The 115,343-nt window shown below is 69.2% G+C and carries 89 protein-coding genes, 1 tRNA gene and 9 pseudogenes (2 of these 99 cut by a window edge); 56 read left to right on the top strand and 43 right to left on the bottom strand.

Annotated elements, in window-relative coordinates:
• Window positions 1-160: the 3' end of a class E sortase gene (locus P8T65_RS23095; RefSeq protein WP_316727178.1), read on the top strand. 581 nt of this gene lie to the left of the window's left edge; the window shows 160 of its 741 coding nt (coding positions 582-741); its start codon lies beyond the left edge, outside the window; the stop codon is at window positions 158-160.
• Between the two features lie 170 nt (window positions 161-330).
• On the opposite strand, the gene pknB is transcribed toward P8T65_RS23095, so the two are convergent.
• From pknB to P8T65_RS23065, 6 genes are all read right to left on the bottom strand, one after another.
• Window positions 331-2,325 (bottom strand): Stk1 family PASTA domain-containing Ser/Thr kinase, encoded by a 1,995-nt coding sequence (gene pknB, locus P8T65_RS23090; protein WP_316727177.1) that lies wholly within the window; start codon window positions 2,323-2,325, stop codon window positions 331-333.
• A gap of 169 nt (window positions 2,326-2,494) precedes the next feature.
• Window positions 2,495-3,955 (bottom strand): penicillin-binding transpeptidase domain-containing protein, encoded by a 1,461-nt coding sequence (locus P8T65_RS23085; RefSeq protein WP_316727176.1) that lies wholly within the window; start codon window positions 3,953-3,955, stop codon window positions 2,495-2,497.
• Window positions 3,952-5,391, bottom strand: a complete 1,440-nt coding sequence (locus P8T65_RS23080) for an FtsW/RodA/SpoVE family cell cycle protein (protein ID WP_184906314.1) — start codon at window positions 5,389-5,391, stop codon at window positions 3,952-3,954. Before P8T65_RS23080 ends, P8T65_RS23085 begins: the two co-directional genes overlap by 4 nt.
• Window positions 5,392-5,418: 27 nt before the next feature.
• Entirely contained in the window at window positions 5,419-6,954 is a 1,536-nt protein-coding gene (locus P8T65_RS23075) for a Stp1/IreP family PP2C-type Ser/Thr phosphatase (RefSeq protein ID WP_316727175.1), read from the bottom strand.
• A 128-nt stretch (window positions 6,955-7,082) separates the two neighbouring features.
• Entirely contained in the window at window positions 7,083-7,607 is a 525-nt protein-coding gene (locus tag P8T65_RS23070; protein WP_184906312.1) for an FHA domain-containing protein, read from the bottom strand.
• A 10-nt stretch (window positions 7,608-7,617) separates the two neighbouring features.
• On the bottom strand, window positions 7,618-8,454 hold the full coding sequence (locus tag P8T65_RS23065) for a DUF3662 and FHA domain-containing protein (protein WP_316727174.1): 837 nt from the start codon (window positions 8,452-8,454) through the stop codon (window positions 7,618-7,620).
• A gap of 485 nt (window positions 8,455-8,939) precedes the next feature.
• Between P8T65_RS23065 and P8T65_RS23060 the strand changes: the two genes are divergently transcribed.
• Window positions 8,940-9,023 (top strand) — tRNA-Leu (locus tag P8T65_RS23060).
• A 202-nt stretch (window positions 9,024-9,225) separates the two neighbouring features.
• Here P8T65_RS23060 and P8T65_RS23055 read toward each other — a convergent pair.
• Together P8T65_RS23055 and P8T65_RS23050 are read right to left on the bottom strand one after the other, a co-directional pair.
• The gene (locus tag P8T65_RS23055; protein WP_316727173.1) at window positions 9,226-10,986 is read right to left on the bottom strand and encodes a hypothetical protein; all 1,761 of its coding nucleotides are present in this window, start codon (window positions 10,984-10,986) and stop codon (window positions 9,226-9,228) included.
• A gap of 2 nt (window positions 10,987-10,988) precedes the next feature.
• On the bottom strand, window positions 10,989-11,900 hold the full coding sequence (locus P8T65_RS23050) for a hypothetical protein (protein WP_316727172.1): 912 nt from the start codon (window positions 11,898-11,900) through the stop codon (window positions 10,989-10,991).
• A 111-nt stretch (window positions 11,901-12,011) separates the two neighbouring features.
• On the opposite strand from P8T65_RS23050, the gene P8T65_RS23045 reads away from it, so the two are divergent.
• Window positions 12,012-12,323, top strand: a complete 312-nt coding sequence (locus P8T65_RS23045; RefSeq protein WP_316727171.1) for a helix-turn-helix transcriptional regulator — start codon at window positions 12,012-12,014, stop codon at window positions 12,321-12,323.
• Between the two features lie 205 nt (window positions 12,324-12,528).
• Here the strand turns inward: P8T65_RS23045 and P8T65_RS23040 are convergent, their stop codons facing one another.
• The gene (locus tag P8T65_RS23040; RefSeq protein WP_316727170.1) at window positions 12,529-13,158 is read right to left on the bottom strand and encodes a hypothetical protein; all 630 of its coding nucleotides are present in this window, start codon (window positions 13,156-13,158) and stop codon (window positions 12,529-12,531) included.
• Between the two features lie 154 nt (window positions 13,159-13,312).
• Complete coding sequence (locus P8T65_RS23035) at window positions 13,313-15,940, bottom strand: AAA family ATPase (protein WP_316727169.1); 2,628 nt, start codon at window positions 15,938-15,940, stop codon at window positions 13,313-13,315.
• A 269-nt stretch (window positions 15,941-16,209) separates the two neighbouring features.
• Between P8T65_RS23035 and P8T65_RS23030 the strand changes: the two genes are divergently transcribed.
• The 4 genes from P8T65_RS23030 (at window position 16,210) to P8T65_RS23015 (ending at window position 20,081) form a co-directional block, all read left to right on the top strand.
• Window positions 16,210-16,662, top strand: coding sequence for a hypothetical protein (locus P8T65_RS23030; RefSeq protein ID WP_316727168.1), 453 nt, complete (start codon window positions 16,210-16,212; stop codon window positions 16,660-16,662).
• 28 nt (window positions 16,663-16,690) lie between these two features.
• Complete coding sequence (locus P8T65_RS23025) at window positions 16,691-17,149, top strand: hypothetical protein (RefSeq protein WP_316731680.1); 459 nt, start codon at window positions 16,691-16,693, stop codon at window positions 17,147-17,149.
• 403 nt (window positions 17,150-17,552) lie between these two features.
• Entirely contained in the window at window positions 17,553-19,418 is a 1,866-nt protein-coding gene (locus tag P8T65_RS23020) for a hypothetical protein (protein ID WP_316727167.1), read from the top strand.
• 180 nt (window positions 19,419-19,598) lie between these two features.
• Complete coding sequence (locus P8T65_RS23015) at window positions 19,599-20,081, top strand: hypothetical protein (RefSeq protein WP_316727166.1); 483 nt, start codon at window positions 19,599-19,601, stop codon at window positions 20,079-20,081.
• A gap of 766 nt (window positions 20,082-20,847) precedes the next feature.
• On the opposite strand, the gene P8T65_RS23010 is transcribed toward P8T65_RS23015, so the two are convergent.
• Together P8T65_RS23010 and P8T65_RS23005 are read right to left on the bottom strand one after the other, a co-directional pair.
• The gene (locus tag P8T65_RS23010; protein WP_316731679.1) at window positions 20,848-21,843 is read right to left on the bottom strand and encodes a PP2C family protein-serine/threonine phosphatase; all 996 of its coding nucleotides are present in this window, start codon (window positions 21,841-21,843) and stop codon (window positions 20,848-20,850) included.
• Between the two features lie 202 nt (window positions 21,844-22,045).
• Window positions 22,046-22,468: a GNAT family N-acetyltransferase gene (locus P8T65_RS23005; RefSeq protein ID WP_316727164.1), complete on the bottom strand. Its 423-nt coding sequence runs from the start codon at window positions 22,466-22,468 to the stop codon at window positions 22,046-22,048.
• Window positions 22,469-22,890: 422 nt separating this feature from the next.
• Between P8T65_RS23005 and P8T65_RS23000 the strand changes: the two genes are divergently transcribed.
• Both P8T65_RS23000 and P8T65_RS22995 read left to right on the top strand, forming a co-directional pair.
• Window positions 22,891-24,030 (top strand): N-acetylmuramoyl-L-alanine amidase, encoded by a 1,140-nt coding sequence (locus P8T65_RS23000; RefSeq protein ID WP_316727163.1) that lies wholly within the window; start codon window positions 22,891-22,893, stop codon window positions 24,028-24,030.
• Window positions 24,031-24,304: 274 nt separating this feature from the next.
• Window positions 24,305-24,616 (top strand): hypothetical protein, encoded by a 312-nt coding sequence (locus tag P8T65_RS22995; RefSeq protein WP_316727162.1) that lies wholly within the window; start codon window positions 24,305-24,307, stop codon window positions 24,614-24,616.
• 71 nt (window positions 24,617-24,687) lie between these two features.
• Here the strand turns inward: P8T65_RS22995 and P8T65_RS47330 are convergent.
• A pseudogene (locus P8T65_RS47330) lies at window positions 24,688-24,885 on the bottom strand (hypothetical protein); the annotation flags it as partial.
• Between the two features lie 260 nt (window positions 24,886-25,145).
• Here P8T65_RS47330 and P8T65_RS22990 point away from each other — a divergent pair.
• Both P8T65_RS22990 and P8T65_RS22985 read left to right on the top strand, forming a co-directional pair.
• On the top strand, window positions 25,146-25,730 hold the full coding sequence (locus P8T65_RS22990) for a helix-turn-helix domain-containing protein (RefSeq protein ID WP_316727161.1): 585 nt from the start codon (window positions 25,146-25,148) through the stop codon (window positions 25,728-25,730).
• A 14-nt stretch (window positions 25,731-25,744) separates the two neighbouring features.
• A complete protein-coding gene (locus P8T65_RS22985; RefSeq protein WP_316727160.1) occupies window positions 25,745-25,933 on the top strand; it encodes a hypothetical protein in 189 nt (62 codons plus the stop codon).
• Window positions 25,934-26,345: 412 nt separating this feature from the next.
• Here the strand turns inward: P8T65_RS22985 and P8T65_RS22980 are convergent.
• Window positions 26,346-26,852 (bottom strand): annotated as a pseudogene (locus P8T65_RS22980) (DUF1906 domain-containing protein); the annotation flags it as partial.
• A 1,087-nt stretch (window positions 26,853-27,939) separates the two neighbouring features.
• Between P8T65_RS22980 and ltrA the strand changes: the two are divergent.
• On the top strand, window positions 27,940-29,259 hold the full coding sequence (gene ltrA / locus P8T65_RS22975; RefSeq protein ID WP_316727159.1) for a group II intron reverse transcriptase/maturase: 1,320 nt from the start codon (window positions 27,940-27,942) through the stop codon (window positions 29,257-29,259).
• Between the two features lie 196 nt (window positions 29,260-29,455).
• On the opposite strand, the gene P8T65_RS22970 is transcribed toward ltrA, so the two are convergent.
• Window positions 29,456-30,664 (bottom strand): ISAs1 family transposase, encoded by a 1,209-nt coding sequence (locus P8T65_RS22970; protein WP_316727158.1) that lies wholly within the window; start codon window positions 30,662-30,664, stop codon window positions 29,456-29,458.
• A gap of 263 nt (window positions 30,665-30,927) precedes the next feature.
• Between P8T65_RS22970 and P8T65_RS22965 the strand changes: the two genes are divergently transcribed.
• Both P8T65_RS22965 and P8T65_RS22960 read left to right on the top strand, forming a co-directional pair.
• On the top strand, window positions 30,928-31,236 hold the full coding sequence (locus tag P8T65_RS22965) for a transposase (protein ID WP_310771210.1): 309 nt from the start codon (window positions 30,928-30,930) through the stop codon (window positions 31,234-31,236).
• Entirely contained in the window at window positions 31,233-32,150 is a 918-nt protein-coding gene (locus tag P8T65_RS22960; RefSeq protein ID WP_316725936.1) for an IS3 family transposase, read from the top strand. Before P8T65_RS22965 ends, P8T65_RS22960 begins: the two co-directional genes overlap by 4 nt.
• 150 nt (window positions 32,151-32,300) lie before the next feature.
• Here P8T65_RS22960 and P8T65_RS22955 read toward each other — a convergent pair whose 3' ends face one another.
• Together P8T65_RS22955 and P8T65_RS22950 are read right to left on the bottom strand one after the other, a co-directional pair.
• Window positions 32,301-32,726: a hypothetical protein gene (locus tag P8T65_RS22955; protein ID WP_316727157.1), complete on the bottom strand. Its 426-nt coding sequence runs from the start codon at window positions 32,724-32,726 to the stop codon at window positions 32,301-32,303.
• Between the two features lie 100 nt (window positions 32,727-32,826).
• Complete coding sequence (locus tag P8T65_RS22950; RefSeq protein WP_316727156.1) at window positions 32,827-35,073, bottom strand: hypothetical protein; 2,247 nt, start codon at window positions 35,071-35,073, stop codon at window positions 32,827-32,829.
• A 181-nt stretch (window positions 35,074-35,254) separates the two neighbouring features.
• On the opposite strand from P8T65_RS22950, the gene P8T65_RS22945 reads away from it, so the two are divergent.
• A complete protein-coding gene (locus P8T65_RS22945; protein ID WP_316731678.1) occupies window positions 35,255-36,247 on the top strand; it encodes an ISAs1 family transposase in 993 nt (330 codons plus the stop codon).
• A gap of 608 nt (window positions 36,248-36,855) precedes the next feature.
• Here P8T65_RS22945 and P8T65_RS22940 read toward each other — a convergent pair.
• Together P8T65_RS22940 and P8T65_RS47325 are read right to left on the bottom strand one after the other, a co-directional pair.
• Window positions 36,856-36,978, bottom strand: a pseudogene (locus tag P8T65_RS22940) (LAETG motif-containing sortase-dependent surface protein); the annotation flags it as partial.
• Window positions 36,942-37,175: a hypothetical protein gene (locus P8T65_RS47325; RefSeq protein WP_399103433.1), complete on the bottom strand. Its 234-nt coding sequence runs from the start codon at window positions 37,173-37,175 to the stop codon at window positions 36,942-36,944. The pseudogene P8T65_RS22940 and the gene P8T65_RS47325, both read right to left, overlap by 37 nt.
• Between P8T65_RS47325 and P8T65_RS22935 the strand changes: the two genes are divergently transcribed.
• Window positions 37,159-37,623, top strand: a complete 465-nt coding sequence (locus P8T65_RS22935; protein WP_316727155.1) for a hypothetical protein — start codon at window positions 37,159-37,161, stop codon at window positions 37,621-37,623. The genes P8T65_RS47325 and P8T65_RS22935 overlap by 17 nt on opposite strands.
• Here P8T65_RS22935 and P8T65_RS22930 read toward each other — a convergent pair.
• From P8T65_RS22930 to P8T65_RS22920, 3 genes are all read right to left on the bottom strand, one after another.
• Complete coding sequence (locus P8T65_RS22930) at window positions 37,589-37,756, bottom strand: hypothetical protein (RefSeq protein WP_316727154.1); 168 nt, start codon at window positions 37,754-37,756, stop codon at window positions 37,589-37,591. The genes P8T65_RS22935 and P8T65_RS22930 overlap by 35 nt on opposite strands.
• Window positions 37,757-38,100: 344 nt before the next feature.
• Complete coding sequence (locus P8T65_RS22925) at window positions 38,101-39,276, bottom strand: LAETG motif-containing sortase-dependent surface protein (RefSeq protein ID WP_316727153.1); 1,176 nt, start codon at window positions 39,274-39,276, stop codon at window positions 38,101-38,103.
• A gap of 335 nt (window positions 39,277-39,611) precedes the next feature.
• Window positions 39,612-39,983, bottom strand: a complete 372-nt coding sequence (locus P8T65_RS22920; protein WP_316727152.1) for a PGPGW domain-containing protein — start codon at window positions 39,981-39,983, stop codon at window positions 39,612-39,614.
• Window positions 39,984-40,704: 721 nt separating this feature from the next.
• Here P8T65_RS22920 and P8T65_RS22915 point away from each other — a divergent pair.
• The 4 genes and pseudogenes from P8T65_RS22915 (at window position 40,705) to P8T65_RS22900 (ending at window position 49,045) form a co-directional block, all read left to right on the top strand.
• The gene (locus P8T65_RS22915) at window positions 40,705-46,854 is read left to right on the top strand and encodes a DNRLRE domain-containing protein (protein WP_316731677.1); all 6,150 of its coding nucleotides are present in this window, start codon (window positions 40,705-40,707) and stop codon (window positions 46,852-46,854) included.
• Window positions 46,855-47,327: 473 nt separating this feature from the next.
• Window positions 47,328-47,531 (top strand): hypothetical protein, encoded by a 204-nt coding sequence (locus tag P8T65_RS22910; RefSeq protein ID WP_316727151.1) that lies wholly within the window; start codon window positions 47,328-47,330, stop codon window positions 47,529-47,531.
• Between the two features lie 56 nt (window positions 47,532-47,587).
• Window positions 47,588-47,860 (top strand): annotated as a pseudogene (locus tag P8T65_RS22905) (DUF3105 domain-containing protein); the annotation flags it as partial.
• Window positions 47,861-47,890: 30 nt separating this feature from the next.
• Window positions 47,891-49,045 carry an FKBP-type peptidyl-prolyl cis-trans isomerase gene (locus P8T65_RS22900; protein WP_316727150.1) on the top strand — a complete coding sequence of 385 codons (1,155 nt, stop codon included), beginning with the start codon at window positions 47,891-47,893 and terminating at the stop codon, window positions 49,043-49,045.
• A gap of 65 nt (window positions 49,046-49,110) precedes the next feature.
• Here the strand turns inward: P8T65_RS22900 and P8T65_RS22895 are convergent, their stop codons facing one another.
• Entirely contained in the window at window positions 49,111-49,998 is an 888-nt protein-coding gene (locus P8T65_RS22895; RefSeq protein ID WP_316727149.1) for a prohibitin family protein, read from the bottom strand.
• 450 nt (window positions 49,999-50,448) lie between these two features.
• Here P8T65_RS22895 and P8T65_RS22890 point away from each other — a divergent pair, with 450 nt between their 5' ends.
• From P8T65_RS22890 to P8T65_RS22870, 5 genes are all read left to right on the top strand, one after another.
• Window positions 50,449-50,829: a hypothetical protein gene (locus P8T65_RS22890; RefSeq protein WP_316727148.1), complete on the top strand. Its 381-nt coding sequence runs from the start codon at window positions 50,449-50,451 to the stop codon at window positions 50,827-50,829.
• Between the two features lie 849 nt (window positions 50,830-51,678).
• Window positions 51,679-54,489, top strand: a complete 2,811-nt coding sequence (locus P8T65_RS22885; RefSeq protein WP_316727147.1) for a beta-L-arabinofuranosidase domain-containing protein — start codon at window positions 51,679-51,681, stop codon at window positions 54,487-54,489.
• Between the two features lie 321 nt (window positions 54,490-54,810).
• Window positions 54,811-56,274 (top strand): DUF2252 domain-containing protein, encoded by a 1,464-nt coding sequence (locus P8T65_RS22880; RefSeq protein ID WP_316731676.1) that lies wholly within the window; start codon window positions 54,811-54,813, stop codon window positions 56,272-56,274.
• A gap of 274 nt (window positions 56,275-56,548) precedes the next feature.
• Window positions 56,549-57,601: a J domain-containing protein gene (locus P8T65_RS22875; RefSeq protein WP_316727146.1), complete on the top strand. Its 1,053-nt coding sequence runs from the start codon at window positions 56,549-56,551 to the stop codon at window positions 57,599-57,601.
• 107 nt (window positions 57,602-57,708) lie between these two features.
• Window positions 57,709-58,038, top strand: a complete 330-nt coding sequence (locus tag P8T65_RS22870; RefSeq protein WP_230215576.1) for a rhodanese-like domain-containing protein — start codon at window positions 57,709-57,711, stop codon at window positions 58,036-58,038.
• A gap of 290 nt (window positions 58,039-58,328) precedes the next feature.
• Here P8T65_RS22870 and P8T65_RS22865 read toward each other — a convergent pair whose 3' ends face one another.
• On the bottom strand, window positions 58,329-59,555 hold the full coding sequence (locus P8T65_RS22865; RefSeq protein WP_316727145.1) for an acyl-CoA dehydrogenase: 1,227 nt from the start codon (window positions 59,553-59,555) through the stop codon (window positions 58,329-58,331).
• 326 nt (window positions 59,556-59,881) lie between these two features.
• Here P8T65_RS22865 and P8T65_RS22860 point away from each other — a divergent pair, with 326 nt between their 5' ends.
• The 3 genes from P8T65_RS22860 (at window position 59,882) to P8T65_RS22850 (ending at window position 63,068) form a co-directional block, all read left to right on the top strand.
• Entirely contained in the window at window positions 59,882-60,811 is a 930-nt protein-coding gene (locus P8T65_RS22860) for a DUF5819 family protein (protein WP_316727144.1), read from the top strand.
• Window positions 60,812-60,816: 5 nt separating this feature from the next.
• A complete protein-coding gene (locus P8T65_RS22855) occupies window positions 60,817-62,118 on the top strand; it encodes an HTTM domain-containing protein (RefSeq protein WP_316731675.1) in 1,302 nt (433 codons plus the stop codon).
• Window positions 62,119-62,333: 215 nt separating this feature from the next.
• Window positions 62,334-63,068 carry a TrmH family RNA methyltransferase gene (locus P8T65_RS22850; protein WP_316731674.1) on the top strand — a complete coding sequence of 245 codons (735 nt, stop codon included), beginning with the start codon at window positions 62,334-62,336 and terminating at the stop codon, window positions 63,066-63,068.
• Window positions 63,069-63,091: 23 nt separating this feature from the next.
• On the opposite strand, the gene paaN is transcribed toward P8T65_RS22850, so the two are convergent.
• Window positions 63,092-64,798, bottom strand: coding sequence for a phenylacetic acid degradation protein PaaN (gene paaN, locus P8T65_RS22845; protein WP_316727143.1), 1,707 nt, complete (start codon window positions 64,796-64,798; stop codon window positions 63,092-63,094).
• Window positions 64,799-64,999: 201 nt separating this feature from the next.
• On the opposite strand from paaN, the gene P8T65_RS22840 reads away from it, so the two are divergent.
• Window positions 65,000-66,517, top strand: a complete 1,518-nt coding sequence (locus P8T65_RS22840) for a 3-hydroxyacyl-CoA dehydrogenase (protein ID WP_316727142.1) — start codon at window positions 65,000-65,002, stop codon at window positions 66,515-66,517.
• Entirely contained in the window at window positions 66,514-67,104 is a 591-nt protein-coding gene (locus tag P8T65_RS22835) for a TetR/AcrR family transcriptional regulator (RefSeq protein ID WP_230215480.1), read from the top strand. Before P8T65_RS22840 ends, P8T65_RS22835 begins: the two co-directional genes overlap by 4 nt.
• A 90-nt stretch (window positions 67,105-67,194) precedes the next feature.
• Here the strand turns inward: P8T65_RS22835 and P8T65_RS22830 are convergent, their stop codons facing one another.
• Window positions 67,195-67,680: an Lrp/AsnC family transcriptional regulator gene (locus P8T65_RS22830; protein WP_316731673.1), complete on the bottom strand. Its 486-nt coding sequence runs from the start codon at window positions 67,678-67,680 to the stop codon at window positions 67,195-67,197.
• Window positions 67,681-67,869: 189 nt separating this feature from the next.
• On the opposite strand from P8T65_RS22830, the gene pdhA (P8T65_RS22825) reads away from it, so the two are divergent.
• The 6 genes from pdhA (P8T65_RS22825) to P8T65_RS22800 all read left to right on the top strand — a co-directional run bounded on the left by pdhA (P8T65_RS22825) (window position 67,870) and on the right by P8T65_RS22800 (window position 75,022).
• Window positions 67,870-69,006, top strand: a complete 1,137-nt coding sequence (gene pdhA / locus P8T65_RS22825; protein WP_316727141.1) for a pyruvate dehydrogenase (acetyl-transferring) E1 component subunit alpha — start codon at window positions 67,870-67,872, stop codon at window positions 69,004-69,006.
• Window positions 69,003-70,007: an alpha-ketoacid dehydrogenase subunit beta gene (locus P8T65_RS22820; protein WP_217185198.1), complete on the top strand. Its 1,005-nt coding sequence runs from the start codon at window positions 69,003-69,005 to the stop codon at window positions 70,005-70,007. The genes pdhA (P8T65_RS22825) and P8T65_RS22820 overlap by 4 nt, the downstream gene beginning before the upstream one ends.
• Window positions 70,007-71,386 (top strand): dihydrolipoamide acetyltransferase family protein, encoded by a 1,380-nt coding sequence (locus P8T65_RS22815; protein WP_316727140.1) that lies wholly within the window; start codon window positions 70,007-70,009, stop codon window positions 71,384-71,386. The genes P8T65_RS22820 and P8T65_RS22815 overlap by 1 nt, the downstream gene beginning before the upstream one ends.
• 114 nt (window positions 71,387-71,500) lie before the next feature.
• Window positions 71,501-72,466 (top strand): NTP transferase domain-containing protein, encoded by a 966-nt coding sequence (locus P8T65_RS22810; RefSeq protein ID WP_316727139.1) that lies wholly within the window; start codon window positions 71,501-71,503, stop codon window positions 72,464-72,466.
• Window positions 72,463-73,818, top strand: a complete 1,356-nt coding sequence (locus P8T65_RS22805; protein ID WP_316727138.1) for a molybdopterin molybdotransferase MoeA — start codon at window positions 72,463-72,465, stop codon at window positions 73,816-73,818. Before P8T65_RS22810 ends, P8T65_RS22805 begins: the two co-directional genes overlap by 4 nt.
• Before the next feature lie 112 nt (window positions 73,819-73,930).
• The gene (locus P8T65_RS22800) at window positions 73,931-75,022 is read left to right on the top strand and encodes a potassium channel family protein (RefSeq protein ID WP_316727137.1); all 1,092 of its coding nucleotides are present in this window, start codon (window positions 73,931-73,933) and stop codon (window positions 75,020-75,022) included.
• Window positions 75,023-75,101: 79 nt separating this feature from the next.
• On the opposite strand, the gene P8T65_RS22795 is transcribed toward P8T65_RS22800, so the two are convergent.
• Complete coding sequence (locus P8T65_RS22795; protein ID WP_184906284.1) at window positions 75,102-75,950, bottom strand: ABC transporter permease; 849 nt, start codon at window positions 75,948-75,950, stop codon at window positions 75,102-75,104.
• On the bottom strand, window positions 75,947-76,975 hold the full coding sequence (locus P8T65_RS22790; RefSeq protein ID WP_316727136.1) for an ATP-binding cassette domain-containing protein: 1,029 nt from the start codon (window positions 76,973-76,975) through the stop codon (window positions 75,947-75,949). Before P8T65_RS22790 ends, P8T65_RS22795 begins: the two co-directional genes overlap by 4 nt.
• 513 nt (window positions 76,976-77,488) lie before the next feature.
• On the opposite strand from P8T65_RS22790, the gene P8T65_RS22785 reads away from it, so the two are divergent.
• The gene (locus P8T65_RS22785; RefSeq protein WP_316727135.1) at window positions 77,489-78,469 is read left to right on the top strand and encodes an NAD(P)H-quinone oxidoreductase; all 981 of its coding nucleotides are present in this window, start codon (window positions 77,489-77,491) and stop codon (window positions 78,467-78,469) included.
• 46 nt (window positions 78,470-78,515) lie between these two features.
• Here P8T65_RS22785 and P8T65_RS22780 read toward each other — a convergent pair whose 3' ends face one another.
• Window positions 78,516-78,947 carry a hypothetical protein gene (locus P8T65_RS22780; RefSeq protein WP_316727134.1) on the bottom strand — a complete coding sequence of 144 codons (432 nt, stop codon included), beginning with the start codon at window positions 78,945-78,947 and terminating at the stop codon, window positions 78,516-78,518.
• Between the two features lie 192 nt (window positions 78,948-79,139).
• Between P8T65_RS22780 and P8T65_RS22775 the strand changes: the two genes are divergently transcribed.
• On the top strand, window positions 79,140-79,685 hold the full coding sequence (locus tag P8T65_RS22775) for a bacterial proteasome activator family protein (RefSeq protein ID WP_184906276.1): 546 nt from the start codon (window positions 79,140-79,142) through the stop codon (window positions 79,683-79,685).
• A 138-nt stretch (window positions 79,686-79,823) separates the two neighbouring features.
• On the opposite strand, the gene P8T65_RS22770 is transcribed toward P8T65_RS22775, so the two are convergent.
• On the bottom strand, window positions 79,824-81,479 hold the full coding sequence (locus P8T65_RS22770) for a protein kinase domain-containing protein (RefSeq protein ID WP_316727133.1): 1,656 nt from the start codon (window positions 81,477-81,479) through the stop codon (window positions 79,824-79,826).
• Between the two features lie 390 nt (window positions 81,480-81,869).
• Here P8T65_RS22770 and P8T65_RS22765 point away from each other — a divergent pair, with 390 nt between their 5' ends.
• Window positions 81,870-83,441, top strand: coding sequence for a protein kinase domain-containing protein (locus P8T65_RS22765; RefSeq protein ID WP_316727132.1), 1,572 nt, complete (start codon window positions 81,870-81,872; stop codon window positions 83,439-83,441).
• 69 nt (window positions 83,442-83,510) lie between these two features.
• Here P8T65_RS22765 and P8T65_RS22760 read toward each other — a convergent pair whose 3' ends face one another.
• Window positions 83,511-84,674, bottom strand: coding sequence for a phosphotransferase (locus P8T65_RS22760; RefSeq protein WP_316727131.1), 1,164 nt, complete (start codon window positions 84,672-84,674; stop codon window positions 83,511-83,513).
• Window positions 84,675-85,224: 550 nt separating this feature from the next.
• Here P8T65_RS22760 and pdhA (P8T65_RS22755) point away from each other — a divergent pair.
• The 3 genes from pdhA (P8T65_RS22755) to P8T65_RS22745 are packed head-to-tail and all read left to right on the top strand — an operon-like array spanning window position 85,225 to window position 88,951.
• On the top strand, window positions 85,225-86,442 hold the full coding sequence (gene pdhA / locus P8T65_RS22755) for a pyruvate dehydrogenase (acetyl-transferring) E1 component subunit alpha (RefSeq protein ID WP_316727130.1): 1,218 nt from the start codon (window positions 85,225-85,227) through the stop codon (window positions 86,440-86,442).
• Window positions 86,443-86,444: 2 nt separating this feature from the next.
• A complete protein-coding gene (locus tag P8T65_RS22750; protein WP_374117006.1) occupies window positions 86,445-87,473 on the top strand; it encodes an alpha-ketoacid dehydrogenase subunit beta in 1,029 nt (342 codons plus the stop codon).
• Window positions 87,474-87,484: 11 nt separating this feature from the next.
• On the top strand, window positions 87,485-88,951 hold the full coding sequence (locus P8T65_RS22745) for a dihydrolipoamide acetyltransferase family protein (RefSeq protein ID WP_316727129.1): 1,467 nt from the start codon (window positions 87,485-87,487) through the stop codon (window positions 88,949-88,951).
• Window positions 88,952-89,038: 87 nt separating this feature from the next.
• On the opposite strand, the pseudogene P8T65_RS22740 reads toward P8T65_RS22745, so the two are convergent.
• Window positions 89,039-89,852: pseudogene (locus P8T65_RS22740) on the bottom strand (Bro-N domain-containing protein).
• Window positions 89,853-90,024: 172 nt separating this feature from the next.
• Window positions 90,025-90,855, bottom strand: a complete 831-nt coding sequence (locus P8T65_RS22735) for a D-alanyl-D-alanine carboxypeptidase (protein ID WP_316727128.1) — start codon at window positions 90,853-90,855, stop codon at window positions 90,025-90,027.
• A gap of 336 nt (window positions 90,856-91,191) precedes the next feature.
• Here P8T65_RS22735 and P8T65_RS22730 point away from each other — a divergent pair, with 336 nt between their 5' ends.
• Together P8T65_RS22730 and P8T65_RS22725 are read left to right on the top strand one after the other, a co-directional pair.
• Window positions 91,192-91,869: a GntR family transcriptional regulator gene (locus P8T65_RS22730; RefSeq protein WP_316727127.1), complete on the top strand. Its 678-nt coding sequence runs from the start codon at window positions 91,192-91,194 to the stop codon at window positions 91,867-91,869.
• Entirely contained in the window at window positions 91,866-93,182 is a 1,317-nt protein-coding gene (locus P8T65_RS22725; protein WP_316727126.1) for an MFS transporter, read from the top strand. Before P8T65_RS22730 ends, P8T65_RS22725 begins: the two co-directional genes overlap by 4 nt.
• Window positions 93,183-93,271: 89 nt before the next feature.
• Here P8T65_RS22725 and P8T65_RS22720 read toward each other — a convergent pair whose 3' ends face one another.
• A complete protein-coding gene (locus tag P8T65_RS22720) occupies window positions 93,272-94,096 on the bottom strand; it encodes a maleylpyruvate isomerase family mycothiol-dependent enzyme (RefSeq protein WP_316727125.1) in 825 nt (274 codons plus the stop codon).
• Between the two features lie 233 nt (window positions 94,097-94,329).
• Between P8T65_RS22720 and P8T65_RS22715 the strand changes: the two genes are divergently transcribed.
• The gene (locus tag P8T65_RS22715; protein ID WP_316727124.1) at window positions 94,330-95,124 is read left to right on the top strand and encodes a carbon-nitrogen family hydrolase; all 795 of its coding nucleotides are present in this window, start codon (window positions 94,330-94,332) and stop codon (window positions 95,122-95,124) included.
• 100 nt (window positions 95,125-95,224) lie between these two features.
• Here the strand turns inward: P8T65_RS22715 and P8T65_RS22710 are convergent, their stop codons facing one another.
• On the bottom strand, window positions 95,225-95,716 hold the full coding sequence (locus P8T65_RS22710; RefSeq protein ID WP_316727123.1) for an LURP-one-related family protein: 492 nt from the start codon (window positions 95,714-95,716) through the stop codon (window positions 95,225-95,227).
• 141 nt (window positions 95,717-95,857) lie between these two features.
• On the opposite strand from P8T65_RS22710, the gene P8T65_RS22705 reads away from it, so the two are divergent.
• Complete coding sequence (locus tag P8T65_RS22705) at window positions 95,858-97,702, top strand: thioredoxin-like domain-containing protein (RefSeq protein WP_316727122.1); 1,845 nt, start codon at window positions 95,858-95,860, stop codon at window positions 97,700-97,702.
• A gap of 53 nt (window positions 97,703-97,755) precedes the next feature.
• Here the strand turns inward: P8T65_RS22705 and P8T65_RS22700 are convergent, their stop codons facing one another.
• The 3 genes from P8T65_RS22700 to P8T65_RS22690 form a co-directional block, all read right to left on the bottom strand.
• Window positions 97,756-97,992 carry a DUF6458 family protein gene (locus P8T65_RS22700; RefSeq protein WP_215457022.1) on the bottom strand — a complete coding sequence of 79 codons (237 nt, stop codon included), beginning with the start codon at window positions 97,990-97,992 and terminating at the stop codon, window positions 97,756-97,758.
• 132 nt (window positions 97,993-98,124) lie between these two features.
• Window positions 98,125-99,423: a M18 family aminopeptidase gene (locus P8T65_RS22695; RefSeq protein ID WP_316727121.1), complete on the bottom strand. Its 1,299-nt coding sequence runs from the start codon at window positions 99,421-99,423 to the stop codon at window positions 98,125-98,127.
• A 168-nt stretch (window positions 99,424-99,591) separates the two neighbouring features.
• Window positions 99,592-101,418 (bottom strand): acyl-CoA dehydrogenase, encoded by a 1,827-nt coding sequence (locus tag P8T65_RS22690; RefSeq protein WP_184906247.1) that lies wholly within the window; start codon window positions 101,416-101,418, stop codon window positions 99,592-99,594.
• A 149-nt stretch (window positions 101,419-101,567) separates the two neighbouring features.
• On the opposite strand from P8T65_RS22690, the gene P8T65_RS22685 reads away from it, so the two are divergent.
• The 3 genes and pseudogenes from P8T65_RS22685 (at window position 101,568) to P8T65_RS22675 (ending at window position 103,551) form a co-directional block, all read left to right on the top strand.
• Window positions 101,568-102,062, top strand: coding sequence for an SseB family protein (locus P8T65_RS22685; RefSeq protein ID WP_184906245.1), 495 nt, complete (start codon window positions 101,568-101,570; stop codon window positions 102,060-102,062).
• Window positions 102,063-102,276: 214 nt separating this feature from the next.
• Window positions 102,277-102,486: pseudogene (locus P8T65_RS22680) on the top strand (pirin family protein); the annotation flags it as partial.
• A gap of 93 nt (window positions 102,487-102,579) precedes the next feature.
• Entirely contained in the window at window positions 102,580-103,551 is a 972-nt protein-coding gene (locus P8T65_RS22675) for a pirin family protein (RefSeq protein ID WP_316727119.1), read from the top strand.
• A gap of 310 nt (window positions 103,552-103,861) precedes the next feature.
• Here P8T65_RS22675 and P8T65_RS47320 read toward each other — a convergent pair.
• The 3 genes and pseudogenes from P8T65_RS47320 to P8T65_RS47310 form a co-directional block, all read right to left on the bottom strand.
• Window positions 103,862-104,702: pseudogene (locus tag P8T65_RS47320) on the bottom strand (IS630 family transposase).
• Window positions 104,703-104,795: 93 nt separating this feature from the next.
• Window positions 104,796-104,897 (bottom strand): winged helix-turn-helix domain-containing protein, encoded by a 102-nt coding sequence (locus tag P8T65_RS47315; protein WP_399099758.1) that lies wholly within the window; start codon window positions 104,895-104,897, stop codon window positions 104,796-104,798.
• A 126-nt stretch (window positions 104,898-105,023) separates the two neighbouring features.
• On the bottom strand, window positions 105,024-105,209 hold the full coding sequence (locus tag P8T65_RS47310; RefSeq protein WP_399099755.1) for a hypothetical protein: 186 nt from the start codon (window positions 105,207-105,209) through the stop codon (window positions 105,024-105,026).
• Between the two features lie 714 nt (window positions 105,210-105,923).
• On the opposite strand from P8T65_RS47310, the gene P8T65_RS22665 reads away from it, so the two are divergent.
• Genes P8T65_RS22665 through P8T65_RS22655 form a run of 3 tightly spaced genes read left to right on the top strand, consistent with a single transcriptional unit; the run spans window position 105,924 to window position 108,606 of the window.
• On the top strand, window positions 105,924-106,682 hold the full coding sequence (locus tag P8T65_RS22665; RefSeq protein WP_316727118.1) for an ATP-binding cassette domain-containing protein: 759 nt from the start codon (window positions 105,924-105,926) through the stop codon (window positions 106,680-106,682).
• A gap of 53 nt (window positions 106,683-106,735) precedes the next feature.
• A complete protein-coding gene (locus P8T65_RS22660; RefSeq protein ID WP_316727117.1) occupies window positions 106,736-108,022 on the top strand; it encodes a hypothetical protein in 1,287 nt (428 codons plus the stop codon).
• Complete coding sequence (locus P8T65_RS22655; protein WP_316727116.1) at window positions 108,019-108,606, top strand: hypothetical protein; 588 nt, start codon at window positions 108,019-108,021, stop codon at window positions 108,604-108,606. Before P8T65_RS22660 ends, P8T65_RS22655 begins: the two co-directional genes overlap by 4 nt.
• 348 nt (window positions 108,607-108,954) lie before the next feature.
• Here P8T65_RS22655 and P8T65_RS22650 read toward each other — a convergent pair whose 3' ends face one another.
• Window positions 108,955-109,254, bottom strand: a complete 300-nt coding sequence (locus P8T65_RS22650; RefSeq protein WP_316727115.1) for a hypothetical protein — start codon at window positions 109,252-109,254, stop codon at window positions 108,955-108,957.
• Between the two features lie 105 nt (window positions 109,255-109,359).
• Here P8T65_RS22650 and P8T65_RS22645 point away from each other — a divergent pair.
• The 3 genes and pseudogenes from P8T65_RS22645 to P8T65_RS22635 all read left to right on the top strand — a co-directional run.
• A pseudogene (locus tag P8T65_RS22645) lies at window positions 109,360-110,073 on the top strand (pirin family protein); the annotation flags it as partial.
• 421 nt (window positions 110,074-110,494) lie between these two features.
• Window positions 110,495-111,919: a hypothetical protein gene (locus P8T65_RS22640; RefSeq protein ID WP_316731672.1), complete on the top strand. Its 1,425-nt coding sequence runs from the start codon at window positions 110,495-110,497 to the stop codon at window positions 111,917-111,919.
• Between the two features lie 150 nt (window positions 111,920-112,069).
• Window positions 112,070-112,288, top strand: a pseudogene (locus tag P8T65_RS22635) (AI-2E family transporter); the annotation flags it as partial.
• A gap of 63 nt (window positions 112,289-112,351) precedes the next feature.
• On the opposite strand, the gene P8T65_RS22630 reads toward P8T65_RS22635, so the two are convergent.
• Complete coding sequence (locus P8T65_RS22630; RefSeq protein WP_316727114.1) at window positions 112,352-114,706, bottom strand: SpoIIE family protein phosphatase; 2,355 nt, start codon at window positions 114,704-114,706, stop codon at window positions 112,352-112,354.
• Between the two features lie 475 nt (window positions 114,707-115,181).
• Here P8T65_RS22630 and aspS point away from each other — a divergent pair, with 475 nt between their 5' ends.
• On the top strand, window positions 115,182-115,343 hold the 5' portion of the coding sequence (aspS, locus tag P8T65_RS22625) for an aspartate--tRNA ligase (RefSeq protein WP_230215445.1). The gene runs 1,602 nt beyond the window's last position; the window shows 162 of its 1,764 coding nt (coding positions 1-162); it begins with the start codon at window positions 115,182-115,184; its stop codon lies off the right edge, out of view.

Here is a 115,343-nt window from a genome sequence, read left to right as displayed (position 1 = left end):
CATCCCCAAGGAGTCCGGCAAGAAGAAGGCCGGCAAATACATCACCCTCACGACTTGTACGCCCGTTTACACGTCCCGGTACCGGTACATCGTGTGGGGCGAGCTGGAGCGCGTGGAACGGGTGAACGCGGAGCGCACGGTGCCGAAGGAACTTCGATAGCCGCGCGGTGGTTGCTCCCCCGGAGGGATGTTTCACGTGAAACATCCGGTTTCACGTGAAACATCGAGACGACGAAGGAGCCCCGGCACCCCCTCCTGAGGGGGTGCCGGGGCTCCTTCGTCGTACGGGGCAGAGGGCTTGATCAGCCTCTCCGCCTCAGGCGGGCGGCGCTAACCGAAGAAGCCTCCGCCGTCGCCGCCGCCATTGTTGTTGTTGCCGTTGTTGCCGCCGAAACCGACCGAGGCGAGCGTGATCGTCGTCTTGGTCGGGTCGGCTTCGTTGCCGCCGTCCGGGTCTTGGTCGGTGACGAACGCGGTGTCGCTCTGGTCACTGCCGCCCGCGAACTGGATGTTGGTGAAGCCGGCCGCCTGGAGGATCTGCTTGGCCTCGCCCACGGTCCGTCCCACGACGTTCGGGACCTGGGCCTTCTTCTCCTCGGCCGCCTTACCGATCTGGATGGTGACCGTGTCGCCCTTGTTGAGCTCGGAGCCCGCCTCGGGGTTGGTCGCGACGACCTTGCCGACGAGGTTGGGGTCCTGCGTCTCGACCTCGGTGCAGGTGCCGACGAGGTCGTTGGCCTCCATCTGGGACTTGGCGGCGTCACAGCTCCGGCCGGTGACGGTCGGCACGGTGGCCTTCTCCTCGGCCTTGGCGACTGTCAGGGTGATCGTGGAACCCTTCTCCACTTCCTTGCCGGTTGTGGGGTTCTGGTCGAGAACCGTGCCGGCCTCCTCCGGGGACTCCTTCGTCTTGGTCTTGACGACGAACTCGTAGTCCTCGCCTTCCAGCTTGTCCTTCGCGTCCTCGATCTGATCGCCGATGACGCTCGGAACCGCCACCTTCGGCGCACCCGTGGACACCACCAATTCGACGGTGTCGCCCTTCTTCAACGGGGTACCCGCCTGCGGGTTCTGCTGGCAGACGTTGCCCTTCTTCTGGTCCTCGCAGGGCTTCTGGGAGGTTTCCACCTTCAGATCGACGTTCGTGGCCGCCTGTTTCGCTTCCGCCTCGCTCTGGCCCAGGAAGTTCGGCGTTTTGATGGTGTCGTTGCCGGCTTCATTGCCCGAGAACATCCACTGCCCAATGAGGACCGCACCGATCAGCACCAGCACACCCGCGACGACCAGGAGGATCGTCGAGGTGTTGTTCTTCTTCTGCTGCTGGCGGCGACGGCCCTGGCGGTCGTCGTAGCCGTAACCGTCGTCCGGGCCGACCGGCGGGAGCATCGTCGTGGCGCCGGCGTCGGCGCGCAGGGCGGTGGTTTGCTGGTCGTCCGGGTAGCCGCCGTAGCCGACCGAACCCATGGCCGCCGTGGCGGCGACGGGCTGGCCGTCGAGGCAGGCCTCGATGTCGGCCCGCATCTCGTCGGCGGACTGGTAGCGGTAGTCCGGGTCCTTGACCAGGGCACGCAGGACGATGGCGTCCATCTCCGGAGTGATCTCCGGGTCGAAGACGCTCGGGGGCTGCGGCTCCTCCCGCACGTGCTGGTAGGCGACCGCCACGGGGGAGTCACCCACGAACGGCGGGCGGACCGTCAGCAGCTCGTAGAGCAGACAGCCGGTGGAGTACAGGTCGGACCGGGCGTCCACCTGCTCGCCCTTGGCCTGCTCCGGCGAGAGGTACTGGGCGGTGCCGATGACCGCGGACGTCTGGGTCATCGTCATACCGGAGTCACCCATGGCGCGGGCGATGCCGAAGTCCATCACCTTGACCTGGCCGTTGCGCGTCAGCATGACGTTGGCCGGCTTGATGTCGCGGTGGACGATCTGGTTGCGGTGGGCGTACTCCAGTCCCTGGAGGATGCCGATGGTCATCTCCATGGCCCGCTCCGGCAGCAGCTTGCGGCCGCTGTGGAGAAGCTCACGGAGGGTGGAGCCCTCGACGTACTCCATGACGATGTACGGGATCGAGACCCCGTCGATGTAGTCCTCGCCCGTGTCGTAGACCGCCACGATCGCGGGGTGGTTGAGCGAGGCGGCCGACTGGGCCTCCCGGCGGAACCTGGCCTGGAAGGTGGGGTCGCGCGCGAGGTCCGCTCGCAGCGTCTTCACCGCCACGGTGCGGCCGAGGCGGGTGTCCATCGCGAGGTAGACCTCCGCCATGCCACCACGGCCGAGCACCTGGCCCAGCTCGTACCGGCCGCCGAGGCGACGCGGCTCTTCCATAGCTTCCTACCAGCCCTCTCCGTCGGTCCCGACCGCACCCATGTGTGGTCCGGCGGCTGTGCTCCGGGCATACGGTACCCGGCTCGCCTTCTGTGACCTGGCTAACCGCGTCACCCGATACAGGACCGGTATCACAACGTGCACCGATGTGAAGGCGACGTGAGCGGGGTCACTTCTTGCTGTTGATCACTGCCTGCATCACGCTCTTCGCGATCGGGGCGGCGAGACCGCCACCGGAGATGTCGCCACGCGAGGCGTTGCTGTCCTCGACGACCACGGCCACGGCCACTGGCGAGCTGCCGTCACTGAGCTTGGCGTAGGAGATGAACCAGGCGTACGGCCTCTCCTTGTTGTTCACGCCGCGCTGGGCGGTACCGGTCTTGCCGCCGACGGTGACGCCGCCGATCTGCGCGCGCTGACCGGTACCCGTCTTGACGACGCTCTCCATCATGTCCTGGAGCTTCTGGGCGTTCTCCGGCGAGACGGCCTGGGAGAGCGTCTCGGGGTCGTGGGTCTCGATGACGTCGAGGTTGGAAGCCCGCAGCTGGTCGACCATGTACGGCTTCATCAGCTCGCCGTCGTTGGCGACGGCGGAGGCGACCATGGCCATCTGGAGCGGGGTGGCCCGGTTGGAGGCCTGCCCGATGCCGGCCATCGCGTTCTGCGGGCGGTTGTCCTCGGGATAGACGCTCTCCGCGGCGCGGACGGGAATATCCAGGGTGGCATCGTTATAGCCGAACTTCTCGGACTGCTCGATCATCTTGTCGTTGCCGACGCTGTCGGAGAGCTTGCCGAAGACCGTGTTGCAGGACTGCTCGAGCGCGTAGCGGAGGGTGGCGTTCTTGCACTCGCCGTGCTGGTTGGTGAGCGGGGTGGACGACTCCGGCAGCTTGTACGGGTCAGGCGTGTCCGTCTTGTCGTCGATGTCCGTGACGACACCGTTCTCCAGGGCCGCGGCGGCCGTGACCACCTTGAACGTGGAGCCTGGCGGATAGGTCTCGCGCAGCGCGCGGTTCAGCATCGGCTTGTCGGCGTCCTTCTCCAGCTTCGAGAAGGTCTTGCTGTCCTTGGTGCTGATCCCCGCGAACGTGGACGGGTCGTAGGACGGCGTGGAGGCCAGGGCGAGGACCGCGCCGGTCTTCGGGTCGAGCGCGGCAACGGCGCCCTTCTTGTCGCCGAGGCCCTCGAAGGCCGCCTTCTGAGCGGCGGCGTTGAGGGTGGTGACGACGCTGCCGCCCTCCTTCTTCTTGCCGGTGAGCATGTCCAGCGTGTTCCGGAAGAAGAGCCGGTCGTCGTTGCCGGTGAGGATGCCGTCCTCGAGGCTCTCCAGCTGGGTGGCGCCGATGATCTGGGAGGAGTAGCCGGTGACCGGCGCCCACATCTCGCCGTTCTTCCAGGTGCGCTTGTACTTGTAGTCGAGCCCCTCGGAAGCGACGGACCCTGTGATGGCCTTGCCGTCGACGATGATGTCCCCGCGAGGCGTGGCGTAGCGCTCGATGGCGACGCGACGGTTGTACTTGTCGGAGGCGAGAGAATCCGCCTGGACGTACTGCAGCCAGTTGGTGCGGACGAGCAGGGCGAGGACCAGGAGCCCGCAGAAGATCGCGATGCGGCGCAGGGGCTTGTTCATGACGGGCGGACCACCTGGGTCATCTCGGCGTCGGGGTTCGGTGCGGGCGCGGGCGCGGGTCGGCGCGCGGTGTCGCTGATTCTGATCAGGATGCCGATGAGCGCCCAGTTGGCGATGACCGAGGAACCGCCGTAGGCCATGAACGGCATCGTCATACCGGTCAGCGGGATGAGGCCCATGACACCGCCGGCGACGACGAAGACCTGGAGGGCGAACGCGCCGGACAGGCCGACGGCGAGCAGCTTGCCGAACGGGTCGCGGGCGGCGAGTGCGGTGCGGATGCCGCGCTCCACGATCAGACCGTAGATCAGCAGGATCGCCATCACGCCGGTCAGACCCAGCTCCTCAGCGAAGGTGGCGAGGATGAAGTCGGAGTTCGCGGCGAAGCGGATCAGCTCGGAGTGGCCCTGGCCCCAGCCGGTGCCGAGGGTTCCGCCGGAGCCGAAGGCCCACAGGGCCTCCATGGACTGCGCGGAGTGACCGACCACGGTCTTGGACAGCTCCCACTCGCCCATGGGGTCCAGCCAGGCCTGCACACGCTGCTGCACGTGGATCTCGAACGAGGCGACACCGACCGCGCCGGCCGCGGACATCAGCAGACCGAAGACGATCCAGCTGGTCCGCTCGGTCGCGACGTACAGCATGATCACGAACATGCCGAAGAACAGCAGCGAGGTGCCGAGGTCGGTCTCGAAGACCAGGATGAGGATCGAGATCGCCCAGACGACGATGATCGGGCCGAGGTCGCGGCCGCGCGGCAGGTACAGGCCCATGAAGCGGCGGCTGGCCAGGGCGAGCGCGTCGCGCTTCACCATCAGGTAGCCGGCGAAGAAGATCGCCAGCACGATCTTGGCGAACTCGCCGGGCTGGATGGTGAAGCTGCCGACCTGGATCCAGATCTTGGCGCCGTAGGTGAGTTCCGCGCCGAGGCCCGGCACCAGGGGGAGCAGCAGCAGGACCAGCGCGCCAGCCATGGAGATGTAGGTGTAGCGCTGAAGGGTGCGGTGGTCCTTGAGGAAGATCAGTACGGCGATGAGAAGCGCGATGCCCATCGCCGTGTAGACCAGCTGATTGGTCGCCTTGCCGCCGGCCTGTCCGATCTGCTGGAGCAGTTTCGACTGGTCCAGTCGCCAGATGGCCACCAGCCCCAGCCCGTTCAGCAGCGTGGCCAGCGGCAGCATCAGCGGGTCGGCGTACGGCGCGAACTTGCGGATGACGAGATGGCCGATGCCGGCCAGCACCCCGAGACCGATGCCGTAGGCGGCGAGTCCTGCGGGCACCTGGTCGTTCAGGGCGAGACCCACGTTGGCGTAGGCGAACACCGGGATGACGACCGCGAACGCCAGCAGTGCCAGTTCGGTGTTGCGTCGGCTCGGTGTGCCGATCGCGCCGATCGTGGACGTGTGCTGCGTCGACGGGTTGGTAGTACTGCTCATGGTGTACGTGGGCCCCTCGCGGCTTGCCTACTGCTCACCGCACCGTGAGACCAGCTCCTGCTCCTCCTCCGAGAGGGTGGGGCCGGTCGACGGTGTGGGTGCGGTCTCAGTCTGGTTCGGGGTCGGGGACACCGACGGTGTCGGCGTCGGGGACGATGTGGCCTTGGACGTGAGGGAGGTCTTCGTGGTTCCCGTGACTCCGCCCGCCTCGCCCTCGCCCGTCTTGGCGTTGCTGTCCGCCGCCTCGCGGCGCTCGGCGTTCTTCTTGCACGCCGACGCCTGGGTGGACAGCTCCTCGATCTTCTTCCGGGCGTCGCCCAGACCGCCCTCGGCGATCGTGGCCTCGACCAGCTTCTGCTGGTAGGGCGGCAGGTACTTGAGTTCGATCTCGGGGTGGTCCTTCTCGACCTTCGAGAGCGAGATCCAGGCCAGGTCCTGGCTGATGCCGCGGTACAGCGCCACGTGGTCGTCCTTGGAGCCGACGTAGTACTGCGTCTGCGTCCAGCGGTAGCCGCCGTACAGGCCCCCGCCGACCACAGCGAGGGTGAGGATGCCGAAGAAGGATCTCTTCAGCCACCTGCGCTTCTTGCGCGGCTTGACGAAGTCGTCGTCGGAGTAGTCGCCGAAGCCGCCCGCCGCGGGCATGTACCCGGTGGTGTCGCCGGAGCCGGGCGGGCCGAACTCGCCGCCGCCCTGTCCGTGCCCCTGACGGCCGAGACCGGAGGCCCGGCCGGCGGGGGTCTGCATGATGCCGTTGTCCTGGAGGTGGAGCTGGTTCTCGGCGACGGCGCCGACCACGACCGGGGTGTCGGAGAGCTGCCCGGCGAGGGTGTCTCCGGTGTCGAGGTCGAGGACGTCGGCGACGATGACCGTGATGTTGTCCGGGCCGCCGCCGCGCAGTGCGAGCTGGATCAGCTCCTGCACGGTCTCCTGCGGGCCCTGGTAGCTGGCGAGGGTGTCCTCCATCGTCTGGTGGGACACCACGCCGGACAGGCCGTCGGAGCAGATCAGGTACCGGTCGCCGGCCCGGACCTCACGGATGGAGAGGTCGGGCTCCACGTGGTCGCCACTGCCCAGCGCGCGCATCAGCAGGGAGCGCTGCGGGTGGGTGGTGGCCTCCTCCTCCGTGATGCGGCCCTCGTCGACCAGACGCTGCACCCAGGTGTGGTCCTGGGTGATCTGGGTGAGGACGCCGTCCCTGAGGAGGTAGGCGCGGGAGTCGCCGACGTGGACCAGGCCGAGTCGCTGGCCGGTCCACAGCAGGGCGGTGAGCGTGGTGCCCATGCCCTCCAGCTGCGGGTCTTCCTCGACCATCGAGCGCAGTTGGTCGTTGGCGCGCTGCACGGCGGTGCCGAGGGAGGTGAGGATGTCGGAGCCGGGGACGTCGTCGTCGAGCGTGACGAGGGTGGAGATCACCTCGGAGGAGGCGACCTCACCGGCCGCCTGGCCGCCCATGCCGTCGGCGATCGCGAGCAACCGCGGACCGGCGTAGCCCGAGTCCTCGTTGCCCTCGCGGATCATGCCTTTGTGCGATCCGGCGGCGAAGCGCAGTGACAGACTCATGCGCACCTCGCCCGTCGGCTCCGGGTACATCCGCACGGTGCCCACCCTCCGGTCGGGAGCGCGCCGGGAGCCCTGGTGGGGGCCGCCCCTGCGTGCTCGCTCCGCTCGCGCCTACTCATGATGTAGCACTACTTCCGCAGCTCGATGACGGTCTTGCCGATGCGGATCGGCGCGCCCAGCGGAATCGGCGTGGGAGTCGTCAGTCGGTTCCGGTCGAGATATGTGCCGTTGGTGGACCCCAGGTCCTCGACGATCCACTGGCCGTCGCGGTCCGGGTAGATCCGGGCGTGCCGGCTGGAGGCGTAGTCGTCGTCCAGCACGATCGTGGAGTCGTGTGCGCGGCCCAGGGTGATGGTCTGGCCCTGGAGCGCCACGGTCGTCCCCGTCAGTGTGCCCTCGCTCACGACGAGCTTGGTCGGGGCGTTGCGCCCGCGACGGCCGCCACCGCCGGTGGAGGGTGCGGGCTGCTGGCCGCGCTGCTGCGGGGGCGCGGCCTGGCGGGCCGCCGCCTGCGGCCGCTCCCGGCGCGACCCCCGCTGGGTGACACGCGTACCGAACAGGTCGCTGCGGATGACCTGCACGGCCACGATCACGAACAGCCACAGTACGGCCAGGAAACCCAGCCGCATGACCGTGAGGGTCAGCTCTGACATTGCCCCCGCTTCACCCTTCGGCTTGCCGGTAAATGATGGTGCTGCTGCCCACGACGATCCGCGAGCCGTCGCGGAGCGTAGCGCGGGTGGTGTGCTGTCCGTCCACCACGATGCCGTTGGTGGATCCGAGATCCTGGATCGTCGAGGGCGTTCCGGTCCGGATCTCGCAGTGCCGGCGGGAGACGCCGGGGTCGTCGATCCGCACGTCGGCTTCGGTGCTGCGTCCCAGCACCAGCGTCGGGCGGGAGATCTGATGGCGGGTGCCGTTGATCTCGATCCAGTAGCGCGTGCGTCCCCCGCCGGCCGGAGAGGCGGGCGGCCGCTGGCCGAGCGGGGGGGGACGGCCGCCGGGCGGCGGTGTGGCCGGCATGGGCGGGGCTCCCGCGGGTGCGGCGGTGGGCGGGTAGCCGTAGCCGCCGGGGCGGCCCGCGGCGGGGCTCGCCGGGGCGCCCGAGGGGGCCTGCTGGTTGGTGGAGGAGGCGAGCGTACGGCTGCGCACCCGGTACAGACCGGTGTCGAGGTCGTCGGCTTTCTCCAGATGGACCTTGATGGGGCCCATGAAGGTGTAGCGCTGCTGCTTGGCGTAGTCGCGCACCATGCCGGCGAGTTCGTCGCCGAGCTGGCCGGAGTAGGGGCTGAGGCGCTCGAAGTCGGGCGTGCTCAGCTCCACGATGAAGTCGTTGGGGACGACCGTACGGTCGCGGTTCCAGATGGTCGCGTTGTTGTCGCACTCCCGCTGGAGTGCTCCCGCGATCTCCACGGGCTGGACCTCGGACTTGAACACCTTGGCGAAGGTGCCGTTGACCAGACCTTCGAGACGTTGCTCGAACTTCTTCAGGACTCCCATGGGGCACCTCCTCCGTCGTCACCGCTCTGCGTACCGCATCGGTACTGCTTACTGATCGTATCCACGCGCCGGGAAATCGGCTGGTTCCCCCTGTCGGCCCGGTCGACCGGTGTCACCCGGCGTCGACGCCCACTGAAGTCCCCTCCCGGATTCCCATCGGAGCTCCTCTTCGAACTACCCCGTCCGAACTCTGCCAAGGATCGTAGAGGCGGCACGAGACCAGTGTCCCGCACCGGACTGTGCGCCCCGTCCCTCTCCCAAGGAGATGGCCGGGACCGGTACGAGGTTGATACGTGAACCAGCACTCGTTGATACGTGACAGGAGGGGGCGTGTGTTCGGCCCGTGCTGGTCGGCCGGTCCAGGCGGCGCGGGACGGGGCGGGCCGCGGTTTAAGGGATGTGAAGCCACCCTCTCCAGCGTGCTAATCTTCTGGATGTCGGAAGGCGCCAGACCGCAAGGAACGGGGCCTGAGGACACACCCAATGCGCGGGTGGCGGAATAGGCAGACGCGCTGGATTCAGGTTCCAGTGCCCGCAAGGGCGTGGGGGTTCAACTCCCCCCTCGCGCACAGTGGGGCACCGACGAAAGTGCCCTGGTTGCACCGACGGAACGGGCGGCATCGTGATCACGATGCCGCCCGTTCCGCTTTGTGTGGGCAGAAACACGGGACCGCCGACGGCTGAGGCCGTCGGCGGTCCCGTGTTCGGGTGTGGATCTTCGGTTACGTCGAGGGTGAGCTACTGGGTGGCTTGTGAGGAAGGTCTCATGAGTTAGGGCTCGTTGACGTAGCCCTTGGGAGTCCAGGTGCCCAGTGGCTTGGTCTTGCGGCGGCGGGTGGGGCGGCGGCGCGGTCGGTCGTCGTGCAGGGCGATCGAGTCGGCCCAGGCCCTGAGCTTGCGGCGGTTGGCGTGGGCGAGCTGGAAGGCCAGCAGGAGGGTCTGGGCGGCGATGCCGCGGATCCGGCGGGTGCCGGCGTCTTCGAGGCGCTCGTAGAGGGGGTCCTTGGCGTAGCCGTTGATGCCTTCGATGCTGTTGCGCAGCCGGAAGTACACGCGCTGCCAGGCTTCCGAGCCGTACTGGAGGGGCTGCCAGAGGTTGGCGGCGGCTTCCGGCGGGACGGTGACCGTCTTCTGGCTGCAGCACAGGGGTGAGCCGGCGGGGCTGGGGTCGGGGTCGACGAGGGGCAGGTGAATGCCACGGCCGAGGGTGTATGCCTTGAGGGGGCACTGGGTCCGGCTGGCCTCGGCGGGGCACATCACGCGGCGGTGGCCTTCGGCGTCGGGCCGCTGTTTAGCCATGAAGAGGTAGGCGGCTCGGGCGCGGATGCGGTTGATCCAGGTCTGCTTGTCGATCTTCTCGTTGATCAGATCCTTGGTGGCTTCCTTGAGCTCCTGAGGCATGGAGGGGCAGTACCAGTTGCCCTCGACGAGTTCGGCGCCGGCGAAGCCGGCCTGCACGCCGAGCTGGTCTTTTGCGTAGTCGTAGACGGGTTCGTAGCCCATGGCGCGGATGGGGAGCTGGAAGTTCTCCGGCTTCTGGTCGTTGTAGGCGCGGTCGCCGGCCAGGTAGCCGCGCGGGAGGCTGTCGTCGATCTGCTGGAGAGCCTCGACGGCGACGTGGCCGGGGCGGTGGCTGGGCTTGTCGACGGAGAAGGCGATGACCAGAGCCGGGACGACGTCGGGGTCGGCGGAGCCGTCAGGCAGGGGGACGCCGTTGCGGCTGGGATCGCGGGCGATGACGAGTGAGGCGTCGTAGCCGAACAGGCTCTTCTTGATGCGTTCTGTCTTCTTCTGGAGCCTGGCGCCCTTCTTGTCCTGCCGGGTGGGAGCGAGGTCGTCGAGGGCGAGGGGGTCCTTGTGCTTGGCGGTGCGCACGTACCAGGCGGCGTCGGGATCGGTGGCGGTGACGGGACTGTTGGGGGCGAGCCCCTTGGCGTAGGTGCCGATGACGGTGGCGTCGACGCAGACCGAGCCGTTCCAGCGGTCTTCCAGGAGCGGCATCGCCTCCCGCAGGGACATGGCCAGGATCAGGTTGGCCAGCTTGATCATGAGAGTGCGCTTGCGGGCGAGTTCGTCCGGGTCGGCGTTGGCCAGCAGTTTCTCGGCATGGCGGCGGGCCAGGCGGTGGTTCTTGGGCAGCGGGGAAGGATCGATCGCTTCGAGGATGCTGTGCAGGCGGCGGCGGACGGTGGCGTAGGCGGCTTCGAAGCCGCGGTCGTGGTCGGGGTAGCGGCGCACGCCGAGTTGCTCGCGCATCGGCTCGGAGAGGGAGAAGAACAGCAGGTCGGTGACGGCGGTGAAGGTGACGACGCCGCCATTGCGGGCGGAGGCCAGGCTCATGCCGACCAGCAGGGCCTCGACAGGGAGCTTGCAGGGGCAGCCGGTGCGGCGTACGACGAGCGGCTCGATCTCCTCGACCAGGCCGGAGCCGACCACTTCGTCGCGGATCTCGGCAGCTTCGGGGTCGGGAACGAGAGCGCGCTGGGAGCGCAGGCGGGCGATGCGGGTGTGGCGTGCGAGGCGGCTGGTCATGGTCAGAACTCCTTGAGCGCGGCGGCGGCCTGGTCGGGCGAGAGGTTGCGGACGTGGGGCAGGACCCGGTCGATGGAGCGCAGGGTGGTCAGGCCTGCGGCGGCCATCAGGGTGGGCAGGTGCATGCGGGCTTCGATGGCGTCGACGAGCCAGGTGGCGCGGGTCCGGCCTATGACCAGCAGGGGCGTTCCGAGCGGCTTCTTGGTGCGGGCGAGGAAGTTGGTGACGGTGTTGGTGCCGCGGGCGTGGCTGCTCGGGCGGAAGAGATAGCGGGCCTGGCCTGGGCGGGAGGCCCAGGCAGCCGCCTCCGTGAGGACCGGGGCCCAGGCGGTGCGGCACAGCACCACCCGGGCGCGCTGTCCGCGGACCGCGACGGCGACGGCGCCGTTGGGTGCCTCGCGGACGTCGTGGGTGCGCAGCGGGATGATCTCGGGTGAGTCCAGGGCGCAGCCGAAGCCGAGGGCGAGCAGCGTCAGGAGGCCGTTGCGGAGTTCGTCGGTGGGCTGGGCGCGGGCGGAGGCGTAAAGCTGGGCCTGTTCGGGCTGGGTGTAGGGGCGGGAGGCGTCCGAGCCGGAGTAGGCGGCGGGATTGCCGGTGATCAGGTCGGGGCCCAGCAGGGCGCGGCGGAGTCTGTTGAGGCGGCAGCGGCGGTTGGAGCGGGAGGGCTCCTCCAGGTGCAGGCAGCCGGTGGCCAGGTACCACTCGATCGCCTCCGGGGTGAGCAGGTGCTCGGCCTTGGTGGGGCGCCCGCAGGCGTCGGCGTGAGCGGCGGCGTGAGCCAGGGCGCCGAGCCAGTCCCGGGCTTCCTTGGGCGTGGCCGGCGCAGCCTTGGCGACGGCGCGACGGCAGTCGGGGCCGATACGGGCCCAGACAGGCCCCGGCAACTTGGGCCGGTAGCGCTCGATCGCATCCATCGTGACTCTCCACCAGGAAAGAACCCCGGGAGGGGTGTGTTTGGAATAGCATGCGGTGGAGTTGGCGGACGCTGTCATCCCTGGAGGGCCGGATGGGCGACACTCTTCGCTGTGCCACGAGGAGACAAGCGACGACGCAGCCCTGCCGAGTACGTGACCGACGGCGCGTGGCCGCACGCCGTGCTCGATGACCACCACGGCGCCCGTGTGGCGCAGGAGGTGGCAGCCAGGCTGGGCAGGGTGATCCGCGAGAGAGGCTGGTCGGTCGCAGAGGTGTCCCGGCGCAGTGGCGTGTCGCGGATGACGGTCGCCCAGGTGCTCGATGGCGCGGTGTGGTGCGACCTGCTGACGATCGCGAACCTGGAGAAGGCGCTGGGGGTGGACCTGTGGCCCGGCCGTGAGCCGGGCAATCCACCGAAGTGAATTCGCATGGGCATTCGGTTCCTCGGGAAAGAGGCAGGGAAAATGACCGAATGCCGAACACGCTCGGGCGGTGCCGGGTAGTGTCGGAAACGGCCTGTACGGTCACGACCGTCGCCGCGGACCCAGGTTGCCTCCTGGGTCGCTACATGCGGCGGCGGTCATAAAACAGCAGTACTGCGTGTATCGCTTGTCGTGAGTGGAATGGTCAGTCGAACTTCCAGTTCATTCGTGGACGGTAGTAGACGTGCCGGTCATCCTCACGTGTGACGCGTTCCAGAGCGCCGATCAGTGTCAGAGCCCGAAGACGGTTGCGCAGCCTTTTGCGGCCCCGGGGGTCCTCCTTGGGAATTCCCAGGACTTTGGCGATGTCCTCACTGCCCCAGGGAAGGTCGGGACGCGCGGCGATGACGTTCAGGATCTCCTGCTGTCTGCTACTCCGGATCGTGATGGCGGCCGGCGGGTGTACCGCATCCGTCGTTGTCGGTGCGGGTTCAGGGGGCGCAGGCGGCTTGCTGTCCGATGCGGACTTCTCGCGGTCCTGAGGTTCCGGGACGATGTGCAGCGTCACCGGAGGGGTGGGTCGGCCGGTGAAGATGCCGTGCTGTCTGGCCTGTTCCTGCATGGTCCGCAAACGGGACTGCATTCCTACCAGGCCTCGCGCCTCATCGCGGTAAGCGATCAGCGCCTCACACTTCTCGGTTTCCTCACGCAGTGCCGTACTCAGCCGTCCGATAGCCGCTTGGGACTTCTCGATCAGCGATTCGTACTGACGGACCACGTGCTCCGCTTCGTCCCCGTCAGGTGGGGGACTCGGAAAAGTCTCCTGGAACGTCATGGCCATCAAGGTAGAGGCAAAGCCAGTTGGCTGTCTGGCCTTTGGGGGACCAGTTGGCTTTTCGGTGGCTGCAACCCTGATAGGGCGTCATTTTATCGTCTACACGTTCGTGATTCGCTTTTCAGTATGGTCACTCGTGGCCTCGGTGAGGCGGTCACCAGCGGCTCGGAAGAGTCAGCCCAGAAAGCAGTGAAGCCGTCAGTTGTTCAGTGCCTTCGCGGATGGCCCGGACGGCTCCGGTGCGCAGAAGAAGGGCGAGTTGGCCCACATTTCCCCCGGTGCGCTGGTGGAGAAGGGCTGCCTGGGCGGTCAGGGTGCCTGGCTCGTGCGCGTGCAGACGCAGCGCGTCTTCGAACCGGCTGATGACCTCCTGCCAGACCTCGCCGTCCGGCAGAAGGTCCAGGCGTACCGACAGCAGTCGGCGGTGCGGTGTGTGCGTCACCGCCGTGGCGAGGGACTCGGGGCTGCCGATACCGGCAAAGGCGAACGTCGCCGGGATGCGGTCGCAGAGGTAGTCCACAATCTCGGCCACGGCGGTGTCGGACCAGCCCGGACTGCGAAGGTTCTGGGCCTCGTCCACCAGGACGAGACCGGTGCGGGCGGCTGCCATGGCCTCGCTCACCCTGGCCGCCAGGTCGGCGGTCGTGGGTGAGCCGCGCAGGGGGATGCCGAGAGCGCGGGCCAGTTCGGCCAGCAGCAGGCGCGGTGAGGTGGCGGGTGGCAGCCGGACGTAGACCACCGGCATGGCCGAACTGCCTGGCTTCTCCGAGGTAATGCCGGGCAGTTGGGCGGTGTAGCGGTGGGCTGCTTCCAGCAGGACTGTGGTTTTGCCGGTACCGGACACCCCGTGCAGCAGCATTCCGTGACGGGCGCCTTTCTCGTACCGGTTGAGGTCCAGCAACTCCCCGATCCGCCGCGCGGCGGACACGACGTCCGGCACGCGCAGCGGGAGCCCGGCGTGGTAGGCCACGCGGGAATCGTCTGGTGCCGCGTGTGGGCCGTCCTCCGGGTCCGAAAGCGGCGAGAACGAGGCCACCCGGTCACGACAGGACGGCCCGGCCCAGGAGACAGGCGAGTGCGCGCTCGTGTTCGGGGCCGGAGCCGGCCGTTGCCGGGCGATGGCGGCGTAGACCTCCGTGTGCTCAAGCGGCGCGTGATGCAGGACGGTCGCAAGGGCGGGCAGGGCGGCGGGCACCACAGCGGGCACCGTGATCCACTCGTCGTCCTCGGACCGCAGCCACACACGGCGGAGGTCATACGGGTCCCAGCGGACCTCGAACCTGCGGCCTTTGCCCAGTGACGCCGGGGAACGCAGGGGATCCAAGGCCGACGAGTTGTAGGTCTGCCCGCTGAGCCGTAGTCCCTGACCTCCGACCACTCTCCAGGCCACGCTCAGAAGTTCCGCGAAACCGGGCGGGGGCAGAGGCGTCGGTGTCCATCCCGCCGAGGCGGTCAGCGTCTCGTGGCGGGTTCGCGGCGTGTGCGCTCCGCCTGAAGGCGCGGTCGGCGCCGGGGCGTCCGGCCAGACCTGGGCCACCCATACGTCGAGCAGGTCCTGCACCATCTCGGGCGGCCATCCGGCCTCGTGCGCGGCCTGCCCGGCGGCGGAGAACAGATGGTCGGTGAAGAGGGACACGAACTGGTCCAGCGTGTGCTCCACAGCCCGGCGGTCCGTGGGCCGCACACGCTGCGCGTACCGCACGTGGATGCCCAGATGGGCGCAGGCCGGCCGCAGCGCCCGCAGGCTGGGCGCGTGGGCCCCGTCGACAACGAGGCTGTCCGGGCGGACGATCAGTGAGGACGCGGGTCGCCGGTCCGTGCGAAAGAGCCGTCCGGACAGGAGAGCGCCCCAGTCCGTGTGCATCCCGACGGGGACGAGCATCCGGGCAAGCAGCGTCGAGTGCAGTGGCGGCCGGTAACCGGTGTGGACGACGGCGGCCAGCACGAGACCAGTGGCCTCGTCCAGAGCGACCAGCAGCCGAAGAGGTTCCCGCGGGCCCGCCCCGCTGGATGGCAGCGGCAACTCGACTGTCTCGAGATGAACACGCTCACCAACGGCCACATCGCCCACCCGGCGGAGCCGCCGCTTCCCACCGCTGACAAGCATCTCGGCGGCGAGCCGCCGGACGGCAGCCCGGGACGGCCTGGGCAACTCACCCGCCGAGATGGGCCCAGTCAGCCGGGCCAGCACCTGATCGTGCAAGTGCCCGGCCATCAGGGGGGCTCCCGACCGTTGCGCGGCGAGCACCTCCCGGACAGCCGCCCGCACTCGCGGGTCCAGCCGGGCCACGTCGGTTATACGCCGACCGGCCCTGCCGTCGGCGAGCCCGGCCAGGCCCTGCTCCTGATACCGCTGCCGCTTGCGCCGCACCGTCCGCGCGGAAGCTCCGCGCACGCCCAGGTCGGCCAACTCCCGCGCTTTGGCCTCCTCGCGCTCGGCCAGTGTGCGGTGTGACGGATCGTAGGCCGGGAGCGGCTCGGTGCCGGCCGAGGCGTCGTACGGCACGCCGTTGAGTACTTCGGTGACGTGTCGCCGCCACCAGCGTGCACGCTCCAACGCCGCTTCCGGCAGGGGCGGCGCCGACTGCTCCAGAGGCGCCGGCCCCGTTTCCCTTCCCAGGAACTCGAAGCCCTCCGAGGCAACCAGGAACACCATATCGACGTGCTCGGTGGCGCCGAGTCCGTCCAGCAATGCGACGCGCCCGCCACGCACGCCGGTCACCGTGCACACCTGCCCGTCGAACCGGACCCGGTCCTCCACGACGAGCCGGTCGGGCCACACCCTGCTCCTCCCCTCCCCGGTTGTCCGCATCGGGCCGGGCCGAACGGTGCCGAGCCGGGCTCGTGCGCGCGTTCACACCGATCACGAGCCCGGACCGCCACCGCTCGGTCCGGCCAGATCACCCTCGTATCCAGTGAACTGGATACGAGGGTGAATGCGCACACACATCGCATCCAGTTCGCTGATATGCACGCCGGATCCTGCCCCGACACACCCGTATGGAACACATCGGCATGCCATTCCAATAACATGCGGGCAGAGTGGTCGACGTGATCAGCTCAGGCTTCCCGGCAGCCGCATGCGTCCGTCCCGTCGTCATCGACCCGGCCGCACGCAGCTTTCTGCTGGTGCCCGACCGCGCCGTGCTCCCGGTCATCTGGAGTGTTCCCAGGCGCTCGATACGGCAGGGCGAGTCCTTTCGCCGTGCCGCGGCGCACCACCTTCGGCGTGAACTGCGGTTGCCCGCACTGCGGATCGCCCCCGTCGCAGGACGGCTTCCCGCCTCCGGGGGGCGTCGGCACGAGGAGTACTTCGTCCTGGCGGCCCCGGCGGCAGGCGCCTGGCCCTGCGATGTCCGCGCCCTGCTGGCATCAGGCGCGCGGTGGTGGACGACGGCTGAACTGCGGGCCGCGGACGTGCGGGTGGAGCCGCCCGTGCTGCTCGACCTCATCGACGGTTACTGGGAGGGATGGCTGCCCGACGGGGTGGTCTCCCTCGAGTGAACCCAGGGACAGGAGAAACGCAGTGTCCATGCACGCCATCGAGATCGTCCTGACCCGCGCCGTGGGTGCGGTCGAGTTGAGAGCCGCGCAACAGCGAAGCCGTCTTGCCATGGCGGCCTCCGACGACGGCACTCGCCTGGTGGTCCTCGTGTCCGCGAAGAGCGAGCCGAGAGCCGTACGGAAGATCTGGAAACGGCTGGGAGACGCATTGCCCGTCGACGTGCTCTGCGGACTGTTCCCCGGCTCCGACGGCACCTACCTCATGAGCATCCCGATGGAGCCGGAAACCGCCGAACGCCTTCAACACCTCGCGGCGGAAGCCGGACAGACACCGGAGAAGTATCTCCGGGGCGCCATCGCCGGGGCACTGGCCCGTGACCACTCCACACGGCGCGCGAGGCTGTCCTGCGCCCTGAGTCGGCTGTTCGACGATTTCACGCCCGAGGAAGTGACTCGTGCCGCAGCGCGGAGGATCGGCGGAGCCTGAGCCGGGCGTTGCGGTGGAAGGTCAGGGAACAGTCTTTGGGTTCGAATCTGTCGGGGTCTTGGTGGCTTCCATTACGCCAGCACGATCAGGGGCTTGCCGGGCAACTGCCTCTACCTTGGGAACGGCTACCGCGATGAGTTCGCCCCTTTGCCACGGCCCCCGTCCGAGCGGCGCGGACGACCAAGGCGTGTCGGTGGCGGAGGTCCCGCCGAACTGGGCCCTGGGGAGGGTGCCGAAGTGGTGTGCCCGCTGGAGGACGGAAGGGTGTAGTGGTCCATAACCACGGGCAAGGCAGCTGCTGGTGGGGTGTTGCAGCGGACTCAGCCTAATGGCCCGGTGGCGTCGGTCCGATCCGAGTTCGGCCCGCAGCGGCAATGCCCGCCTCCTGCCGCATAATCCTCGCGTGTCCGAAACTCCCGTCCCGATACCCTCGGGCTCCGTTCCGGCGGGTACGCCCGCCTGGTCGTCCACCGACGCCGCCTCATGGGCCCAGGCCGGCCCCGCGCCATGGGCACAGCCCATGTGGTCCGTGTCGGCGCTGCTGGTCAGCGTCGTATGGGCGATCGCGGTGGAACCGGTACCGCCGTGCAGCGATGCGGCGCCCTGTGGCCCGGACTGGGGCGGCATGGCGGAAATGGGCCTGGCCGTCGGGCTGCTGTTCTGGCTCGCCCGGCTTCCGGAGCTCACGCTGATCGCGGCGCCCGCCCTGGCGGCCATCGTGGCGTGGGGAGAGCTGCCGGGCGCCGGGCGGATGTCCCAGGCCGCGAACGTCGCCGTGATCGGGGCTCTGGCCTTCGGCTGGGCCGCGGCCCGCGAGCGGCTGGCCGCCCGGTCCGGGCAGCGGCGGATCGCCGAGCGGGCCGCCGGAGTGCGGCACCGGCTGCCGGAGCCCGTCGGACCGCTCGCGCGAGGCAGGCTCCCGCTCGCCGCCGGGCTGGTCCTGTGTGCCGTGGCCGCGGTTGCGGTCCTGTTGGGGCTGAGCGGGATCCGCGCCGACGAGCAGCACGCGGCCCGGTCCGTGCAGGCCACGGCGCAGGTGATCAGCCGCGGCGAGGAGAGCGTGCAGGTCCGCACCGACGACGAACGGCGCATCACCGTCGACGCGTTCTACCCCGAGGACTACCGCGTCGGCAGCACGGTGACCGTCCTGGAGGACGGCTCGTGGCGGCGTCTGGTGGCCGAGCCGTACGACGCCTTCGGCTGGCAGCTGCTGGTGCTGGTCGCCGGACTGCCCGGCCTGTCCCTTCTCATGGTGGGCGTCCTCGCCCGCCGCCGTGCCGCGGCGCTGCGTCGCGCACCGGTTCCCGCCCTACGCGTGCTGGAGCGCACGGACCACGAGGGCCGCACCTGGGTCTATGCGGCCGACGACACAGCCGGCCGCACCGCGCTGTTCAGCTGTCTCTGCACAACCACGCTCCGCGAGGACGACGAACCGGCGGACCGCACCGAAGCCGAGGGCCAGCACGAGCACGAAGTCGAGGACTGTTCCGTCGACACGCGGTTGCACGAAGCGGTCCTGCTCGGCGCCCTCTACGAGGGAGGTGAACTGGTCCTCATCACGACAGACCATGCGGGGGATCCGATCGTGCTCCGTACCGTCGGCCCGGTCCGGCTCCCTCGAACCGGCAAGGAGCCCCTCCTGGACGCCCCTGGCGTCACGGATACCGATTCCGACACCACAGAACCAGAGAAGCAGGCTTGGACGGACCGCATCGCCGCCACCCTGACGCCCACCGGCCGCCCTGTGCGCTGGGGGCCGGGCCCCGTTTCCCGGACCGCCGGACTGGCCCTCACCGCAGGCGTGGCGACTGGGCTCTCCCTCGCGGCACAGGACCTTGCGACGGATGGCTTCGACTGGGGCCTCCTCCCCTTCCTCGGACTGTCGATATTGATCAACCTCGCGGCCATCCTCCTGAACTGGCGCGTCATCGCGGACAGCACCGGTCTGTGGCTGACCGGGGCCTGGACCGTACGGCACGTCCCCTGGGAACAGTTGCGGGCAGCCAAGTACACCGACGAGGGCGGCGTGGAGATACACCGGTCGGACGGCGACGCGTGGCGTCTGACGGGCATGGGGGAGCGGCGCCTCGAACGGCGCCTGCGACTGCGACCGTCCTACGCCCGCATGACCGAGGAGGTCACAGCCCTGCACGCCCATCCGCAACTGCGTCCCACCGAACCAAGCACGCCGCGCGAACACGGCCTGCCGCTGGGGCCCTTCCTGCTGCTCCTCGTCGGCCTCGCCATCACGGTCGCGGTCACCAGGTGAGCGCGAGACGGCACCGACCGTCACTGGGCCGTGCCGGAAGGCGGGAGGCGCTGATGAGGCAGAGCCGGCCGGGACCCGAAAGCGACCGGAGACGTCAGCGGGCGTACATTCGAGACCCGTTGGCTCGGGTGGCTCTCTGTGCCCCTGCCTTCGTCCATAGGTTGTGCGCAGGGGGGAACGGTGACCACTCAGCGGCCGGGCAGCGACGGATCATCCGGGGATCCGTACCACACGTCGTCCTTCCCGGACGACGTGTGGCAGCAGTTCCTCAAGGACAGCGAGCGCGCCACCCGGAAGTCCGCGCCCAGGGAGCCCTCTGCCGGCGAGCGGATTGCCCTGCGTTCCGCGGGCGAGAGCGCGCTGGGCGGGCTGGAGGCGGTCGGTGAGCTCCGGCATCCGGACGAACCACGTACCGGCCCGGCATGGCACGAACTGGACGGACGGGCCAAGTGCCATCGCGTCGCCCGCGTGCTCGGCGTGGCCACCGTCACCGCCCTGATCCTGGTGGCGGTGCGCCCTGGCGACACGGGCGGTCGCCCGGGAGACACGGGGACGACCGTGCAGCAGTCGGAGGACGCTCCTGAGGTGTTGCCTTCGGTAACCGTCACTCCGGCCGCCTCACTGCCGGCGGATGGATCGGCGCAGGTTCTTCCCACCGGGTGAGACGCTGCAGAGCGCCGCGGCCTCGGCCCCGGCCGTCCCCTCCCGACTCCCGGACTCGTTCGTTGTCCTGCACGACGCCGAGTTCACGGCGCGCAACCACGGGGAGCGTTGCCGTCCTTGGGCAGTCCGGGACGCGCTGATCACGCAGGGAACTGGCATGACCGAAGGGCGACCGGCTGTGGCTCAATGGACTTGGTGCAGAGAGGAGAAGGCGACGTCGTGTCCGAGATACGGCTGGTGACGTGGGGCGAGGCCGCCCGGATGATGGTGGCGTGCTCGGTCGTGTGCGCTCTGGCCTGCGCTGCTCTGGCCCTGCTCGGAGAGCCGCAACTACCCGTCACCGCCCCGGTGGTGATGCTGCTGGCCCAGTGGTTCTGGACCCGGCACCCCTACTGGGGCCCTGGCGCGGTCGCCGCGCTCACCGGCTCCCCCGTGGTGTTCGTCCTGGTCGACCACCTGCGCCCACGTCTGGACCGGCTATTCGCCGACGCCGCGGCCACCGAGGCGGGAGTCCTTGTGGCGCTGGTCGTCTTCACCGCCTGCTCCCGGCTGCGGAACCCCTGCATGGCGTACCGGACGTATCGCTCTCCCGCCGGCCGGCGTCGCCTGCGCAGATTACGGGCCTCCGGGGGTGCCGCGCTCATCAGTGGCTCGGACTGCCCACCGTGGAGACCACCGTGCTGGACGGCCGCGGGGTGGGTGGAGGCGGGCAGTACGCTTCGCCCATCCGCCGCCGGTGGTCGACCGTCAGGTGTGATCCGGCCGGTCACCGGTAGCGGAGCAGCAGCATGGCGGCGTCGTCCTGCAGCGGGCCGCCGACGTGCTGGAGCAGGTCCTGGCGCAGGGTCTCCAGAGCCGCTTCCGGATCGCGTTCCTTGAGCAGGGGAGCGCGGTCGGCGAGCGGGTAGAACTGACCTTCGCCGTCTCGGGCTTCGGTAACCCCGTCGGTGTACAGCAGCAGCTGGTCTCCCGGGTGGAAGTCGGCCTGGAACGGCTCCGCTTCCGACGGGCCGTGGGCGCTCAGGCCGAGGGGGAGCGCATAGACGGCCGGTTCGGGGAGCGTCGCGGAGCCGTCGGCGCGGATCAGCAGGGGTGCGGGGTGGCCGTAGTTGAGGAAGGTGACCTCGCGGTCGCGCACTTCGGCGAGGATGGCGGTGACGAACTTCTCCCCTTCCAGCTGCCGGTCAACGGACCGCGCCAGTCTGCACCCGACCTGGGTGAGATCGGCTTCGTCCAGGGCCGCCTCGCGGAAGGCGCCCAGGACGATGGCCGCGGTCTCCACGGCGTCCAGTCCCTTGCCCTGTACGTCGCCCACGATCACCCGCACGCCCTGCGGTGCGGCGACCACTTCGTACAGGTCGCCGCCGATGCGGGCCTCGGCGACGGCGGACATGTAGGAGACGGCCGCGCGCAGCTGCCCGGCCAGGCGCGGCACCGGCTTGAGCAGCACCCGTTGGGCGGCCTCGGCGATCGAGCGGACGCTGGCCAGCTCCGCCTCCCGCTTCTGGCGCATGGACACGGCGACGAGTCCGGCCGCGGTGACGCCGATGACCGAGGCCGTGCTCACGTAGCCGCGCGCGGCGTCGAACAGGTCGTTGTACACACTCAGCCCGACGGTGAGCAGCAACGCGATCACACCGACGCCCAGGGTGCGCCGCCAGCCGCCGACCAGCGGGGCGAAGGCCGGTCCGAGTGACACCAACGGCAGCAGTCCTACCGCCGGTCCGGTGGCGACGTCGACAACCGTCACCGCGGCCATCATGGCGAACGGCAGGGCGGACAGCACGGCGAGCCGGTCGTTCTCCTCGGACACATCCCCCTCCAGCGCCAAGCGGTCACGCCCCGCGGCCCCAGGACAGCACAGTTCGACGCTGTCACACACTCCCCGCGGAGCGAGATCCATAGTCGCAGACGGCCGGGCCCGTGCTCACGGCCGAGTCGGGCCGCCGCATCTCCGGCTCCGTTCACGGCGCCGGGGACCGACCGGTCATGCGGTGCACGAACTGCCCGAACCGTCCCCTGAGGTGAGGGCACAACGGGGCTGTGGCCGGGAAGCCGGTGGACGTCTCCTGGGTCATCGTTCTGAAGAAGGAGCGCCCCTGCCGGGTCTTCAGGGTGGTGCTCCAGCGGTGTCCGGGATGCAGAGTGAGCAGTGAGTGGAGGGCCTCGCGGCCCAGTCCCTGCCGCTGCCACGCTTCGTCGACCCAGACGTCGTGGATCCGCCCCGTACGGCATGCCGGACACACCCGGAAACGCAGCCGCGCGACCACCCGCTCCCGACCGTCGCGCAGGACGATCTCCATCGGGCGATTCCGCTGCTGCCGGTGAACCCTGTCCAGCCGCCAGGTCCAGCAGCCCCGGCCGCCCACGCCCCCGGCCGGGGTCATCGTGCTCCGGCCGCGGTCGCGCAGAGTGCCGCCGGGGCACGGCTCCGGCGGAGGGGTGGGTTCCGCAGCCGGCCATGGCCTCGTTGGACGCGTGCTGCTGTCCCGTACGGCCGCATGGCAGCATCCTGGCAGACCTGCTTGTGCTGCTACAGCCCGCTGGCGACGGACAGCTGGCCCGCACCCGCACCCGCACGGCAACTGGATCGGCCGTGGCAGGACTGGCCCGGAGCCGCCACCTGGCCCAACCGCCCTTCACCCGTCCGGGGGTACGCGCCCTGGTTCCGGACCGGGCTTCCGTGTCGATGATCCGATGATCGCCAGGCGGCTGACACACTCACCGCCCGAAGCCGCACCAGCTCATAACGAGGGCCGGAACCGTGAGTCAGGGACCGACAGCAGCGTTCAGACAGGGGAGTTCACGCGTGTGGGGTACAGGACACATCGCTGCGCTGGTGGTGGCGGGGGCACTGACCGTCCAGGGCTTGTGCGCGCCGGCGGCCCGCAGCCACGGCAGGCCGGCGGATCCCGGCCCCACCACCGGGACGCGGAGTGAGGTCCGCGCGGTGCCCGCCACGGCGGACCGGCGCGGCGCCGTACTGGTGGTACGAGACACACGCCTGTTCAGCGTGCTGGGCGTCACCTGGGACGATCCGTCTGCCCACCTCGCGGGCAGCGTGGCGGTGCGCACCCGGTCCGCCGGGACGGGCCGGTGGTCCGGCTGGCGGCACCTGGACGGCGACGACAGCCAGGGCGAGGACACAGCCCTGCGGGGCGGCACCGATCCCGTCTGGACGGGGCCCTCTGACGGCGCCGAGGTTCGCATCGCCGCGGAAGGCGCCTCGGTCCTGCCCGCCGGGCTGAGGCTGGACCTGGTCGATCCCGGTCCCGACGCACCAGCCACCGCGCAGCCGGCCCCCACGGCTGCCCACGGAGCACCGAATGCCGAACTCGCACCCCGTCCGCCCATCACCTCGCGCGCCGGATGGGGTGCGGACGAGTCGATCAGCCCCGAGCCGCCGGGATATCTGCCGGACGGAAAGATCAAGGCGGTGGTGGTGCACCACACCGCCGGCAGCAACGACTACACCTGCGCCGAGGCCCCGGCCGTCATCCGAGGCATCTACGCCTACCACGTCATGCAGTTGGGCTGGAAGGACATCGGCTACAACTTCCTCGTCGACAGATGCGGGACCCTTTACGAGGGCCGCAAGGGCGGCGTGGACCGTCCGGTGATGGGCGCCCACGCCTACGGCTTCAACACGGAGACCACCGGCGTCTCCGTCCTCGGCACGTACACCGACGTCACGCCCAGCCAGGCCGTCCTGGCCGCCGTGGCCAGGGTCGCCGCCTGGAAGCTCGGCCAGTACGGCGTCAACCCGGCCGGCACCGCCACCCTCACCGCGGGCGACGCCGGCCGCAACTACTTCGGCACGACCTGGGCCAAGGGCGCCCGGCTGAGTTTCCCGGCCATCCACGGTCACCGTGACGGCTACAACACCCAGTGCCCCGGGCACCAGCTGTACGCCCAGCTGCCCACGATCCGGATACTGGCCGGTGGCTGAGATGCCCACGACACCCATGCGCACAGCGGGGCGGAAGGCCCCTCTGACCGCAGCCCCAAGACGCGCCTTCCTCCTCGCTGTCTCGTCGACACGGAGCAGTTTTCCTTGTCACCGCTTCACGGAACGTGACACATCGCCTCACTGCACATGAGTCCGACCTGCACCAGAAAAACACGTTTTCACCACGAGCAGCACGCGTGGTGGCTAAGATCCACCGCAGGTGAGCCGGGAAGCCTGGTCGGCGCAAGCCGCCGCCCTGCCCTGGAGCGCTCGTATGAACACCACCGCAAGCTGTGTCGTTCTCGGCATCGGCACGGTGCTCGTCCTTCCGCTCATTCTGGCGACCCTCCTCGGCTGGGAGCCGCCATTGCCGCACCGTGACACGGACTCACCACGCCTTCTCGCTTCGGTGGCGGTTGTGGCGTATGCGGCTGCCTTCACCGAGGTCGCGCCTCGCCTCGCCAGTGCGTCCAAGAGCGTGGTCACCGCCTGCTCGCGCATCGCGCTGCTCCTGACACTCCTGGCTGTCGCGCTCGGCATCGCGTACGAGCGCACGGCTCCCCTCCGCGACCGCCGGCGCGACTGAGCCACCCGGCTCGGCGATTTCCTGGACAGCGGTGATACGCGTTTCCGGGACGGACGGGGCGACCGTGCCTCGATCAGCCCGGCCCAGTCGGCCTCGCTCATGGGCGGGCCGCCCGGGGTGATCCCGGACGCCTCCGCCGGCGACAGGTACTTCCTGACCGTCTTGCGGTCCACCCCCAGCGACGCGGCCAGCGCGCCCTTCGAGCGGCCCGCGTACCAGTGGACGTAGATCTCGGTGATGTCGACCACGACGAACGTTCTCCTTGCCATCCGGGCTGCCCATCGGCGTTCGGGACCCACTGGGCGAGGGTCATCCGCAGCTCCGCGATGACCAGGTCCCTCGATCCCGAACTCCGCCGTACCCATGGCCAATCAGGAGGATTCAGAATAGAGATCGCATATCTACCAAACCGCCCCATATGCTGAAAATCTGGTGACTGCGACGCCGCCCTGCAGGGCGGCGCCATTCCAAAGAATCCGATGCAAAGCTTCCATTGCAAGTATTCCTTTGCATCGCTATCTTTGTAGGCATGAACGAGCCCCAGGACTCGCACGTCCGCAATCTCGATGCCCGATCCCTGCGCGGGCTCGCACACCCACTGCGCATGCAACTGCTGGACGCCCTGCGCTTCGGCGGCCCCGCCACCGCGTCCCAACTCGCCGAAAAGCTGGGCGAGTCAAGCGGTGCAACCAGCTACCACCTGCGGCAGCTCGCCGTTCACGGCTTCATCGAAGACGCCCCCGAGCACGGCAAGGGCCGGGAGCGGTGGTGGAAGGCGGTCCACAAGGGCCTGCGCTTCGACGACGCACTGCTCACGGACACCAGCCCGGACGTGCGCGGGGCCGCCGACATGTATCTCCACGAGGTCGCCACCACCCAGACCCGGGACCTGTCGACCTGGCTCGGCAACCGCCAGACATGGCCGGAGGAATGGAACCGCACCTGGGACATGAGCAGCGCGACACTGCGGCTGACGCCCGAACTGACCCAGGAACTCGTCGAGAAGATGCACGCGCTCGTCGACGCCTACCGTGACCGGGCCTCCGGCGAGGACGACGCCAACACCGCCCAGGTACGCATCCACACGCACGCGTTCCCCCTCACCACGGAGTGAAAGGCCACAGCCCGATGCGTCCCGAGATCCACCTTGCCCTGCACCACGTCCGCGCCGCCGAACTCCGCGCCGAAGCCGACGCGTACCGTCTCGCCGCAGCGGCCCGGCGCCCCCGGAACCTCCGCACCCGTCTCGGCTGGACCCTCGTAGAAGTCGGCTTGCGACTGGCTGCCACCCCCAAGCCGGCAGCCGCCATTCCTTAGTGCCGTTCGCGACCGCCGTCCCCGTGGGGAAACATGGCCGCGAGGATGGGGAATTGACTGACGCCGAACCCACCTGAGGTGGGGAATTACAGGCTCTGTCGACACCTGCGGGCGTAGCGGACCATCAGGCCGTAGGAGGCGCTTGAGATCGACGAGGGCGGCAGCCCGCCGTCGCCGCTGCGCGAGCTCAGACCGCCTGGTAGCCCATCGGCCTCACGTTGACCACGGCGCCCCAGATGACCGGCGTCTTAACCGAAAGGCAGACTCCACCGAAGTAGCCCACGCCGCCCGGCCGCGTACCCGTACGCCTGACGTACAGAGCCCGCGCGCCAGGCGTACGCGTTGCGGCGCCCTACGTCCTCATGTGGTTATGCCGGCCAGCTACGAGGTCCGTTCGCAGGAGATACGGCCTCTACCCGATGATGGCCACGGGGGCGTCCCAGGCGTTGCGGTCGACGGTGATGGTGTGGCCGCCGCGGGTCTCCTTGCTGTTGACCATGTACTGGTGGGCGCGGCTGTGGTTGGTGTACAGCTTGGGATCCCAGGGCCAGTCGGCGGTGGTGGTGTTCTTGTTGTTCCACAGCGCGTACCAGAGGTTGCCCGGGAGGTCGGTCCGGTCGGTGGCTGTGGGGATGGCCTTGGCGCTAGAGCTGCTGAAGCCGTAGTACCCGGCACGGTATGTCTTGGCTCGCAGGGTTTTGGTGAAGGAGCGCACGTACGTCAGGGTGGCGTCGTTGCACGCCTTGTTCGTGATGTCGTACGACTCCATGTTGAGGTAGATGGGACTGCCGGGCTTCATGCCGAGCGCGGACGCCTTGGCGACAGCGTCCTCGGCGTTGCTCACCCCGAGGCTGGCTGCCGTGGCGGCGGTGAACCTTTCTGGGTTTCTGCTGGTCTGGCAGGGCGGCTGGGCGCCGACGGGGCGGTCCGCCTTTTTGCCCGATGATTCCATTGTCGGCGACTGGCTGGCTTTTGAGGAGCCGGGATGCGGGATCCCGCATCCCGGCTCCTCAAAAGCCAGGGCGTCAGCGAATTCAAGCGGGTTTGGCGGATAGGGCTTGCGCGTCCTTTTCTGGACAGCCTAAGATGTGGCGATCCTAAATACTTAACGACGAGGCGTACATGCTCCATTTTTTTTCCGCACATTGCAACGTCGCATGGACAGTTTGATGCCACCTCGCTGGCAGTACGTATTCGGCATTGTCCTAGGTGGCGTCGGCTATGCGATATCTGGCCTGTCGCAGGGTGACTCCATCCCCGTCCTCGTAGCGGAGTCTGCGGCCGGGCTCCTCGTCGGCGGCCTGGTGGTAGCAGCCCTCCGATATCTCGGTCGAGACAGATGAATTCGTTAACCTCGATCTTTCGCGCGCCCAGCAGACTGGAGGGCTCAATGTTGTAAGTGACCTTCGGTCGTAAGCTCGTTGTCGCCTGCCGGTGTGAGTCCGGTCCGGGTAGCTGCCAGGAGGCCCGGTAGCAGACTGGCGGCGTCGGGGGGAAACGCCCGGCGTCGAAGCCCAGTGTCGAAAGCCCTGTAAGGGGGAGCAAAGCAGCGGTCCGTAGCATGAAGCGAAGCCTGCGGCGTCGTTAGAGGCCCGTCTCTCGAGGCGGGGACAGGGAGTGCCGAGCCCCCGAAATCAGGGCGAAGGCCATGGAAGCGGCGAAGATCCTGGAGATGCAGCCGTGAGGGACTCCTCGGCGTATGGGGCATGGAACGTTGCGACGGTGACAGCGGGAACTGGGGAGGCCCTCCCCGGCCCGGCGGCCTGCGGACAGCTGCTGCCGGAAGCTGCGCGTCCTATAACCGGGTGCACCCCGGGAAGTGGACGCGAGCCGGGTGGGCGTCGGAGGCGGCCGTAGTACCGCGATGAGCCGGGGGACAACACAACCCCCGGCCAGGGAAGGGCCGCTGCTTCGTCGATGCGCAGTCTGTCTGGAGGGACTTGGTGAGTGCCGTTACGGCTAGTTCCACCACGTCGGGATCCCTGAAGCTGGATCCGGTCCGAGCCTTGCAGCATGCGCTCTACCGGGCGGCCAAGGCCGATCCCGGACGACGGTTCCACGCGCTGGGGGACAAGGTCCACCGCAGGGACGTCCTGCGGCGCGCGTGGGCAGCGGTGCGTCGGAACAACGGCGCACCAGGCATTGACGCCATCACTCTCACGCAGGTCGAGGAGTACGGCATCGACCGGCTCCTTGAAGAACTGGCCGTGGAACTCAAGGATGGCCGCTGGCGGCCGATGCCCGCGCGCCGGGTATTCATCCCGAAACCCGGCACAACCGTGGAGCAGAGACCGCTGTCCATTCCTTCCGTCCGTGACCGGATCGTGCAGGCCGCGCTGAAGATCGTGCTCGAGCCGGTCTTCGAGGCCGACATGCTCCCGTGCTCGTTCGGGTTCCGGCCCAGGCGCGGGGCGCACGATGCCCTCCAGGTCTTGATCGATGAGGCATGGCGGGGCAGGCGTTGGGTGGTGGAGACGGACATCGCCAACTGCTTCGAGGCGATTCCGCATGAGAAGTTGATGCAGGCGGTCGAGGAACGCGTCTGCGACCGGTCGGTCCTCAAACTCCTGCGCGCGATGTTGCGGGCCGGGGTGATGGAGGACGGGCAGGTCCGTCGGCCGGTGACCGGAACCCCGCAAGGCGGTGTGGTTTCACCGTTGATGGCGAACGTCTATCTGCACCGGCTGGACCGGGCATGGGACGCGCGTCTTCACGGGGTCCTGGTCCGCTATGCCGACGATGCCGTGGTGATGTGCACTACCCGCGAGCAGGCCGAAGCCGCCCTTGGGCAGCTGAAGGTCCTGCTGGCCGAACTCGGACTGGAGCCGAAGGCGGCCAAGACCAGGATCGTGCACCTGCAGGTCGGAGGCGAGGGAGTGGACTTCCTCGGCTTCCACCACCGGTGGGTCACGTCCCGGCCTCGCGGCGGGCGGCGCCCGATCACCTTCCTCGCCCGCTGGCCCTCGGACAGGGCAGTGCAGCATGCTCGTGACCGGATCCGTGAACTCACGGAGCGGCGCAGGATGTTGCGGCCGGTCAAAGTGATTGTGGAGGACGCGAACGCGTTCCTGCGCGGGTGGGCCGCGTATTTCCGGTTCGGGAACTCGGCTCATCGCTTTGACCAGATCAGCTCGTACGCGCGGATGCGGATCGGCGGGTTCATCGCCAAGAAGCACCGGCGCAGCCGGAAGTTCGGCTGGTCAGTGGTGGCGTTTGCCTCCACTGAATCGTTGGGGGTGATCGCCTTGCACGGGACCGTCGTTGCACCCAGACCTTTTCGGGACTGGCGGGGCAGGCCGAATGCCGGCGGTGAACGGCGTCGGTGAGCCGTGTGCGGGAGAACCGCACGCACGGTTCGATGCGGCGGGGGCTGGAAACGGGGCGGACGTACTCCGCAACCGCGCCAGCCCCCGACCCTACGTGAGGGTCCGCCGACGGAGTCGGCGGACCCTTTCGCTTTCCGGAGCTGTTCGTGGGCAGGCCGGCGGCCCAGTTGTCGCTTGGGGTGGGCGCAGGGCTTGATCAAGTTCCGTAACTGTCCGGATCGTTGGTGATGCCAAAGATGAGGAGTGCTCGTTGGGGCTCGTCGCGGATCGCCCGGGTGGTCTTGGCGATGTTGTCGGCTCCGAGGGTTTTCAGCACGCCGATGGCGAGGTTGCGGAGGGTCGCCATGGCCCGTGGTGCGGTTCCGGCGTGAACGGTGGAAGCGTCCTCGGTGAAGGTGACATCCCTGATGTGGTGCGAGGAGTTCTCCACTCCCCAGTGCCCGCGAATCGCAGTGGCCAGGTCGGCGGGGCCGGTCTGGTGGGCGTCGAGGCTGGTGACGGCGTAGACGCTCTCACGGGTCTCGCGCTTGCCGGACTGCTTGCGGCGGCGGTGGACGCGGATGGCCAGGCGGGCGTGGGGAAAGGCGATCCCGCCGAGTTCGTCGGCGATCCCGCAGGTCTTGATCGAGCGGGACTCGCGTCTGCCGTGCCCGGAGGCGGATGCGGTGTGCTGGACGGCGATGTCCCGCCACGGAAGGGCCGCGAGTTGGCTGTAAGCGGTCGGCTGGTTGGTCTTGATCACGGCGATGTAGTGGGCCTTCTTGGTCACGACCAGCCAGGAGATGTTCGCCTTGACCGAGTGCAGGGCGTCGAAGGTGACGACGGTGCCGGTCAGGTCCAGCGGTGCCAGCAGTGGTTGGAAGTGTGTGGTTTCGTTCGTCTTCGCGCCGACCTCCACCTGGGCGAGGGTCACGACGGTGCCGTGAGTGACCGCGGAGAGCAGATGCCGGCGCGTCGCGGTGAGTCGGGCTGATCCCCTGAGTGCTTTGCCGTCGACAGCGATCACGCGCGAGGGCCCGGGCGCGGACGGCGACGGCGCCTGGGCGGGTTCGGTGGCGGCACGGTGCCGGTCGGCCAGGTAGGCGCCGACCGCCCGGTCCAGGGCGTCGCCGTCAACAGTCCCCAGCACACGGCCGATCGTGGCCGATGAAGGAGTGCGCCGCCATCTGAGCAGGTGGCGGCGCACTCCGATGACTGTCAGCAGTGCGTTCGAAGCACGCTGGCCCCACTCGGCGAGTTCGTCGATGCTCCTCGCTCCCGAGACGACCGCGCAGGCACACACCAGCAGGATCGCGGTCAGCGAGTACCAACGGCCCCGCCGGGAGCGCGGGTCAGGCACCGAGTCGAGACAGGGGCGCAGGTCAGCGACCCGACCGGCATCCAGCGGACCCAGCTTCACCAGCACGGCGGGAATGGGAGAAGATGCAGCGGCAGGCACGGGCCACCTCGTGATCATCGGGCTTAGACACTACAATGATCACGAAGCCCGTGCCTGCCCTGTTATGCACCCCAATCGGTCACAACCTGACCAGCCGCACGCCCCTGGAACCTGCAGCCGCCCTGCCTGAACCCGGGCCGGTAACAGCGGGCGTCTCGGACTGAGGTTCCCCCGAGATGCGGGAAGAGGTGACAGAGGGTCAGATGGTTCTCATGAGAGGAGCATCGACCATGGCTGCACCCAGGAAGTACTCGTTGGAGTTGCGTGAGCGTGCGGTGCGGATGTATCGCACTACGGAGCCGAGGCCGCAGATCAAGAAGCTGGCCGTCGACCTCGGCGTGCACCCGGAGGCCCTGCGCGGCTGGATCCGTCAGGCCGAGGCGGACGCCGGCGAGCGCGACGATCGGCTCACCACCGACGAGCGGGCCGAGCTGGTGGCTCTGCGCAAGGAGAACGCCCAGCTCAAGCGGGCCAACGACGTGCTGCGGACGGCCTCGGCTTTTTTCGCGGCGCAACTCGACCCGACCCGGCCCAGGTGACGGCGCTCCTCGACGAGCATCCCCGCCTGGGAGTCGAGTGCGTACTTCGGGAACTGCACATCCCCTCCTCCACCTACTACCGCTGGCGCCGCGCCGAGCGCGAGCCGTGCGAACGGCGTCAGCGTGACGTCGAGCTGACCGAGCGGATCAAGGAGATCCACACGGATTCCGGTGGCGTCTACGGCTCACCGCGCGTGCACGCCGTCCTCAAGCGGGAGGGCGTCCACGTCGGGCGCAAACGCGTCGAGCGGCTGATGCGCGAGGCCGACATCGCGGGTGTGAGCCCGAGGCGGAAGGGCTTCACGCGCCGGGATCCGAAGGCCACGCTCGCCCCGGACCTGGTGGAGCGGGACTTCACCGCACCCGGGCCGAACCGGCTGTGGGTCACCGACCTGACGATGATCCCGACCGGCGAGGGCCCGTTGTGGCTCTCGGCGATCCGGGACGCGTTCTCCCGCCGTGTGGTGGCCTGGGAGACCTCGGCCCGTGCGGACGCGGACCTGGTGCTGACCACGCTGGAGTACGCGCTCGCGTCCCGCGAGGTCGAGCCCGGCAAGCTGATCCATCACGCCGACCACGGCTGTCAATATACGTCTATCAAGCTCACAACTCGTCTGGTGAGAGCGGGAGTTCAGGCGTCCATGGGGTCGGTCGGGGACTCGTTCGACAACGCGCTCGCGGAGAACCTGTGGATGCTGATCAAGACGGAGTGCGTGCGCGGTCGCGTCTTCGCCACACGTGCCGAGGCGAACCTCGCGCTCTTCGAGTACATCGACGGCTTCTATAACTCCCGGCGCATCCAGCAACGGCTCGGCTGGCTCAGTCCGATCGAGTTCGAGGAGAAGCACTACACCAAGCAGGCGACGGCCGAACCGACGAACCTGAACACCCGTCAACCCACTCTGACCAGCTGATCAGCACCTCCCGCACAGTGGGGGAACCTCAGACCCTGACGCCGCCACCATGAGTCGACCGACATCACGGGTTCAAGTTCAGTAGCCATGAACAAAAGCGTGGCCGTTGCTGTCCAGACTCGGGACGGCAACGGCCACCTTTCTTTCTGATCACCCCACTCGGAGCTCCAGTTCGCAGCCCATCGTCTGAGTAAAGGTGTGTCCGTTCTGGCGGTAGGTGAACCGGCAGTCGCGCAGGTTCTCCTTCGGTGGAGCGGTGACTTCGAGCTCTGCGACGTAATACACGTCGCCTCCCGAGTCGGGAGCCAGCTTCAGCGGGGCCTTTGCATAGTCCTTCAGTCTGGCGAAATCAGGGTTCTGCTGGTCGCCCTCTCTTGCCAGGAGCGGCATTCCGTCCGTGTCGTCCCGATGGTAGGCGCGGTACCGGACAATCTTGATTCCGTCCGGCACTTTCACCACGGACGCGTCGATGACTTCCAGGGGGTCGTCGCTGACGTTGTAGGGAGGTGGAAGGGTGAACCACCACGTCTCATCCACCTTCGCGCTGTAGTTGTCCGTGACGCCCTGCGCGATCATTCCCTCAGTGTAGAGAGCGTCACCAGTACGCGGCTGAACATCGGTCGTACGTTCACAGGCCGCAGTCGCCAACATCAGCACGATCAGAAGTGCCGAAATCCTAGTTGGAGTAGAAAACGCCGGGCTTCGCATCAACCGGACCATTCTTTCCCCAGATCTCATGGCGTGCAAGGGTCTTATTTCCCGCAATAATGCGCTGCTTGTGGTCCTTGTCGTACTGAGTTGATGCGCCGAGCGTGACGCCGAACGCGCTCACCGCTCCGGAAATTTTGGAGCTGCGGTTCGTGCTGATGGAGAATCCTGAACCCCTCGGCACCCAGGTTCGGTGACTCCTGGGCGACTTATGGAAGTTGATCCCACCATCCTTGTGCGCGACATTCTTTCCGAACTTTCCCACCGGACCATTGGTCGGAATCTTGTAACGTCCGGCGATGATCTTGTACTGGGTCCAGACTCGGCCGTCGCAGCGGAAGTTCTGCTTGTGCTTCTTGTACTCGATCGGCACTCGCCACTGCTTGGCGAAGTACGGCCCCCGGTTGTAGTAGCCGGTGCTGGAACTTGCTGCGGATGCGAGTGTCACCGTTCCCTGTATGGTCCATTTTCCGCCGGCCTTGACGGCCACTTCGACGTTCGACGAAAGCTTATTCTCGTACTCGAAGGTCGCCTTTGCGTCCCAGTAGGCGTGCGCCTCGCCGACGGTGGTGTAGTGGATCCTCCTGTCCACGACCCTATCTCGCGTCATGCCGCACACGCCTATGTCCATTGGTCGCACGTCCAGCGACTTGGTGTCGACTTTATTGATAATGTACGGGTCGAAATTGGATGGAATGTCCGACGTGTCGCTCTGCCATTTCGGAAGTGGCCTGTCACCAATCTCGTCGACGCTCATACGCTCCTGCTGGGACCCCCAACTTTTCGCGTACTGCTCGACCGTCGGCTCAGCCGGAGCGGGATCGCCGGGATCCACCGGCAGCAGCGCGGAAGGTTCGTCGACAGCGGCGGCATCGGTCGCCGCAGCGAGACTACGTGTCGTAGCCGGGGCTGTCTCGGGAGCCGCCGCGAGGTGGGCCACGGCACGCATGGTGACACCGTTCGAGGTAACCCCTGTCACCGACGCCATGGCGTTGACAACGCCACCATTGGCGGCGGCGGCCTCTCGGACGCCTGCGGGCAGTGTGTCGGGCAGCCTCAGCGACCATGTTCCGTCCGCTGCGGTTGTAGTCTCACCCAACCTCGGTAGGTCAACTGCTTCACCGCTGTCGGAAGTGACGTCGATGGCTTCGACGGTCACCGGAAATCCTGCGGCTGGTTGGCCATCACCCCGCACGAACCGGCCACTGAAAATCTGTGCCTGCGACGGGGCCGGAGTGGACCCGTCCTCCTCCGGACCAGTTGGCAGGTCGCCAGAATCCTCTGCGGGCTGCTCGCCGAAATAGGGCTTGGTCTCAGCGGCATCCGCGAGGCAATCAGCGGTGTCCGCGAAGATGTGGCCGTAGATGCCAGTCCTGATCTCGCCGTTGGCGAGCGCGAGCGATGCCGTGCCGGTATAGCCCTTGATAGTGCCGGTGTAGTCGCGGGAGCCCGTGTATGTGTGGACGGTGCCAGGCCCGGGACTCCATGCCTGGACGGCGTCCGTCAAACCGGTGGCGATGACGGCCGGTGCCCCCAGGGAAGGGCGGAGCTTCTGATCCGTAGGAAGGCCTGTGGTCAGCGTCCTGAAGGGCCATGCCTTGATCTCGCCGCTGGTGAGTGTGTAGATCGTCGAGTCGGACATCCATACGTCATCGGCGTTCTTGATCGCGACAGCCCCAGCAGTCGTCGCAGCGATCTTGGTGGTTGCCGGCTCAAGGGTGCCCGCGCCCGTCTCCGGATCGGCCTGCTTGTAGACGGTGATCTCACCGCTCTCCACCTGCCCGAAGAGGAGGCTGCCCGAAGCCCATACGCGCTTGAACGCCTTCCATTCTGCCCCGTAGGTCCTCACGGGCGTCAGCAGTGAACCACCAGCAGCCGTCTTGTCCATGTACGACTTGAGCGTGCCGTCCTGCGTGACCTCGTAGATCACCCCGTGACCAGCCGAGAACAGCTTGCTCCCGGCCGGAACCGCCGCGGTCTGCTCGGTGTCGATGATCGTCCCGTTGGCGCCGCCACCCTTGGGGTCCCAGTCCAGGTACTTGCGCAGCGTGCGGGGCTTGCTCGTACCGACGACCACAGGTCCTGGAGGTACCTCGACGACGTACGTTGCAACGCTCGACTGACAGGCATCAGCAGCAGCGGCCGTCGACGCCATCGCCAGCGAGGGCACGGTGATGGTTCCGCCAAGCAGAGCAGCCAGGCAGATGGCCCGCACTGATTTCGATCTCCGTGAATGACTCTGGTGAGACATGTTCCCCCTTTGAAAGCGCGCAGAAGCGATCCTGATGAGTCGTTACGGCGCAGTGGTCGGATGTGCCACGTGGTCGGCGTGGCAATGACCGAGAACCTATCTGCTTCTTTCCGTAAGACGATCAAACTTGAGCAAGAAATGAGGTCTGAAGCTTCCCCTTCTGCTCAGATGGCGGCGCACTCCTTCATCGGCCACGATCGGCCGTGTGCTGGGGACTGTTGACGGCGACGCCCTGGACCGGGCGGTCGGCGCCTACCTGGCCGACCGGCACCGTGCCGCCACCGAACCCGCCCAGGCGCCGTCGCCGTCCGCGCCCGGGCCCTCGCGCGTGATCGCTGTCGACGGCAAAGCACTCAGGGGATCAGCCCGACTCACCGCGACGCGCCGGCATCTGCTCTCCGCGGTCACTCACGGCACCGTCGTGACCCTCGCCCAGGTGGAGGTCGGCGCGAAGACGAACGAAACCACACACTTCCAACCACTGCTGGCACCGCTGGACCTGACCGGCACCGTCGTCACCTTCGACGCCCTGCACTCGGTCAAGGCGAACATCTCCTGGCTGGTCGTGACCAAGAAGGCCCACTACATCGCCGTGATCAAGACCAACCAGCCGACCGCTTACAGCCAACTCGCGGCCCTTCCGTGGCGGGACATCGCCGTCCAGCACACCGCATCCGCCTCCGGGCACGGCAGACGCGAGTCCCGCTCGATCAAGACCTGCGGGATCGCCGACGAACTCGGCGGGATCGCCTTTCCCCACGCCCGCCTGGCCATCCGCGTCCACCGCCGCCGCAAGCAGTCCGGCAAGCGCGAGACCCGTGAGAGCGTCTACGCCGTCACCAGCCTCGACGCCCACCAGACCGGCCCCGCCGACCTGGCCACTGCGATTCGCGGGCACTGGGGAGTGGAGAACTCCTCGCACCACATCAGGGATGTCACCTTCACCGAGGACGCTTCCACCGTTCACGCCGGAACCGCACCACGGGCCATGGCGACCCTCCGCAACCTCGCCATCGGCGTGCTGAAAACCCTCGGAGCCGACAACATCGCCAAGACCACCCGGGCGATCCGCGACGAGCCCCAACGAGCACTCCTCATCTTTGGCATCACCAACGATCCGGACAGTTACGGAACTTGATCAAGCCCTGGGGTGGGCGCCGGGCTCCACTGTCCAGGGCGGGTGATGTTGTCGTCGGGAGGGTCGAAGGTTCATCACACAGACCCGGCAGACAGACCGGAAGGCAGGAAAGGGCGCAGGAAAGGGACGACGGGCAGCGCCCGCAGAGGTCCTCGACAAGTTGATCGAGGACGGAGAGCTCATCCGCGTGGTCCACCGCGAGAGCCCAGACCGCCCCCACTCTGGCCCGTCTCGACCCGTACGCCGACCACCTCTTCGACGACTACTGGTGTGAGCTGCTGATCACGGACATCTCCCGGATCGACGAGACCAGACTCTCCCGTCCGAGGCCTCGGTGCTGGAGAAGCTGACTGCTTGGGCAGAGAGCTGTATCCATGGGGTGTTCACGAGTGGGGCTGATATGCGGCGGAGCATCCCAGTTGGAGATCGTTTCCGGTGCCTCAGAAGATCGTTCCCTCCGGATGGCGGCGAGGTCACGGTGCCTTCGTACGGCTGGCGCCAACTCCATGCCGCTCATGATCCAGCGAAGCCGCACGCACGGAGGGGGCCTGCGCCCTCTCCGTGCGCGGGCCCCTCCTCACATGTATCCCGTAGGGAACCGCTCTCGCCTACACCTGTGCCCCGGTCTTCTTGCGGCGTACGACGAACATCGCGCCGGCACCGGCGACCACGGCCACCCCGCCGGCGATCCCGATCATGGGAAGCGCGGAGTCAGAGCCGGTCTCGGCGAGGTGCCGGTGTTCTCCTTGGCGTCGCCCTGCGGCTTCGTGCCATCGTCGAAGGTCTTGCAGTCCTCGTAGGGGTTCCAGGGCTCGTCGTCCGAGGGGCTGGTGCGATCGCCGTCGTCGCTCTCGTCGTCCGACGGCTTGTTCTCGTCCTCGGAGGCCGGGTCCCCGTCGTCGGTCGACGTCGTGTCGTTCTCGGGCACCTACACCAACGTCTCCCGGCGCGAGGTCAGCGCCGCCACACCGGGCGGGCACATCTCCATGACGGAGTACGACCGGTTCGGCAACACCGTCCGCGAGCTGAGTGCTGGGAACCGGAAGCTGGCCCTGGCCACCTCCGGTGCCGTTCTGGAGTGGTTGACCCGGTTGGGCATCGACGCCCAGTCCACCGCCGACCGCGCCCGGCAGATGTCGTCCGTCGCGGGCCCGAGGTGGTGTCAGGGGAGGTGCCGGGTCTGCTGGAACGGCTGGCCGAGGTGTCATCCTCGCAATCCGCGCGGGGCGCGGCGCACCCTGGCCGTCGTGCTCGCGCTGGCCGCGTGTGCGGTGCTGGCCGGTGCAATCTCACTGCTCGCGTGGATCCGGTGGCGCCTCCGAGTCTGTCGGGAGCCGATATCTACTCTCTTCCGATTCGGGCGAGACCTGTCGTGACGATTACTCCGGTCACCAAGCCGCCGACCATCCACGGCAGGCTGGGGTGCTGGTCATTGAGGCGGTAACCGACGTAGCTGAAGACCACGGTGATGAGGAGTACGGTGACTCCCCAGTACTGCCTCTTGAGCATCTGTTTTCCTTCCCGGCTGACTGAATTTCAGCTTGCGGCGCGAGTTCGAGCGCCGTGCACCCCGCTGTCGCCATCACGGCCACAGCCGCCGGACACCGCCACCAGGGGTGTTCACGAGTCGGGGCTGATGTGTGGCGGAGCACCCCGTTGGAGATTGCTTCCCGTGCGTCGGAAGGTCGTTTCCCGTGAAGGGCGGCAAGGTGGTGGTGCAGCCGCCGCGCCAGACCCCAATGCACTGAGTGTGGCGCCCATGGCTTCAGCGAGGCCGCACGTGATGGCAGAAGGGCCTGCGCCCTCTTCGGACGCAGGCCCCTCCTTCGTGTTCCGACGGAACCGCTCTCGTCCTACGCTTGGGCCCCGGCCTTCTTGCGGCGTACGACGAACATCGCGCCGGCACCGGCGGCGACGGCCACGCCGCCGACGATCCCGATCATGGGGAGCGCGGAGCCGGAGCCGGTCTCGGCGAGGTTGCCGGTGATCTCCTTGGCGCCTCCTTGCGGCTTGGTGCCGTCGGTGACGTCGGGCTTCTCGCCGTTCGGTTCGGCGTCCTCGACGTCGTCGCCCGGCTCGCGGCCGGCGGCGAGGACGGTGAACTCGTAGAAGTCGCCGTTGCCGTAGCAGGCGGACTCCTCACCCGCGTACACGGCCTGGCTCAGCGCGAACGACGAACCCGCCGGAGCCTCCTCGTCCACCCGCACCCGGAGGTCCAGGGTGGCGGTGGAGTTCTTCTCCAGGGAGTCCAGGACGGCGACGAACGTGCCCGTGAGGGCGATCTTGCCGTCCTCGTCCTCGAAGCCCTCCTGGTAGTCGCTGGTCCACTTGCCGTCCAGCTTGTACTGGAGCTCGGCGAGGTCGAAGGCGAGTGAGCTGTCGTCGTTGGTGTCGTCGCCGTACTCCGTGAACGCCTGGACCCAGACCTTCTTCAGGTCCTTGTCCGAGTCGTTCCTGATCACGAAATCGAACTCGTGCCAGCCGGAGCCCGCGACGATCTGGTTCGGCAGCCCGGAGATGGAGGCGGTGAGCTTGTCGTCCAGGTCGAAGGTCTCGCAGTCCTCGTAGGGGTTCCACGGCTCGTCGTCCGAGAGGCCGGTGTCATCGCCCTCGTCGCCCTCGTCGTCCGACGGCTTGTTCTCGTCCTCGGAGGACGAGTCCCCGTCCTCACCGGACGTGGTGTCGTCTTCGGTCGACGTGTCCTGGTCGTCCGAGGAGGACGCCTCGCCGTCAGTGCCCTCGGAGGTCGCCGCCTCATCGTCCGTGGTGGCGTTCTGCTCCTCGGTGGATGTGTCCTGGCCGCCGGAGGCGGGGTCAGTGTCCGTGTCCGAAGAGTCACCACCGGTGCCGGTTGTTTCTCCCGTCCCGGTCGCGTCACCGGTGCCGGTGTCGCCGGAGGTACCGGTGGAGGAGTTCTCCGTGGTGGTGCCGGGGGTGTCGGTGGCGAACGCTGCCGGGGCCGACAGCAGGGCGAGGGGGGCTATGACTGCCGTGGCGGCTGCGACGGCCATGGCGCGGCGAAGCTTCATGTGCACCTCGTGCGAAGGGGTGAGTGGCCGTCGCGTTGTGGGGCCGCGGATGTGGCCGTTGATTCCACAGGGGTGACTCAGCAAACCCTTGGAAGGTTGCACCCGCACTCACAGAATCCTTATGTGGCTTGCGTCACACGTAAAGTGGCGGGGTGGACGCTGTCGGCGGTCACGCCTTGAAGGTGATGGGGAATGGGCCGTTCCAGTCCGAAGCGTCGGCCAAACACGTGGCCTACAGGGAAGGGCGGGAAAGGGGCTCAAGGCTGATGCGGGCGCAGCCTGAACCTGTGGTGCTACTGGTGGCACCGGTTCAGGCCGCTCGGCTTCGGTGCCGATCAGCTCTCGCGGCTCCGTGTCGTCGCCGGAGCGGCACCGCAGGAGGGTGCCGGTGGAGGCCGCCGCACGCGACTCGGGCGGCCGAACCGCCCGGTGGACAGGGGCGGCCCGGCCGGAAGCAGGGGTGAGGGAGAAGACGGGAAGACCGGTCCAGCGCCGGATCGCGGGGGCGAAGGCGCTTTCGTCACGTCGGGGCGGCGGCACCGATTGCGGCGGTCGACGGCGGCCGTGACCAGTCCGATCGCCAGGGCGGCAAGGCCGAGGAACAGGACGGGGACGCCGGGTCCGGGCAGGACGTAAAGGGCGGCCCCGGCCGCCGTGAGCACGGCGCCGATGGCGGCGAGAGCGATGCCGAGGCGTCGTTCGGGCATGTCGTTCCTCATCGTGTGGGTTGGCCTGGCGGGGTGAGTCAGGGCGGTGCGGCCTGGTGCACCGGCCGGCGGTGAGCGCTTCGATGAGGAGCGCCCGGGGCGATTGCGGTGGGTCCGGTCTGCAGGCCGGCCGAGCAGGATGGCGGCTGCGGCCGTGGTGTTGCCGGCGCCCGGTGCGCGGCGGTCGGCCCACTGTGCCAGGGCTGCCGGTGGTCGTTGTGATGTTCCCGGCTCGGCCGTCGCCGTAGACGGCTGCACTCAGGCCGCCGGTCGCTGTGCCCGTGGCGGGGGTCGCCTTGTTGAAGTCACCCGAGCCCGCCACCGGGCAGCCCGGTCTCCCGGAGGCCCTCCCCCGGAGCATGCGGCGCGCTCAACCCTGAGGACGGTGCTTGCTTGAGTAAATCCCTTTGCCGTAAGTCGAATTGACTACCACTCACCGAAATAGAGTGCCACGAGAACGAAGATATTGTGATCAATATCACATTGCAGGACTCCTTGATGAATTGTCCGACGCGTTAATTTCTGCACCTCTATTGGGTCTTTTCTCCCTGGATATTTTCCGCCTCACCTGATCGGGCGATCAGGAGATACGGAGTCCGGAATGGGAAGATCTCTGCTCCCCTCTGAGAGACAGGGTGAGCGTGTCCCCGGTCAGAGACGTCGCCAACGTGCGGCCCTCCTCCCTGAACGCCCTCTGAAGCTGATAGCCGGTGCTGTGGCCATGCTGCTGGCCACCGAGGCCGCGATCACCGTCGCAGCGTCCGGTCGGTCGGTGGCCTTGTCGTCACAGACGACGACCGCTGATTCGCAGCCCCGGCTCGGTCCTGCCGAGGCCGATGACGAGGCGTCGGCGCAGCTGATGGCCCGGCTGCAGGACCGGCGGATCGAGATCCTCGGCGCGCGTACCGCGGCCACGACCTCTTGGGCGAATCCGGACGGCACGGTGACGGTGGAGTCCTTCACCGGTCCGATCCGGGTGAAGGACGCGGCGGGCAAGTGGCGGCCGGTGGATGTGACGCTGTCCGAGGCGGACGGCGAGATCGTGCCGAAGGCGGCGGCTGCTGACATCGCCTTCTCCGCAGGCGGGAGCAAAGCGCCGTTGGCGCAGGTCAGCCGGGGTGAGAAGAGCTTCGGAGTGGCGTGGGACGGCGCTCTGCCCAAGCCGGTTCTCAAGGGCAACACGGCCACCTACCGCGATGCGGTTCCCGGTGGCGATGTGGTGGTTTCCGCGCTGCCGGAGGGTTTCTCTCACTCGGTGGTGCTGCGGGAGCGGCCGAGCGGTCCGGTGGAGTTCCGCCTGCCGGTCCAGGCCGAGGGCCTGACTCTTGAGGAGACGTCGGATCAGCGGCTGCGCTGGGAGGACTCCAAGGGCAAGCAGGTCGCCGCAGCGCCGCCGCCGCTGATGTGGGGAGACTCGGAGGACGCCAAGTCCCAGGAGCCGGAGCGTACGGCGAAGGTCAGCGCGACGGTGGAGACGGCGGCCGACGGCGACCAGACGCTTGTGCTCAAGCCCAGCGAAACATTCCTTTCGGACCCGGATGTCACCTATCCGGTGGTGATCGACCCGACCAACACACTGGCGGGCCCGACCACCGACACCTGGATCCAGTACGACGCCTACCCCGCGAGCCAGCGCGGCTCGACGGAACTGAAGGCTGGCACCTACGACGGGGTGCAGAAGGCCCGTTCGTTCCTGAAGTTCTCCACGTCGCAGTACACCGGCAAGAAGATCGTGGACACCGATCTGCGCCTGTACTCCTACTACTCCTCCACCTGCTCGACCTCCGGCTCCGGTGTACAGGCCCGCAGGGTCACCGCGGACTGGGATCCGTCGGCGGTCTCCTGGTCGGCCCAGCCGTCGACCACCACCACCGGCGCGGTGACCTCGACCGCCGCGAAAGGCTACAGCTCCTCCTGCCCGGCGGGCCTGGTCTCGTGGGACGTGGACGCGATCGTGCAGGCGTGGGCGGACGGTTCGCCGAACTACGGTATCCGCCTGGCCGCGGTCGACGAGACCGATGTGCTGACCTGGCGGCGGTACCGGTCGGCGAACTACGTCGACGGCTCCCACAACCCCGACGTCGAGCCGTCGCTGACCGTCACCTACAACTCCTACCCCGCCAAGCCCACTTCGGCGGCGGTCTCGCCGAGCACACTGAACGCCTACAACGGCAAGCGGTACGTCACCTCGCTCACCCCGCAGCTGTCGGCCAAGGTCAGTGACGCGGACGGCGGCACGGTCAAAGGCCAGTTCGAGATCACCCCGGACCCGGCCTACAACGACACCACCTACACCTACACCGGTACCACCACCGGCGTGGCCTCCGGCTCCACCGCCACCCTGACGATCCCCTCCGCCAACGCCTTCCCGGCCGGCTCACACCTGCGCTACCGGGTACGCGGCTACGACAACTCGCTGTACGGGGCCTGGACCGGCTACTCCACCTTCGTGCTGAACACCGCCAAGCCCGCAGCCCCGTCCATCACGTGTGACCCCTACACCGGGAACACGTGGACGGCCAAGGCCACGAACGGCGCGCAGTGCACCCTGGACACCAGCTCCAGTGACGGCCAGGGCTACCTGTGGGGCCTGAACGACCCCAACACGCCCAACCGGATCAACGACGCCACCGACGGAACCGGCGGCGACCCGCTGACGGTGACGGTCAACCCCGCCGACGGCTGGCACACCCTGTATGCCAAGACCGTCGACTCCGGCGGCAACCTGTCCGCCGCCACGACCGCGTACACCTTCGGTGTCGGCGCCGACGGGGCCGCGATCCTCACCCCGCTCGACGGCGACCGCCCCGCCCGCCGGGTGGCGCTCGCGGCCACGGGCAAGACCAGCTACACCGGTGTGACGTATCAGTACCGGCGCGGTGAGGCAGACACGGTGTGGAAGAACGTGTCGCTGGCCGACGTGACGAAGAACTCCGACGGCTCCGCGGTGGCGTCCTGGCCGCTGGCCGCCCCGAACGGTGCGCCGCCGGCGCTGGTGTGGAGCATCACCAACAGCTTCGCCGACGACGGCCCGATCGACATCCGGGCCGCGTTCACCGACGGCACCACCACCGGCTATTCACAGCCGGTGACCGTCACCGTGGACCGCGACGCGGGCACCGCACCGGACGGCGGGGTTGGTCCTGGCACGGTCAATTCGCTGACTGGTGATTACACCCTCTCCGCCACCGATGCTTCCGCCTTCCAGATGAGCGTGGCACGTACCGCATCGTCACGTCGCCCGGACGCCGGAGCGCGGCAGGAGGGCCAGGCACCGATCTTCGGCCCGCAGTGGACATCCGGCACGGTCACCGAATCCGACTGGTCCTACATCAAGAAGACTTCCGCCACCTCCGTCGTTCTCGTGGATGGCCACGGTGACGAAACAGGCTTCACCGCCATTACCGCAGACGAATGGAGAGCGGAGCCCGGCGCCGAGGAACTCAGCCTGGTGGGGTCACTCGATGGAGCCTTCACTCTGAAAGACACCGTAGGCACCACTACCACGTTCACGAAGGTGGGCGCTGCAGCAACGACATGGAACGTGTCCTCGACCTCCCTTCCGACGGACGAATCCGCTGCCACCACGGTGGTCCCTGAGACGACCACCGTGGACGGCAAGACGGTGGGACGCCCGAAGTGGGTCATCGCCCCGACCTCGGCGGTTTCCACCGAGACCTGTAAGACAACTCCGTCGGCCAAGGGCTGCCGGATGCTGGAGTACGTCTACTCGGCTTCCACCACGGCCACGTCCACGTCGTTCGGCCACTATGTCGACCGTGTCGAGGAGATCCGCCTGTGGTCCACGGCTCCGGAGGCGGGCAGCTCCACCTCGGTGCCCATCGCGTCGTACACCTACGACGACTCCGGCCGACTGCGCGAGGTGTGGGACCCACGGATCTCCCCTGAGCTGAAGACCACGTACGCCTACGACTCAGCCGGCCGCGTGATCGAACTGACCCCGCCGGGCGAGCTGGCGTGGACCTTCACCTACGGAACGGCCGGCAACGCGGCCACCGCGGGTGCGGGCATGCTCCTCAAGGTCTCCCGTCCTACGCTGGCCCAGGGCTCCACGTCACAGACCAACGGCACCGCGTCCACCTCGGTCGTCTACGACGTACCGATGGCCGGCGCCAAGGCCCCGTACCCGATGGGGCAGACGGACGTCGCCGCGTGGGGGCAGGGCGTCGCTCCAGTCGACGCCACTGCGGTGTTCCCCGCCGACGCCATGCCCAATTCCCACAGTGGCAGCGACTTGACAGCGGCCGACTACACCCGTGCGACCATCACCTACACCGACGCCTCCGGGCGCCAGGTGAACACCGCGAGCCCAGGTGGTCACATCACCGCGACCGAATACGACCATTTCGGTAATATCGTTCGTGAGCTCACGGCGGGCAACCGCAAGCTCGCGTCGGCCACCAGCGGTGCTGCGTTGGAGGAACTGGTTCGCCTCGGGCTCGACGAAATGTCGACCGCCGAGCGGGCCCGACGGCTGTCCACGACGTCCGTCTTCAGCCAGGACGGGAAGCGGGAGCTGGAAAGCTACGGTCCCCTGCGGCTCACCGCCATTGAGCATGACGTGGTCGATGCCTCTGGCACCACCGTGTTGCCCTCAGGCGATGAGGTTCCAGCTCGCGCCCACACAGTGAATGTCTACGATGAGGGTCGCCCCACAGACGGGTCGGCGACCGTGTCGGACCAGCTGACCACCGTCAAGACTGGTGCGTACATCGATGGCTTCCCTTCCGACGCGGACGTGCGCACCACCAGGACCGAGTACAACTGGGTCAAGGGACTGGCGACCAGCGTCATAGAAGACCCCGCCGGTCTCGCGATCAAAAACTCCACGCAGTACGACAGCAAGGGCCGCGTCAGCAAGACGCTGATGCCGCAATCCACGGGGACGGACGCGGCAGCTACTGTCACCACCTACTACACCGCTGACGGCACCGGAGCATGCGGTGGACGCCACGAATGGGCCGACCTGATCTGCGAGACGGGGCCCGCAGGAGCCATCACCGGTGGCGGTTCGAACCCGACCCAACTTCCCACCAAAACATTCGAATACGGAACCTTCGGGCAGATCGCCAAGGTCTCCGAGACTGCCAATGGCTCCACCCGAACCACTGTGACCGACTTCGACAACGCCGGACGCGCCACCACCGTGAACGTCACCGGCGGAGTCGGCCCCGCTGTTCCGCAGACGACGACCGGGTACTCCTCAACCACCGGCAGGCCCATCACGATCACTTCTCCGACAGCAGGCACGATCACCAAGGTCTACGACAAACTCGGCCGCCCCGTCTCCTATACAGACGCGGACGGGGGAACGACCACGACCGAGTACGACGAGCTCAACCGTGCGGTCAAGACCACGGACTCTGTTCCGTCGACGACGACCTACACCTACAATCACGCTGCCGAACCACGCGGCCTTCCCACGTCGATCGCCGACTCGGTAGCCGGCACCTTCAGCGCCGAGTACAACGCCGAGGGCAACCTGGCGACCCAAACACTGCCAGGTGGCTACACGATGAGGCAGAACGCCGGTACGCCGGGCGCCAGCCTGGAGCGCATCTACACGCGCGATTCCGACGGTGCAGTTCTCCTGGCGGACTCGGCGACAGAATCCGTACACGGGCAACGCCTCAGCCGCGCCGGTGGAGCGGGAAACACAGAGGAACAACAGTACAAGTACGACGCTGTCGGTCGATTGGTCCAGGTCGCGGACACGATCGCCGACGTCTGCACCCTGCGGAAGTACTCGTTCGACAAGCACGCCAACCGGCTGTCCAAGAAGACCGCGGTCGGGCAACCGGGCGCGACCTGCCCCACAACGACCGACACCACAGTCACCTACTCCTACGACACCGCCGACCGACTTGCGGAAGCCGGCTATGTCTATGACGCCTACGGCCGCACCACTGCCTCACCAGGCAACACGCAGCTGAGCTACTTCAACAACGACCTTCCGCAGCGCCAGGTAATCGGCGACACCCGGCAAACCTGGACCCTGGACGCGGCCCACCGCTATCGGGGATCGACTCGGGAGAGCAACACCTCGGGCACCTGGGTGACCGTCAGCACGAAGGTCAACCACTACGCGAACGACAGCGACAACCCGCGGTGGATCGTGGAGAACACCTCCACAGGCCAGGTGACTCGCAACGTCACCGCCCATGGTGGCGGTCTGGCCGCTACGACCTCCGCAAGCGGCGATGTCGTCCTGCAACTGACCAACCTTCACGGCGACGTCAATCTGCTCCTGCCACTGGACACCACCAAAGCGCCGCAGTCCCTCAGCAGTGATGAGTTCGGCAGCGCACGGCAGCAGACGAACCCTCGCTACGGATGGCTCGGTAGCCTTCAACGATCGGCAGAAACCGTCAACGGCGCCGTGCTGATGGGCGTGCGCATGTACGACCCGACCATTGGCCGTTTCCTCTCGATGGATCCGATCCCCGGCGGGAATGCCAATGCCTACGAATACTGCGTCGGCGACCCAGTCAACTGTATCGACCCGTCCGGGAAGTTCAGGGTGCTCAGCAAGTGGTACAGCTGGTGGTCGTCGTACTGGTATGTGACGGTCGCTCTGAACAAGAGTGAAACCCAGTACCTTGCCTGGTACTCCGGCATGGCATTTACAGCAGTGGTCTGGGCTGTCTCGAAAGTAAAGGTGCTCAATAAGGGGTGGATGAAGGTGGCCTCCACGGTTGTTGAGGCGTACCTCTTCTACGTCATGGCGGTCGCGGGATACGCCGCGAGTCACGGCAAGTGTGTAGGTCTCGGAGTAGCTGGAAAGAAGTATCCGTTCAGCTATGGGCTGAGGTCCATTTATCCGCCGTGGGTCTGGGTCCGCCGATGCTGAGGCTCCTGGAGAAGATCTCGGGCGTTGTCCGGGGCGCCGTGTACCTGGGAGTACTCGTCGTGACTCCGTGGTTTGCGGTAAGCGCCCTGCGAGAAGGCGATGTGGTTCTCGCTGGTGTGAACGCTCTCTCGTTCGCGCTTGTCTTGATCCTCGTTGCGCAACGAGTTCGGCGGCGCAAAGAGAACAGAGAGAGCAAGCCGTGAGCGGCGACCGGTAGAAAGTATCCATCCACGTGTGAGGCCCGCCGGGACTTCTTGGTGGGCCTCACCAGTTTCCTTGGGATTTGTCACGCCAAGGCGATCACGCTTTCGCCGTGAGGCCTCCTGCATGCCTGTCGTCTGAAAAGTCTCCCCGAGGGGCTGAGCAGGCTAGGAGTAATTCGCTGAGGGCCGTACGGGGAGTGAATATCGCCGGGGTCACCGGCAGGGTAATCATTGTGGCAAGTCGGAGAGTCAGCTTGAGGAGGCGCTACCGTGGATCGGAAGAAATTCGTGTATCTGGCTCCATTCATTCCATTTATGGCGGCTGACGGAATTGATGATCTGCGCAGCTCCGTACCATTTTTCATTGTCTGGGGTGCCGCGCAGATCGTGCTGGCGGCTGGGCTGTCTTTTTTCGGCTACCAGGGTCTGAAGGAGATCAAGCGGAACAAGCAGAACCAGGTGGGCAAGCCGTGACGGACACGCGCGTGTTCCGACGTCGGGGGTGGAATCTCATAGGGGTCTGCTCAAGTTCGCTGGAGCACGGCGCGGTCTGGGTCACCTACAACGACACGGCCACCGGCGCTGACATCAAGGCCCTGGCCGACCGCGTCTCCAAGACGCCGTACACCTTCATGAGCCCGTACAAGAAGCAGTCGTCACGCATCACGCTGACCGCCTGGGGTCACCAGCTGTCGGCAGAGGAGGCGGCGGATCCGAGAGTCGCGCAGTTCTTCACCAAGTACGTGCAGGGCGAGCAGACCCCTGAGCCGGGTGCTCCCTGTACGGGCGGAAACGCGGGATGACCGCCTCCGTCTGCCAAGAGACAGCCTCCCGTGCGGGCGGCCGCAGACGGCAGCGATATCGATCAGTCAGGAGAATCAGAAAATATGCGGCGTCTTTCAGGTCTGCTCTTCGCCTCCGTGGTGCTGTTGGCAGGATGCAGCGGTTCGGAGTCTTCGCCCGCGCCCGGTGAGAGGAGTCACCGGCCGATGCCGGTGCCGACCGTGTCCGTCTCCCGGCAGGCGGTGCCTGCCATAGCGGCAACGGATGCCGTGCTGCCCACCGTGTCCGGGAAGTTCGGCCGGAAGCCGACGATCACCATCCCGAAAGCGCAGCCCAGCGGGAAGTTCGTCATCACCACCATGCTGGCGGGCCAGGGCCGGAAGGCCCGCAGCAACGACATCGTGATCGTCGACTACGCCGCCAAGACCTGGAAGCGCGGCACCTCGCTGCCCGGCACCTACGGCAAGGGCGGCACACCCAGTGTCTTCCCCGTCGGTCAGGGCGCCGTGCTCCCCGCACTGGATCGCGCCGTCGAAGGGCAGCAGGCCGGCAGCAGAGTGCTGGTGGTCGCCCCGCCGGCCGCTGCCTACGGCGTGGCGGGCAACGCCCGGCTCGGTGTCCGGGGCACCGACACCGTCGTGTTCGCCGTCGACATCGTGAAGATCATCGCCGCTGACTCCACCGTCCAGGGACAACAACGAGCCCTGCCTGACGGGCTGCCCCAGGTGCGAGCCGAGCGCTCAGCGGCAACGATCGCCGTGCCGGACACCGCGCCGCCCACGCGCCTGGTCTCCCAGACCCTGGTGGAAGGCTCCGGCCCTCGTGTCAAGACCGGTCAGACGATCGTGATCCGCCGCGCCGGCGCGGTATGGGCTGCCAACCGTGGAAAAGAGCAGGCCACCCTCTTCGATCCCTCCTGGTCGCAGGGCCCTTCCACCGTAGTCATCGGCCGCGGCAACCTCATCGAGGGACTGGACCAAGCGTTGGTCCGGACGAGCGTAGGAAGCAGGATGCTCGTGGTGATTCCGCCGGGGCTGGCCTACGGAGTCTCAGCCCACAAGGGCATCCCGGCGAAGTCCACCATCGTCTTCATCGTCGATGTACTCGCGGCATCCGGCGACGCGACGGCATCCACAGGCGCCGAGCCCGGGGAACGTGACGGCACGTCGTCACCGTCGCCGACGCCAGGGCACCGCCATCACTGAGCTGAGCAGACCCTGTTCTCCGTGCCGAGACAGCAAGGCCCCTTCTCCGCCCCGGGCCGCTGGGGTCAGTTCCGGCCGGTGCCGTCCACGATCAGCGGGTTACCGCTGCCGGAGCCGCAGGGCACGGCGTAGACCGGGTTCTTCTTCGCGGCCTCTTTGAAGGCCTCGATGCACTGGTTCATCAGGACCTTGTCGGACAGCGAGTCGCTGAGGATCTTGTTGGCCCTGGCGATACCCTCTGCCTCGATCTTGCGCCGCTTGGACTCTTCCTCCGCCGTACGGGTCGCCTCGACGGCCCGCTCGGTGGCCTCCTTCTGCTGGATCTTGCGGTCGATCTGCTGCTGGAGCTGCTCGGAGGGCTTCACATTGCGCAGGTTCACGGCGGTGACGTCGATACCGCGCGGTGCGAGCCGCTCCTTGATCAGCTCACCGAGTTCCGCGTTGATCTTCTCCCTGTCCGAGGCGTAACCCTGCTCGCTGGTGTACCGGGCGAAGACATTGCGGATGATCTCCCGGCTGTCCGGATAGACCAGCCGCTGCTGGATGGCGGTCTCGTTCCCAGCGAGCCGGTACAGCTCCACCGCCTTGGCCGGGGTCACCGCCCACTTCACGGTCACCTCCACATACATCACTCCGCCCTGCGAGGAGCGCACCTCGACGACGTCCTTGTCGGAGAGGTTGAGGTCCACCGGGCGGGTGGAGAAGGACGTGACATCCGTGAACGGCGCCTTCAGGTGCATGCCGGAGGTCATCGGCGTACCCACCTTGCCGAACAGCACCGGGACGCCGACCTCGTAGGCGCTGACGACGTACACGCAGCTGGCAATCCCGAAGAACGCGCCCCCGGCCAGCGCGGCTATGGCACCCAGGCGCAACGGGGACGAGGCGCGCGCCCGGGCCACGATGTACAACACCACAGCGGCGAGGATCAGCAGAATCGACAGTACGAGCACGGTGGCTCCCCCCTGGAACGGCAGAACAGCGCCACGCCAGGCACTGCTTGTGTCAGCGGAGCGTAAGACATCCAGGAGAAGGAGTGATCAGGGGCCCAGAGGTCCGTCCCTCCCGCTGTCCGACATGGTCGCGGTCCGCGCTCCCGGCACCCTGCGGTATCACGGACGGTTGCCAAGTTACGTGCGGCTCCTGATGGAGACTTCCGGTATCGCAGTGCCCGCCCACAAGGCCATCCGTACCCTGCCTGACTGGCCGGCCCCTCCGAAGTCCGGCCCTGACCCCACCCGTCCGCCGCCTTGCCGCCCTGACGGTCTGCGGCTTCCTCGTGGCTGGCCCGGCCGTCGCCGGAGGGGCCACCGCCGCTCTGGTCGCCGACGTGTCGGAGGGCAGCGCCACCGTAGCGGCGTCCGTGCCACGCTGGACGTCTCCGGGTCGGGCTGGCCGGAACGGTGCCCCTGCATGCCTCGCTCAACGAGGTGCAGGCTCCGGCGACCGCCGAGAAGAGGACCCTCGACGGAGTCGACGGCGATCGCCCGGTCAATCTTCTGCCGACCGACGTCGCCATGGCGAAAGCCGATGCCGCGAGCGGTCGGGCGGAGGGAGCCACCCACGTGCTGGCCCGGGCGCATGTGCCGGTGCTGCCCGTGGTGGAGGTGGAGGAGGTGACTGTCACAGCGAGCTGCGCCACCGGACGTAAGTCGGCCGTGGAGTCCCAGCTACTTGGCTCCCTCACGGCCCCGGGCAGGCAGTTGCCGATGGCGGATGGTGGCACCGTGGAGGTTTCGAACGTGGGCAGGGTCCGGCTCGCCCCCTCCCACAAGGAGACGTAGCACCACGGTCGCCGCCACCTCGGTCCAGTTGCACGTCTCGGCTGACCCGTTGAATTTGGGCGTCGGGGAGGTGGCGAGCGCCGTGCCCCTGGTGCCGGCCACCTGTCGGTTCCCCGACCCACTATTGACGTCTCCGCGGGCGACGTTCAGGCCAAGCTTGCGGGAGCCGGCGACCTGCGAGGTCGCCAGATCCCCCTGCAGTGGAGATCCCGCCGTCATCTGTGTCGCTTCGTTCTTCGCCGTTGTTTGCGTGCTTCGGTGGACTCGCGAGACTCGGGCGCTGCCGAGCCCTACGCGGGTCTGTTGACCAGGGTGGTGGGAAAAGCTCTCTGCCAGCGTGGGAAACGATCTCCGTCAGTCCTCGTATAGCCCCTGGCCAGCGAGTTCCGTCGGTGCCCCACAGTGAAGCGGTCCCATCGTGATCACGATGGGACCGCTTCTTTTTGTCGTCGGACTGCGCGCTCAGAGGCAGGTCGGCTTACTGTGCGGGACCCTGGAGTGTGAGGAGTCTCTCAGGAGATTCAGTAAGGGCTTTCGGCTTCCGGTGGTGCGGGACGGCGTGGGGGCGTGCCGTGCTGCGTGTGCGCGGTCGTATGCGTCAGGGGCGTCAGCGCCACATGAACCGTCGTAGATGTGGGCACGAACGATGTTTCACGTGAAACGGTGTCGAGGGCACGCAAGTGGCCCCGTGACGTGGGTCGTTGGCCTCGGGGAGGCCGTCAGTGCCGTTGACGCCCGACTGTCGCATACCTATCTTCTGGTCGGGAATTCGCACAACGTTCGTAATTTCGAACATGCGCTCACTTCGTACCGCCCTCCATCCCCCACGCCGCCAGAGACGAGGCGCACATGGCACCGCCCCTCTCCAGACGTTTCCTCCTCCAGTCGGCGATACTCGCCGCTGCCGCACCCGGGGTCTCCTTGGGGGCGGGCGGCGGCCGTGCGGTCGCCGCCACGGTTCCGACGCCGTCCACCTGGTCGGTGCGGCCCTTCGAGCTCAAGGACGTGACGCTCGGCCAAGGCCTTTTCGCGGACAAGCGTCAGCTGATGCTCGACCACGGCCGCGGCTACGACATCGACCGGCTGCTGCAGGTCTTCCGTGCCAACGCGGGGCTCTCCACAAAGGGCGCCGTCGCCCCCGGCGGCTGGGAGGGCCTGGACGGCGAGGCCAACGGCAATCTCCGTGGCCACTACACCGGGCACTTCCTGACGATGCTGGCACAGGCGTACGCGAGCACCGGGGAGCAGGTGTACGCCGACAAGATCCGCACCATGGTCGGTGCGCTCACCGAGGTGCGTGAGGCGCTGCGCAAAGATCCGCGCATGCTGGCCGTCGCCGGCAGATGGGGCGGCGCGCACGAGAACGTCCGCGGCTCGTACCAGTACGTCGACCTGCCGACCGCTGTGCTCGGAGGTGCCTCGGCGATCACCCTGTCGGTCTGGGTGAAGCCCACCCACGACGCCAACTGGCAGCGTGTCTTCGACTTCGGCGACAACACGACCCGGTACATGTACCTGGCATCCCGCAACGGCAGCGGGGTGCCGCGTTTCGCGATCACCGACAGCGGTGCGGGCGGGGAGCAGGGCCTCAACGGCACCGCCGCCCTGCCGCTCGATCAGTGGAGCCACCTGGCTGTCACGATCAGCGGCACCACGGGCACCCTCTATGTCAACGGCACCGCCGTCGCCCAGAACACCTCGATGACGCTGAACCCGTCCGTCCTCGGTGCTCTGACGAACAACTGGCTGGGCCGCTCGAACTACCCTGACGACCCGGTCTTCGCGGGCGCCTTCGACGAGTTCAACATCTGGTCGAGGGCTCTGACCGCGGCGGAGATCACCTCGCTGCAGACCAACGAGGCCAAGAGGTCCTCCGCGGGGCTCGGCAACCTCGCGTCGTACTACTTCTTCGCGACCTCCGGCGGTACTTTCGGCGATGCCTCCGGACGCGGCCTGACCGCCACGCTGCGCCGCACCTGGGGCGGACCGAGCCATCCCGGCTTCCTCGCCGCGTACCCGGAGACGCAGTTCATCGATCTGGAGACGCGGACCACCGCCGACTACACCAAGGTGTGGGCGCCGTACTACACGGCGCACAAGATCCTCAAGGGCCTGCTCGACGCCTACCTCGCCACGGACGACGCCCGCGCGCTCGATCTCGCCTCCGGCATGTGCGACTGGATGTACTCGCGGCTGTCCAAGCTGCCCGACGCCACGCTGCAGCGGATGTGGGGCATCTTCTCCAGCGGTGAGTTCGGCGGCATCGTCGAGGCGATCGTCGACCTGTACACGATCACCGGCAAGGCCGACCACCTCGCACTGGCCAAGCTGTTCGACCTCGACCGGCTCATCGACGCCTGCGCCGCCGGCACCGACATCCTGGACGGCCTCCACGCCAACCAGCACATTCCGATCATGACCGGCTACGTCCGGCTGTACGACGCGACGGGCGAGACACGCTATCTGACCGCTGCCAAGAACTTCTGGGGCATGGTGATCCCGCAGCGCATGTACGGGATCGGCGGCACCAGCACGGCCGAGTTCTGGAAGGCTCGTGGGGTCATCTCGGGAACGATCAGCGACACCAACGCCGAGACCTGCTGCGCGTACAACCTGCTCAAGCTGAGCCGGAGCCTGTTCTTCCACGAGCAGGACCCGAAGTACATGGACTACTACGAGCGGGCTCTGCTCAACCAGGTCCTCGGCTCCAAGCAGGACAAGGCCGACGCCGAGAAACCGCTGGTCACCTACTTCATCGGGCTGAAGCCGGGGCAGGCGCGCGACTACACCCCCAAGCAGGGCACCACCTGCTGCGAGGGCACCGGCATGGAGAGCGCCACCAAGTACCAGGACTCGGTGTACTTCACCAAGGCCGACGGCACCGCGCTCTTCGTCAACCTGTACAGCGCGGCCACGCTGAACTGGTCGGCCAAGGGCGTGACGATCACGCAGAGCACCGACTATCCCCGCGAGCAGGGCTCCACGATCACCGTCGGGGGCGCCGACGCGGCCTTCGAACTGCGGCTCCGGGTGCCGTCCTGGGCCACCGCCGGTTTCCGGGTGACCGTCAACGGCAGCGCGGTGAGCGGTACGCCGACCGCGGGGAGCTACTTCACGATCCCCTCCCGCACCTGGCGCGCCGGGGACGTCGTCCGGGTGACGATCCCGTTCCGGCTGCGGGTGGAGAAGGCGCTCGACGACCCCTCGCTCCAGACGCTGTTCTACGGGCCGGTCAACCTGGTCGGCAGGAGCAGTGCCACCAGCTATCTGTCGGTCGGCCTGTACCGCAACGCGGGACTCTCCGGCGACCTGCTGCCCTCTCTCGCGCCGGTCAGCGGTAGGCCGCTGCACTACATGCTGGACGGCACCGAGTTCGCTCCCTTCCACGAAGGGAGCGAGGATCCGACCCACGCCTACGTCAGGCGTTCCGAGCCGAAGGTCGTCCTCGGCGGCACCGATTCGGGCGTGGCCAACCCGGCGAAGTCCGACGGGACGACGCTGTTGGACGAGATCTGGACCGGGGCGCCGTTCGCCGACAAGGCCGCGCTGGTGGCGCGGGTGCAGTCGACCGTCGGTGCCTGGGTGTCGGCGGGACTGCTGAGCCAGACCGACGGCCAGAAGGTGGTGACCACCGCGCAGAACGCCACGTATGCGGCCTGAGGCCGTCTGAGTCGTCTGACGCCGTCGAAGGGCTCAGGTTCGATGACAAAGGCGGTCGCTCCCTCGGCGGAGCGGCCGCCGCTCGCGTTCTCTGGCGGACCTGGGCGGCGAGGCGGTCAGGCAGGCTTCCGGTCTTCGCCGGTGGTGGCGCGGAGGTCGTTCCATCCTTCCAGCCGGTTATCCACAGGTGTGGACGGGTGGGACGCGGAGTTGTCCACAGGGCCTGACGCGTTTCGGCCACCGGCTGTACCGTCGTCACGAGTTGATGTTCGTGCGTGGACGTGTGCGGGGGAGGCGGTCGCTGTGACCGAGGTCGGTGCGATGGCGGCGGGTGCGGGAGCCGAGCCGGGGTCGGCGGAGTCCGGGGGGATCGGGGCGGCGACGGTGGCGCGTTCCGCCGGCGCGCGGGTGCCGGCGGTGACGGGGTTCGCCCGGTGGCCCGCGGTGGGGTCGCCGAAGGACGAGGGCAAGGCGCTGCGCACCCGGGTGCCCCGCAGCGCACACGCCGACCTGACGCTCACCACCGACCGGCCGGACGCGGTGTCGGCGGTCGAGGAGTCCAACCGGGGCCGGATCCCTGAGCTCACCCCGATACGAGTCGGCAGGATGGCGGCCACCCCCTTCGCGTTCCTGCGAGGCTCGGCGGGCCTCATGGCCCATGACCTGGCCCATACGCCCATCACCGGCATCGGCGCGCAGATCTGCGGGGACGCCCACGCGGCCAACTTCGGCCTGTACGGCGATGCCCGCGGGGAGCTCGTCATCGACCTCAACGACTTCGACGAGACCGTGCACGGCCCGTGGGAGTGGGACCTCAAGCGCCTCGCCGCCTCGCTGGTGCTCGCCGGCCGGGAGGCGGGCGCCGACGAGGACGTCTGCCGCAAGGCGGCGTACGACGCGACGGGCGCCTACCGGCGCACCATGAGGCTCCTCGCCAAGCTTCCGGCGCTCGACGCGTGGAACGCCATCGCCGACGAGGAACTGGTCTCCCACACCGACGCCCACGACCTGCTGGGCACACTGGAGCGGGTGGCGGAGAAGGCGCGCGCCAACACCAGCGGCCGCTTCGCGGCCAAGTCGACCCGGCAGGTGGAGGGCGGTGGCCGCCACTTCGTCGACGCCCCGCCGGTGCTGCGCCGTGTGGACGACAAGGAGGCAGCCGTCGTGGCCACCTCCCTGACGCAGTACCTGACCACGCTCTCGGAGGACCGCCATCCGCTGCTCGCCCGGTACGCCGTGCAGGACGTGGCGTTCCGCGTGGTGGGCACCGGCAGTGTGGGCACCCGTTCGTACGTCGTCCTGCTCCTGGACCACCGTGGTGAAGCCCTTGTTCTCCAGGTGAAGGAGGCCCGCCCGTCGGCTCTGGAGCCGCACCTCGTGACGGCCGGCTTCGAGCTGCCGGAGGTGGATCACGAGGGGCGCCGGGTGGTCCTCGGGCAGAAGCGGATGCAGGTCGTCAGCGACATACTGCTGGGCTGGACGACGGTCGACGGACTCCCCTTCCAGGTGCGCCAGTTCCGCAACCGCAAGGGCAGTGTCGACCCCGCCGCCCTGGCCGCCGACCAGATCGACGACTACGGCCGCATGACCGGCGCCCTCCTCGCCCGCGCCCACGCCCACAGCGCCAACCCCCGCCTGCTGGCCGGCTACTGCGGCAAGAACGACGAATTCGACGAGGCGACGGCCACGTTCGCCGTCACCTACGCGGACCGCACGGAGGCGGATCACTCGGACCTGGTGGCGGCGGTGCGGGCCGGGCGGATCGCGGCGGAGTCGGGGGTCTGAGGGCAGGACGGATCACGACGGACCCCGAGGTGCGGGGCGAGGGGGACGGGGCGGTCAGGCGTGATGGCGGCGGGAGGGTCGGGGCTGCCTTGGGTGATGGAGGCGGACGGGAAGAGTGGCCTGGGCCGATGAGGGTGGACGAACAGGGCAGCCTGGGTGATGAGGGTCGACGGACAGAGCGACCTGGGGTGGTCGGGCATTCGTAGGTATGCGCGATGGCCAGGTGTCCGGTGGCTTGCGGTTCGGCCTGGGGCCGTGGCCTAGGCTGGGTCGGGTGACGACCCCGGAAGCCGACCAGACACCGTCCGAGCGCTCCACCGAGCCCGTGGAGACCACGGAGCCCGGCGCGGGCGCCGAGCCCGGCGGAGCGACGCCGTCCGCCGAGGGCGACGCGTCTGCCCGGACGTCGGGGCCTGCCGAGACGTCGGTGTCCGACGCGGCATCCGCCGATGGTCAGGGGGACGCCGGGGAGGTGGGCACCGGGCGGCCCGAGGAGCGGCTGGAGCGGGCCGTGCGGGCGGCCGAGCAGGCGTTGATCGAGTACGAGATCGCCGTGGAGACCTTCCGGGTGGAAGTCGAGAACTTCTCCCGGTTGCATCATCAGAAGCTCGGCCCCATGTACGCGCGGCTCGACGAGCTGGACGCCCAGATCGCCGAGGCGAAGGCGGCGCGCACCGGTGACCCCGAGGACGTGCGCAAGGCGCAGGAAGCGCGCGCTCGGGTCATGCCCATGCCGGGCGTGGAGGAGTTGTTCCACGGCTGGATGGACTCGGAGGGGTTGTTCCCCGAGGCGGCGGCCATGCTCACCGACCAGCCCGTGCGGCCCCCGGAGCGGGTCCGCCCGAGCGACGAGGCCCGCAGGCTCTACCGCGAACTGGTGCGCAAGGCGCACCCCGACCTGGCGCGGGACGACAAGGAGCGGGAGCGGCGGGACGAGTTCATCGCCCGGGTGAACGCCGCCTACGGCCGTGGTGACGAGGTGCTGCTGCGGGAGCTGTCAGAGGAGTGGGCGGCCGGGCCAGTGCCTCAGGAGCAGAGGCCGAGTCGCGCCGAGGAGCTGTACGCACGGCTGGAATGGCTCGCCCAGCGCAAGGAGCTTCTCGCGCTCCTCGCCCGTGAGCTGGAGGAGGGCGCCATCGGCTCGATGCTCCGCCTCGCGCCGGACGACCCGGACCGCCTCCTCGACGAGATCGCCGACCAGCTGCTCGCGGAGGTCGAGCAGCGGGAGGCGGAGCTGGCGGGGCTGGTCGGCCAGGACGTCGACAGTGGCCGGGACGGTCAGGGGGAGCAAGACGGTCAGGGAGGCCAGGACCGGCAGGGTGGCTGAGGCGGCTTGGGCTGCTGAGTCGGTCCGCTGGTCCGCTCGGTTGCCGACGGCTTCGGACGGCGGCCGTTCGGTCGGGTAGCGTCGGACGCATGCATTTCGGAGCGGGTGTGCCCACGGTCGAGGTCACAGACCTCAAGGACGACGACTTCCTGCTGGACGTCCGGGAGGACGACGAGTGGCAGGCGGGTCATGCCGAAGGGGCGCTGCACATTCCCATCAGTGAGTTCGTGGCGCGCTACGGCGAGCTCACCGAGGCGGCGCCGCAGGACGGCAGGGTCCATGTGATCTGCCGCTCGGGCGGACGTTCGGCGCAGGTCACCAACTATCTTGTCCAGCAGGGCATCGACGCCGTGAACGTCGACGGCGGCATGCAGGTCTGGGCTGCCGCCGGTCGTCCCGTGGTGGATGACAAGGGCGGGGCGGGCTTCGTTCTCTAGGCCCTGGCGTCACATTCCCGCCTGCCCCGCGACGCCATGCGCGCGCTCTCGACGCACCGGGCACTGACCCGAGTACGTCCGGTACGCCGGTCAGTGCCCGGCACGCCGAGAGCACGCTCCCCCGGTCTCGGCTGCGCTCGACCGGGAGGTACCCCCACGACGCCGCGGGGCCGCCCTTCGGGCGACGACGGGAATGTGACGACAGGGCCTGTGGGGGGCGTGGCGGTTCGGGGCGCGCGGAGGACGAACGGATCGGACGGGCGCGCCCCGCGTCGAGGCGTGCGCGGTGCTCAGCCGAGGGGGTGTGCCGCCAGCAGGTCCCCGAGGGCCTCCTCGTGGGCCGCCGCAGGACCGAGCGACAGTTCGAGATGCTTGGCCCAGGCGTGGTAGCGGTGCAGGGGATAGTCGACGTCGGCGCCGAAGCCCCCGTGCAGATGCTGCGCGGTCTGCACGACCCGCCGTACTCCTTCCGAGGCCCAGATCTTGGCCACGGCCACGTCTCCGGAGGCGGGCAGCGCACCTGCCGCGCCGGAGGTGATGCGCCAGGCGGCCTGCCACAGCGTCGCCTCCATCGCGCGCAGGTCGATGAAGCGGTCGGCGGCCTGGACAGCGACGGCCTGGAACGAGGCGATCGGGAAGCCGAACTGTTCGCGTTTGCCGGCGTAGTCGCTGGTCATGCCCAGGACACCCTCACCCAGGCCGAGCGCCAGTGCGCAGGTGCCGGTGACCAGCAGGTCCCGTAGCCGTTCCCACGCGCCTTCCGCGTCGAGGACGTTGCGGTCGGCGATCCGCGTCGAATCCAGTCGCAGTTCCGCGAGCCGTTCGCCGGTGGTGGAGATCTGCTCAGCGAGCGTCACCCCTGCGTGGAGGCGGGGGACGAGGGCGAGCACTGCCCGGCCGTCTTCGGCGGCGACCGGGTCCTGTTCGGCGGCCCCGGCCTCGGCTGCCCCGTCGGCTCGCTCGGCGGAGGCGCCGGGGGCCACCGACGTCGGTGCGACCGTCGCGGGGACGACGATGAAGTCCGCGTTGTGGGCCCAGGGCACCGCCGTCTGTGTGCCGTCCAGAACCCAGGCGCCGCCTTCGTCCCGGCGGGCGGTCACGGCGAGCTCGGCCGGATCGTGTCCGGTGCGGCCGTGCGCGGCGACGGTCAGGACGACCTCTCCCCGGCCGACGCGCGCGAGCAGTTCCGCCTTCAGCTCCTCGTCGCCGTGGGCCTGCACGGCCACGGCGGCCGCGCTGCTCTCCAGCAGAGGGACCCTGGCCAGCACCTTCGACGACTCGCGCAGCACCAGGCAGAGGGCGATCGGATCGAGCCCCGACCCTCTGTACGCGGGATCGAGCAACAGGCTGAGCAGGTCAGCGTCGGCGAGCTTCGCCCACAGGGCCCGGTCGAAGTCGTCGGCGACCGCCCCCGGCACGAGCGACGGGCTGGGCACTTCGTCCGGCGCGACCCCGGCGAACACCGCCCTCGCCGCCTCGGCCGCCGCCTGCTGCTCCTCGGTGAACGTGAAGTCCACGGTCCCGCCCCTTCCGTGTCGCCGATGACGGGGCGTCAAGATAGAACAGGTTCTAGAAGAAGGGAATGGTGTGGCGGCGCTCGGGCGACGGCCGGGTGACGAACGCCTGGTCCGACGAGCGGCAGCGCGGGCGCAGCGGTTTTCGGGAGAGAAGCGGACCACACCGCGCCGTAAGGTGTCCCCCGCTGTGGATAACCTCAGGGGTGCCGTGTGAGCGGTGTGACGATGTGACTGCTGTGGCCATCGGGGCTGTGCCGGAGGAACGCGGCTGAGTAAGTTCCGGTGGGGAAGTCGACCGGGTAGTGGAAATCGGGGAGCTGGGCGCAATGGACGCGAACGACGAGGGCTCGAACGCCCGGCGAGGGCCGGACGAGCCCGAGGACGACGCGGCCTCCGTGCGCGATACGCCGCCGAAGGGGCCGAAGAGCCAGCCGCCCCGTGAGGCAGCGACGCGGTCGCCGCACCCGTCCGAGTCCTCGGAGCCGCTCGTGGGGTCGCCGTCGGAGGCGTCCTCCCCCTCGCGGCCGGAGCGGATAGCAGAGCCGGCGCAGCCGGCCTCCGGTATCGCCGCGCTGACCCTGCCGTACCAGATCGCCGTGGCGCTGGTGCTCGCGATCGTGGCGGTGGCGACCTGCGCGCATCTCGGGCTGGTGTTTCTGCACATAGCCCCCTCGAACACACTGACGAAGCAGCACGGCCAAGCGGTCGACGAATGGGTCTACCCGGAGTTCGAGCAGAACTGGAAGCTGTTCGCGCCGAACCCGCTGCAGCAGAACATCGCGGTGGAGGCGCGCGCCGAGGTCCGCACGGCCGACGGTGAGGTGCGGACCACCGGCTGGTACGACCTGTCGGCGCTCGACGGCGCCGCGATCGACCACAATCCGGTGCCCAGCCACACCCAGCAGAACGAACTGCGCCGGGCCTGGGACTTCTACACCGCCACGCATGACGGCGAGCACCGCGCCACCTCGTCGCGCGGTGATCTGTCCGAGCGCTATGTGCGCCGCATCGTCGTGATGCGCCTCGACCGTGAGCAGGCCGGCGGCCCCGGCGGACAGATCGAGCGCATCCAGCTCCGGTCCCGTACCACCAATGTGCAGCCGCCCGAGTGGAGCGAGGAAAAGGTGTCCGACAAGCCCGTCGTCCGCGAGTTGCCCTGGTGGTCGGTGACTGGCGACGACCGGACGGACGCCGCCGCCGACGCGGCCGGTGCCGACCGTGCCGTCACCGGTCGGACGGAGGCGAGCGCCGGATGAGCTCCATGAGCCCGCCCCACCCGGTTCCGCCGGTGAGCCCCGTGGGACGCCTCGTCGCCGCGATCGGCAACGGCATCACCCGTGTCACCGATCGCGCGCTGGGCCCGTACCAGAGCGCGATCATCCGGATCGGCTTCTCGGCGACCTGGCTGCTGTTCCTGTTGCGCGAGTTCCCGCACCGGCGCGAGCTGTACGGCCCCGAAGGGCCCTGGAGCTTCGAGCTGGCCCAGCGGCTGATCGCGGACAACAACGCCTTCACGGTGCTGATGTGGTCCGACAGCATGGTGTGGTTCGAGATCGTCTACGCCCTTGCCGTCCTGTCGACCTTCCTGCTGCTGCTCGGCTGGCGCACCCGCGCCGTGAGCGTCCTGTTCATGGTGGGCGTGCTCTCGCTGCAGAACCGCAGCGTCTTCATGGGGGACGGCGGCGACAACGTCATCCACCTCATGGCGATCTACCTCGTCTTCGTCCGCTGCGCCCAGGTCTGGTCGCTGGACGCACGGCGCGCACGGCGCACGTGCGAGCGCCTGGAGCGCGACGGCAGGGCGCAGGAGGATCTGGTCGGGCCCGTTCTCTGGTGTGTCCTCGGTTTCGCGCTGCTGGTGGCGACGTTCGGCGGCCTGATCCCCGGGGGCCTGCTGGGCGGCTGGCTCACTTTCTTCTGGGGCCTGTGGGCGGTGCACGGGCTGTGGTGGGTCGCCGGGCGCGTCGAGTCGGACACCAAGCCGCGTGCGCTGCTCGACATCGTCGGCAATCTCTCGCACAACGCCGCCCTGGTCGTGATCATGGCCGAGGCATGTCTGATCTACGCGGCGGCCGGCTGGTACAAGATCCAGGGCTCGCGCTGGCAGGACGGCACGGCCGCCTACTACCCGTTCCACCTGGACTACTTCTCGCCCTGGGCCGCGCTCTCCGACCTGATGTCGTCCAGCGGCACGATGGTGATGCTGGTGACGTACGGGACGGTGATCGTGCAGGTCGCCTTCCCGTTCACGCTCTTCAACAGGCGGGTCAAGAACGTCCTGCTGGCGGTCATGATGACCGAGCACGCCGTGATCGCCGTCGTGCTGGGGCTGCCGTTCTTCTCGCTTGCGATGATCGCCGCCGACGCCGTTTTTCTGCCGACGCCCTTCCTTAAACGCCTGGGTGGCCTGGTGGCCCGCGCGCGTGACCGCGTCCTGCGCCGTGTGCCGCCGGGCGCCGACCCGACGATCCCGGGCCCGCGCGCCCCAGAGCAATCTCCGCTCCCCCAGGAGAAGCAGGAGAAGGGGACGGCCGAGCAGCCCCCCGTAGGCTTCACCGCATGAACGATCCGGTGAGCGCGCCAGGGGGCGAAGAGGCCGACGGACCTGCGAGCGAAGCGGCGGGCGAGCCTGAGGGCGTAGCGGCGGGCGAGCCTGGGGGCGGAGCGGCGGCCGGACCGGTGGCGGGACCCGCTGTGGACCCGGTGAGCGGCTCAACATCCGCACGTCCCGCCGATGCCTCGGCGAGCGCATCGCCCGCCTCCCCGGCCGGGGACCCCGTGCGGGCCTGGCGTCGTCTCGTCGACACCGCCGTCCTGCTCGACGGTTTTCACGCCCTCAAGCACGCCGTGCGCTTCGGCGCCGACGTGCCGGTGGCCGTCACCGTCGACCGTGCGGCGGCGCTCGCCCTCGCCGACGACCTGGCCCCGGACGTACGGGACCGGCTCGCGGGTCTCCTCCAGGAGGTCCCGGAGGAGACGTATCGGACCCTCGTGGCGCGCCCGCACCCCACCGCCGTCGCCGCCCTGGCCGTGCGCCCCGCGCGCGAGGACCATCTGGCGGCGCTGGCCCACATGCCGCGCACCGCCCCGGTCGTCGTCCTCGACAACCCGCGCAACCTGGGCAACGCGGGGGCCGTGATCCGCCTGGCGGCCGGCTTCGGCGCGACCGGTGTGGTCACCACGGGCACCATGGACCCCTGGCACCCCACAGTGGTGCGCGGCGGGGCGGGCCTGCACTTCGCGACCGCCGTCGAGCGCCTGAGCGTGGCCGAACTGCCCCCGGGCCCCCTCTTCGCGCTCGACCCCGAGGGCGACGACATCCGGGGGCTGAAGCTCCCGGACGACGCCGTTCTCGCCTTCGGCTCCGAGCGCAGCGGTCTCTCCACCGAACTGCGCTCCCGAGCAGACCACTTGCTGTCGCTCCCGATGCGTCCCCAGGTCTCCAGCTACAACCTGGCGACGAGCGTGGCGATGACGCTGTACCACTGGAGCGCGGGGTCGGGCGCTCCCTGAGGGGCGCTCAGCGGCGTGATCCGTTACGCCTCACGGCGCACTTCGACCACCCGGAACCGGTTGGCGACGAACGCCCCGTCGCACAGGGCCGCGTTCGCCGCCGGGTTGCCACCGGATCCGTGGAAGTCGGAGAACGCCGCGGTCTGGTTGACGTAGACCCCGCCCGTGAGGTTCAGCGACAGCTGCGCGCACTCCTCCAGGCAGACCTCCTCGACGGCCTCGGCCACCTCGTCGGAGGTCGTGTACGCGCCGACGGTCATCGCGCCCTTCTCGGCGATGGTCCGGCGCAGCAGGTCCAGCCCGTCCGCCGCCGAGTCCACCGCGACGGCGAACGACACCGGCCCGAAGCACTCGCTCAGGTACGCGGCCTCGTCGTCGGTGCGCTCCCAGTACTTGCGCGCGCCGTCGAGCTTCACGATCACCGGCGTCCTGACGACCGCGTCCGGGAACTCGGGGTGGGTGATCTCCCGGGAGGGGAGCGCGACTTCGCCGAGGGAGGCGGCCGCTTCGAGGCGGGCCTTGACGTCGGGGTTCACGATCGCGCCGAGCAGCGCGTTCGCGCGCGCGTCGTCGCCCAGCAGGCCGCCGACGGACTTGGCGAGATCGGTGACGACCTCGTCGTAGGACTTGGCGCCCTCGTCGGTGCTGATGCCGTCGCGGGGGATGAGCAGGTTCTGCGGGGTGGTGCACATCTGGCCGCTGTACAGGGAGAGGGAGAAGGCCAGGTTGGAGAGCATGCCCTTGTAGTCGGCGGTGGAGTCGACGAGCACCGTGTTGACGCCGGCCTTCTCCGTGTAGACCTCAGCCTGGCGGGCGTTGGCCTCCAGCCAGTCGCCGAAGGACGTGGATCCCGTGTAGTCGATGATGCGGATCTCGGGGCGGGTCGCCAGGTCCTTGGCGATGCCCTCGCCGGGGCGTTCGGCGGCCAGCGCCACCAGGTTGGGGTCGAAGCCGGTCTCCGCGAGAACCTCGCGGGCGACCTGGACCGTGAGGGCGAGCGGCAGCACCGCGCGCGGGTGGGGCTTCACGAGCACCGCGTTGCCGGTGGCGAGGGAGGCGAACAGGCCCGGGTAGCCGTTCCACGTGGGGAAGGTGTTGCAGCCGATGACCAGGGCGATTCCGCGCGGGACGGGCTTGAAGCTCTTGGTGAGCGCGAGCGGGTCGCGCTTGCCCTGGGGCTTGCTCCACGCCGCCTCGTCGGGGGTGCGGACCTGCTCCGCATACGCGTAGGCCACCGCCTCCAGGCCACGGTCCTGGGCGTGCGGGCCGCCGGCCTGGAACGCCATCATGAACGCCTGGCCGCTGGTGTGCATGACGGCGTGGGCGAACTCGTGGGTGCGGTCGCTGATGCGCTTGAGGATCTCCAGGCACACCGCCGCGCGCGCCTCCGCGCCCGCGTCGCGCCACGCGCGCTGCCCGGCCTTCATGGCGGGCAGCAGCGTGTCCACGTCCGCGTGCGGGTAGGTGACGCCCAGCTCGATGCCGTACGGGGAGGTCTCGCCGCCCACCCAGTCGTCGGTGCCGGGCTGGCCGAGGTCGAGACGGGTGCCGAGGAGGGCGTCGAAGGCGGCCTTGCCGTCGGCCATGCCCAGGCTGCCGTTCTCGCCGTACGCCTTGGGGTGCTCGGGGTGGGGCGACCAGTACGCGCGGGTGCGGATCGCTTCCAGGGCCTGGTCGAGGGTGGGCCGGTGCTGGGCGATCAGGGCGTGCGCGGACGGTTCGGCGGCCATGCTTGACCAACTCCTCACGTCAGGGGCTCTTCATCGAGCTCTGACCTGGGCAGGAATGAATTTGAGGGATGGCGCGAAGCGCCTCGTGCAGGGTGGTGGTGGGCGACGGGCGGGCGGACACGGCTAGAGTAACCGAACGATCGGTCGGGACAAGGGGGTCCGCCGCATCTGTGGACAACCCCGTGCGGGAGGATCGCGCACATGACAGCACTCGACCTCAGCAGCCCCGTGGCCGTCGTCGGCACCGGCACCATGGGCCAGGGCATCGCCCAGGTCGCGTTGGTCGCCGGCCATCCCGTACGCCTGTTCGACTCCGCCCCCGGTCGTGCCCAGGAGGCTGCCGAGGCGATCGGCGCCCGGCTCGACCGGCTCGTCGCGAAGGACCGCATGACGGGCGCGGACCGGGACTCCGCGCGCGCCCGGCTGCACGCCGCCGAGAACCTCGCCGACCTCGCGGACTGCGGCCTGGTCGTCGAGGCCGTCCTGGAGCGGCTGGACGTCAAACAGGAGCTGTTCCGCGCCCTGGAGGACATCGTCGGCGAGGACTGCCTGCTCGCCACCAACACCTCCTCCCTGTCCGTCACGGCCATCGGTGGTGCCCTGCGCAACCCGGGCCGCTTCGTGGGCCTGCACTTCTTCAACCCCGCGCCGCTGCTGCCGCTCGTCGAGGTCGTCTCCGGGTTCGCCACCGACGTCACCTCGGCCACGCGCGCGTACGAGCTGGCGCGCGTCTGGGGCAAGACGCCGGTCGCCTGCGCGGACACCCCCGGCTTCATCGTCAACCGCATCGCACGGCCGTTCTATGCGGAGGCCTTCGCGGTCTACGAGGCGCAGGCCGCCGAGCCCGTCACCATCGACGCGATCCTGCGGGAGTGCGGCGGCTTCAGGATGGGCGCCTTCGAACTGACCGACCTCATCGGGCAGGACGTCAACGAGTCCGTCACCCACTCCGTCTGGCAGGCGTTCTTCCAGGACGTGCGCTTCACGCCCTCGCTCGCCCAGCGACGGCTCGTCGAGTCCGGCCGGCTCGGCAACAAGACGGGACAGGGCTGGTACGACCACACCGACGGCGCCGAGCGCCCCGAGCCGCACACCGCCGAGCCGGTGCCCGCGCCGGCGTACGTCGTCGTCGAGGGCGACCTCGGCCCCGCCTCCGACCTGCTCACCCTGATCCGGGAGGCGGGCATCCCCGTCCGTGAGGACGAGGAGGACCACGGCACCCGGCTCGTCCTGCCGAGCGGCGGCCAGCTGGCCCTCGCCGACGGACAGACTTCGGTGGAGTTCCGGGACGTCGTCTACTTCGACCTGGCGCTCGACTACCGCAGAGCCACCCGGATCGCGCTCTCCGCCTCCCAGGACACCTCACCGCAGACCCTCACCGAGGCCACAGGCCTCTTCCAGGCGCTCGGCAAGGACGTCAGCGTCATCGGGGACGCCCCCGGGATGATCGTGGCCCGCACGGTGGCACGGATCATCGACCTCGCGCACGACGCCGTCGCCAAGGGGGTGGCCACCAAGGAGGACATCGACACGGCGATGCGGCTGGGCGTCAACTACCCGATGGGGCCCTTCGAATGGAGCCGCAGGCTGGGCCGGAACTGGGCGTACGCCCTCCTGGACGATCTGCACCTGCGCGACCCGTCCGGACGCTACGCGCCGTCCCTGGCGCTCTACCGCCACGCCTACGCCTCCGACAAGCGGGAGGGCACCTCCTCATGACCACCGCCAAGCGCGACACGTACACCCCGGAGACGCTGTTGTCCGTCGCCGTCCGGGTCTTCAACGAGCGCGGCTACGACGGCACGTCCATGGAGCACCTGTCCAGGGCGGCCGGTATCTCCAAGTCGTCGATATACCACCACGTCACCGGCAAGGAGGAGTTGCTGCGCCGGGCCGTCAGCCGGGCACTGGACGGCCTCTTCGGGATCCTCGACGAGGAACCGGCGCGCGAGGGGCGGGCGGTGGAGCGCCTGGAGCACGTCGTCCGGCGCATGGTCGAGGTGCTCATGAACGAGCTCCCCTACGTGACCCTGTTGCTGCGGGTGCGCGGCAACACCGACACCGAGCGCTGGGCGCTGGAGCGGCGCCGCGACTTCGACCACCGGGTCGCCGAACTGCTGAAGGCGGCGGCGGCCGACGGGGACGTCCGGGGTGACGTGGAGGTGCGGCTCGCGACCCGGCTGGTCTTCGGGATGATCAACTCGATCGTGGAGTGGTACCGGCCGGACGGGCGGGGCATGGGCGAGCGGGAAGTGTCCGACGCCGTGGCGCACCTGGTGTTCTCGGGGTTGCGCGCCCAGGGGTGAGCCGTCCTCGGTGGGCGCCCCTCGGCGGGCTCCTCGGTGAGCGCGTGCGCCTGGGTGCCGTGCGGCGGGACGCCCGGCCCTCGGGCCCGCTCAGCCCTCCGGTTCCACGTCCTCCTCCTCGAACACCAGCAGCGTCCGGGTGCTGAGCACCTCAGGGATGGCCTGCAGCTTGGTGAGGACGACCTCGCGCAGGGCTCTGTTGTCCGAGGTGTGCACCAGCAGCAGGACGTCGTAGTCGCCGCCCACCAGCGCGATGTGGGCGGCGCCGGCGAGCTGGCGCAGCTGGTCGCGGACCGTGCGCCAGGAGTTCTGCACGATCTTGAGGGTGATGTAGGCCGAGGTGCCCTTGCCGGCGCGCTCGTGGTTCACGCGCGCCCCGAAGCCCCGGATCACGCCGTCCTCGATGAGGCGGTTGATGCGCGCGTAGGCGTTGGCACGGGAGACGTGGACCCGTTCGGCGACCGACCGTATCGAGGCGCGGCCGTCCGCCTGCAGCATGCGCAGGATGTCCTGGTCTATGGCGTCCAGCGGGCGAGGGGGCGGCAGTGTCGGGCCGTGCTCCGACGGCTCGGCCATTTGTTCAGGTGCCATGTGCCCCCGCCTCCCTGCCATGGACGTACTGCGTTCATTTGAGGTTGTGCAGAACCGTTTGTCCACAGCCTCAGGGTGCCTGTAGCCAAAATGCGCCAACGACCGAACAATCGGTAGGTGAGACGCGTCACAACCGTGCCGCGTCCCTGAGCCACTCCCACGAGGAGGTGCCGTATGACGGTCATGGAGCAGCGGGGCGCGTACCGCCCGACACCGCCGCCCGCCTGGCAGCCCCGCACGGACCCCGCGCCGCTGCTGCCCGACGCCCTGCCGTACCGCGTGCTCGGCACGGACGTGGCTGCCGACGCCGATCCCGCGCTGCTGCGCCGGCTCTACGCCGAGCTGGTGCGCGGCCGCCGCTACAACACCCAGGCCACGGCCCTGACCAAGCAGGGCAGGCTCGCCGTCTACCCCTCCAGCACCGGCCAGGAGGCCTGCGAGGTCGCCGCCGCGCTCGTCCTCGAGGAGCGGGACTGGCTCTTCCCGAGCTACCGCGACACGCTCGCCGCCGTCGCACGCGGCCTCGACCCCGTCCAGGCGCTCACCCTGCTGCGCGGCGACTGGCACACCGGCTACGACCCGCACGAGCACCGTGTCGCGCCCCTGTGCACCCCCCTCGCCACCCAGCTCCCGCACGCCGTGGGCCTCGCGCACGCCGCCCGCCTCAAGGGCGACGACGTGGTGGCGCTCGCCCTGGTCGGCGACGGCGGCACCAGCGAGGGCGACTTCCACGAGGCCCTCAACTTCGCCGCCGTCTGGCAGGCTCCGGTGGTCTTCCTCGTCCAGAACAACGGCTTCGCGATCTCCGTCCCGCTGGCCAAGCAGACCGCCGCCCCGTCGCTCGCCCACAAGGCCGTCGGCTACGGGATGCCGGGCCGCCTGGTCGACGGCAACGACGTGGCGGCCGTGCACCAGGTGCTCGCCGAAGCCGTGGCCCACGCCCGCGCGGGCGGCGGACCCACGCTGGTCGAGGCGGTGACGTACCGCATCGACGCCCACACCAACGCCGACGACGCCACCCGCTACCGGGGCGACGCCGAGGTCGAGACCTGGCGCGCGCACGACCCGATCGCGCTCCTGGAGCACGAGCTGACCGAACGCGGACTCCTCGACGAGGACGGCATCCGGGCCGCCCGGGACGCCGCCGAGGCGATGGCCGCCGACCTGCGCGAGCGCATGAACCAGGACCCGGTCCTCGACCCCATGGACCTCTTCGCCCATGTGTACGCCGAACCCACCCCCCAACTGCGCGAACAGGAAGCCCTGCTGCGGGCCGAGCTGGCGGCGGAGGAAGAAGGGGCGCACCGATGACCACCGTCGCGCTCAAGCCCGCCACCATGGCGCAGGCGCTCACCCGCGCCCTGCGCGACGCCATGACCGCCGACCCCACCGTGCACGTCATGGGAGAGGACGTCGGCACCCTCGGCGGTGTCTTCCGGGTCACCGACGGCCTCGCCAAGGAGTTCGGCGAGGACCGCGTCACCGATACCCCGCTCGCCGAGGCGGGCATCCTCGGCACGGCCGTCGGCATGGCCATGTACGGGCTGCGGCCGGTCGTGGAGATGCAGTTCGACGCGTTCGCCTACCCGGCGTTCGAGCAGCTCATCAGCCATGTCGCGCGGATGCGCAACCGCACGCGCGGCGCCATGCCGTTGCCGATCACGATCCGCGTCCCGTACGGCGGCGGCATCGGCGGCGTCGAGCACCACAGCGACTCCTCCGAGGCGTACTACATGGCGACCCCCGGCCTCCATGTCGTCACGCCCGCCACCGTCGCCGACGCCTACGGGCTGCTGCGCGCCGCGATCGCCTCCGACGACCCGGTGGTCTTCCTGGAGCCCAAGCGTCTGTACTGGTCGAAGGACACCTGGAACCCCGAGGAACCGCAGAGCGTCGAGCCGATCGGCCGCGCGGTCGTGCGCCGCACGGGCCGCAGCGCCACGCTCATCACCTACGGCCCGTCCGTGCCCGTCTGCCTGGAGGCCGCCGAGGCGGCCACCGCCGAGGGCTGGGACCTCGAAGTCGTCGACCTGCGCTCCCTGGTGCCCTTCGACGACGAGACGGTCGCCGCGTCGGTACGGCGGACCGGACGCGCGGTGGTCGTGCACGAGTCCGGCTCCTACGGCGGCCCGGGCGGCGAGATCGCGGCCCGTGTGACCGAGCGCTGCTTCCACCACCTGGAGGCGCCCGTGCTGCGCGTCGCCGGGTTCGACATCCCGTATCCGCCGCCGATGCTGGAACGGCACCATCTGCCCGGCGTCGACCGGATCCTGGACGCCGTGGGGCGCCTGCAGTGGGAGGCGGAGAACTGATGGCCCAGGTGCTGGAGTTCAAGCTGCCCGACCTCGGCGAGGGACTGACCGAGGCCGAGATCGTCCGCTGGCTCGTCCAGGTCGGCGACGTCGTCGCGATCGACCAGCCCGTCGTCGAGGTCGAGACGGCCAAGGCCATGGTCGAGGTCCCCTGCCCCTACGGCGGTGTCGTCACCGCCCGCTTCGGCGAGGAGGGCACGGAACTGCCCGTCGGCTCACCGCTGTTGACCGTGGCGGTGGGAGCGCCGGTCACCGAAGGTTCCGCCGGTACGCCGGGCACGGGCACCGCCGACAGAAGCGAGGGCTCCGGCAACGTGCTGGTCGGCTACGGCACCGGTGCGGCCCCGGCACGCCGCAGGCGGGTGCGGCCGGGCGAGACGATCCGGCCCCTGGGCCCGGCCGCGCCGACGGTGGCGCTCGACTCCGTCGGGACGGCGGCGGTCCCGGCTACTTCCCCCGCGCGCCCGGACGGGCCCGTGCCCGTCATCTCCCCGCTCGTCCGCCGTCTCGCCCGGGAGAACGGGCTCGACCTGCGGGAGCTGCGGGGATCGGGGCCCGAGGGCCTGATCCTGCGGGCGGACGTGGAGCACGCGCTGCGGGCCGCCACGGCTCCGGCCCAGGAACCCCTGGCCGTGACCGTCACACCGACCGCGACTCCGGACTCGCGGTCCGTGCCCGCGGGCACCGTGTCCGGTACCCGTGTCCCCCTCCGTGGCATCCGTGGCGCCGTCGCCGACAAGCTCTCCCGCAGCCGGCGTGAGATCCCGGACGCGACCTGCTGGGTGGACGCCGACGCGACGGAGCTGATGAACGCCCGCACGGCCATGAACGCCGCCGGAGGACCGAAGATCTCCCTCCTGGCGTTGCTCGCCCGTATCTGCACCTCCGCGCTGGCCCGATTCCCCGAGCTCAACGCCACGGTCGACATGGAGGCCCGCGAGGTCGTACGGCTGGAGCAGGTGCACCTCGGGTTCGCCGCCCAGACGGAACGAGGGCTGGTCGTCCCCGTCGTGCGGGACGCGCACACCAGGAACGCGGAGTCGCTCGGCGCGGAGTTCGCCCGGCTGACCGAGGCTGCACGCACCGGCACCCTGACGCCCGGCCAGCTGACCGGCGGCACCTTCACGCTCAACAACTACGGCGTGTTCGGTGTCGACGGCTCCACGCCGATCATCAACCACCCCGAGGCCGCCATGCTCGGCGTCGGCCGCATCGTCCCCAAGCCCTGGGTGCACCGGGGCGAGCTGGCGGTACGGCAGGTCGTGCAGCTCTCGCTCACCTTCGACCACCGGGTGTGCGACGGCGGCACGGCGGGCGGCTTCCTGCGGTACGTGGCGGACTGCGTCGAGCAGCCGGCGGTGCTGCTGCGCACGCTCTGATCACCGCCTTCGTCCGTCGGGTCCGGCCGCCGGGGCGGCGGCCGGACCCGACCGGGCCGGGAACGCGCGGCCTCCCCCGTTCCCAGTGATCGTGGAGGCCCGCATACTCGGAGGGTGACTGTGTACGAGCACCCCGGGGACCCCGGTACCGACGTGTTCGACGCCGTCGTACTCGCCGGTGGTGCCGCTCGGCGGCTCGGCGGCACGGACAAGCCCGCCGTGCGTGTCGGCGGACGGGCCCTGCTCGACCGCGTGCTGCGCGCCTGCGCCGCGGCCGGGACGACCGTGGTCGTCTCCGACCCCCGGCCCACCGCGCGGCCCGTCCTGTGGGCCCGCGAGGAACCCTCCGGCGGCGGTCCGCTCGCCGCGCTGGACGCCGGACTCCGGCACACCACCGCGCCGTACGTCGTCGTTCTCTCCGCCGACCTGCCTTTCCTGGACGAGAAGACGGTACGGCGACTGCTCGACGCCCTCAGGGCCGACGAGGGGACTGCCGACGGTGTCCTGGTCACCGACCCCGACGGCCGTGACCAGCCGCTCGTGGCCGCCCACCGGGCCGAGGCCCTCCGCCGAGAGCTCGCGCGGCTCGCCGTCGAGCACGACGGGCTGACGGGGCTCCCCCTGCGGCGGCTGACCGCCGCACTGCGCCTCACCCGAATCACCGACCCCCTCGCGTCCTTCGACTGCGACACCTGGGACGACATCGCCGCCGCCCGCGCAAGGATCAGGGAGCATGGCCACGTGTTGGATGAATGGATTTCCGCAGTCAAGGACGAGCTGGGGATCGACCTCGACGTCGACATCACCGAGCTGCTCGACCTCGCCCGTGACGCCGCCCACAGCGTGGCCCGGCCCGCCGCCCCGCTGACCACCTTCCTCATCGGCTACGCCGCCGCCAAGGCTGGGGGAGGTCCTGAGGCCGTCACCGAGGCCGCGCGCAAGGCCTCAGCCCTGGCTCTGCGCTGGGCCGACGAGACCACTCCCGAGGCCGGGCCGGGTGCCCTGCCCGAAGCCGCCCCGGCCGCCCAGCCTCACCCCGGGCCCGGCGCCGGCCAGGACACCGGCCCGGCCGCCGGATGACCGCCCAGGACGCCGAGGAACTCGACGTGGAGGAGGCGCTGGCCGTGGCCAACGACAGGCCCGCCCGGGGACCGGCCGAGCTGCGCTCCTCCCGCGAGACCCCCACGACCGGTCGGACCGGCGTGCACCGGGCCAAGGACGATTCCCACCACCGGGCCACTTCCTGGCCCGAGGCCCGGGCCGTCGCCGAACGCGCCGCCCGCTCGGCCGGGCGCAGGGCCCCCGTGTCGGTCACGGTCGACAAGGCGCTCGGTCTCGTGCTCGCCGCCCCGCTCACCGCCCTCACCGACCTTCCCTCCTTCGACACCTCGGCGATGGACGGCTGGGCGGTCGCGGGCCCCGGCCCCTGGGCGGTACGCGAGGACGGAGTGCTGGCGGGGCACGGCGAGTCCGACCGGCTCACGGACGGGGAGGCGGTCCGGATCGCCACTGGCGCCCGTATCCCGCCGGACACGACCGCCGTCCTGCGCAGCGAGCACGGCCGCACCGACGACAAGGGGCGACTGCACCCGACCCGGGACCTCGCCCACGGGCAGGACATCCGGCCACGAGGCCAGGAGTGCCGCAACGGCGACCAACTGCTGCCGCTCGGCACGCAGATCACCCCGGCCGCGCTCGGGCTCGCGTCGGCCGCCGGGTACGACACGTTGAGCGTGCTCCCCCGCCCACGCGTCGAACTGCTCGTCCTGGGCGACGAACTGCTCACCGAGGGGCTCCCGCGTGAGGGCTCGATCCGGGACGCCCTCGGACCGATGCTGCCCTCCTGGCTCCGGGCACTGGGCGCCGAGGTCACCGCCGTACGCCGCCTCGGCGACGACGCCGACGCCCTGTACCGGGCGATGAAGAAGTCCTCCGCCGACCTCATCGTCACCACGGGCGGCACGGCGTCCGGACCCGTCGACCATGTCCACCCCACCCTGCGCCGTGTCGGGGCCGAACTCCTCGTCGACGGGGTGAAGGTACGCCCGGGCCACCCCATGCTGCTGGCCCGGATCAAGCCGGATCAGCACCTCGTCGGGCTGCCCGGTAACCCCCTGGCCGCCGTGTCCGGGCTGTTCACGCTCGCCGAGCCGCTGCTGCGCACCCTCGCCGGGCGCGCCGCCCCGGAGTCGTACACGATGCCGCTTCGGGAGGCGGTGCACGGGCACCCGTACGACACACGGCTCGTGCCGGTCAGTCTGCGGGGTGATGACGCCCTTCCGCTGCACTACAACGGTCCCGCTATGCTCCGCGGAATCGCCACCGCCGATGCCCTCGCCGTCGTACCGCCGGGAGGCGCTCGTTCCGGCCAGGAGCTGGAACTGCTCGATCTGCCCTGGGCGACGGCGGGCATCCAGGTGTGTTTCACGTGAAACGTCGATACGGCCAACCGGCCTTGCGACCAACGGTGTTTCACGTGAAACAACAGGCAGTCGGGGGCGGAGTGCAGCCAGGGGATGTACGCCGAAACGGGGAGTGTTTCACGTGAAACTTCCGGGCCAGGACGCGATCGCCCGCAATGCGGACGAGCGTCACGTGACCCACCAGGTGAGACTGCCGAAACGAGAGGTCGAGCGGCCGATCCGTCAGGTCGGCAAGCGACTGGCGATGGCCTTGTTCCTGCTGGTCGCCACCGCCTTCATCGTCTATGCCGACCATGAGGGGTACAACGACAACTCCGACGGATCAGTGGATCTGCTCGACGCGTTCTACTACGCCACCGTCACCCTCTCCACCACCGGATACGGCGACATCACCCCGGTCAGCGATGCTGCCCGGTTCACCAACATCTTCGTGATCACGCCGTTGCGTGTGCTGTTCCTGATCATCCTGGTCGGCACCACGCTGGAGGTTCTCACGGAGCGCACGCGCGAGGAATGGCGACTGAACCGCTGGAGGGCGGCCTTGAGGGAGCACACCGTTGTCGTCGGCTGGGGGACGAAGGGGCGTTCGGCGGTCCAGACCGTCTGCGCGACGGGTCTGAAGAAGGAGCAGGTCGTCGTCGTGGACCCGAGCTCGAAGGCCATCGAGGCGGCGACCTCCGAGGGGTACACGGGGGTCATCGGGGACGCGACCCGCAGCGATGTGCTGCTGCGGGCCGAGCTGCAGAAGGCGCGCCAGATCATCATCTCGACCGCGCGTGACGGCACCGCCGTTCTGGTGGCGCTGACCGCCCGCCAGCTCAACCGGGGCGCGAAGATCGTGGCCGCCGTCCGGGAAGAGGAGAACGCGCCGCTGCTGAAGCAGTCCGGGGCCGATGTCGTCATCACCAGCGCCAGCGCGGCCGGGCGGCTCCTCGGGCTCTCCGTGCTCAGCCCCGCCGCCGGCATGGTGATGGAGGACCTCATCCAACAGGGCAGCGGGCTCGACATCGCCGAACGGCCGGTCATAAAGGCCGAGGTGGGGCGAGGCGTTCGGGAGACGGAGGACCTGGTGGTCAGCGTGCTGCGCGGACACCGGGTGCTGGGCTACGACGATCCGTCCATCGGTGAGCTGCAGTTGACGGACCGGCTGATCACCATCGTCCGGGCCACCCCGAGCACGAAGATCACCCCCGAGACCAAGCACCTGCCGTAGCGGGAGCGAAAGCCGTAGCGGGAACGAAAAAGGTGGCCCCAGGATCCCGTACCCCGGGGCCACCCTCTTGCAGCGATCGCTACTTGCGGTTGTACAGCCGCATCGTGATCGGTCCGAAGACCAGCACGAACAGGGCGGACCAGCCCAGCGTCCAGGCGAGCTCCGCAGTCGGCCACTCGCCCGCCATCAACTCGCGGACCGCCGAGGCCAGATGCGTGACCGGGCTGTTGTTGACGAACGCCTGGAGCCAGCCCGGCATGGTGCTCGGATCGACGAAGACGTTGGACAGGAAGGTCAGCGGGAAGATCACCATCATGCTGACGCCCATCACGGACTTCTCGGTGCGCAGCATGAGACCCAACATCGTCCAGATCCACGAGAACGAGAACGAGAAGACGATGAGCAGCGCGACCCCGGCGACCACGCCGACCACGCCACCGTCCGGGCGGTAGCCGAGGATCATGCCGACGGTGAGCATCACCACCGACGCGATCGCGTAGCGCAGGGCGTCGCCCAGCAGATAGCCGACCATCGTCGACGGCCGCCAGATGGGCAGCGAGCGGAACCGGTCGAAGACACCCTTCTCGATGTCCGTGTTGACCGAGACGCCGGTGTACATCGTGATCATCACGACCGACATCACCAGGATGCCGGGCAGCAGGAACTGGATGTACTGCTCCGGTGAGCCGGCCAGCGCCCCGCCGAAGAGGTACGTGTACATCAGCACCATCATGATCGGGAAGGCGGTGACGTCGAAGAGCTGCTCCGGTACGTGTTTGATCTTGAGCATGGCCCGCCAGCCGAACGTCAGCGAGGCCGACACGGCGCTGGGCCGCGGCGGGCGTTCCTTCGCGATGAGGAGCGCGGCGAGCGACTCGGCGCTGACGGGGGCGAGTTCCTTGTTGTCGGTGGTGGTGGCGGTGCTCATGCCGCTGCCTCGTCCTTCGTCTCGGGGGCGCCCTCGGCCTGCGCGGCCGCCCTGGTGTCGTGACCGGTGAGGGCGAGGAACACCTCGTCCAGACTGGGCTGGCCCAGCGAGAAGTTGTCGACGGTGATGCCGGTGCGGGCCAGTTCGGCGAGCGCCCGGGCGGCGGCCTCGGCGGCCCCCTGTCCGCCCGCGGATCCCGCGCCGACGCGCGCCGTCAGCGCCACCGGGTCCGGCTCGCGCTGCACGTCGGCGTCGAGGGCGAGGCGCAGCACCTCCTCGGCCTGCGGCCGCTGGGCCGCGTCACGCAGCCGCAGATGGACGGAACCGGCGCCCACGGACGCCTTCAGCTCACCCTTCGTGCCCTCCGCGATCACCTTGCCCTGGTCGATGACCGCGATCCGGGACGCCAGCTGGTCCGCCTCGTCCAGATACTGCGTGGTCAGCAGCACGGTCGTGCCCTGGGCGACCACCGCGCGCACGATGTCCCACACATGGTTGCGGCTGCGTGGGTCGAGGCCGGTCGTCGGCTCGTCCAGGAACAGCAGGTCGGGCGTGTTGAGGATGGACGCGGCGATGTCGATACGGCGCCGCATGCCGCCCGAGTAGTGCTTGACCTGCTTTCCGGCCGCGTCGCTCAGTCCGAAGGCCTCCAACAGCTGACCGGCGCGCTGCCGGGCCGTTCGCTTGTCGTGGCCGAGGAGCCGGGCGAGCAGCACCAGGTTCTCGCTGCCGGTGAGGTCTTCGTCCACGGAGGCGTACTGCCCGGTCAGGCTGACCCGGCCGCGTACCTCGTCGGCCTCCCGGACGACGTCGTGTCCGAAGACGTGCGCCTGGCCGCCGTCGGGACGCAGCAGTGTGGCGAGCATCTTCACGGTGGTGGTCTTGCCGGCGCCGTTCGGGCCGAGGACGCCGTAGACCGTGCCGGCGGGCACGGCCAGGTCGACGCCGTCGACGGCCCGGGTCTCGCCGAACGTCTTCACCAGACCCGCGGTCTCGATCGCGAGGCCGGACGTCTGTGCGCTCATGTTGAGATCCTTCCGCGTACGGGGCCCGTGTCCGGGGCTACGCAAGGGGAGACCGCCGGGACCGCCGGAACTCATCGGTCGCCGCGCGGGAAAACCGCGGGAAACACGATCGCGTCGGCTGCTTCGGTGTCGGAGCGAAGCGCGTCGGCGAGAACCCGTGCGGCCGTGGGGTCTCCACGGTCTCTCCGATGGGGGTATATCGCACCCCGATTACGCCCGACCAGAGACGAACGACCGAGGGACCGCCGGGGCCGGGCCGGGCGGGCGGCAGTGGGCCGGCGATGGGAGACGACGAGGCGGAACCCGTGATGCGAGACGACGAGGCGGGCGGCGAGGCTGGACCGCGGTGGGAGCCCGCAGAGCCAGGCTATGGGGCGGCCGGGGTGGTGTTGCAGGTCGGAGCCCCGGGGTGTCGCGAGGGAGGCACGGGGGTGCGGGGGCAGTCCGGGATCGGCGAAGCCAGGGGGTACGGGGCCGGGATCGGACGGGGAGGGCGGGGGTAGCGTCCCTCTCATGCATGCGATCACGATTCCCGATCCCGGTGGACCCGAGGCCCTGGTCTGGGACGAGGTCCCCGACCCGGTGCCCGGCGAGGGCGAAGTGCTCATCGAGGTGGCGGCGAGCGCCGTGAACCGCGCCGACCTGCTGCAGCGGCAGGGCTTCTACGACCCACCGCCCGGCGCCTCCCTCTACCCCGGCCTGGAGTGTTCCGGCCGAGTCGCGGAGATCGGGCCCGGGGTGGCCGGGTGGAGCGTCGGCGACGAGGTGTGCGCGCTGCTCTCGGGCGGCGGCTACGCGGAGAAGGTCGTTGTTCCGGCCGGCCAGCTGCTGCCGGTCCCCTCCGGCCTCGACCTCCGGCAGGCCGCCGCGTTGCCCGAGGTGACCTGTACGGTCTGGTCGAACGTCTTCATGATCGCCCACCTGCGTCCCGGTGAGACGCTCCTCGTACACGGCGGTTCCGGCGGCATCGGCACGATGGCCATCCAGCTCGCCAAGGCCGTCGGCGCGAAGGTCGCCGTCACGGCGGGTACCGAGGAGAAGCTGGAGCAGTGCGCCGCCCTGGGCGCGGACATCCTGATCAACTACCGCGAGCAGGACTTCGTCGAGGAGGTCCGGGCGGCCACGGACGGCAGGGGCGCCGACGTCATCCTCGACAACATGGGCGCAAAGTACCTGGATCGCAACGTCCGGGTCCTCGCGGTCAACGGACGGCTCGCGATCATCGGCTTGCAGGGCGGTATCAAGGGCGAGCTGAACATCGGCGCCCTCCTCGCCAAGCGGGCGGCGATCAGCGCGACCTCGCTGCGGGCCCGGCCCCAGGAGGAGAAGACGGCCATCGTGGCCGCCGTACGCGAACATGTCTGGCCCCTGATCGGCGGTGGCCATGTGCGTCCGGTCGTCGACCGGGAGATCCCCATGGACGACGCGGCCACGGCGCACCGGGTGCTGGAGGAGAGCGGCCACGTGGGCAAGGTGTTGCTGGTGGTGCCGTAGGAGGGCTCAGCCGGACCCCGGCCTGACTCTGTGGCCCGACTCCGGTTCAGTACCGCCGTATGCGCAGCCCCACGAAGGCCAGTCCGAGGCCCATGCCTATGAGAATCAGGCCGCCACCGAGGGCGAGGGCCTGTAGGACGGGCTCCTCGACGGTCGCCGTGCCGGTACCGGGTGGCACGCCGGGCACGGGCAGGGCGGCGTTCTGGGAGGGGTCGGGGGCGAGGGGGGAGCCCGGGCCGTCCGGTTCGGTGGCGGGCTCTTCCGGGAGCGTGGAGGTCTCGTCCTCCGGTTCCGCGGGGACTGCGTCCGGCCGCCCCGGCCGTTCGCGGCCTTCGCCCGCGCGGCTGCCGGCCCAGGAGGTCGCGGGGTCGGGATCGGCCGCGTACGCCGTCGGCGCGACCCCCGTCACCAGAACGACGAGCAGCCCCGCGACGAGAACGGGTCCCGTCACGCGCACCGAACGAAGCCAGGTAGCCACGCCCTCAGCGTCACACGGCACCGACCTCCCGGCATCCGGACGCATCGCAGCGCTCCTCCGAGCGGACCGACCTCGACACCGCGCGGCGGCATCGGTGGGTCGGGGGCGCGGGCCGTGGCTACGTAAACGGTGGATCACCCTGTGTGGGGGGCACCAGGGTGGTGGGGTGTTCGCGTGCGAGAGAATGACGGCATGGAGATGCCGAGGAACGAACGGTCGCCCGAACAGCCCCAGATCCTGGTCGTGGGCCAGGACGGCATGGCGGTGGGCGGCGGTGGAGGCGATGAGGACTCCCGCGAGGTCCCGGTGACGGAGATGGTGGAACAGCCGGCCAAGGTCATGCGCATCGGCAGCATGATCAAGCAACTGCTCGAAGAGGTACGGGTCGCCCCCCTCGACGAGGCCAGCCGGGCCCGGCTGAAGGAGATCCACGCCAGCTCCGTCAAGGAACTGGAGGACGGCCTGGCGCCCGAGCTGGTGGAGGAGTTGGAGCGGCTCTCCCTGCCCTTCACCGACGAGGTGATCCCGAGCGACGCGGAACTGCGGATCGCCCAGGCCCAGTTGGTCGGCTGGCTCGAAGGCCTCTTCCACGGGATCCAGACGACGCTGTTCGCCCAGCAGATGGCCGCCCGGGCGCAGTTGGAGCAGATGCGCCGCGCGCTGCCGCCCGGCGTCGGCGGCCACGAAGGCGACGACGACCCGCGCACGGTCGGCCGCTCCGGCGGTCCGTATCTCTAGCCACTCCTTCCGGCGGGCCTTCGGCGAGAGCCTCTGAGAGCCGTTCGGCAAAACCCCCCCACCACGTACGCAAGGGCCCGGCACACCGAGTGCCGGGCCCTTCCTACGACCGTTCCCGCAATGGCTGCGACAGAGGCGTCAGGCCGGGTTGCCCGTCGAGACCTTGAGGATGATCGAGGGCATGTCCTTGGGGTCGACGTCCTCGGAGGCGGCCGGGTACTGCTCCATGACCGTGCCCTCGCCGTACGTGTTCTCGTCGACCTTCTGGACGTCGTACTGCCAGCCCGCCGCCTGGAAGCACTTCTTCACCGAGTCGATGTTCTTGAAGGTGAAGTCCGGCAGCTCGATCTTGTCGGGGTCGTTGTACGACTCCGAGGGTTCCGTGCACTCGGTCGAGTCGATGACCTTCGACGTGTCCGGACCCTTGTGCCCCTCGACCACGGTCGGCGAGGAGGACGCGTTCGCGCCGTCGTCGCCGCCCTCCGTCTCGGTGCCCGAGCTCAGGCTGAGCGCCACGATCAGACCGCCCACCGCCAGGACCGACACCGCGATCGCGCCCACGATGACGCCCTTGTTGTTCTTCCCGCCCCCGGAACGCCCGGCCGACAGCGAGGACTGCTGGGGCGTGATGTTGTACGGAGGCGGGGTGGCCCCGCCCTGCTGCGGCGAGTACGCCGCGGTCTGCGGCGGCGTCGGGTAGCCGCCCTGCTGCGGGTAGCCGTAGGACGGGGCGGGCGTCGGCGCCGGGGCGGGTGTCGGCGGACCGTAACCGCCCGTCGAGGGCGGCTGGTACGGCATCTGGACGCTGCCCGACTGCGGTGCGCCCGTGTGGTCGATCGGCGGGAAGACCGCCGAGGAGACCCCCGCGCCGCTGGCCGTCTGCACACCCGGCACGATGCTCGGCGCGACGGGCTGGAGGGACGCGGCGACCCGCAGGCACTCGTCCCGCATCACCTCCGCGCTCGGGAACCGCTCGTTCGGGTTCTTCTTCAGCGCGCGGGCGATGATGGCGTCCACGGCCGGCGGCAGGGAACGGTTGATCGAGGAGGGAGCGACCGGCTCCTCCTGGACGTGCGCATACGCTATGGCCAGCGGCGAGTCCGCCTCGAACGGCAGTCGCCCGGTGGTCAGCTGGAAGAGCATGATGCCGACCGAGTACAGGTCGGAGCGGGCGTCCACGCCGCGGCCGAGGGCCTGCTCGGGCGAGAGGTACTGCGGGGTGCCGACGACCATGCCGGTCTGCGTCATCGACGTGACACCGGACTGCATGGCGCGGGCGATGCCGAAGTCCATGACCTTCACGACGTTGCGCTTGGTCATCATCACGTTGCCCGGCTTGATGTCCCGGTGGACCAGGCCCATCTCGTGGCTGATCTCCAGCGCCGCCAGCACATCAGCGGTGATCTTCAGAGCCTTGTCGGAGGGCATGGCGCCGAGCTGGGCGACATCCGCGTCGAGCACCGAACCGAGCGGCTTGCCCTCGATGTACTCCATGACGATGTACGGCGTCGTCATGCCGTCCAGATCGTCCTCGCCGGTGTCGAAGACCGACACGATGTTGGTGTGGGTGAGCTTCGCCACGGCCTGCGCCTCACGGCGGAAGCGCTCACGGAAGGCCTGTTCGCGGCCGAGGTCGGTGTGGAGTGTCTTGATAGCGACCTGTCGGTCGAGCACCGAGTCGTACGCGAGGTGGACGGAGGCCATGCCGCCCTCGCCGAGCAGGTCACGCAGTTGGTAGCGGCCACCGGCTAGCGACCGCCCCGCGTACCGGCCCTGTGCGGCGTCCTGGCTCATCTTCCTGCGTCCCCCATCGGCGCGCGCGAAAGCTGCTGGCGTGGCTCCCGCGATCTGTGATCCCTGAAGATTCCGGTGATCCTTTGTGCTATTCCCGGCCAAGTCTGCCCCAGGGCACTGACACGTCAAGCGCGGTGCCCGATCCGTGACCGTACGCGAAAGAAGCGTCGCGGAAGCGTTACAGGGGGCGTACGCCCGGTACACAGAACTTGCACGAGTGCGCGCGCTGCGGGTTTCATGGCCGATCAACCTTTGAATCCACCTTGAATCCGTCGTGAACCCGTCGCGCATCCAACCCGGACCGGCCTCTTGCGTGAAGGCTGTAGCGTGGCCGACGGAGACCGTAACAAGTACCGCGCGGACCGCGGGCAGAAACGACGGCGAGGACTGATGGCACAGCAGCAGCGCTCTCAGGGCCCGTCCGACCCCGAGGCGACTGGCGGCGGCATGTCGGACGCGCCGGAGTTGTGGGGCAACGGCGGGCTGGTAGGTGACGGCCGGTACCGGATGACCCACAGACTCGGCCGGGGCGGTATGGCCGAGGTGTTCGCGGCCGAGGACGTGCGCCTCGGTCGTACGGTCGCGGTCAAACTGCTCCGCTCCGATCTCGCCGAAGACCCCATTTCCAAGGCCCGCTTCACGCGTGAGGCCCAGGCGGTGGCCGGTCTCAACCACCACTCGATCGTGGCTGTCTACGACTCCGGCGAGGACGTCGTGAACGGCACCCCCGTGCCGTACATCGTCATGGAGCTGGTCGAGGGCCGCACCATCCGCGATCTGCTGATCAACGCCGAGGCTCCCGGCCCCGAGCAGGCGCTGATCATCGTCTCCGGTGTGCTGGAGGCGCTCGCGTACTCGCACCAGCACGGCATCGTGCACCGCGACATCAAGCCGGCGAACGTCATCATCACCACGAACGGCGCGGTGAAGGTGATGGACTTCGGCATCGCCCGCGCCCTGCACGGCGCGTCCACGACGATGACGCAGACCGGCATGGTCATGGGCACGCCGCAGTACCTCTCCCCGGAGCAGGCGCTCGGCAAGGCCGTCGACCACCGCTCCGACCTGTACGCCACCGGCTGTCTGCTCTACGAACTCCTGGCGCTCCGGCCGCCCTTCATCGGCGAGACCCCTCTGTCGGTGGTCTACCAGCACGTCCAGGACATTCCGGTGCCGCCCTCCGAGACCTCGGAGGGGGCGGCGCCCCCGGAGCTCGACGGACTGGTCATGCGCTCCCTCGCCAAGGAGCCGGACGACCGGTTCCAGACGGCCGAGGAGATGCGCGGCCTCGTCCAGTACGGCCTGCAGATGCTCTACGACCAGGGCGGCCACACCGGCACCTGGAACACCGGGCCCGTCGCCATGCACGACGGCCGGCACACCCCGCCGGGCGGTATGTCCGGTACGACGGTCATGCCGCACCCGGGGGAATCGGGCACCTCGCAGATCCCGCAGCCGATCCTGCCGGGGTACGGCGGCGGAGGCCGGGACGACGGAGGCTTCGAGGGCAGCGGCAACCGGGGCGGCGGCCGCGGCAAGCTGTGGATCCTCGCCGTCCTCGCGGTGATCGCCATCGCGGCGGGCGTCGCCCTGGCGCTGAACAACAACGGCGCCTCCGGCGGCGGCGGCAACGAGACCACCAATTCCCCGACGGCCACGACGTCCAGCAAGGACAAGGACGCCAGCGAGTCGCCCACCGACGAGGCGACCGAGGAGCCCACGGACGACACCACCGACTCGAACAACGGCGGCGGCTACACGCCGCCGTACACGCAGCAGCCGAGCTCCAGCCCGTCCCCGACGCAGAGCCAGCCGTCGGAGGAGCCGACGACCGACGAGCCGACGTCCGAGGAACCCACGTCCGAGGAGCCCACGGAGGAGCCGACCGAGGAGCCGACCGACGCCAGCAGCGGCGGCGACGCGGGCGGCCTGCCGGGCGGCATCGGCGGCGAAGAGGGCTGACCACGCTGGAGGGGGTGCGCCGGGGCGGAACTCGCCCGGCGCACCCCTCGTCGTGCGCGCCGCGTCGGCTCACTCCACGAACGCCTCGCGCACCGCGTCGTACTCCCGTGTCCACCACACCACCAGCGCCGAGGCCGCCGGGAACTGCGGGTCGGCGCGGGTGTCACCGCGCTCGTAGTGCCAGCGCAGCATCCAGAAGTCGTTGAGCCGCTCCCACCACACACGGTGCACGGCCGCCGCGAGCTCGGCCGGGGCGGCGCCCGCGGAGCGCCGGTACGCGCGCGCGTAGGAGCGCACCTTCGCCAGGTCCAGGGCACCGACGGGACGTACGAAGAAGATCACCGCCGCCCGGACCGCCTCCTCCGCGCGCGGCTGCACACCGAGCCGGTCCCAGTCGAGGATCGCGGCCGGCACCTCGGGGACGTCGTCGCGGTAGAGCACGTTGTAGGGGTGGAAGTCGCCGTGCACCCATCCCACCGGACCACCCCTGGGCGGCCGCCGGTGCGCGTGCCGTTCCAGCAGACGCCGCCGCTCCAGCAGCCGGTGCCGGGCGAGCGCGTCGAACGGGTCGGCCGGGCGGAGGCGGCGTACCCGGTCGAGCAGATCGTCGATGAGGGCGAAGGTCTGCGCGGGATCGGCGCTCTCGGTCCCGACGGCCCCGCCGGCCCCGGCATCACCGGCAGCACCGGTACTTCCTGGAGGCCGCCGTGCCTCCCGGGCCCGCCGCTGCGCCGGGATCAGCCGCTTCCGCGCGGGTGAGACCGGCTCCTTCACGGACGCGCCCGGCTCCTCCGGCGTCGGCATCACCCGTTCCAACGAGGCGTGCACGACCCCCAGCAGCGCCCCCAGGCGGGCGCACTGCCCGGGGGTGAGCTGGCCGCCGTGCCGGTGGCGCCCCTCGATCCACGGGTGCAGGGCGTAGGCGTGGCCGGCGACGATCGCCACCGTGCCCCCGTCCCTTCCGGTCAGCGGCGGGGCGACGGGAACGCCCAGGTCGGCGAGGCACTGGGTGGCCCGGTGCTGGCGCAGGATCGCGGCCGGGTGGGCGGTCTCGGGGTCGAAGTGGTGCTTGAGGAAGTACCGGCCGCGGGTGGTGCGCAGTCGGTAGCCGCGATTGAGAAGTCCCTCGTCCACGGGTTCACAGGCCAGCACGGAACCGGCGGCGTACTGCTCCAGCAGGGGGCCCAGAGGGGGCGTGTGGAGCACAGGGGGTGGTACAGATGAGCGCGGCACGCGCCAGATGTTAGGGCATGCGCCACGCCGCTGACCTGACGCTTGTCACACACAGTCGTTACCGATCACCGAGTGCATGGATCCGAACTGCGACTCGACGCGCAGACATACGGGCCGGGCGGACGCCGCGCCCGTCGCGGAGCAGGGCACTCCCGCCCGCTTCACGGATGGAGCAACTTGCGCCACCGATCTCGCGGCCCGTATCCGGCGAACTCTTCCCGTGGCCGGGTTGGCCGGGATAACGTGCCGGTGTTCCGGCCCCCTGCCAGGCTGTAGCCAGTGCTGTGACCAGCAGCTGTTCCCGACAGACGCGAACTACTTGGACCCCCTAGTACCGAATTACTTGGAAATCCAAGGAAAATCGCAGGTCAGTAGGGGTTTCACAGGAATGCGGCGCACTGGGTAACGTGCCTCGTGCAGGGCGCTCGCCGGGGCACCTGTCACGTCTGTTCCCGGCCAAGGGCACCCACCCCGTGCACGGGCACCGGGATCAGGCGAGCCGCACTGGTCACCCGGCAACCCCGGGGGCCGGACCGACGGAGGAGCACACGTGACCGTGGAGAGCACTGCCGCGCGCAAGCCGCGACGCAGCGCCGCAGGCAAGACCGGCACCACCGGCAGCAAGGCGGCCGGCACCACCGGCACCAGGCGCGCCACTGCGAAGAAGCCGACCGACGCCCAGCCCGAACTCGTCCAGCTGCTGACGCCCGAGGGCAAGCGCGTCAAGAATGCCGAGTACGACCCGTTTGTCGCGGACATCACCGCCGACGAGCTGCGCGGCCTGTACCGCGACATGGTGCTGACCCGTCGCTTCGACGCCGAGGCCACCTCCCTGCAGCGCCAGGGCGAGCTGGGCCTGTGGGCCTCGCTGCTCGGCCAGGAGGCCGCCCAGATCGGCTCCGGGCGGGCCACCCGCGAGGACGACTACGTCTTCCCGACCTACCGCGAGCACGGCGTCGCCTGGTGCCGCGGCGTCGACCCGACCAATCTGCTCGGCATGTTCCGCGGCGTGAACAACGGCGGCTGGGACCCGAACAGCAACAACTTCCACCTCTACACGATCGTCATCGGCTCCCAGACGCTGCACGCCACCGGCTACGCCATGGGCGTCGCCAAGGACGGCGCCGACTCGGCGGTCGTCGCCTACTTCGGTGACGGCGCCTCCAGCCAGGGCGACGTCGCCGAGGCGTTCACCTTCTCCGCGGTCTACAACGCGCCGGTCGTGTTCTTCTGCCAGAACAACCAGTGGGCCATCTCGGAGCCCACGGAGAAGCAGACCCGCGTCCCGCTCTACCAGCGCGCCCAGGGCTTCGGCTTCCCGGGCGTCCGCGTCGACGGCAACGACGTCCTCGGTTGCCTCGCCGTCACCAAGTGGGCGCTGGAGCGCGCCCGCCGGGGCGAGGGCCCCACCCTGGTCGAGGCGTACACCTACCGCATGGGCGCCCATACCACCTCCGACGACCCCACCCGCTACCGCCACGACGACGAGCGGGTGGCCTGGGAGGCCAAGGACCCGATCGCGCGTCTGCGCAGCTACCTCGAGTCCGAAACGGACACGAACGAGGGATTCTTCGCGGAACTCGAAGCGGAGAGCGAGGCGTTGGGAAGGCGAGTGCGCGAAGTGGTGCGTGCCATGCCCGACCCGGACCACTTCGCCATCTTCGAGAACGCGTACGCGGACGGCCACGCGCTCGTGGACGAGGAGCGCGCCCAGTTCGCGGCGTACCAGGCGTCGTTCGCCGATGTGGACGAAGAGGAGGGCAAGTAGCGATGACCACGCAGACAGCCGCGCAGGCGGCAGGGCAGACCGCCGGGCAATCCGCCGTGAAGAACATGGCGATCGCCAAGGCGATCAACGAATCGCTGCGCAGGGCCCTCGAAGCCGACCCCAAGGTTCTCGTCATGGGCGAGGACGTCGGCAAGCTCGGCGGTGTGTTCCGGGTGACCGACGGCCTCCAGAAGGACTTCGGCGAGGACCGGGTGATCGACACCCCGCTCGCCGAGTCCGGCATCGTCGGCACCGCCATCGGCCTGGCCCTGCGGGGCTACCGCCCGGTGGTGGAGATCCAGTTCGACGGCTTCGTCTTCCCCGCGTACGACCAGATCGTCACCCAGCTGGCCAAGATGCACGCGCGCTCGCTGGGCAAGGTCAAGCTCCCCGTCGTCGTCCGTATCCCCTACGGCGGCGGCATCGGCGCCGTCGAGCACCACTCCGAGTCCCCGGAGGCGCTGTTCGCGCACGTGGCGGGCCTGAAGGTGGTCTCGCCGTCGAACGCGTCGGACGCCTACTGGATGATGCAGCAGGCCATCCAGAGCGACGACCCGGTGATCTTCTTCGAGCCCAAGCGGCGCTACTGGGACAAGGCCGAGGTCAACCCGGAGGCGATCCCCGGCCCGCTGCACAAGGCCCGGGTGGTCCGCGAGGGCACCGACCTCACGCTCGCCGCGTACGGCCCGATGGTGAAGCTCTGCCAGGAGGTCGCCGACGCCGCCGCCGAGGAGGGCAGGGCCCTGGAGGTCCTGGACCTGCGGTCGGTCTCCCCGCTGGACTTCGACTCCATCCAGGCCTCCGTGGAGCGGACGCGCCGTCTGATCGTGGTCCACGAGGCTCCGGTCTTCTTCGGTTCGGGCGCGGAGATCGCCGCCCGCATCACCGAGCGGTGCTTCTACCACCTGGAGGCTCCGGTCCTGCGCGTCGGTGGATACCACTCCCCGTATCCGCCGGCCCGGCTGGAGGAGGAGTACCTGCCGAACCTGGACCGGGTGCTCGACGCCGTCGACCGCTCGCTGGCGTACTGAGGGAGAGGTCCGTGACGACGATGACAGACACGTCTCCGCGCGAGTTCAAGATGCCCGACGTGGGCGAGGGACTCACCGAGGCCGAGATCCTCAAGTGGTACGTCCAGCCCGGCGACACCGTCACCGACGGCCAGATCGTCTGCGAGGTCGAGACGGCCAAGGCCGCCGTCGAGCTGCCCATCCCGTACGACGGTGTCGTACGCGCCCTGCACTTCCCCGAGGGCACCACGGTCGACGTCGGCACGTCGATCATCGCGGTGGACGTGGCGGGCGGTGCGGCCCCGGCCGGCGCCGACGAAGCGGCGCCCGCCGAGCCCGCGGTCGAGCCGAAGCCCGCGGCCAAGCCCGTGGCGGCGCCGGCGGCCAAGAAGCCCGAGGGCCGCAAGCCGGTCCTCGTCGGTTACGGCGTCGCCGAGTCCTCCACGAAGCGCCGCCCCCGCAAGGGCGTCCCGGCCGCCGCCGCGCCCGCCGAGGACACGCTGTACGGCGCCTCGGCTCTCCAGGGCATCCAGGGCGACCTCAACGGACACGGACAGCACGGGGTCACCGTCGCGCGTCCGCTGGCCAAGCCGCCGGTCCGCAAGCTCGCCAAGGACCTCGGGGTGGACCTGTCGACGATCACCCCGTCCGGCCCGGACGGCATCATCACCCGCGAGGACGTCCACGCGGCCGTGGTCCCGCCGAAGGCTCCCGAGCCAGTGACGGAGACACCCACGGCCCCGGTCGCACCCGCCGCGCCCGTCCAGACCCCGGTTCCGGTGGCCTCGTACGATGGCGCGCGGGAGACCCGTGTCCCGGTCAAGGGTGTCCGGAAGGCGACGGCCGCGGCGATGGTCGGCTCGGCCTTCACCGCCCCGCACGTCACGGAGTTCGTGACCGTCGACGTGACGCGGACGATGAAGCTGGTCGAGGAGCTGAAGCAGGACAAGGAGCTGGCGGGCCTGCGGGTCAACCCGCTGCTGCTGATCGCCAGGGCCCTGCTGGTCGCGATCCGGCGCAACCCGGACATCAACGCCACCTGGGACGAGGCCGCCCAGGAGATCGTGGTCAAGCACTACGTGAACCTCGGCATCGCCGCGGCCACCCCGCGCGGTCTGATCGTCCCGAACATCAAGGACGCGCACGCCAAGACGCTGCCGGAGCTGGCGCAGTCGCTGAGCGAGTTGGTCTCGACGGCCAAGGAGGGCCGGACCTCCCCGGGCGCCATGCAGGGCGGCACGGTCACCATCACCAACGTCGGCGTCTTCGGCATCGACACCGGCACACCCATCCTGAACCCGGGCGAGTCCGCGATCCTCGCGGTCGGTTCGATCAAGCTCCAGCCGTGGGTCCACAAGGGGAAGGTGAAGCCCCGCCAGGTCACCACGCTGGCACTCTCCTTCGACCACCGGTTGGTGGACGGGGAGCTGGGTTCGAAGGTGCTGGCGGATGTGGCGGCGATCTTGGAACAGCCGAAGAGGTTGATCACCTGGGCGTGAGACTCCCCGCTGGGTAGGCTCAGCACACAGGGGCGCCGCAAGTTCGGATTGCGACGCCCCTGTCCTGTGCCCGCTCTCGGGGAGAGGTCAGCGCTGGTGCAGCACGTACACCGGGGCTCCGTCCGCCGCCGCACCCACGGGATGGATGCAGGCGTGCTTGCGCAGCAGTCGGAGGCATTCGTTGACGCGGTGCACCGACAGGCCCGTCCGGGCCGCGATGGCTTCCGGTGGCTGCCGCAACTCGCCCTTCTCGACGAGGACCGGGGCGATCACGACGGCCACCGTCCACACGTCCGCCGTCACGGACAGTCGTTCGCGCCAGTCGGCCAGGACCGTCTCCGTGGTGGGGCGCGTCGAGAACGCGGTGGTGTCCGGCGTCGGTCGGGCGGGGGTGAGGGCGAGGGCGTCGAGCCGGTCGGCGATGCGTTCCATGGCCTGGGCGATGGCCTGCTGGGCGGCGAGGGTTGCGCTCTGCAACTCCACCATGTGCTCCTGCAGGGCGATCGACCTGTGCTGTGCCTGCGCGAGTTGCTCGTCGGCGTGGAGGTTGCGCTCACTCCGGCTTGGTGCAGGCGCTGACGAGCAGGATCAGACCTTGGAGATCGATGAGATTCAGGTCTCGACGCCACTCTCTACCTGCGGGAATGCTGAGACCGTAAGCTCCAGTTACGGTCTCAAGAATGTCTCGGTGCGTCTCCGGGACGTGGTCGGCGAGAGCCTGCCGCGAGTTGGAGTGTCCCAACTGCTTGCAGACATCCACTGCCGGGAACCAGTGAGTCCCGTCCGGCATGGTCAGCCGGCGGACGCGGGCTCCGGTAGCCGCGTAGACGAAGTCGCCGACGTCGAGGGCGTCCTCCTTCCGCATGCGGGGGTCGGGCTGGTGCTTGCTGGGTTCGATCATCTGAACCACCTCCGCTGTGGAACGTACGGAGGTGGAACTCGAATATGCCAGCTGGGCCAGCCATGTTCACTGTTGCGAGGCAAGGAAGCCTGATCGGCTTGCGCGGGAAACGCGAAGGGGGCCACCGCGGTGAGCGGTGGCCCCCTTCGCATGCCTCCGAGAGGCCGGTCGTCTAGAGCGTGGCGAAGCCGTAGTCCATCAGCTTCTTCACGTCCGCCGTGCGGGTGGTCGCATTGGTGGACGTCAGGACGGTGCCCACGATCGTCTTGCCGTTGCGGGTCGCGGCGAAGACAAGGCAGTACTTTGCCTGGGCGCCGGAGCCGGTCTTCACGCCGAACGTTCCCTTCCAGCCGAGCAGGGTGTTGGTGTTGTTCCAGGTGTAGTAGCGGTAGCCGCCGCTCTTGGTGGTCACCTTCTGCTTGGTGGTCTTCGTGCCCACGATGGACTTGAACGTGGAGTTCTTCAGCGCGTTGCTGGCGAGCTTGGTGAGGTCGCGAGGCGTCGAGTAGTTCGAACCGTTGCTGATGCCGTCGAAGGAGTCGAACTTCGTGTTCGTCATGCCGAGGCTCTTGGCGGTGGAGTTCATCTTGCCGATGAACGACTTCACCCGCGCCGCACGCGTCGAGCCCGTGCCGAACTTGTCGGCGAGCGCATACGCGGCGTCGCAGCCCGACGGCAGCATCAGCCCATAGAGGAGCTGGCGGACGGTGACCTTGTCGCCGACGATCAGGCCGGCGTGGGAGGCCTGGTTCTTGACGATGTAGTCGCTGTACGCCTTCGAGACCGTGACCTTGGCGTTCAGGTTCAGGTTCTTCTGCGACAGCACGACCTTGGCGGTCATGATCTTGGTGGTGGAGCCCGTGGACCGCTTGGTGTCCGCGGCCTTCGTGTATAGGGCCTTGCTGTTGGCGTTGTTCCATACGAACCCGCCCTTGGCGGTGATCGTCGGCTTCGCGGGAGCCGCCTGCGCGGGAGCGGAGGTGACGACTCCGGTCGCGATCATCGCACCGGTGGTCACGACGACTGCAGCGGCTCTGCGGACACGTGCGCCCTTTATGGCGGTAATCAAGTCAAGTACCCCGATTGCGTCAAATGTCTGTGGAGCGCGGCCACTTGTGCTCCGGTTTCGGGCAAGCAGTGCCGCTTCTCATGTGACAAGTGAGTAGCACAAAAGGTTGTGCTCTGGGTGTGCCGGGGGTCAATTCGCGTCCATCTCACAGTTCTTCGACGGGTTCAGGGTGGGTGCGAGGCGGTCTCTGGGCTGGTTCCGCAGTGGGCGTGCCGTCCCGGATCGTGGACGAGGGCGGCGATGTGTACGTGTTGTATCTATGCTGTGGACATGCCCTCCGCCCCAGCTCCCGCCTCCGCGATCCCCTCCGTGAAGCAGCCCCCCGCCGCCGACCGTGTCTACGCCCATGTCAAGCAGGGTGTTCTGGAGCGCCGCTACGAGGGCGGCACGCTGCTCACCGAGGGCGAGCTCGCCGAGGCGGTCGGCGTGTCGCGGACGCCGGTACGGGAAGCGCTGCTGCGGCTGCAGGTCGAGGGGCTGATCAAGCTCTATCCGAAGAAGGGCGCCCTCGTGCTGCCCGTCTCCGCGCAGGAGATCGCGGACGTCGTGGAGACCCGACAGCTGGTCGAGGAGCACGCGGTCCGCAAGACGGCCCCGGCCTCGCCGCAGCTGATCGAGCGGCTGGAGAGCCTGCTGGAACAGCAGAAGGCGCAGGCCGCCGCCGGGGACCTGGCGGGCGCTGCGGTGACCGACCGCTGTTTCCACGCCGAGATCGTCCGCAGCGGCGGGAACGAGATCCTCTCCCGCCTCTACGACCAACTCCGCGACCGGCAGCTGCGGATGGGCGTCGCCGTGATGCACGCCCACCCGGACCGCATCACGAAGACGCTCACCGAGCACGAGGAGATCCTCCGGGCGCTGCGCACGGGCGACGCGGAGGCGGCCGTGGAGATCGTGCACCGTCACGTGAGCTGGTTCTCCAACCTGGCGCGGGGGGAGGTCCGTTGAGCCGACCTGTCATATCGTCGTCCGCCGGGTCCCTGCCCGGGGACCCGCCCGGCGGCCGCCGGGCCCTCGCCGTCTGGGGTGTGGGCGTCTCCGTCTACTTCGTCGCCGTCATCTTCCGTACGTCGTTGGGCGTGGCCGGCCTCGACGCCGCAGAGCGCTTCCATGTGGGCGCCTCCGCCCTGTCCACGTTCTCGATCCTCCAGCTGCTGGTCTACGCCGGGATGCAGATACCCGTCGGCCTGCTGGTCGACCGGCTCGGCACCAGGAAGGTGCTGACCCTGGGCATCCTGCTGTTCACGGCCGGCCAGATCGGCTTCGCGCTGTCTCCGTCGTACGGCATGGCGCTGGCGTCGCGGGCGCTGCTGGGCTGCGGCGACGCGATGACGTTCATCAGTGTGCTGCGGCTGGGCAGCCGGTGGTTCCCGGCCCGACGCGGGCCGCTGGTCGCGCAGATGGCGGGCCTGGTCGGCATGGCGGGCAACCTGGTCTCGACGCTGTTGCTGGCCCGGCTGCTGCACGGGGTGGGCTGGACAGCGGCGTTCGCGGGCAGCTCGGTCGCCGGTCTGGTCGTGCTGGCCCTCACGCTGCTGTTCCTGAAGGACCACCCGGACGGGCATGAGCCGGAGCCGTTCCCGCACCACGGTGCCGCGTACGTGCGGCGGCAGATCGTGGCGTCCTGGAGGGAGCCCGGCACCCGGCTCGGGTTGTGGGTGCACTTCACCACCCAGTTCCCGGCGATGGTGTTCCTGCTGCTGTGGGGGATGCCGTTCCTGGTCCAGGCGCAGGGGCTCAGCCGGGGCACCGCCGGTGAACTGCTCACTCTCGTCGTCCTGTCCAACATGGTGGTCGGACTGGTGTACGGCCAGATCGTCGCCCGGCACCACGCCGCGCGGCTGCCGCTGGCGCTCGGCACCGTCCTCGCGACGGCGGCGGTGTGGGCGACCACGCTCGTCCACACCGGCGAGCGCGCCCCGATGTGGCTCCTGATCGTGCTCTGCGCGGTCCTGGGCGCCTGCGGTCCGGCATCGATGCTCGGCTTCGATTTCGCCCGCCCGGCGAACCCGCCGGAGCGTCAGGGCACCGCCTCCGGGATCACCAACATGGGTGGTTTCGTCGCCTCCATGACGACCCTGTTCGCGGTCGGCGTCCTCCTGGACCTGACCGACGACGACTACGGCATCGCCTTCTCCGCCGTGTTCGTCCTCCAGGCGCTGGGCCTGAGCCAGATCCTCCGCCTGCGCGGCCGCGCGGCCCGCCGCGAGCGGGAACGCCTGGTGGCGAGCCGGGTGGAGACGGTGCACGTACCGGCGTAGGGGCCGGTAGGCCGGTGTGAGGGGCAGCGTTCGGCGGCCCCGCGAGCCGACGGCCCCGCAGAGCCGGCCGCTACCGGGTCACCCGGCCGCTACACCGTCACCGCGAACGCGTGCAGGATCGCCGCGATCAGGTGGGGGTCGCCCTCGGCCTTGATGCGGTCGGCGACGAGATCGGCGGTGACGCGGCCGCAGGCGAGACGGACGTAGGTCTCCCAGTCGAGCGTGAGGGTGGCGGCGGGGCCGAGGGCGGGAGCCGTCTCCAGCGTGCCGCGGCCCTGGATGTCCACGCGGACGGTACGGATGAACTCCACCGGGCCGTGCACGTCGAAGACGACGGCCGAACTGCGCGGCGCCTGCGCGTCCTCCGCGACCACCTTCGGCAGCACGGACAGCAGCTCGTCACGGACGACGAGCGCGCCCGGCGAGTCCAGGTTCCCCGGCTGGCCCAGCGCGGCGCGCAGGTCCTGCTCGTGGACCCAGACGTCGAAGGCGCGGTTGCGCATGGCCTGTTCGAGGGTCAGCTCGGTGCCGAGCGGGCCCCGCACCTTGTGACCCGGGTCCCGGGACTCGTTCCGCAGCTGGCGGTTGCGCCGGATGATCGTGTACTCCAGCTCGGAGGTCATCTCCGGCGCGGTGTGGTGACGGCGGGCGTCGACCTGCATCTCCATGTACCGCTGGTGCTCGGTCCGTACGTGGTACAGATCGCGCGGCAGGGTGTGGATCGGCCGGGGGTCGCCGAGCATTTCGCAGTCCAGGCCGATGACGTGGGAGACCACATCGCGCACCGACCACCCCGGGCATGGCGTCCGGCGGTTCCACTCGCCCTCCACGAGCGGCGACACCAGCTCGGATATCGCGTCCACGGAGTGGGTCCAGGCGTCGGCGTAGGGCTGAAGAGTGGGATGCAGACTCACGGAACGGGACCCCTCGGGCGGTCGGTACGTGTCAGTACGGTCGGTACGTGTCGGCTACGTGGGTGGTGGTCTTCAGTGGGGGCGTCGGCGTTGACGGCGTGGAGTAGGTCGTCGGCGGCTGTCAGTGGGTGCTGTGAAACGTTAAGTTACGCTGCTCTGAGGCACCCCGGCAGTGCTTTCGTGTGACGATCGTAGGCTGGTGTGGACGGCTCGAATGCCAGGACGGTGGTACTGTGCGCGCCTCGCTCATCCAGATCGGCGTAGACGAGGACGAATCGGTCGAATCGCGCAGGCGGCGGGTGGCCTCGCTGGTACGGGACCAGGCAGGCGCCGATCTCGTCGTCCTCCCGGAGCTCTGGACCACCGGCGCATTCGCGTTCGAATCCTTCGCCTCGGCGGCCGAACCGCTGGAAGGGCCGACGTACGAGGCGATGGCCAAGGCGGCGACCGACACGGGCGTCTGGCTGCACGCCGGCTCGATCCCGGAGCGGGCCCCTGACGGCACCCTCTACAACACCTCCCTCGTCTTCTCACCGTCCGGCGACCTCGCCGCCTCCTACCGCAAGATCCACCGCTTCGGCTTCGACAAGGGCGAGGCCGTGCTGATGGGTGCCGGCGCGGAGCTGGTGACGCTCCGCGTCCCGGACACGACCATCGGCATCGCCACCTGCTACGACCTGCGGTTCCCCGAGCTGTTCCGGGGGCTCGTCGACGCGGGCGCCGAGATGTTCGTGCTGTCGGCGGGCTGGCCGGAACGCCGTCGCTCCCACTGGACGCTGCTGGCGCAGGCCCGGGCCGTGGAGAACCAGGCCTACGTCCTCGCCTGCGGAACGGCCGGTACGCACGCGGGAGTTCCCCAGGCAGGTCACTCGATCGTGGTCGACCCCTGGGGCGAGGTCCTGGCGGAGGCGGGCCCCGGCGAGGAGGTCCTCACGGTCGACCTCGACCCGACGAGGGTCGCGACGACGCGTGAGCAGTTCCCCGCGCTGAAGGACAGACTCCTGGGGCTGGAGCCACCGCGCCGCTGAGCTTCGTGCCTGCCGCGCTTCGGCTCCGCCGAGCTTTCGTGCGCTGAGCTTCGGCTCGGCCGAGCCTTGGCGGAGCGTGCGTTTCCCGGCGTGTGTTCCCTCAGTCGTCCCGTTCCCGCTCCGCCAGGTTGATCACGCACACCGTCACGGCGATCAGCAGGGCCGGGTCCGCGTCGTCGCGTACGACGTCGAGGCCGTAGGTCTCGCGGACGTGCAGCCATCTGCGGGAGATGTGCGCGAGGAGTTCGCCCTCGTACTCGATGGCGAACTCACGGTCGAGGATCTTGCCGCTGACGTCGAGTTCGGTGCCGTCCGCCAGGGAGACCCGGTAGTGGTTGCGCAGGAGGGAGAGGCGCTTGCGGCGGACGGTGGCGAGGGGCTCGCCGCCGCGTTCGACGACCATCGTGTCGCGCAGCGCGAACATCTTGCGGCGGATGTCGATCAGTACCTCCCCCCGGGTGTCCTTCAGCTCGAAGGTGTCCCGCAGCCGCATGGCCTTGCCGTCGACGAGGAAGGCCTTCCGGCCGTGCTCGTCCTCGATCCAGTAGTCGTCACCGATGCCGAGGATCCGGTCGCGTACGAGGAATCTCATGCCTGCAGACGTTCCCCGGGGACGACCGCGAAACATCGCCGGTAGACCCGAAAAGCCCAGCCCGACGAGTTGTCCACAACCTGGAAGCGCGGTTTTCCACAGGGTCCGAAGCGGTTTCCCGAAAAGTGGCACGCTTGATCCATGAGCGATTCCGCGACCCAGCACTCGGCCCCCCGCCGTGTCCGTGTCCGCGCCCCCGAGCTGATCGGGAAGGGCGGCTGGCTGAACACGGGCGGCGAGCAGTACACCCTCGCCGACCTGCGGGGGAAAATAGTGGTGTTGGATTTTTGGACGTTCTGCTGCATCAACTGTCTGCATGTTCTCGACGAGCTGCGGGAGCTGGAGGAGAAGCACCGGGACACCGTGGTGGTCATCGGGGTCCACTCGCCGAAGTTCGCGCACGAGGCGGAGCACGGGGCGGTGGTCGACGCCGTCGAGCGGTACGGGGTGGAGCACCCGGTGCTCGACGATCCGGAGCTCGCCACCTGGAAGCAGTACGCGGTGCGGGCCTGGCCGACGCTCGTGGTGGTCGATCCCGAGGGGTACGTGGTCGCCCAGCACGCGGGCGAGGGCCATGCGCACGCCATCGAGCGGCTGGTCGTCGAGCTGGAGACCGAACACGAGGCCAAGGGGACACTGCGGCGCGGCGACGGGCCGTACGTGGCGCCCGAGCCCGAGCCGACGGTGCTGCGGTTCCCCGGCAAGGCCCTGCTCCTGCCGGACGGCGACTTCCTCGTCAGCGACACCACCCGGCACCGGCTGGTCCGGCTGGCGGCCGACGGCGAGACCGTCGTACGGCACTACGGCTCCGGCGAGCGTGGGTTCGTGGACGGCGGTGCGGAGCACGCCCGCTTCAGCGAACCGCAGGGGCTGGCCCTGCTGGACGGCGGTGCCGTGGTCGTCGCCGACACGGTGAACCACGCGCTGCGCCTGCTCGACCCGGACGCCGGGGCGGTCACGACGCTCGCGGGCACCGGCCGCCAGTGGTGGCGGGGCTCCCCGACCTCCGGGCCGGCGCGGGAGATCGACCTCTCCTCCCCGTGGGACGTGGCCGTGTTCGACGGCAGGGTGTGGATCGCCATGGCCGGTGTCCACCAGCTGTGGACGTACGACCTCGCCGAGGGCACCGTGGCGGTGGCGGCCGGCACGACCAACGAGGGCCTGGTGGACGGGCCGGCAGACGAGGCCTGGTTCGCACAGCCCTCGGGGCTCGCGGCCACCGCCGACCGGCTGTGGCTCGCCGACTCCGAGACGTCCGCGCTGCGCTGGGTGGACCTCGACGGCGCCGTCCACACGGCGGTCGGGACGGGACTCTTCGACTTCGGTCATCGGGACGGGCCGGCCGAACAGGCGCTGCTGCAGCATCCGTTGGGCGTCACGGCCCTGCCCGACGGGTCGGTGGCCGTCAGCGACACCTACAACCACGCGCTGCGCCGCTACGACCCGGCGACGGGTGAGGTCGGGACCCTGGCCACGGATCTGAGGGAGCCGAGTGACGCGGTGCTCGTCGGGGACGACATCGTGGTCGTCGAGTCCGCCCGGCACCGGCTGACCAGGCTGCGGTTGCCGGAGGAGACGGTGAAGGTGGAGGCCGTCGCCCAGCGCACCCGGCGCGCGGCCACCGAAGTCGCCCCCGGCAGGCTGCGGTTGGACGTGGTCTTCCAGGCCCCGGCGGGGCAGAAGCTCGACGAGCGGTACGGGCCCTCGACCCGGCTGCTCGTCTCCGCCACCCCGCACGAGCTGCTGCTGCGAGGCGAGGGCGCGGACACGGCCCTGTCCCGCGAGCTCGAACTCGACCCGTCCATATCCGAGGGCGTCCTGCACGTCTCGGCGATGGCCGCCTCCTGCGACGACGACCCCTCCCACGCCTACCCGGCCTGCCACGTCCACCAGCAGGACTGGGGCGTGCCGGTCCGGCTCACGGAGGGTGGGACGGACCGGCTGCCGCTGGTGCTGGCGGGGATGGACGAGGGCGACGGGGCGTAGGCCCGGACCAGGACCGGCCATGGCCCAGGCCCGGACCAGGCCGTGTGGCCGGCTCAGTAGCCCTGGTAGCCGCCCCGCTGCTGGCCGGTCTCGTCCACGACCGGGGTGGTGGGGGGCACCACCACCCGCCTCCGCCTGGCGATACTGCTGAACGTCGCGACTCCGATGAGTCCGACGATCATGAAGATGATGCCGACCAGGTCGAGGTTGACCCCTTGCATGTCCCAGTCGGTGGCGAACGTGAGGATGGCCCCCACGGCGATCAGAATGATGCACCCGCCCAGGCCCATGAGTGTTCCTCCCTGTGTCCGGTTGGGGCGGCCGGTCGTTCCGGTCGTTCGGTCCTACCGGTTGACATCGGGTACCCGGACAGGCCGGTCAGTAACAGGCGTTGAGGGCGGGACGGGGTGCACGGCCGCGGGTCAGCCCCCCAGGAAGGCCGCCAGGGCGTTCGCCAGGAGGTAGGGGTCCTTCGCTCCGCACAGCTCGCGGACGCTGTGCATCGAGAGGATGGCCACGCCGATGTCGACGGTGCGGATGCCGTGCCGGGCGGCGGTGATGGGGCCGATGGTGGTGCCGCAGGGCATGGAGTTGTTGGAGACGAACGTCTGGAAGGGCACTCCGGCCTTCTCGCAGGCGGCGGCGAAGACGGCGCGGCCCGAACCGTCGGTGGCGTAGCGGTTGTTGACGTTGACCTTCAGGATCGGGCCGGCGTCCGCGCGGGGGTGGTGCGTCGGGTCGTGGCGCTCGGCGTAGTTGGGGTGGACGGCGTGGCCGGTGTCGGAGGAGAGACAGACGGTGCCGGCGAAGGCCCGTGCCCGGTCCTCGTAGGAGCCGCCGCGGGAGAAGACCGAGCGCTCCAGCACCCCGCCGAGCAGCGGGCCGTCGGCGCCGGTGTCGGACTGGGAGCCGTTCTCCTCGTGGTCGAAGGCGGCGAGGACGGGGATGTGGGGGAGTTCGTCGCCCGAGCCGGCGACGGAGGCGAGTGCGGCCGTACCGGCGTGCACGGAGAGGAGGTTGTCCATGCGGGGGCCGGCGAGCAGTTCGTTGTCGCGGCCCAGGTAGGCGGGCGGTTCGACGGAGTGGGTCATCAGGTCCCAGCCGGTGACCTCGCCGGCGGGGATGCCCGCCTCCTCCTCCAGGAAGGCGATCAGGTCGCCGTCGCGGACGTCGTCGCCGAGGCCCCAGACGGGCTGGAGGTGGCGCTGCTTGTCGAGCTTGAGGCCCTCGGAGGAGACCGTCCGGTCGAGGTGGATGGCGAGTTGGGGGACGCGCAGGAGGGGTCTGTCGACATTGACGAGGCGGCTGGTGCCGTCGCGCAGGGAGAGCCGGCCGGCGATGCCGAGGTCGCGGTCTAGCCAGGAGTTCATCAGCGGGCCGCCGTAGATCTCGACGGCGACCTGGCGCCAGCCGTGGGCGCCGCTGTCGGGGCGGGGTTTGACCCGCAGATTGGGGGAGTCGGTGTGGGCACCGATGATGCGGAAGGGGGTGTGAGGGTGGGCGCCCTTCGGGACGTACCAGGCGATGATCGCGCCCCCGCGCAGCACGTAGCGGCCGCCCAGCGAGCCGTCCCACGCGTCGGCCTCCGAGACCTGCCGGAAGCCTGCCTTCTCCAGCCGTTCCGCGGCGCTCGCCACCGCGTGGTACGGGGTGGGGCTGCTCGCCAGGAAGGTCATGAGGTCGTCGGTGTGGCCGCGATCGAAGTGTGGGGGTGTGCGCATGGGGTTCACCTTAACGACGTACGAGGGCCCACTCCCTGGGGATGGGAGCGGGCCCTCGTGGTGAGCGTGCGGAGGGGGAGGCGCCGGACGGACGGGCAGGGTCCGTCCGGCGCCACGACCGGGGTGCGGCCGGGGAGGGGCAGGCTGGTGAGCCGCCTTGGATGCCGGCTAGAACGCCGCCTCGTCCAGCTCCATCAGGTCCAGGTCGACGCCCTCGGAGATCTTGCGGGCGAGGGTGACGCCCGGGAGGACGTTGGCCGCGAAGAACTTCGCCGCCGCGATCTTGCCGGTGTAGAAAGCCTTGTCCTTGGCGGAGGCGTTCTCCAGCTTCTCGGCGGCGACGGCGGCGCCCTTGAGGAGCAGGTAGCCGACGACGACGTCACCGGAGGCCATCAGCAGGCGGGTGGTGTTGAGGCCCACCTTGTAGATGTTCTTGACGTCCTGCTCGGTGGCGGCGAGGTCGGTGAGGAGGAGGCCGACGATGGCCTCCAGCTCGACGGCGGCCTTGGCGAGGTGCTCGCGGGCGCCGTCCAGCTGCTCGCCGCCCTCCCCGAGCGCCAGGAACTTCTTGATCTCCTCGGCGAGGGTGTTCAGCGCGGCGCCCTGGTTGCGGACGATCTTCCGGAAGAAGAAGTCCTGGCCCTGGATCGCGGTGGTGCCCTCGTAGAGGGTGTCGATCTTGGCGTCGCGGATGTACTGCTCGATCGGGTACTCCTGGAGGAACCCGGAGCCGCCGAAGATCTGCAGGGACTGGGCGAGCTGCTCGTAGCCCTTCTCGGAGCCGTAGCCCTTGACGATGGGCAGGAGCAGGTCGTTCAGGGCCTCCAGGGCGGAGACGTCCTCGCCCGCCGCCTCCTTGACCTGGATCTCGTCCTGGATGGAGGCGGTGTAGAGGACGAGGGCGCGCATGCCCTCCGCGTACGCCTTCTGCGTCATCAGCGAGCGGCGGACGTCGGGGTGGTGGGTGATGGTGACCTTGGGCGCGGTCTTGTCCATGAAGTTCGCCAGGTCGGGGCCCTGGACGCGCTCCTTGGCGTACTCCAGCGCGTTCAGGTAGCCCGTGGAGAGTGTGGAGATCGCCTTCGTGCCGACCATCATGCGGGCGAACTCGATGATGCGGAACATCTGGCGGATGCCGTCGTGCTTGTCGCCGATCAGCCAGCCCTTGGCCGGGTGGCGGTCGCCGAAGGTCATCTCGCAGGTGTTGGAGGCCTTGAGGCCCATCTTGTGCTCGACGTTCGTCGCGTACACGCCGTTGCGCTCGCCCAGCTCGCCGGTCTCGAAGTCGAAGAGGTACTTCGGGACGAGGAAGAGGGACAGGCCCTTGGTGCCGGGGCCGTGGCCCTCGGGGCGGGCGAGGACGTAGTGGAGGATGTTCTCCTCCATGTCGTGCTCACCGGAGGTGATGAAGCGCTTGACGCCCTCGATGTGCCAGGAGCCGTCCTCCTGCTGGACCGCCTTGGTGCGGCCGGCGCCGACGTCGGAGCCCGCGTCGGGCTCGGTGAGGACCATCGTGGAGCCCCACTGCTTCTCCACGGCGACCTTGGCGATGTGCTTCTGGACCTCGTTGCCCTCCTCGAAGAGGATGCCGGCGAACGCGGGGCCCGAGGAGTACATCCAGACGGCCGGGTTGGCGCCCAGGATCAGCTCGGCGAAGGCCCAGATCAGGGAGCGGGGCGAGGTGGTGCCGCCGATCTCCTCGGGCAGGCCGAGCCGCCAGTACTCGGAGTCCATGAAGGCCTTGTAGCTCTTCTTGAAGGATGCCGGTACCGGCGCGGTGTTCGTCTCCGGGTCGAAGACCGGCGGGTTGCGGTCGGCGTCCGTGAAGGATTCCGCCAGCTCGTTCTCCGAGAGCCGGGCCAGCTCCTCCAGGATGCTCTTCGCGGTGTCCGTGTCCATCTCCGCGAACGGACCGGTGCCGTACAGCTTGTCGCGCCCGAGCACCTCGAAGAGGTTGAACTCGATGTCGCGGAGATTCGACTTGTAGTGCCCCATGGCGACGGCTCCGTAAGAGAGATCGGCGAGGCACTGGATCCTCGCGCTAGTTCACATACCAACGAGTAGCTTCTCTGTCGATGATGCTACCCACCGGTAATAAGATGCAACCCCGAGCCGTCCATCTGTGACTCGTTACGCTTTGCCGCATGTACGGCTACGACCAGAGCGCCGGCCCTCAGCAGCAGTACGCCCCGCCGCCGCAGCAGCAGATGCCCGGGCAGATGCCCGGCGGCCAGATGGGGGGCGGTTACGGGCAGCAGCCTCCCCTGTACCCGGAGCCGTCCCCGCCCTCCCTCGCGGACGCGGTGCGGGCCTTCACCACCGGGCAGATGGCGGCGGAGGACTTCCAGCAGGTCTTCGCCTCGTCCAAGGTGTACTGCCCGCGCGGGGACAACCCCGGGTTCCTGGCGCTGCACAACACTCAGCAGCCGGTGATCCCGATGTTCACCTCGCTGAAGGAGCTGCGTCGGTACGCCGGCAAGGAGTCCAAGTACTTCGTGATCACCGGAGCGGAGGTGATCGATCTGCTGCCGACCGGGTACGGCTTCGTCCTCGACATGGAGGGGGAGCATCGGATGGTCTTCGATGCGAAGGCCGTGGAGCAGATGGTGGAGTTCGCGATGCGGCGGATGTACGGATAGCTCCGCTGGTTGGGCCGGGTTCCGGGTCCGCGGTGGTGGGGTGCGGTTCGTTGCGGAGTGCGGGGCTGTGGAAGTTGTTCGCGCAGTTCCCCGCGCCCCTTCAGAGCGAGCCCCGGGGTGCGGCCCTGGTGGGAATGCGGGGCGGCTTGTGTGCTGTTGAGGGTGGCAGGAAGTTCAATAGTCAACTAAACTGAGCGCACAAGGAGGTACCGACATGCCCGCAGTGACCGTCGAGAACCCGCTGACCCTGCCCCGTGTCGCCGCACCGACCGACGCGGTGGCCCGTCCGGTGCTCGCCGTGACGACCGCGCCCAGTGGGTTCGAGGGCGAGGGCTTCCCGGTTCGCCGGGCGTTCGCGGGGATCAACTACCAGCACCTCGACCCGTTCATCATGATGGACCAGATGGGCGAGGTGGACTACGCGCCGGGAGAGCCCAAGGACTCTATCAGTTGGGGGAGTATCCCGACGGATGCTCGCTGACCTGCGGAAACTTCCACCAAGAGGAGAGTCGGACCCATGCCTGCTGTAACCGTCGACAACCCCTTGACCCTCCCGCGCGTGGCCGCGTCGGTCGATGCCGTGGCCCGTCCTGTGCTTGGTGTGACGACCGCGCCGAGCGGCTTCGAAGGTGAGGGTTTCCCCGTTCGCCGGGCGTTCGCGGGGATCAACTACCGCCATCTGGACCCGTTCATCATGATGGATCAGATGGGTGAGGTTGAGTATCAGCCTGGGGAACCGAAAGGGACCCCGTGGCACCCGCACCGCGGCTTCGAGACCGTCACCTACATCATCGACGGCATCTTCGACCACCAGGACAGCCAGGGCGGCGGCGGCACCATCACCAACGGCGACACCCAGTGGATGACGGCCGGCTCGGGCCTGCTCCACATCGAGGCGCCGCCGGAGTCGCTGGTCATGTCCGGCGGTCTCTTCCACGGCCTGCAGCTGTGGGTGAACCTGCCGGCCAAGGACAAGATGATGGCGCCGCGCTACCAGGACATCCGCGGCGGGCACGTGCAGCTCCTCACCACCCCCGACGGCGGCGCGCTGCTGCGGGTCATCGCCGGCGAGCTGGACGGGCACGCGGGGCCCGGCATCACCCACACCCCGATCACCATGGTCCACGCGACCCTCGCGCCCGGCGCGGAGCTCACTCTTCCGTGGCGGGAGGACTTCAACGGCCTGGCGTACGTCCTCGCGGGCAAGGGCGCGGTCGGCGCGGAGCGCCGCCCGATCCATCTGGGGCAGACCGCGGTCTTCGGCGCGGGCTCCTCGCTGACGGTCCGCGCGGACGAGAAGCAGGACGCGAACACGCCGGACCTGGAGGTCGTGCTGCTGGGCGGACAGCCGATCCGTGAGCCGATGGCGCACTACGGCCCGTTCGTCATGAACACCAAGGACGAGCTGCAGCAGGCGTTCGAGGACTTCCAGAAGGGGCGGCTGGGAACGATCCCGGCAGTGCACGGCATGTCTGAGGGCGGACTGTAGGGATCACTACGGCCGCATGTGGACGAGTCCGCCCGGAAAGGGGTGAGGCTCGTCCGCGCTCGAAGCCGCCTTCTTGGTCTCCAAGTAATCGGCCGGGTCTGCGACCTGCAGTGATCTTTGCTGTGGGTCTCTGGCCTGGCCTTTTCTTGATTGTTGGCGACGGGGTGCGATGGACTTTATTGGGTGTCCTGCGGACTGTGTGCGGACTGGTATGTGAAGTGAAGCTTCTCCTCGACCATGGCCACCATCTCGAGGAGTCATCGCCTGCGCGCGCAGAACTCCGTACGTCGACTCCAGAGGGCTGACCTTCTTAGGCTCGGAGTGCAGCGCGCTGACGCCCTGAACCTCCATGTAAGCCTCGGCCACGAGAAGGGCGACGAGACCAGGGCCGGCCCAGGCAATTCGCGCGATGACACGTCACGCAAGCGGGTACTGACCGACCTCGGCGCGGCCGAGATCGACGCACCCAGAGACCGGACCGGCTCCTGGGCCGTTGACGCCAGGCATCGAGTTCTTCGGTGGCCTCGTCGGTCGCGCGGGAAACAGGTCGCGGGAGAGGTCCACGTCGCAGATCTCCGCGAAGACCACCAGGGCGTACGCAAAAAGGAACACCGCGACGGAAGACTATTGATCCGAAACTCAAAGGGTTCTGTTCGAGGATGTAGCGGACGTGGGGTCCGCCGAAGTAGCCGCGGACGATGTGTGGCTGACGTTGGCGTCGGTGGAAGAACCGGCGGGACTCGGCGGCGAGTTGGGCCTGGTCGCGGGCCCGGTTGTGCATGGGCAGGCTCCGTTTGAGGTCGGCGTTGACCAGTTCGTCGGGGTTCAGTTCCGGCGAGTACGACGGCAGGAAGTGCAGCTCGATGCGGTCCGGGTGATCGGAAGCGGTGAGCGGAGTGGCCGTCCACGACGAGGTGCACTTTGTGGTCGAAGTGGCCTACGAGCCGGTCCAGGAAGCGGCCCATGACGTCGGCGTCGAAGGTCTCGGTGAAGACCATGAAGTGCATGCGGCCCTTCGTGCTGATCGCGGACATCGCGTTCACCGAGAACCGGTTGCCCGTGCAGCGCACGATGGGGGTGCACCCCTTGGCGCCCCAGGTGCGGCCGGTGATCTGGTCGGAACGGATGCCGACCTGGTCGGCGAAGAGCACCTCCCCGCCCGCGGCCCTCGCCCTGGCCCGGATCGCCGGCCAGGTCTCCTCCCGCCAGACGCGGACCGCTTCCGCGTCCTGTTCGACGGCCCGCTAGTCCGGGCGCTGGAAGGACAGGCCCCAGCGGCGCAGGTACTTGCCCATGCCCTGATCGGTCAGCCGCACCCGGTACAGCTTCGCGATCAGGTCCCCCACTCCCGCCCGCGTCCACAGCTGCCCCGCCAGCCCCAGGTCACAGGGACGGTGATCCAGTACGGCCTGCCGGATCGCCTGCTGCTCGACGGCGCCGAGAACCTGATGTTCGCCGACCCCGCGGCTGAGCTACGAGCGCTTCGCGCTGGCCAGCCACTTCCCCCACCAGTTGTCCACCGCCTTGAGCGAGACCCGGAACACCGCCGCGACATCCTCGCGAGTCCGGCCCGCCACCAACGCGGCCACCGCCCGCAGCCGAAGAGCCTCCTGCGCTGACGGCGACAACTGCCGTGCGTCCCCTACCAGTTCGCTCACGCAGGGATCAACGACCCAGAGCACCTACCGTTTCGGATCAATAACTGCCGTGAAGCCCAACGTTGTGGATGTACACTCAAAATCCCTCGCGGGGGATTCCCGCCAATGCGGCCTTCGCTCAATTCACCTCGTGATGCACGCGCCTGCTCGCGATTCCAATCAAGAGGTACAACTGTGCGTAAGTTCGGAACCCGTAGTACCTGGAAGCGGATCGGTATGGTTGCTTCCATCTCGACCCTCCCATTGGCCCTCGCGAGCCCCGCTTGGGCTGTCGTGAAGTACTCGTTCATACAGGCTGGAGTCGCCGGCTTCAACTCGAAGCCTGTGACCGATGACGGAGGTAGCGGCGGGAACAAGGTGGACTTCACCGGATGCCATACGGAGTTGGGTAGAAGTGTGACTGTTCAGCTGCGTCGTGCTGTCATCGGACCCGACACCGGATTCGACACAAAGACGTACACGGCATGCTTCAACGGTGGAACGTCGTCCGGCGAGTGGGGTGCCGGAACCGAGGGTCACGACTATTACTTCCGCATCACCAAGATCGATGGAAATTCGATAGTCGGCCCGACTATCAGCGTCGATCAGACCCGTATGTCATTCTAGGTGACACTGGATTCTGAATACCTGGGTGGAGACCTGAAACGCAGGTCTCCACCTGCCTCTTGATGAAACAGACAGAGGCACCCCCACGCTGAAATACCAAGGTGTCGCATGCCCATTTCGATGTCCGAGTGTTTCTTCTCCTATCGGCGTAGACGCCCGGTGCTGCGTGATCTCAGCTACACACTGCCGCCCGGGCGGACCGTGCTCCTGGGGCCGAACGGAGCGGGAAAGAGTACCCTGTTGGGCTTGTGCGCATCTGCGCTGCGCCCCGATTCCGGTTCCGTCACCTATGGCGACCTGAGCACCGGCCGGCGTCGCGCGCTGCCCGCGTTCCGTAGGCGTGTGGCATGGATGCCTCAGCAGGTGGGGCAGGTGCCGGGGCTCACGGCCCGGGATCAGGTCGCGTATTCCGGTTGGCTCAAGGGGATGCCCCGGCGCGAGGCGTGGCGTCAGGCTCTCAAGGCCCTGAACCGCGTGGAGCTGGCCGATCGGGCGGGTGACAAGGTCCAGGAACTCTCCGGGGGGCAGCAGCGGCGCGTCGCAGTGGCGCAGGCCCTCGTACATGACGCAGAGGTCCTTCTCCTCGATGAGCCGACAGCGGGCATGGATCCCCGGCAGCGGCAGGTCTTCCACCAGATTCTCGCCGATCTGTCCAAGGAGGTGCACATCGTTCTCTCCACCCATGACACCTCGGACATCGCCAACTCGTATGACTCGGTCGTGGTTCTGTTGGACGGTCAGGTGCGTTTCTCGGGAACGGTGGTGGACTTCCTTTCCCACGCGAGCGCGACGGCGACATCCGACGAACAGCGGGCCACCTCCGCTTATCAGGCGTTCACCGAGATCGATGGGGCGATCTCGTGGTGAACCGATTCCCCTTCGCTCGACACTCGGCCGTCATAGGGCTCGGAGCCCCGACGGTGGCTCTGGCCATATACTTCACCGCCTACCAGCCCTCGCCGTTCACCGGTGAGGATTCCATCGTCGTGGTCTCGGTGGCCCTGAGGGTCGCCGCGCTGGGAATAGCCTTGGTGGCCGCCTGGGACGCAGGGAGGCTTCGCCAGGCTCGGATCACAGCCGCCCCGTCCAGCCGCCACCTGCTGCGAATATTTGTCGATGCGATGGCCCCCACCCTGGCCCTGGTGATCATCAGCTGGGTGGCGTCCTTCCTGTTGGTGATCAGCTATCTGGGAGGCCCCGCACCAGGGCTCCACGACACCGTTCCCATGGTCCGAAGTCTTGCGATCCCCTTCAGCGCAGTGGCAGTCGGTTTCTTCCTCGGGCTCTCCCTTCCGCCCGTTATCGCCCGCCCCCTCGCGGTGGTGATCACGGCGCTGTGGGTCTTCGTCGCCTATACGCTGGGTATCCCATGGCTGCGGGCGGTATCCGGATTCGACATGAGCACTCCGACCTATACGGATGTCGTGGACCGCGCCTACCTCATGGCACCGGCGATCCTGGCTCTCGGGCTGCTGCTCGGTCTTGTCGCGCTCAGCCTGCTCTCACGTCCGGCGCTGCGCGCCGCCGCCGTGGCCTGCTGCGTCCTCGCGGGCTTCGGGGCGTCGTATCCTCTGGTGAGTGACGCCCCGCGCTACGCCGACCCCACCGTTCCCCGCACTTGGGCAACGACGTGTGAGCGAACTGCCCCGGTGATCTGTGTGCCTGGCGAGTTCGCCGACGACATCCCCGCGCTGCACCGCTCCGCTCAACACGCGCTGCCCCGCCTGCGAGAAGTCGGCTTCACCCCACCCCGCAAGCTGGCCTTCGTCTCGGAGGATCTACCGCTGGCACGCGACACCTGGCGAACCTTCCTCCAGAAGCCGGTGACCCGCCACCGCAGCCGGGCCGTCTACGTCAGCGCCTTGGTTCCGACAGGGCTCCACGACTGCCCGGACCTTCCTGATGACTACGTTTATCCGGGGCGCGGAGCCGCTTCTGCCTGGATCGGCCTGACGGTTGGGATGTCGGAGGCAGAGGCCGCCCGCAGCTACGGCCCCAGCGGTGTGTACCGGGCACGCTGGGTGCGCAGCCTCCCCAAGGCGAAGCAGTACGCCTGGTACAAGCAGCAGTTGAGTTACCTCGAGTCCTGCGACGAGCAGGTCCACGAGAAGGCCCGGGCGGGGGCCAAGGCCGAAAACGAGCGGGGCCGAGCGCTGGGCCCGCAGTTGGAGGACCCGGCGGACATGGCACCGGGGGTGGACCGTTGACTCTCTGGGCGCGCACACGAAGAATCTGGCTGCTGCCTGTGGCCCTGTTCGCCTGGACGCTCCTCCTTGTACTTGTGCGCGACGACGTGGCGAAGGTTCCCCAGATCGCCGCGCAGGGCACCTTCTCGATCAAGCTGATGAACTTCGTCCCGCTCATCCTGTGCATCCCGACGACGTACTGCATGAGCCGGCGCCTCATCGCCACCGAAACCACAGCGGCGCGAGCGGTCGCCGTTGTCGACCGGCTGGCTCTCCTGCTTCTGGGGGTGAGCGCGGCGGGACTGGGTTTTGCACTCGGGGAGTTCCTGGACATGCCGACAGCGGTGGCGGGCGGACGAAACACCGTCATGGTGCTGGGCCTCGCTCTCCTCGTACACAGCTGGTACGGCCCGATCGCCGGTGGCGCGGCGGCGACCATGTTCGTGATGGTCAGCATTGTCACCGGCCTGGCGGGAGACCAGAGGCCGTACCCGTGGGCGGTTCTCCTGATGGAGTCCACCAGCGTCGTGGCGGCAGTCGTGGCGGCGGTCAGTTTCACTGCCGGTCTGATCACGATGTCGTACCGCCGACAGATACCGGGTTGACATGCCCCTTGGGCTGAAGCCCTAGGATTCTGGCCGTCCCCTACCCGGTGCTGGGGGAGGAAGACCCCAAGGCCGGGGACTACAAGGTGGAGCTCTCCGAAAGGTTCGTCGGCACGGCGGCGGGCGGGTCCGCGAGTATGCCGTCGCACCTCCGCTGCATGCCGAGATCGACAAGGACCTGTCCCTGGTCAAGAGTGCCGTCACCTAGTAGTGGGCCAGGTCATCGCCCTGCGGGGATCTCCCCGCAGGGCGATGACCTGGCCGTTCACTGATGACTGGCGATGGGGGCGACGGCCGTAATCGAGTGTCCTGCAGACTGTGTGCGGACTGCCGAGCGCTACTCGTGGCTCAGAAGAGTGGGATGCCGAGGTTTGCCGATACCAACTGGGCAACCCCTGTCCAGCCAAGGGCGGGCAGGTTAGCACTGGCGCTCTGAAGCACCCGCTCCGCGAGCTGGCGAACCCGACCGGACTCAGGTGCGGCTACGGCGAGCTCGTCCTGCAGAGCCTCCACGTCGGCGACGACCATGGCTCGGACCTCCTCTGGCACGTTCGCTGACTGCGCGGCCGCCAGAACCTTGCGCGCGTACTGCGTGAGCTGCTGGGGGTCGTAGCCGAAGGTGTTGTTCTGGGTGTTGTCCTGTCCCATCTGGGGCGCGCCCCCGTTAACGGTGTGCTCGCCGTGCGGCCTGGTGCACCCGCTTCTCAGAGCGGAACCGAAGCAGCCTGACGCGAAGCCGTGGCAGAACAGTCGACCGTCACCTACATCATCGACGGGATCTTCGACCACCAGGACAGCCACGGCGGTGGCGGCACCATCACCAACGGCGACACCCAGTGGATGACGGCCGGCTCCGGCCTCCTCCACATCGAGGCGCCGCCGGAGGCCCTCGTCATGTCCGGCGGCCTGTTCCACGGCATCCAGCTGTGGGTGAACCTCCCGGCCAGGGACAAGATGATGGCCCCCAAGTACCAGGACATCCGCGGTGGTCAGGTCCAGCTGCTCACCACCCCCGACGGCGGCGCGCTGCTGCGCGTCATCGCCGGTGAGCTGGACGGTCACCAGGGGCCGGGCATCACCCACACCCCGATCACCCTGCTCCACGCGACCGTCGCGCCGGGCGCGGAGATCACCCTGCCGTGGCGGGAGGACTTCAACGCTCTCGCCTACGTCCTCGCCGGGCGGGGCACCGTCGGTGCGGACCGGCGGCCCATCCGCCTCGGGCAGACGGCGGTCTTCGGCGCGGGCTCCTCGATCACCTTCCGGGCGGACGAGCAGCAGGACTCCCACGCGCCCGACCTGGAGATCGTGCTCCTCGGCGGACAGCCGATCCGTGAGCCGATGGCCCACTACGGCCCGTTCGTGATGAACACCCGCGAGGAACTCCAGCAGGCGTTCGAGGACTTCCAGAAGGGCCGGCTGGGGACGATCCCGGCGGTCCACGGGATGACCTCCGAGGGGCTGTAGGCAAGGGCCCATCACCAGGCAAATACGGCTCGTCCTCGCCAATCGGGCCACCGGGTGTCGTCCGGGTTCACTCCGCACCGGGTGATCATGCCCACCCGTCCCACGCCTGGCTGAGCGCCACCCCGCCGCGTAGGTTCGTGCGTGCCCACCCCTTCGGCTGACCTCCGGAGCGGGTGGCGCTCACGGGGGAGAGCGCACCACTCGGATCCCGCCCCGGCCATCGGCCGGGGCGGGCTCAGTCCTGCCCGTTCCCCCGCCGCACACGCAGGGAAACGGGGAGAGACACCATGCGCAGGCCGTTCCACGATGATGGATCCCGACGTCCGGCCCACCCTTCTCCGCTCACTTGAGCGCGCCCGCGCCGGCGTTCCTCAGAGGGGGCGCGACCGTCACGACGGTCCGTTCGGCTGCCGCGGCGACCGTGCGGCGGCTGCCGGTCTGGTCGGCACCGGTGCTGTGGACGGTCGCGCTCGGACTGTGGGGGCTCTCCCGGCAGCACAGCGTCTGGCGGGACGAGGCCGCGACCTGGCAGGTGGCACGACGGTCGACCGCCGACGTCCTCCACATGCTGGCGCAGGTCGACGTCGTGCACGGGGCCTACTACCTGCTGATGCACGGCCTCTTCACCTGCTTCGGACCCGGTACGACGACGTTGCGGCTGCCCTCGGTGCTGGCCATGGCGGGGGCGGCGGCCTGTGTCACGGTCATCGGCCGTCGACTGGCCGGACTCTGGGCCGGGCTCGGGGCCGGACTGGTGTTCGGGCTGCTGCCGGCTGTGCAGTTCCATCTCCAGGAGGGCCGCCCGTACGCGCTGATCGCGGCGGGCGCGGGATTCTCCACGCTGCTGCTGGTGACCGTGCTCCAGCGGGGGCGGGCCGGCGGAGGGGCGCTCTGGGCGGCGTACGGGGGCCTGATCCTGGTCTGCGGCCTGTTGAACTGGCTGTCCCTGCTGGTGGTGCCCGCACACGCGGTGACCCTGGCGTGGACACGGGCGCCGCGTGCGGCCTGGACGCGCTGGGCGACGGTCTCGGCGGTCGCCGCGGCGGGAGTCCTGCCGCTGATCCTGTTCAGCCGGCGGCAGTCCGACCAGGTGTCCTGGATACCGCCGCTGACCTGGCACATGCTGATCGGCCCCGCGGTCCTGCTGACGATCGGCGGGCTGGGGGCGCTGCTGGACCGGCCGCGGGCGGGGCGGCTGTCGTTGGCGGCCGTCGCGCTGCCGCTGCTGGCGGTGCCGCAGCTCGGCCTGCTCGGCCTGTGCCTGATCCGTCCCCTGTTCCTTGACCGCTACGTCCTGTTCAGCATGCTGGGCCTGGCACTGCTGATCGGGGCGGCCCTGAGCGCGGCGGTGCGGACCGTCCGGCCGGGGTTCCCCAGAACGGCGTCGTGGCTCGTACCGGTGCTGGTCGGCATCGCGATGGTGGCGCTGTTGCCGCACTCACTGGCCAAACGGTCCCCCGCCAGCCGCATCGACGACGTCCTGGCCGCGGCCGCGCACGTACGGCACCTGAAGCGGCCCGGCGACGCGGTCCTCTTCGCCCCGTCGGCCCGGCGCGACACCGCGCTCGTCTCCCCCGACGACTTCGCGGGCCTGCGGGACATCGCGCTGGTCCGGAGCCCCGTGGCGTCCGGGACGCTCAAGGGAGTCGAGGCCGACCCCGCCCGGATACGGGACGCGATGCTGGCCCGCCACCGGATTGTGCTGGTCACCGACGCGCCCGGGGTGGCCCGTCCGCCGGTGGGGGGACGGGAGCGGATGAAGGCCGCTGTGCTGGAGGAGCACTTCACCGTGGTGGCGGACGAGTCGGAGCGCGGGCGACGGGTGATCGTGTACGAGCGGCGGTGATCATCGTGTACGAGCGACGGTGATCGGGGGCCGCGCGTCCGCGTCACCCGGGCGGGGTCCCATCCGGCGACACGTGCCGTGGGGGCGTAGTGCCCTGGGGGTGTGCAGCTGCTTCCCGAACCCGTGCGGCGCCTGGCCGCGTGGTGCGCCGTCGCGCTGCTGGATCGTGCTGCTCGTGCAGATGCTTGGAGGGGGCATGTGCTGCTGCCGGCCATCCAGAGCCGCACCGTGCGGATGCATCCGGCGGTGGTGATGCTCGCGATCGCGGCGGGGGCGTCGGTCGCGGGGGTACTGGGCATGCTGCCGGCCGTGCCGCTGACGGCCGCGGCGTTCGGGGTGGTGCACGCGCTGAGGGGGCGGTTCGGGTAGTCGAGGTCGGGGCCCCGACCGGGCTCGGGTAGTCCCGGTCGGCCCCGGTTTCCCCCACAGGGCCTAGTTCAGGGACTCGGGGTGCACACCCTCCGGCGGGGGTGTCTCGTACAGCTCGAACCAGATGCTCTTGCCGTCGCCGCGGGGGTCCACGCCCCAGGCGTCGGCGAGCACGTCCATGAGGACGAGCCCGCGGCCGGAGGAGGCGAGCTCACCGGGGTGGCGCTTGTGGGGGAGGTCGTCGCTGGCGTCGGTGACCTCGATCCGCATCCGGCGCTTGCCGCCGTCGCCGGTCATCTCGGCGACGAGGAGGGCGTCGGCGTCGGTGTGGACGAGGACGTTGGTGAGCATCTCGGAGACGAGGAGCACGGCGGAGTCGACCTGGTCGCCGCAGCTCCAGTCGTGCAGGAGCTCGCGCACCTGCTGACGGGCGCCGGCGATGCGCTCGGGCTCCGCCTGTGCGACGGTCAGGGCGGTGCGGCGGGTGGGCGCCGGTACGGCGGTGGTGCCGCCGCGTCCCTCGCTCTCCCGGCACAGGAGCAGCATCGCTATGTCGTCCTCGCGCCGGTCGGCGAGCGGGCCGGGCGTGTGGTGCGAGGAGGGGCCGTGCACCCCTTGCACGAGCGCGTCGGCCAGCGCCTCCAGCCGGCCCGGCCCGAGCCCGGGGGCCTCCGGCCGAACGGAGACGAGCGCGTCGGCCGAGGCGAGGGCCGCCGGGGCGAGGGCCGCCGGGGCGAGGGCGCCCGGCTCCTCCGCCGTCCCTCCGGCTCCCCCGGCTTCCAGGGCACCCCCGACCCCCGGCACGCCCCCGACCCCCAGGGCGCCCCCACCCTCCAAGGCCCCCTCGGTCTCGGTCGGGCCCGTGTCGAAGGTTTCCAGGATCGTGCGGATGCGGCGCCAGCCCGTGTCGAGGTCGTGGCCGCCGGTCTCGATGAGGCCGTCGGTGCACAGGAGGATGGTCTCGCCCGGCTCCAGCACCAGCCGGGTGGTGGGGTAGTCGGCGTCGGGGTCGACGCCGAGGGGGAGGCCGCCCTGGGTGGGCCGGACGAGGACCGTTCCGTCGGCCATGCGGACCACCGGGTCGGGGTGCCCGGCACGCGCGATGTCGAGGACGCCGGAGGCCGGGTCGACCTCGACGTAGAGGCAGGTCGCGAAGCGGAGGTCGGGGTAGGCGTCGGCGGCGGAGTCGGTGATGCCGTGCAGGAAGCGCGAGGCGCGGGAGAGGACGGCGTCGGGGCGGTGGCCCTCGGAGGCGTAGGCGCGCAGGGCTATACGGAGCTGGCCCATCAGACCGGCGGCGCGCACGTCATGGCCTTGGACGTCACCGATGACCAGCGCGAACCGGCCGCTCGGCAGGGCGATCATGTCGTACCAGTCACCGCCGACCTGGAGTCCACCGCCGGTGGGGACGTACCGCGCGGCGACGCTCATGCCCGGTATCTCGGGGCCCAGGGTCGGCAGCATCGTGCGCTGCAGGCCGTCGGTCAGTTCACGCTCGGTCTCGGCCGCGCCGGCGCGGGAGAGGGCCTGGGCGAGCATGCGCGCGACGGTGGTCAGGACCGAGCGCTCGTCGGGGGTGAAGGTGACGGGGTGGGTGAAGCCCGCCATCCACGCGCCCATCGTGCGGCCGGCGACCGTCAGCGGCAGGAACGCCCAGGACCGGCGGCCGAACCGTTCGGCGAGCGGCCAGGCCGTTGGGTAGCGCCCCTTGTACTCCTCGGGGGAGGAGAGATAGACGGCGCGGCCGGTGCGGACCACCTCGGCGGCCGGGTAGTCCGTCTCCAGCGGCATATGGGTGAAGGGGCCTTCGTCACCCTGTTGGTGCCCGTGGTGGCCGATGACGGTGAGGCGGTCGGCCTCGACGCCGAAGACCGCGAGTCCGTCCGGTGAGAACCCGGGCATCGCCAGGCCCGCCGCGACCCGCAGCACCTCGGCCGTGGACCGCGCCTCAGCCAGCGCCCGGCCCGCGTCCAGCAGGAACGCCTCGCGCGAGCGCCGCCAGTCGCCGGTGACGGACGGCCCCCGGACGGCGGTCGCCGGGGAGGGCTCGGTGACCTCCTGGATGGTGCCGATCAGCTCGAAGGACTTGCGCACCGGGTCGAAGGTCGGCTTGGAACGGCTGCGGATCGTACGGATCACCCGGCCCCGTTCGTCCATGACCCGGATCCGCACCTCGGCGAGGGTGTCCTCGGCGACGGCCAGTTGGACGACGGAGACGATCTCGTTCCAGTCGACGGGGTGCAGCCGCGAGCGCGCCCCGACTTGGGTGAGAGTTGTCGGCTCGGCGGGCAGCCCCATGAGCCGAGCGGCCTCGGCGTCCAGCGTGACGGTTCCGGCAGCGCTGTCCCAGGTCCACAGTCCTGTCGCGAGGGCGGACAGGACGTCCCCCACTGCGGGAGGGGGCTCACCAGTGCGCATTGACCCACTCTAAGAACAGCTGATCGGACCGTGCCACCGAAGCTGGACCGGGCACCGAGCGGTGCCGGAAGCCATGACGACCCATGAGCCGATGAGGACCATGACGGAGCCACGACGAGAAACCACGACCGGCGGCGACGGAGGTGACGGCAATCGACGCTAGCGACAGTAACCGCTTGCGGTCCTGCCCATGGCTATGACGGTGCGTATCCGGTCAGGGAATGGCCGCCGCGTCGTCGTGGGCTCCTCCCGACGGCCCTGCCCGACGGTAAGCGCTGGAGGTCCCGGCTCCTTGGGGAACTGGAGGTCCTGGCCCCTGGGGAGCTGGAGGTCCTGGCACTCGGGGAAATGGTGGGGAGGCGATCTCGGGGTGGCCGGTACCCTTGGCGTTGTTTCACGTGAAACATCGGCCGAGGGAACACCGGCCGTGAGACACCCGCCAGATCCCCGATCAGCGAAGGCTGGATGAACGACGATGCATCGGTACAGGTCCCACACCTGCGGCGAGCTCCGCGCCTCTGACGTCGGCACCGACGTCCGGCTGAGCGGCTGGCTGCACAATCGGCGCGACCTGGGCGGCATCCTCTTCATCGATCTCCGCGATCACTACGGCATCACGCAGCTGGTGGCCCGCCCT

Origin of the sequence: Streptomyces sp. 11x1 (genome assembly GCF_032598905.1) — a bacterium.
Taxonomy (GTDB): domain Bacteria; phylum Actinomycetota; class Actinomycetes; order Streptomycetales; family Streptomycetaceae; genus Streptomyces.
The sequence above is the reverse complement of the archived record's forward strand: the minus strand, read 5'-3'. Positions and strand labels throughout refer to the sequence as shown.

Coding starts and splice junctions, on each gene's coding strand:
- pknB (WP_316727177.1), bottom strand. CDS start 2,325: ATGGAAGAGCCGCGTCGCCTCGGCGGCCGGTACGAGCTGGGCCAGGTG.
- P8T65_RS23085 (WP_316727176.1), bottom strand. CDS start 3,955: ATGAACAAGCCCCTGCGCCGCATCGCGATCTTCTGCGGGCTCCTGGTC.
- P8T65_RS23080 (WP_184906314.1), bottom strand. CDS start 5,391: ATGAGCAGTACTACCAACCCGTCGACGCAGCACACGTCCACGATCGGC.
- P8T65_RS23075 (WP_316727175.1), bottom strand. CDS start 6,954: ATGAGTCTGTCACTGCGCTTCGCCGCCGGATCGCACAAAGGCATGATC.
- P8T65_RS23070 (WP_184906312.1), bottom strand. CDS start 7,607: ATGTCAGAGCTGACCCTCACGGTCATGCGGCTGGGTTTCCTGGCCGTA.
- P8T65_RS23065 (WP_316727174.1), bottom strand. CDS start 8,454: ATGGGAGTCCTGAAGAAGTTCGAGCAACGTCTCGAAGGTCTGGTCAAC.
- P8T65_RS23055 (WP_316727173.1), bottom strand. CDS start 10,986: ATGACCAGCCGCCTCGCACGCCACACCCGCATCGCCCGCCTGCGCTCC.
- P8T65_RS23050 (WP_316727172.1), bottom strand. CDS start 11,900: ATGGATGCGATCGAGCGCTACCGGCCCAAGTTGCCGGGGCCTGTCTGG.
- P8T65_RS23040 (WP_316727170.1), bottom strand. CDS start 13,158: ATGACGTTCCAGGAGACTTTTCCGAGTCCCCCACCTGACGGGGACGAA.
- P8T65_RS23025 (WP_316731680.1), top strand. CDS start 16,691: ATGCACGCCATCGAGATCGTCCTGACCCGCGCCGTGGGTGCGGTCGAG.
- P8T65_RS23010 (WP_316731679.1), bottom strand. CDS start 21,843: ATGATGGCCGCGGTGACGGTTGTCGACGTCGCCACCGGACCGGCGGTA.
- P8T65_RS23005 (WP_316727164.1), bottom strand. CDS start 22,468: ATGACCCCGGCCGGGGGCGTGGGCGGCCGGGGCTGCTGGACCTGGCGG.
- P8T65_RS22995 (WP_316727162.1), top strand. CDS start 24,305: ATGAACACCACCGCAAGCTGTGTCGTTCTCGGCATCGGCACGGTGCTC.
- P8T65_RS22990 (WP_316727161.1), top strand. CDS start 25,146: ATGAACGAGCCCCAGGACTCGCACGTCCGCAATCTCGATGCCCGATCC.
- P8T65_RS22985 (WP_316727160.1), top strand. CDS start 25,745: ATGCGTCCCGAGATCCACCTTGCCCTGCACCACGTCCGCGCCGCCGAA.
- P8T65_RS22965 (WP_310771210.1), top strand. CDS start 30,928: ATGGCTGCACCCAGGAAGTACTCGTTGGAGTTGCGTGAGCGTGCGGTG.
- P8T65_RS22955 (WP_316727157.1), bottom strand. CDS start 32,726: ATGATCGCGCAGGGCGTCACGGACAACTACAGCGCGAAGGTGGATGAG.
- P8T65_RS22930 (WP_316727154.1), bottom strand. CDS start 37,756: ATGCTCAAGAGGCAGTACTGGGGAGTCACCGTACTCCTCATCACCGTG.
- P8T65_RS22925 (WP_316727153.1), bottom strand. CDS start 39,276: ATGAAGCTTCGCCGCGCCATGGCCGTCGCAGCCGCCACGGCAGTCATA.
- P8T65_RS22920 (WP_316727152.1), bottom strand. CDS start 39,983: ATGCCCGAACGACGCCTCGGCATCGCTCTCGCCGCCATCGGCGCCGTG.
- P8T65_RS22915 (WP_316731677.1), top strand. CDS start 40,705: ATGCTGCTGGCCACCGAGGCCGCGATCACCGTCGCAGCGTCCGGTCGG.
- P8T65_RS22885 (WP_316727147.1), top strand. CDS start 51,679: ATGGCACCGCCCCTCTCCAGACGTTTCCTCCTCCAGTCGGCGATACTC.
- P8T65_RS22880 (WP_316731676.1), top strand. CDS start 54,811: ATGGCGGCGGGTGCGGGAGCCGAGCCGGGGTCGGCGGAGTCCGGGGGG.
- P8T65_RS22860 (WP_316727144.1), top strand. CDS start 59,882: ATGGACGCGAACGACGAGGGCTCGAACGCCCGGCGAGGGCCGGACGAG.
- P8T65_RS22855 (WP_316731675.1), top strand. CDS start 60,817: ATGAGCCCGCCCCACCCGGTTCCGCCGGTGAGCCCCGTGGGACGCCTC.
- paaN (WP_316727143.1), bottom strand. CDS start 64,798: ATGGCCGCCGAACCGTCCGCGCACGCCCTGATCGCCCAGCACCGGCCC.
- P8T65_RS22840 (WP_316727142.1), top strand. CDS start 65,000: ATGACAGCACTCGACCTCAGCAGCCCCGTGGCCGTCGTCGGCACCGGC.
- P8T65_RS22835 (WP_230215480.1), top strand. CDS start 66,514: ATGACCACCGCCAAGCGCGACACGTACACCCCGGAGACGCTGTTGTCC.
- P8T65_RS22830 (WP_316731673.1), bottom strand. CDS start 67,680: ATGGCCGAGCCGTCGGAGCACGGCCCGACACTGCCGCCCCCTCGCCCG.
- pdhA (WP_316727141.1), top strand. CDS start 67,870: ATGACGGTCATGGAGCAGCGGGGCGCGTACCGCCCGACACCGCCGCCC.
- P8T65_RS22820 (WP_217185198.1), top strand. CDS start 69,003: ATGACCACCGTCGCGCTCAAGCCCGCCACCATGGCGCAGGCGCTCACC.
- P8T65_RS22815 (WP_316727140.1), top strand. CDS start 70,007: ATGGCCCAGGTGCTGGAGTTCAAGCTGCCCGACCTCGGCGAGGGACTG.
- P8T65_RS22805 (WP_316727138.1), top strand. CDS start 72,463: ATGACCGCCCAGGACGCCGAGGAACTCGACGTGGAGGAGGCGCTGGCC.
- P8T65_RS22795 (WP_184906284.1), bottom strand. CDS start 75,950: ATGAGCACCGCCACCACCACCGACAACAAGGAACTCGCCCCCGTCAGC.
- P8T65_RS22790 (WP_316727136.1), bottom strand. CDS start 76,975: ATGAGCGCACAGACGTCCGGCCTCGCGATCGAGACCGCGGGTCTGGTG.
- P8T65_RS22785 (WP_316727135.1), top strand. CDS start 77,489: ATGCATGCGATCACGATTCCCGATCCCGGTGGACCCGAGGCCCTGGTC.
- P8T65_RS22775 (WP_184906276.1), top strand. CDS start 79,140: ATGGAGATGCCGAGGAACGAACGGTCGCCCGAACAGCCCCAGATCCTG.
- P8T65_RS22770 (WP_316727133.1), bottom strand. CDS start 81,479: ATGAGCCAGGACGCCGCACAGGGCCGGTACGCGGGGCGGTCGCTAGCC.
- P8T65_RS22765 (WP_316727132.1), top strand. CDS start 81,870: ATGGCACAGCAGCAGCGCTCTCAGGGCCCGTCCGACCCCGAGGCGACT.
- P8T65_RS22750 (WP_374117006.1), top strand. CDS start 86,445: ATGACCACGCAGACAGCCGCGCAGGCGGCAGGGCAGACCGCCGGGCAA.
- P8T65_RS22735 (WP_316727128.1), bottom strand. CDS start 90,855: ATGATCGCGACCGGAGTCGTCACCTCCGCTCCCGCGCAGGCGGCTCCC.
- P8T65_RS22730 (WP_316727127.1), top strand. CDS start 91,192: ATGCCCTCCGCCCCAGCTCCCGCCTCCGCGATCCCCTCCGTGAAGCAG.
- P8T65_RS22710 (WP_316727123.1), bottom strand. CDS start 95,716: ATGAGATTCCTCGTACGCGACCGGATCCTCGGCATCGGTGACGACTAC.
- P8T65_RS22705 (WP_316727122.1), top strand. CDS start 95,858: ATGAGCGATTCCGCGACCCAGCACTCGGCCCCCCGCCGTGTCCGTGTC.
- P8T65_RS22700 (WP_215457022.1), bottom strand. CDS start 97,992: ATGGGCCTGGGCGGGTGCATCATTCTGATCGCCGTGGGGGCCATCCTC.
- P8T65_RS22695 (WP_316727121.1), bottom strand. CDS start 99,423: ATGCGCACACCCCCACACTTCGATCGCGGCCACACCGACGACCTCATG.
- P8T65_RS22690 (WP_184906247.1), bottom strand. CDS start 101,418: ATGGGGCACTACAAGTCGAATCTCCGCGACATCGAGTTCAACCTCTTC.
- P8T65_RS22685 (WP_184906245.1), top strand. CDS start 101,568: ATGTACGGCTACGACCAGAGCGCCGGCCCTCAGCAGCAGTACGCCCCG.
- P8T65_RS22675 (WP_316727119.1), top strand. CDS start 102,580: ATGCCTGCTGTAACCGTCGACAACCCCTTGACCCTCCCGCGCGTGGCC.
- P8T65_RS22665 (WP_316727118.1), top strand. CDS start 105,924: ATGCCCATTTCGATGTCCGAGTGTTTCTTCTCCTATCGGCGTAGACGC.
- P8T65_RS22650 (WP_316727115.1), bottom strand. CDS start 109,254: ATGGGACAGGACAACACCCAGAACAACACCTTCGGCTACGACCCCCAG.
- P8T65_RS22630 (WP_316727114.1), bottom strand. CDS start 114,706: ATGCGCACTGGTGAGCCCCCTCCCGCAGTGGGGGACGTCCTGTCCGCC.